At 62.5% G+C, this 112958-nt stretch carries 107 protein-coding genes and 2 pseudogenes (2 of these 109 cut by a window edge); 86 read left to right on the plus strand and 23 right to left on the minus strand.

Features of this window, described 5'->3' with window-relative positions; all coding sequences use genetic code 11:
- Positions 1 to 855, minus strand: partial view of a copper amine oxidase N-terminal domain-containing protein gene (locus HGI30_RS04505; RefSeq protein WP_206110016.1) — the 5' portion only. Its footprint begins 294 nt before the window's first position; the window shows 855 of its 1149 coding nt (coding positions 1-855); its start codon is at positions 853 to 855; its stop codon lies beyond the left edge, outside the window.
- Positions 856 to 1046: 191 nt separating this feature from the next.
- Between HGI30_RS04505 and HGI30_RS04510 the strand changes: the two genes are divergently transcribed.
- From HGI30_RS04510 to HGI30_RS04530, 5 genes are all read left to right on the plus strand, one after another.
- Complete coding sequence (locus HGI30_RS04510; protein WP_168906548.1) at positions 1047 to 1286, plus strand: type II toxin-antitoxin system Phd/YefM family antitoxin; 240 nt, start codon at positions 1047 to 1049, stop codon at positions 1284 to 1286.
- Positions 1283 to 1708, plus strand: a complete 426-nt coding sequence (locus tag HGI30_RS04515) for a type II toxin-antitoxin system VapC family toxin (RefSeq protein ID WP_168906549.1) — start codon at positions 1283 to 1285, stop codon at positions 1706 to 1708. The genes HGI30_RS04510 and HGI30_RS04515 overlap by 4 nt, the downstream gene beginning before the upstream one ends.
- A gap of 37 nt (positions 1709 to 1745) precedes the next feature.
- Entirely contained in the window at positions 1746 to 2984 is a 1239-nt protein-coding gene (locus HGI30_RS04520) for a multidrug effflux MFS transporter (RefSeq protein ID WP_168906550.1), read from the plus strand.
- 174 nt (positions 2985 to 3158) lie between these two features.
- Positions 3159 to 3959: a phosphotransferase gene (locus HGI30_RS04525; RefSeq protein ID WP_235680325.1), complete on the plus strand. Its 801-nt coding sequence runs from the start codon at positions 3159 to 3161 to the stop codon at positions 3957 to 3959.
- 155 nt (positions 3960 to 4114) lie between these two features.
- Positions 4115 to 5422, plus strand: a complete 1308-nt coding sequence (locus HGI30_RS04530; protein ID WP_168906551.1) for an MFS transporter — start codon at positions 4115 to 4117, stop codon at positions 5420 to 5422.
- 61 nt (positions 5423 to 5483) lie between these two features.
- Here the strand turns inward: HGI30_RS04530 and HGI30_RS04535 are convergent, their stop codons facing one another.
- Complete coding sequence (locus HGI30_RS04535; RefSeq protein WP_168906552.1) at positions 5484 to 5735, minus strand: hypothetical protein; 252 nt, start codon at positions 5733 to 5735, stop codon at positions 5484 to 5486.
- The gene (locus HGI30_RS04540; protein ID WP_168906553.1) at positions 5732 to 6748 is read right to left on the minus strand and encodes a nucleotide-binding protein; all 1017 of its coding nucleotides are present in this window, start codon (positions 6746 to 6748) and stop codon (positions 5732 to 5734) included. The genes HGI30_RS04535 and HGI30_RS04540 overlap by 4 nt, the downstream gene beginning before the upstream one ends.
- 256 nt (positions 6749 to 7004) lie before the next feature.
- Here HGI30_RS04540 and HGI30_RS04545 point away from each other — a divergent pair, with 256 nt between their 5' ends.
- From HGI30_RS04545 to lepB, 15 genes are all read left to right on the plus strand, one after another.
- On the plus strand, positions 7005 to 7418 hold the full coding sequence (locus HGI30_RS04545; protein WP_168906554.1) for an acyl-CoA thioesterase: 414 nt from the start codon (positions 7005 to 7007) through the stop codon (positions 7416 to 7418).
- Positions 7419 to 7448: 30 nt separating this feature from the next.
- Positions 7449 to 8228, plus strand: a complete 780-nt coding sequence (locus HGI30_RS04550) for a Cof-type HAD-IIB family hydrolase (RefSeq protein WP_168906555.1) — start codon at positions 7449 to 7451, stop codon at positions 8226 to 8228.
- 1007 nt (positions 8229 to 9235) lie between these two features.
- A complete protein-coding gene (locus HGI30_RS04555) occupies positions 9236 to 12850 on the plus strand; it encodes a family 10 glycosylhydrolase (RefSeq protein ID WP_168906556.1) in 3615 nt (1204 codons plus the stop codon).
- A 269-nt stretch (positions 12851 to 13119) separates the two neighbouring features.
- On the plus strand, positions 13120 to 14352 hold the full coding sequence (xerA, locus tag HGI30_RS04560) for a site-specific tyrosine recombinase/integron integrase (RefSeq protein WP_168906557.1): 1233 nt from the start codon (positions 13120 to 13122) through the stop codon (positions 14350 to 14352).
- Between the two features lie 31 nt (positions 14353 to 14383).
- Complete coding sequence (locus HGI30_RS04565; RefSeq protein WP_168906558.1) at positions 14384 to 14857, plus strand: DinB family protein; 474 nt, start codon at positions 14384 to 14386, stop codon at positions 14855 to 14857.
- Positions 14858 to 14895: 38 nt separating this feature from the next.
- Positions 14896 to 15165 (plus strand): hypothetical protein, encoded by a 270-nt coding sequence (locus HGI30_RS04570; protein WP_168906559.1) that lies wholly within the window; start codon positions 14896 to 14898, stop codon positions 15163 to 15165.
- A 173-nt stretch (positions 15166 to 15338) separates the two neighbouring features.
- Complete coding sequence (locus HGI30_RS04575; protein ID WP_168906560.1) at positions 15339 to 16136, plus strand: hypothetical protein; 798 nt, start codon at positions 15339 to 15341, stop codon at positions 16134 to 16136.
- Positions 16137 to 16481: 345 nt separating this feature from the next.
- On the plus strand, positions 16482 to 16889 hold the full coding sequence (locus tag HGI30_RS04580) for a hypothetical protein (RefSeq protein ID WP_235680326.1): 408 nt from the start codon (positions 16482 to 16484) through the stop codon (positions 16887 to 16889).
- A 214-nt stretch (positions 16890 to 17103) separates the two neighbouring features.
- Positions 17104 to 17793, plus strand: coding sequence for a class I SAM-dependent methyltransferase (locus tag HGI30_RS04585; RefSeq protein WP_168906561.1), 690 nt, complete (start codon positions 17104 to 17106; stop codon positions 17791 to 17793).
- A 129-nt stretch (positions 17794 to 17922) separates the two neighbouring features.
- Positions 17923 to 18132 carry a hypothetical protein gene (locus HGI30_RS04590; RefSeq protein ID WP_168906562.1) on the plus strand — a complete coding sequence of 70 codons (210 nt, stop codon included), beginning with the start codon at positions 17923 to 17925 and terminating at the stop codon, positions 18130 to 18132.
- A gap of 33 nt (positions 18133 to 18165) precedes the next feature.
- Positions 18166 to 18690: a GNAT family N-acetyltransferase gene (locus HGI30_RS04595; protein WP_168906563.1), complete on the plus strand. Its 525-nt coding sequence runs from the start codon at positions 18166 to 18168 to the stop codon at positions 18688 to 18690.
- Positions 18691 to 19466: 776 nt separating this feature from the next.
- Positions 19467 to 19664: a hypothetical protein gene (locus HGI30_RS04600; RefSeq protein WP_168906564.1), complete on the plus strand. Its 198-nt coding sequence runs from the start codon at positions 19467 to 19469 to the stop codon at positions 19662 to 19664.
- 47 nt (positions 19665 to 19711) lie between these two features.
- Positions 19712 to 20293, plus strand: coding sequence for a histidine phosphatase family protein (locus HGI30_RS04605; protein ID WP_168906565.1), 582 nt, complete (start codon positions 19712 to 19714; stop codon positions 20291 to 20293).
- Positions 20294 to 20922: 629 nt separating this feature from the next.
- Complete coding sequence (locus HGI30_RS04610) at positions 20923 to 21378, plus strand: VOC family protein (protein ID WP_168906566.1); 456 nt, start codon at positions 20923 to 20925, stop codon at positions 21376 to 21378.
- Positions 21379 to 21398: 20 nt separating this feature from the next.
- Positions 21399 to 21923 (plus strand): signal peptidase I, encoded by a 525-nt coding sequence (lepB, locus tag HGI30_RS04615; RefSeq protein WP_206110018.1) that lies wholly within the window; start codon positions 21399 to 21401, stop codon positions 21921 to 21923.
- An 87-nt stretch (positions 21924 to 22010) separates the two neighbouring features.
- On the opposite strand, the gene HGI30_RS04620 is transcribed toward lepB, so the two are convergent.
- Positions 22011 to 23222, minus strand: coding sequence for an MFS transporter (locus HGI30_RS04620; RefSeq protein ID WP_168906568.1), 1212 nt, complete (start codon positions 23220 to 23222; stop codon positions 22011 to 22013).
- Between the two features lie 302 nt (positions 23223 to 23524).
- On the opposite strand from HGI30_RS04620, the gene HGI30_RS04625 reads away from it, so the two are divergent.
- Positions 23525 to 24484, plus strand: a complete 960-nt coding sequence (locus tag HGI30_RS04625) for an NAD(P)/FAD-dependent oxidoreductase (protein WP_168906569.1) — start codon at positions 23525 to 23527, stop codon at positions 24482 to 24484.
- A gap of 252 nt (positions 24485 to 24736) precedes the next feature.
- On the opposite strand, the gene HGI30_RS04630 is transcribed toward HGI30_RS04625, so the two are convergent.
- On the minus strand, positions 24737 to 24991 hold the full coding sequence (locus tag HGI30_RS04630; RefSeq protein ID WP_168906570.1) for a hypothetical protein: 255 nt from the start codon (positions 24989 to 24991) through the stop codon (positions 24737 to 24739).
- 134 nt (positions 24992 to 25125) lie between these two features.
- Here HGI30_RS04630 and HGI30_RS04635 point away from each other — a divergent pair, with 134 nt between their 5' ends.
- A complete protein-coding gene (locus HGI30_RS04635) occupies positions 25126 to 26238 on the plus strand; it encodes a GIY-YIG nuclease family protein (protein ID WP_168906571.1) in 1113 nt (370 codons plus the stop codon).
- A gap of 135 nt (positions 26239 to 26373) precedes the next feature.
- Positions 26374 to 27228 (plus strand): SDR family oxidoreductase, encoded by an 855-nt coding sequence (locus HGI30_RS04640; protein WP_168906572.1) that lies wholly within the window; start codon positions 26374 to 26376, stop codon positions 27226 to 27228.
- Positions 27229 to 27349: 121 nt separating this feature from the next.
- Here the strand turns inward: HGI30_RS04640 and HGI30_RS04645 are convergent, their stop codons facing one another.
- Positions 27350 to 28168: an alpha/beta fold hydrolase gene (locus HGI30_RS04645; RefSeq protein ID WP_168906573.1), complete on the minus strand. Its 819-nt coding sequence runs from the start codon at positions 28166 to 28168 to the stop codon at positions 27350 to 27352.
- A 436-nt stretch (positions 28169 to 28604) separates the two neighbouring features.
- Between HGI30_RS04645 and HGI30_RS04650 the strand changes: the two genes are divergently transcribed.
- The 10 genes and pseudogenes from HGI30_RS04650 to HGI30_RS04695 all read left to right on the plus strand — a co-directional run bounded on the left by HGI30_RS04650 (position 28605) and on the right by HGI30_RS04695 (position 36145).
- Entirely contained in the window at positions 28605 to 29495 is an 891-nt protein-coding gene (locus HGI30_RS04650; RefSeq protein ID WP_168906574.1) for a TVP38/TMEM64 family protein, read from the plus strand.
- Between the two features lie 80 nt (positions 29496 to 29575).
- A complete protein-coding gene (locus HGI30_RS04655) occupies positions 29576 to 30295 on the plus strand; it encodes a TrkA C-terminal domain-containing protein (RefSeq protein ID WP_168906575.1) in 720 nt (239 codons plus the stop codon).
- Entirely contained in the window at positions 30267 to 30764 is a 498-nt protein-coding gene (locus HGI30_RS04660; RefSeq protein WP_168906576.1) for a DUF4385 domain-containing protein, read from the plus strand. The genes HGI30_RS04655 and HGI30_RS04660 overlap by 29 nt, the downstream gene beginning before the upstream one ends.
- A 51-nt stretch (positions 30765 to 30815) precedes the next feature.
- Positions 30816 to 31124 carry a thioredoxin family protein gene (locus HGI30_RS04665; RefSeq protein WP_168906577.1) on the plus strand — a complete coding sequence of 103 codons (309 nt, stop codon included), beginning with the start codon at positions 30816 to 30818 and terminating at the stop codon, positions 31122 to 31124.
- Between the two features lie 242 nt (positions 31125 to 31366).
- Positions 31367 to 32095, plus strand: coding sequence for an amino acid ABC transporter ATP-binding protein (locus HGI30_RS04670; protein WP_168906578.1), 729 nt, complete (start codon positions 31367 to 31369; stop codon positions 32093 to 32095).
- A gap of 28 nt (positions 32096 to 32123) precedes the next feature.
- On the plus strand, positions 32124 to 32981 hold the full coding sequence (locus HGI30_RS04675; protein WP_168906579.1) for a glutamate ABC transporter substrate-binding protein: 858 nt from the start codon (positions 32124 to 32126) through the stop codon (positions 32979 to 32981).
- Between the two features lie 3 nt (positions 32982 to 32984).
- Positions 32985 to 33635, plus strand: coding sequence for an amino acid ABC transporter permease (locus HGI30_RS04680; RefSeq protein WP_168906580.1), 651 nt, complete (start codon positions 32985 to 32987; stop codon positions 33633 to 33635).
- Between the two features lie 15 nt (positions 33636 to 33650).
- A pseudogene (locus HGI30_RS04685) lies at positions 33651 to 34286 on the plus strand (amino acid ABC transporter permease); the annotation flags it as partial.
- Positions 34287 to 34552: 266 nt separating this feature from the next.
- Positions 34553 to 35314 carry a sulfite exporter TauE/SafE family protein gene (locus tag HGI30_RS04690; protein ID WP_168906582.1) on the plus strand — a complete coding sequence of 254 codons (762 nt, stop codon included), beginning with the start codon at positions 34553 to 34555 and terminating at the stop codon, positions 35312 to 35314.
- Between the two features lie 42 nt (positions 35315 to 35356).
- On the plus strand, positions 35357 to 36145 hold the full coding sequence (locus HGI30_RS04695) for an alpha/beta hydrolase (RefSeq protein ID WP_168906583.1): 789 nt from the start codon (positions 35357 to 35359) through the stop codon (positions 36143 to 36145).
- A gap of 89 nt (positions 36146 to 36234) precedes the next feature.
- On the opposite strand, the gene HGI30_RS04700 is transcribed toward HGI30_RS04695, so the two are convergent.
- The 4 genes from HGI30_RS04700 to HGI30_RS04715 all read right to left on the minus strand — a co-directional run bounded on the left by HGI30_RS04700 (position 36235) and on the right by HGI30_RS04715 (position 39669).
- Positions 36235 to 36726 carry a C40 family peptidase gene (locus HGI30_RS04700; RefSeq protein ID WP_168909730.1) on the minus strand — a complete coding sequence of 164 codons (492 nt, stop codon included), beginning with the start codon at positions 36724 to 36726 and terminating at the stop codon, positions 36235 to 36237.
- A 310-nt stretch (positions 36727 to 37036) separates the two neighbouring features.
- Complete coding sequence (locus HGI30_RS04705; protein WP_168906584.1) at positions 37037 to 38026, minus strand: ABC transporter ATP-binding protein; 990 nt, start codon at positions 38024 to 38026, stop codon at positions 37037 to 37039.
- A gap of 54 nt (positions 38027 to 38080) precedes the next feature.
- Positions 38081 to 38896, minus strand: coding sequence for an ABC transporter permease (locus HGI30_RS04710; protein WP_168906585.1), 816 nt, complete (start codon positions 38894 to 38896; stop codon positions 38081 to 38083).
- A complete protein-coding gene (locus tag HGI30_RS04715) occupies positions 38893 to 39669 on the minus strand; it encodes an ABC transporter permease (protein WP_168906586.1) in 777 nt (258 codons plus the stop codon). The genes HGI30_RS04710 and HGI30_RS04715 overlap by 4 nt, the downstream gene beginning before the upstream one ends.
- Before the next feature lie 182 nt (positions 39670 to 39851).
- Between HGI30_RS04715 and HGI30_RS04720 the strand changes: the two genes are divergently transcribed.
- Complete coding sequence (locus tag HGI30_RS04720) at positions 39852 to 40715, plus strand: DUF421 domain-containing protein (RefSeq protein WP_168906587.1); 864 nt, start codon at positions 39852 to 39854, stop codon at positions 40713 to 40715.
- Positions 40716 to 40767: 52 nt separating this feature from the next.
- Here HGI30_RS04720 and HGI30_RS04725 read toward each other — a convergent pair whose 3' ends face one another.
- Entirely contained in the window at positions 40768 to 41601 is an 834-nt protein-coding gene (locus HGI30_RS04725) for a hypothetical protein (RefSeq protein WP_168906588.1), read from the minus strand.
- Between the two features lie 456 nt (positions 41602 to 42057).
- Between HGI30_RS04725 and coxB the strand changes: the two genes are divergently transcribed.
- The 17 genes and pseudogenes from coxB (at position 42058) to HGI30_RS04810 (ending at position 56108) form a co-directional block, all read left to right on the plus strand.
- Positions 42058 to 43104, plus strand: a complete 1047-nt coding sequence (gene coxB / locus HGI30_RS04730) for a cytochrome c oxidase subunit II (RefSeq protein WP_168906589.1) — start codon at positions 42058 to 42060, stop codon at positions 43102 to 43104.
- Between the two features lie 10 nt (positions 43105 to 43114).
- On the plus strand, positions 43115 to 45019 hold the full coding sequence (gene ctaD / locus HGI30_RS04735) for a cytochrome c oxidase subunit I (RefSeq protein WP_168906590.1): 1905 nt from the start codon (positions 43115 to 43117) through the stop codon (positions 45017 to 45019).
- Entirely contained in the window at positions 45016 to 45636 is a 621-nt protein-coding gene (locus tag HGI30_RS04740; RefSeq protein ID WP_168906591.1) for a cytochrome (ubi)quinol oxidase subunit III, read from the plus strand. The genes ctaD and HGI30_RS04740 overlap by 4 nt, the downstream gene beginning before the upstream one ends.
- A gap of 3 nt (positions 45637 to 45639) precedes the next feature.
- Entirely contained in the window at positions 45640 to 45960 is a 321-nt protein-coding gene (locus HGI30_RS04745; protein ID WP_168906592.1) for a cytochrome C oxidase subunit IV family protein, read from the plus strand.
- A gap of 146 nt (positions 45961 to 46106) precedes the next feature.
- Positions 46107 to 47003 carry a cytochrome c oxidase assembly factor CtaG gene (gene ctaG, locus HGI30_RS04750; RefSeq protein ID WP_168906593.1) on the plus strand — a complete coding sequence of 299 codons (897 nt, stop codon included), beginning with the start codon at positions 46107 to 46109 and terminating at the stop codon, positions 47001 to 47003.
- A 42-nt stretch (positions 47004 to 47045) separates the two neighbouring features.
- On the plus strand, positions 47046 to 47510 hold the full coding sequence (locus HGI30_RS04755) for a DUF420 domain-containing protein (RefSeq protein WP_168906594.1): 465 nt from the start codon (positions 47046 to 47048) through the stop codon (positions 47508 to 47510).
- Between the two features lie 12 nt (positions 47511 to 47522).
- A pseudogene (locus tag HGI30_RS04760) lies at positions 47523 to 47627 on the plus strand (LacI family DNA-binding transcriptional regulator); the annotation flags it as partial.
- 83 nt (positions 47628 to 47710) lie between these two features.
- A complete protein-coding gene (locus HGI30_RS04765; RefSeq protein WP_168906595.1) occupies positions 47711 to 48673 on the plus strand; it encodes a carbohydrate kinase family protein in 963 nt (320 codons plus the stop codon).
- Positions 48674 to 48795: 122 nt separating this feature from the next.
- Positions 48796 to 49821, plus strand: coding sequence for a globin-coupled sensor protein (locus HGI30_RS04770; protein ID WP_168906596.1), 1026 nt, complete (start codon positions 48796 to 48798; stop codon positions 49819 to 49821).
- 231 nt (positions 49822 to 50052) lie between these two features.
- Complete coding sequence (locus HGI30_RS04775) at positions 50053 to 50778, plus strand: hypothetical protein (protein WP_168906597.1); 726 nt, start codon at positions 50053 to 50055, stop codon at positions 50776 to 50778.
- Between the two features lie 29 nt (positions 50779 to 50807).
- Complete coding sequence (locus tag HGI30_RS04780; RefSeq protein ID WP_168906598.1) at positions 50808 to 51224, plus strand: GntR family transcriptional regulator; 417 nt, start codon at positions 50808 to 50810, stop codon at positions 51222 to 51224.
- 21 nt (positions 51225 to 51245) lie between these two features.
- Positions 51246 to 52193 carry an ABC transporter ATP-binding protein gene (locus tag HGI30_RS04785; protein WP_235680327.1) on the plus strand — a complete coding sequence of 316 codons (948 nt, stop codon included), beginning with the start codon at positions 51246 to 51248 and terminating at the stop codon, positions 52191 to 52193.
- Between the two features lie 29 nt (positions 52194 to 52222).
- Complete coding sequence (locus tag HGI30_RS04790) at positions 52223 to 53128, plus strand: ABC transporter ATP-binding protein (protein WP_168906599.1); 906 nt, start codon at positions 52223 to 52225, stop codon at positions 53126 to 53128.
- A complete protein-coding gene (locus tag HGI30_RS04795) occupies positions 53121 to 54437 on the plus strand; it encodes an ABC transporter permease (protein ID WP_168906600.1) in 1317 nt (438 codons plus the stop codon). Before HGI30_RS04790 ends, HGI30_RS04795 begins: the two co-directional genes overlap by 8 nt.
- A 20-nt stretch (positions 54438 to 54457) precedes the next feature.
- Positions 54458 to 54949 (plus strand): small multi-drug export protein, encoded by a 492-nt coding sequence (locus HGI30_RS04800; RefSeq protein WP_168906601.1) that lies wholly within the window; start codon positions 54458 to 54460, stop codon positions 54947 to 54949.
- 44 nt (positions 54950 to 54993) lie between these two features.
- Positions 54994 to 55176: a hypothetical protein gene (locus tag HGI30_RS04805; protein WP_168906602.1), complete on the plus strand. Its 183-nt coding sequence runs from the start codon at positions 54994 to 54996 to the stop codon at positions 55174 to 55176.
- A gap of 311 nt (positions 55177 to 55487) precedes the next feature.
- Positions 55488 to 56108 (plus strand): polysaccharide deacetylase family protein, encoded by a 621-nt coding sequence (locus HGI30_RS04810; RefSeq protein WP_168906603.1) that lies wholly within the window; start codon positions 55488 to 55490, stop codon positions 56106 to 56108.
- Positions 56109 to 56177: 69 nt separating this feature from the next.
- Here the strand turns inward: HGI30_RS04810 and HGI30_RS04815 are convergent, their stop codons facing one another.
- Positions 56178 to 56915 (minus strand): MerR family transcriptional regulator, encoded by a 738-nt coding sequence (locus tag HGI30_RS04815; protein ID WP_168906604.1) that lies wholly within the window; start codon positions 56913 to 56915, stop codon positions 56178 to 56180.
- A gap of 92 nt (positions 56916 to 57007) precedes the next feature.
- Between HGI30_RS04815 and HGI30_RS04820 the strand changes: the two genes are divergently transcribed.
- The gene (locus tag HGI30_RS04820) at positions 57008 to 57709 is read left to right on the plus strand and encodes a CPBP family intramembrane glutamic endopeptidase (protein ID WP_168906605.1); all 702 of its coding nucleotides are present in this window, start codon (positions 57008 to 57010) and stop codon (positions 57707 to 57709) included.
- Between the two features lie 129 nt (positions 57710 to 57838).
- On the opposite strand, the gene HGI30_RS04825 is transcribed toward HGI30_RS04820, so the two are convergent.
- Entirely contained in the window at positions 57839 to 58594 is a 756-nt protein-coding gene (locus HGI30_RS04825) for a Crp/Fnr family transcriptional regulator (RefSeq protein WP_168906606.1), read from the minus strand.
- Positions 58595 to 58871: 277 nt separating this feature from the next.
- On the opposite strand from HGI30_RS04825, the gene HGI30_RS04830 reads away from it, so the two are divergent.
- The 8 genes from HGI30_RS04830 to pflA all read left to right on the plus strand — a co-directional run bounded on the left by HGI30_RS04830 (position 58872) and on the right by pflA (position 70829).
- On the plus strand, positions 58872 to 59396 hold the full coding sequence (locus tag HGI30_RS04830) for a GAF domain-containing protein (protein ID WP_168906607.1): 525 nt from the start codon (positions 58872 to 58874) through the stop codon (positions 59394 to 59396).
- Between the two features lie 40 nt (positions 59397 to 59436).
- Positions 59437 to 60090, plus strand: coding sequence for a response regulator (locus HGI30_RS04835; RefSeq protein ID WP_168906608.1), 654 nt, complete (start codon positions 59437 to 59439; stop codon positions 60088 to 60090).
- Positions 60091 to 60259: 169 nt separating this feature from the next.
- Entirely contained in the window at positions 60260 to 61303 is a 1044-nt protein-coding gene (locus HGI30_RS04840) for a PAS domain-containing sensor histidine kinase (protein ID WP_168909732.1), read from the plus strand.
- A gap of 1169 nt (positions 61304 to 62472) precedes the next feature.
- Complete coding sequence (locus HGI30_RS04845; protein WP_168906609.1) at positions 62473 to 62985, plus strand: hypothetical protein; 513 nt, start codon at positions 62473 to 62475, stop codon at positions 62983 to 62985.
- Positions 62986 to 63979: 994 nt separating this feature from the next.
- On the plus strand, positions 63980 to 64528 hold the full coding sequence (locus HGI30_RS04850; RefSeq protein WP_168906610.1) for a DoxX family protein: 549 nt from the start codon (positions 63980 to 63982) through the stop codon (positions 64526 to 64528).
- 188 nt (positions 64529 to 64716) lie between these two features.
- Entirely contained in the window at positions 64717 to 67323 is a 2607-nt protein-coding gene (gene adhE / locus HGI30_RS04855; protein WP_168906611.1) for a bifunctional acetaldehyde-CoA/alcohol dehydrogenase, read from the plus strand.
- Between the two features lie 86 nt (positions 67324 to 67409).
- The gene (gene pflB / locus HGI30_RS04860; protein WP_168906612.1) at positions 67410 to 69677 is read left to right on the plus strand and encodes a formate C-acetyltransferase; all 2268 of its coding nucleotides are present in this window, start codon (positions 67410 to 67412) and stop codon (positions 69675 to 69677) included.
- Between the two features lie 384 nt (positions 69678 to 70061).
- Entirely contained in the window at positions 70062 to 70829 is a 768-nt protein-coding gene (gene pflA / locus HGI30_RS04865; RefSeq protein WP_168906613.1) for a pyruvate formate-lyase-activating protein, read from the plus strand.
- 173 nt (positions 70830 to 71002) lie between these two features.
- Here the strand turns inward: pflA and HGI30_RS04870 are convergent, their stop codons facing one another.
- Positions 71003 to 71308 (minus strand): hypothetical protein, encoded by a 306-nt coding sequence (locus HGI30_RS04870; RefSeq protein ID WP_168906614.1) that lies wholly within the window; start codon positions 71306 to 71308, stop codon positions 71003 to 71005.
- A 189-nt stretch (positions 71309 to 71497) separates the two neighbouring features.
- Between HGI30_RS04870 and HGI30_RS04875 the strand changes: the two genes are divergently transcribed.
- Both HGI30_RS04875 and HGI30_RS04880 read left to right on the plus strand, forming a co-directional pair.
- A complete protein-coding gene (locus HGI30_RS04875) occupies positions 71498 to 72514 on the plus strand; it encodes a M15 family metallopeptidase (protein WP_206110020.1) in 1017 nt (338 codons plus the stop codon).
- Positions 72515 to 72634: 120 nt separating this feature from the next.
- Positions 72635 to 73285: a pentapeptide repeat-containing protein gene (locus HGI30_RS04880; RefSeq protein WP_168906615.1), complete on the plus strand. Its 651-nt coding sequence runs from the start codon at positions 72635 to 72637 to the stop codon at positions 73283 to 73285.
- Between the two features lie 223 nt (positions 73286 to 73508).
- Here the strand turns inward: HGI30_RS04880 and HGI30_RS04885 are convergent, their stop codons facing one another.
- Positions 73509 to 74234, minus strand: coding sequence for a Crp/Fnr family transcriptional regulator (locus HGI30_RS04885; protein ID WP_168906616.1), 726 nt, complete (start codon positions 74232 to 74234; stop codon positions 73509 to 73511).
- A 229-nt stretch (positions 74235 to 74463) separates the two neighbouring features.
- On the opposite strand from HGI30_RS04885, the gene HGI30_RS04890 reads away from it, so the two are divergent.
- The 10 genes from HGI30_RS04890 to HGI30_RS04935 all read left to right on the plus strand — a co-directional run bounded on the left by HGI30_RS04890 (position 74464) and on the right by HGI30_RS04935 (position 85951).
- Positions 74464 to 75426 (plus strand): acetylxylan esterase, encoded by a 963-nt coding sequence (locus tag HGI30_RS04890; RefSeq protein WP_168906617.1) that lies wholly within the window; start codon positions 74464 to 74466, stop codon positions 75424 to 75426.
- A gap of 229 nt (positions 75427 to 75655) precedes the next feature.
- The gene (locus tag HGI30_RS04895; protein ID WP_168906618.1) at positions 75656 to 76270 is read left to right on the plus strand and encodes a hypothetical protein; all 615 of its coding nucleotides are present in this window, start codon (positions 75656 to 75658) and stop codon (positions 76268 to 76270) included.
- A gap of 347 nt (positions 76271 to 76617) precedes the next feature.
- Complete coding sequence (locus tag HGI30_RS04900; RefSeq protein WP_168906619.1) at positions 76618 to 77376, plus strand: DeoR/GlpR family DNA-binding transcription regulator; 759 nt, start codon at positions 76618 to 76620, stop codon at positions 77374 to 77376.
- Positions 77377 to 78483: 1107 nt separating this feature from the next.
- Positions 78484 to 80127, plus strand: coding sequence for a type 2 periplasmic-binding domain-containing protein (locus HGI30_RS04905; protein ID WP_168906620.1), 1644 nt, complete (start codon positions 78484 to 78486; stop codon positions 80125 to 80127).
- A gap of 37 nt (positions 80128 to 80164) precedes the next feature.
- Entirely contained in the window at positions 80165 to 81121 is a 957-nt protein-coding gene (locus tag HGI30_RS04910; protein WP_235680328.1) for an ABC transporter permease, read from the plus strand.
- 16 nt (positions 81122 to 81137) lie between these two features.
- The gene (locus tag HGI30_RS04915) at positions 81138 to 82013 is read left to right on the plus strand and encodes a carbohydrate ABC transporter permease (RefSeq protein ID WP_168906621.1); all 876 of its coding nucleotides are present in this window, start codon (positions 81138 to 81140) and stop codon (positions 82011 to 82013) included.
- 73 nt (positions 82014 to 82086) lie between these two features.
- Positions 82087 to 82929, plus strand: a complete 843-nt coding sequence (locus tag HGI30_RS04920) for an alpha/beta hydrolase (protein ID WP_168906622.1) — start codon at positions 82087 to 82089, stop codon at positions 82927 to 82929.
- Positions 82930 to 83399: 470 nt separating this feature from the next.
- Positions 83400 to 84125 (plus strand): SDR family NAD(P)-dependent oxidoreductase, encoded by a 726-nt coding sequence (locus HGI30_RS04925; protein ID WP_168906623.1) that lies wholly within the window; start codon positions 83400 to 83402, stop codon positions 84123 to 84125.
- A 102-nt stretch (positions 84126 to 84227) separates the two neighbouring features.
- Complete coding sequence (locus HGI30_RS04930) at positions 84228 to 84887, plus strand: ThuA domain-containing protein (RefSeq protein ID WP_168906624.1); 660 nt, start codon at positions 84228 to 84230, stop codon at positions 84885 to 84887.
- A 512-nt stretch (positions 84888 to 85399) separates the two neighbouring features.
- The gene (locus HGI30_RS04935) at positions 85400 to 85951 is read left to right on the plus strand and encodes a hypothetical protein (protein ID WP_168906625.1); all 552 of its coding nucleotides are present in this window, start codon (positions 85400 to 85402) and stop codon (positions 85949 to 85951) included.
- A 14-nt stretch (positions 85952 to 85965) separates the two neighbouring features.
- On the opposite strand, the gene HGI30_RS04940 is transcribed toward HGI30_RS04935, so the two are convergent.
- The 7 genes from HGI30_RS04940 to HGI30_RS04970 form a co-directional block, all read right to left on the minus strand.
- The gene (locus HGI30_RS04940; protein WP_168906626.1) at positions 85966 to 86559 is read right to left on the minus strand and encodes a hypothetical protein; all 594 of its coding nucleotides are present in this window, start codon (positions 86557 to 86559) and stop codon (positions 85966 to 85968) included.
- Positions 86560 to 87415: 856 nt separating this feature from the next.
- Positions 87416 to 88309 (minus strand): ABC transporter permease, encoded by an 894-nt coding sequence (locus HGI30_RS04945; protein ID WP_168906627.1) that lies wholly within the window; start codon positions 88307 to 88309, stop codon positions 87416 to 87418.
- Between the two features lie 11 nt (positions 88310 to 88320).
- Complete coding sequence (locus tag HGI30_RS04950) at positions 88321 to 89325, minus strand: ABC transporter permease (RefSeq protein WP_168906628.1); 1005 nt, start codon at positions 89323 to 89325, stop codon at positions 88321 to 88323.
- Between the two features lie 6 nt (positions 89326 to 89331).
- The gene (locus HGI30_RS04955) at positions 89332 to 90972 is read right to left on the minus strand and encodes an ABC transporter substrate-binding protein (RefSeq protein WP_168909735.1); all 1641 of its coding nucleotides are present in this window, start codon (positions 90970 to 90972) and stop codon (positions 89332 to 89334) included.
- Positions 90973 to 91096: 124 nt separating this feature from the next.
- Positions 91097 to 92080: an ABC transporter ATP-binding protein gene (locus HGI30_RS04960; protein ID WP_168909736.1), complete on the minus strand. Its 984-nt coding sequence runs from the start codon at positions 92078 to 92080 to the stop codon at positions 91097 to 91099.
- A 14-nt stretch (positions 92081 to 92094) separates the two neighbouring features.
- Complete coding sequence (locus tag HGI30_RS04965) at positions 92095 to 93084, minus strand: ABC transporter ATP-binding protein (RefSeq protein WP_168906629.1); 990 nt, start codon at positions 93082 to 93084, stop codon at positions 92095 to 92097.
- A 553-nt stretch (positions 93085 to 93637) separates the two neighbouring features.
- Positions 93638 to 94285 (minus strand): DUF2306 domain-containing protein, encoded by a 648-nt coding sequence (locus HGI30_RS04970; protein ID WP_168906630.1) that lies wholly within the window; start codon positions 94283 to 94285, stop codon positions 93638 to 93640.
- Positions 94286 to 94418: 133 nt separating this feature from the next.
- Between HGI30_RS04970 and HGI30_RS04975 the strand changes: the two genes are divergently transcribed.
- From HGI30_RS04975 to HGI30_RS05040, 14 genes are all read left to right on the plus strand, one after another.
- Complete coding sequence (locus HGI30_RS04975; RefSeq protein ID WP_168906631.1) at positions 94419 to 94910, plus strand: MarR family winged helix-turn-helix transcriptional regulator; 492 nt, start codon at positions 94419 to 94421, stop codon at positions 94908 to 94910.
- Entirely contained in the window at positions 94900 to 96366 is a 1467-nt protein-coding gene (locus HGI30_RS04980; protein WP_168906632.1) for an MFS transporter, read from the plus strand. The genes HGI30_RS04975 and HGI30_RS04980 overlap by 11 nt, the downstream gene beginning before the upstream one ends.
- A 954-nt stretch (positions 96367 to 97320) precedes the next feature.
- Positions 97321 to 98049 (plus strand): (Fe-S)-binding protein, encoded by a 729-nt coding sequence (locus HGI30_RS04985; protein ID WP_168906633.1) that lies wholly within the window; start codon positions 97321 to 97323, stop codon positions 98047 to 98049.
- The gene (locus HGI30_RS04990; RefSeq protein WP_168906634.1) at positions 98046 to 99698 is read left to right on the plus strand and encodes a LutB/LldF family L-lactate oxidation iron-sulfur protein; all 1653 of its coding nucleotides are present in this window, start codon (positions 98046 to 98048) and stop codon (positions 99696 to 99698) included. Before HGI30_RS04985 ends, HGI30_RS04990 begins: the two co-directional genes overlap by 4 nt.
- A complete protein-coding gene (locus HGI30_RS04995) occupies positions 99691 to 100548 on the plus strand; it encodes a LutC/YkgG family protein (RefSeq protein ID WP_206110022.1) in 858 nt (285 codons plus the stop codon). The genes HGI30_RS04990 and HGI30_RS04995 overlap by 8 nt, the downstream gene beginning before the upstream one ends.
- 27 nt (positions 100549 to 100575) lie before the next feature.
- Positions 100576 to 101286, plus strand: a complete 711-nt coding sequence (locus HGI30_RS05000; protein ID WP_168906635.1) for a FadR/GntR family transcriptional regulator — start codon at positions 100576 to 100578, stop codon at positions 101284 to 101286.
- Positions 101287 to 101334: 48 nt separating this feature from the next.
- The gene (locus HGI30_RS05005; protein ID WP_168906636.1) at positions 101335 to 102315 is read left to right on the plus strand and encodes a Gfo/Idh/MocA family protein; all 981 of its coding nucleotides are present in this window, start codon (positions 101335 to 101337) and stop codon (positions 102313 to 102315) included.
- A 648-nt stretch (positions 102316 to 102963) separates the two neighbouring features.
- Positions 102964 to 104655: a glycoside hydrolase family 26 protein gene (locus tag HGI30_RS23015; RefSeq protein WP_206110024.1), complete on the plus strand. Its 1692-nt coding sequence runs from the start codon at positions 102964 to 102966 to the stop codon at positions 104653 to 104655.
- Positions 104656 to 104785: 130 nt separating this feature from the next.
- The gene (locus HGI30_RS05015) at positions 104786 to 106546 is read left to right on the plus strand and encodes a sensor histidine kinase (protein ID WP_168906637.1); all 1761 of its coding nucleotides are present in this window, start codon (positions 104786 to 104788) and stop codon (positions 106544 to 106546) included.
- Positions 106543 to 107319, plus strand: a complete 777-nt coding sequence (locus tag HGI30_RS05020) for a response regulator transcription factor (RefSeq protein WP_168906638.1) — start codon at positions 106543 to 106545, stop codon at positions 107317 to 107319. The genes HGI30_RS05015 and HGI30_RS05020 overlap by 4 nt, the downstream gene beginning before the upstream one ends.
- Positions 107320 to 107420: 101 nt before the next feature.
- Positions 107421 to 108752, plus strand: a complete 1332-nt coding sequence (locus HGI30_RS05025; protein WP_168906639.1) for an ABC transporter substrate-binding protein — start codon at positions 107421 to 107423, stop codon at positions 108750 to 108752.
- Between the two features lie 99 nt (positions 108753 to 108851).
- Positions 108852 to 109736 (plus strand): carbohydrate ABC transporter permease, encoded by an 885-nt coding sequence (locus HGI30_RS05030; RefSeq protein WP_168906640.1) that lies wholly within the window; start codon positions 108852 to 108854, stop codon positions 109734 to 109736.
- Positions 109737 to 109759: 23 nt separating this feature from the next.
- On the plus strand, positions 109760 to 110644 hold the full coding sequence (locus HGI30_RS05035; RefSeq protein ID WP_168906641.1) for a carbohydrate ABC transporter permease: 885 nt from the start codon (positions 109760 to 109762) through the stop codon (positions 110642 to 110644).
- A 36-nt stretch (positions 110645 to 110680) separates the two neighbouring features.
- On the plus strand, positions 110681 to 112423 hold the full coding sequence (locus HGI30_RS05040; RefSeq protein WP_168906642.1) for a glycoside hydrolase family 43 protein: 1743 nt from the start codon (positions 110681 to 110683) through the stop codon (positions 112421 to 112423).
- A 188-nt stretch (positions 112424 to 112611) separates the two neighbouring features.
- Here HGI30_RS05040 and HGI30_RS05045 read toward each other — a convergent pair whose 3' ends face one another.
- Positions 112612 to 112958, minus strand: the end of a protein-coding gene (locus HGI30_RS05045; RefSeq protein ID WP_168906643.1) for a catalase. 601 nt of this gene lie beyond the right edge of the window; the window shows 347 of its 948 coding nt (coding positions 602-948); its start codon lies beyond the right edge, outside the window; the stop codon is at positions 112612 to 112614.

A 112958-nucleotide genomic window follows, 5' to 3' on the forward strand; every position in this document is an offset into this window, starting at 1 on the left:
AGCGTCCCGATACGTTTTGACCGCCTTGATCGGCACTTTTTCAACCGCCACTCTGGCGATCGTTTCTCCATCCACACGATATAGACTGAATTCCCGAGTCGTGCCATAGGCATAGTTCAAGTAAAAATGGCCCATGTCCGTATTGAACCAGATGTCCCCGAGCCGAACCTCGTTTTTCTTCGGGACGAATGGCTCGTAGGTGAAAGGAGCGAAGAGATCGAAGTCGTTGCTGTTGCTGACCAGCAGTCGGCCGTTTTCTTTCATGACGGTGATGAAGCGGTCGCTGTAGACCACGACTTTTCCTTCAAAAAGCCATTGGCAGACACGGATGAGTCTCGAATTTTCAATGGCTGCGGCGTCAGCATCCCGAAGGAGGATCAGGCTGTAGGGACGGACTTCCGTTTTTTGAACATAGACGACTTTTTTATCGAGCGCTTCGCCGATATCCCTCAGCGGAATATAAGCGGTGCGGTCGAATAGGGCTGCAGGGGCTTCCATTTCGCTTGCGCGGCCATTGATCGAGATCGTCTTCTTTCCCGTTTGAAAGGACAAGACCTTATCGGCGTAGCGGATCGTAATCGTCGAATCGTCCGAGTTCCAATCCACTTCGGCTCCCAATCCTTCGGAAACGAAGCGGAGCGGGATGAACGTTCTTCCTTCTTTGACCATCGGCTGAACGGCAGATGCCTTATGTCCGTTGATGAAGGCCATCGAGCTTTGTGGAGAAAGGATCACGGTGTTTTTCAAGTCGTTCTCCGTCACGTCGGCATAATCGTCATAAAGCGGGCTTGCGTAGGCCGGGCAGCTGAACGCCAGAAGCAAGGCAGAAGCGAACAACATCGATTTCGCTCTCATCGCACACCTCAATGTTATCGGGATTGAATGTTAAAGAAATTCTTACATAATATGGGGATGATTCGATTGTACTCTATCCGACCCCATGGGGCTAGCATGGCTACCATTTTGGGCGAATGAAACGTGAAGAATGTGCTATACTAGTTATAGCTAGACAGTCTAGCCGATTGCGATTGGGGGAGATTTTCTTGATGCAATGGCAGCTTCAAGACGCTAAGAATCAATTAAGCTCCGTCGTTAAGAAAGCAGCCGATGAAGGCCCGCAAATGATAACGGTACGGGGCATGCCTGCAGCAGTCGTGCTGTCGATGGAGGAATATCAACGTTTGACGAAACCGAAAACTCGTCTGACGGATTTTTTCAAGGACTCTCCTCTGCACGATCTCGACTTGGATCGAAGCCAGGATACCGCCCGGGAAGTTGAATTATGAATTATCTTCTGGATACGAATGTAATTTCCGAACTTGTAAAGAAGGAACCCGATTCAGGCGTCCTACGCTGGATTGATGAACGAGACGAATCCACACTATTTTTAAGCGTCATCACGTTCGGAGAATTACAAAAAGGGGTTTCCAAATTAAGCGATAAAAACCGTGCACAACGATTGCAAGCCTGGATCGACCAGGATTTGAGCAGCCGTTTTGACGGGCGAGTTCTTCCCCTTGATCTGGATACCCTGCTCGTGTGGGGCAACATTCAGGGACTATCGGAAAGAAACGAAACGCCGCTGCCGGTCATGGACAGCCTGATTGCAGCTACAGCCATCGCCCATCGTTTAACGGTTGTAACCCGCAATGTGCATGACTTGGAGCGCTGCAAGGCTTCCGTCTTCAACCCTTGGATAAACAAGTAATTCATCAAGCATCGACATCCGAAAGAAGGAACGTTCTTTGACTCCATCCAAACCGCCGCATCCGGCCGAAGCGTCAGCCGCGGCATCGGCGCCCGCCTCCCGCAACTGGGGACTGGCCGTCATCCTCGGCTCGCTGACGGCGATCGGCCCGTTCTCGCTCGACATGTACCTCCCGGCGCTGCCGGAGCTGACCCGCGATCTCGGCGCCTCCGAATCGCTCGGCCAGCTCAGCCTGACCGCCTGCCTGGTCGGCCTCGCCGCCGGCCAGCTGCTGGCCGGACCGCTCAGCGACGCGCTCGGCCGGCGCCGCCCGCTGCTGCTGGCGCTGGGCATCTACGCGCTCGCCTCGATGCTCTGCGCGCTGAGCCCGTCGATCGGCATGCTGCTGCTCTGCCGGCTCGTGCAGGGGCTGTCGGGCGCGGCCGGCATCGTCATCGCGCGCGCCGTCGTGCGCGATCTGTACTCCGGCCAGGAGATGACGCGCTTTTTCTCCCGCCTCATGCTCATCAACGGAGCGGCCCCGATCCTCGCGCCGATCTTCGGCGCCCAGCTGCTGCGCTTCACCGACTGGCGCGGCACGTTCTACTTCCTGACGGTCCTCGGCGTGCTGCTGCTCGCCGCGACGGCGCTGGCGCTGCCGGAGACGCTGCCGCGCGAGCGTCGTACGACCGGCGGGCTGGGACAGACGCTCGGCAACTTCGGCCATTTCCTGAAGGACCGCTCCTTCATGGGCGTCGTGCTGACGATGAGTCTCGTGTCCGGCGCGATGTTCGCCTACATCTCCGGCTCGACGTTCGTGCTGCAGGGCGTATACGGCGTCAGCTCGTCCACGTACGGCTTCATCTTCGCGGCCAACGGCGTCGGCATCATCCTCGCCTCGCAGCTGACCGGCCGGCTCGTGCTGCGCTACAGCACGGAGCGGCTGTTCCGCGCGGGCGTCCGGATCGCGATGGCCGGGGGCGCCAGCCTGCTGCTGTCGGCGCTGCTGGATCTGGGGCTGTGGGCGGTGCTCGCCTCGCTGTTCGTCGTCGTCTCGAGCGTGGGCATCGTCGGCACCTGCGCGTCGTCGCTCGCGATGGAAAATGCCGGCCAAGCCGCCGGCAGCGCCTCGGCGCTGCTCGGCATGCTGCAGTTCCTGACCGGCGCGCTCGCCTCGCCGCTCTCCGGACTCGGCGGGGTGTCCAGCGCGCTGCCGCTCGCGCTCGTCATCGCAGGCGCCCAGGCGCTCGCGCTGCTGGCGATGGCGACGCTGCTCGGCCGCCGCAGGGCGGCCTGAGCGGGAAGCTGAAGCTGCCTCGCCTGCTCGATTGCGAGCCGGCGGGGCGCTTTTTTGACGGCCGAAGGGACGGAGCGGACGTTTTAGGTAGACTTGATCTCGGCCTTTCTCTTGTCCAAGACAAGGGCTAAAATGGTCTTGTTCGCCATGAACACAGTACAGGAGGTGACGCAAGTGACTCAGGAGGAAGTATTGGAGGGCGGAAATGTGAACCGCATTATCCGCAAAGGCAACGAGGTCCTGCGCCCCACAGGCGCTTGGAGCGCAAGCGTTCATGAGCTGCTGAAGCACTTGGAGAAGCAAGGCTTCGAAGGGGCGCCCCGATTTTTTGGCGTCGACGATCTGAATCGTGAAATCGTATCTTTTATTCCGGGGACGGTTCCAGGAAATGACTATCCGGAGCTTCCAGCCTATATGTGGTCGGATGAGACCCTTGCCGGAATAGCGAAGCTATTGCGTCTTTTCCATGACGCGACGGAAGGGTTCGCCCCCGCATCAGAAAGCAGCTGGCAGATCAGCTACTCGGACGAAAGCCGGCATGAAGTCATCTGCCATAACGACGCCGCTTTGTACAACGTGGTCTTTCAGGAAGAAGCTCCTGCCGCGCTGATTGATTTCGACATGGCAGGACCAGGCCCCCGCCTATGGGACATCGCCTATACGCTGTACACTTCGGTTCCGCTTGCCAGCTTTGCGCCGGACGGTCCGACGGAAAAAACGATCCCGTACCGCCTCGAGCTGCATGCCGCCGATCGAAGACGGCGTATCGACCTGTTTTTTGAATTCTACGGCATTCCGATGCCCGATGATCTGAACCGATGGATCGTGGAGCGTTTGACGACCCTGTGCGACACGCTGCGCAGCGGCGCTGCCGATGGACATCCGGCCTATCAGAAAATGGTGGAGGAAGGGCATCTGGCGCACTACGAGCGTGAGATCAAGTTCATCGCGGATCATTTCGAAGACTGGACATAGAACGAACCGATTCGTTCCCTCCGCCTCGCGACCGAGGCCGGCCGCAGGCCAGGGAACGAGCGCAGGTTCATTCCCGCGCCGCTTCAGGCGCGGTCCTTCTCCTCCTATACTGGGAAGCAGATGAACGACTTCCCCGGAAAAGGATGGGATTCAAGATGATCGAGCTGTTCCGCAACCCCAAATTCGCCCGCCTGTTCTTCGCCACCGTCTGCTCGCAGCTGGCGGCGACGATCGGCACGATGGCCTTCGCCTTCTACCTGCTCGACCGCTTCTCCAGCCAGCCGGCCTATGCGACGGTCGCCGAGATGATGTACTCCGCGCCGACGCTGCTCGTCTTCCTGTTCGTCGGCGTGTTCGCCGACCGCTTCGACCGCAAGCGCATCGCCGAGAACTCGCTCTGGATCCGGGCCGGACTGTCCGCGCTCATCCTCGGAGCCGTGGCCGCGGATGTGTGGATTCCGCTCGTCTTCCTGCTCCTGTTCCTCCGCAGCGCGGTGACGAAGTTCTACTATCCGGCCGAAAGCGCCATGCTGCAAGGCATCCTGCATGACAGCCAGTACGTCAAGGCGGCCGGTCTCAACCAGTCGGTCATGGGCGTGTTCATGCTGTTCGGCACGGGGCTCGGCGCGGTCGTCTACCACTGGATCGGCGTCATGGGCGCGGTGACGGTGGACTTGATCGGCTTCCTGCTCGGCGCGCTGCTCCTGCGCGGACTGCGCCTGCCGGAGGCGGTCCGCCTCCCGAACGGCCGCAGCCGGCTGTCGGCGCTGAGCCTGCCGTCGGTCTGGGGCGACTTCCGGGAAGGGCTGCGCTACATCCTCGGCCGCAAGCTGCTCGCCTCGCTGCTCGGAGGCCTCAGCCTGTTCGGCCTCATCAACGGCTGCTTCGCCATGCTGCCCATGCTGACGATGAAATACAAGCTCGCCGGGGACGACTACCCGTTCTACGTCTCGATGTTCTCCGTATTCTTGGGCGTCGGCGTCCTGATCGGAAGCGGGATCGGCTCCGTGCTCGTCGGCAAGTTCGCCCTGCACAAAGTCATCATCGCCTGCATGTCGGCCACCGCGATCTGCGTGCTAGGGCTCGCCTGGTCGTCCTCGCCTTGGGCATACCTCGTCTGGTCGTTCATCATCGCGCTGTTCCTCGCGCCGTTCAACATCGCGATCGGCGGCTGGCTGCCGAAGCTCGTCGCGCCGGAGAAGATGGGGCGCGTCAACGCCTGGATCGATCCGATCATGATGGCCGGCCAGACGCTCATGCTCGGTCTGATCGCCTGGCTGTTCCCGAGCCTGTTCTCGGTCGAAGGCCTGCATCTGTTCATCGCCGTGCTGCTGCTGGCCGCCACCGTCGTCTACCTGGCGACGCTGCCCCGCTTCGTCCGTGAGGAGGAGCGGGAGGCGACCGCCGCGACCGCCGCTTCCCCGGCCGCCGCCGCTGCGGGCTCGACCACCGTATCCGGGTGACCTGCCGGCAAAACGAAAAGAGCGCATGGCCGAGGCCATGCGCTCTTGCATGTTAAAAAGCTTAGCGGGCGAAGGACGGCTTCCGTTCGGAAACCTGCCCTCGTACGATCTCAATAAACTCCACATCGGCGCCCTCGACGGACGGCCCGACGAATACCTGGCTGCCGGCGACCGCTGCGGGGTCCTCTGCCAGGCTGCCCATCATCGGACCAAGCCTGCGGGCAGCGGCGGCCCGAACTCCTGCCTGGCCGGCGCGGCTGCGGCCGTTGATAGCTCCGAATCCACGATTATTCGACTTGCTCGAACGCTTCATCTCGAATCGCCTCCGATCAGGCTGCGGACGGTCGCCAGAAGATCATCGTTCATCTCGACAATCTCTTTCAATCGGTCGGCGGCCAGAGGCCGGCTTCCCGAGAAATGGACCGACAGTACATGTTCCTTACCCAAAGGATAACACAGGACATGCACGTCAGCAATCGCCTTGCGGCTGAAGAAGCTCCAGCGTCCGTCCAAGTGAACCCGGACGACGATGATCGGCTCCTCGTCCGCGGATTTCCCCTCGTCGGCGCGGATCGGAAACGTCCGGCCCCGCCCGACGTTGCCGCCGACCTGGCGGATATGCTCCTCGTCCGTCAGCCTCCAGAGCGCGGCGCCTGTCGTGCGGTAGCCGTCCGGAGGGAGGATGGAATTGCGGATCGCCTCGGCATAGGCGGCGTAGCGCTGCTCGGAATCGGCGATGTCGACGTTTTTCAGGAATTCCCAGAAGAAGTGCAGCACGCTGTCCTTGCGCTGAATCAGCCGCTCGCTCTCGGCCAGAATCTCCTGCCGCTGCCGGAACGGGCCTTCGCTGCGCATGGCCGTCAGCATCCGCCCGCAGGCCGTGGATACGCCGCTGTGCGGGCCTCTCGAATGAGCGGCGTCGTAGCGGAGCAGCGTCAGGCCGTCCAGGTCGGAGGGCAGGTGGAAGGAGGCTGTCCCCGTCTCCTGCTGCTGCGGCACGAGGCTGGGCACGAGGCAAAAGACGCGCCTGCGTCCCAGCCGTCCCCAAAAGAGGCCCATTTCATATAAGGTGTTGTCGCGGGTGATGAAGTGCGTTTCATTGCGGATGGTGGCGACGTCCTCGGCGGCAAAAACGAAGATGCCGAAATCGTTCGCGTCCAGCTCGCGCTCGAGCGCTTCCATCGTATAATCGTTCGCTTGAAACGTATTGGCGTACCAGGCGTTGACCTCGACCTGCCTTTCGATCGCCTCGGCAACCGCCCGCGCGATCGGGATCGCCTCGGCGGAGCTGCCGATGAACGCCCTCGGCCTCCTGGATATCGTCATGAGAGCATCTCCTTGAACGGCTTGAATTTCCAAAAAACGGCTTGCAAAGCAAGTATACAGGCCCGCCCGGTGCTAGGGAAGAGCCTGCCGCCGGCGGCAGGGGGCACTGAACGTGCGGAGCAGAGCTTTGCCGAGGCGGACAACCTGTGTTATCCTGTCTGTGATTGGCCCGCCAGCCGGCAACGCTTTCATGATCCGTCCGCCGTTGGCGGATTTTTTGCCGTATTCGGCGGAGCAGCGGGGAGGAGGGTCCGGCATGCCATCGGAGCTGGAGCTGGTCGTCCGCTCGACGGAGATCGACGTGAACGGGCATGTGAACAACGCGAAGTACCTGGAGTATCTGGAGTGGGGACGGGAAGACTGGTATGAGCGCGCCGGGCTGGATTACGCGGCTTTTCTGGAGCTGGGCATCCAGACGGTGACGGTCAACGTGACGATCAATTACCGCCGCGAGTGCGTGCAGGGGGAAAAGCTCGTCGTCCGCACGTCCGCGCTGCGGATCGGTCGCACGAGCTATGCGCTCCGTCAGGAGCTGGCTGACGCCGAGGGGCGGGTGCGCGCCGACGCCGAGGTGACGAGCGTGTGCATGGACGCGGCCGAGCGCCGGAGCCGGGAGCTGCCGGAGCGGCTGCGCGCGGCGCTGGCGGCGGACGGCGGGGCATCAGCCTAGGAGACAAGAGACCATCAAGGGGGACTAGCGATGACAGGCAAACTGATTTTCTTCGACGTGGACGGAACTCTTCTCGATCATGACAAGCGCATCCCGGCTTCGGCCAAGCAGGCCGTGCGCGAGCTGCAGGACGCCGGGCACGAGGTGGCGATCGCCACGGGACGCGGCCCGTTCATGTTCAAGGAGATCCGCGAGGAGCTCGGCATCGACTCGTACATCAGCTACAACGGCCAGTTCGCGGTGCGCCGCGGAGAGGTCATCGTGCGCAACCCGATCCGCATCGACCTGCTGCAGCGCATCACCGAGCGCGCGGCGGAGCTCGACCATCCGATCGTCTACATGAACGAGGAAGCGATGAAGGCGAACATCGAGCACCACGACTACATCGTGGAGAGCATGGCGTCGCTCGAGCTGGCCGACAAGACGATGCCGTGGGACAAGGACTACTACATCGGCCGCGAAATCTACCAGTGCCTGCTGTTCTGCACGATCGGCGACGAGATGAAGTACCGCGAGGCGTTCCCGGAGCTCGGATTCATCCGCTGGCATCAGTTCTCGATGGACGTGCTGCCGCTGGGCGGCTCCAAGGCGCAGGGCATCGAGGCGTACCGCAAGCTGGCGGGCGTGCGGCCGGAGGACGTGTATGCGTTCGGCGACGGGCTCAACGACATCGAGATGCTGCAGGCGGTGCACAACAGCGTCGCCATGGGCAACGCGATCGAGTCCGTGCAGAAGGCGGCGAAGCATGTGACGAAGGACGTGGCCGAGGACGGCATCCGGCATGGGCTGGAGCTGGTGGGGCTGCTATAAAGGGTGGAGATCGGCCTGGGCGCGGGATGGCGCCTGGGCTTTTTTTGTTGCCTGCGGAGGGGGGAAACTGAATTCGGAGAATGAACCCCGCCGAGAGCGAACCCCGCCGGGAGCGAACCCCGCTGCGCGGGCAGCCCCTCCCTCCGATTGCTCTGAACCCCGGATTCCTCGATCCCCCTCCCCCCGAAATGGTCGGAATCCGGCTTTCAAGGCAACCGCTGCCGCTTCTCCAGGAGAGGCCGCCCGCTCCGCTCCACGCTCCCGGCATGCCGCATCCCCCGCTTCGGATGGGGGATGGAGAGGGCTCGGCTCCGGGCCGTCTTTCGGAACCGCGCTTGGGGAAGAAGCGGCTACGCGCGGAAATAACGCGCGTAGAGAGGAGGAATAGAGGAAAAGGGTCCGCTACGAACGGAAAACCGCGCATGGCGAGGTGAAAAAATGTTGCCGGTCCGGCTATGCACGGAAAAGGAGCGTGTAGCGAGGTGGAAGTCAAGACCTCGTTCAGACGTTTGGGAGCTCGCTTGCATCAGGAAATTATAGAGTCAAACGAGGCGAACTGTAGCGTCGGACCTCTGCTAACCAAGAAACTCACGATTCCCTCGTCGAGCTGCGTCGCCGAGTTCCTGCTAACCAAGGCACTCTCGACTCCCTCGTTGAGCTGTAGCGTCGGACTCCCGCAATCCAAGGTAGTCTCGACTCCCTCGTTGAGCTGTAGCGTCTTTGACTCCCACAATCCAAGGTACTCTCGACTCCCTCGTTGAGCTGTAGCGTCGGACTCCCGCAATCCAAGGTACTCTCGACTCCCTCATTGAGATGTAGCGTCGGACTCCCGCAATCCAAGGTACTCTCGACTCCCTGGTTGAGCACGCTAAGGAAGATTATACAAAGTGTCAACATTTTGCTCCAAAATAAAATTAAATTTCAAAATATATTGAAAATCCGAAATAAATCTACTACTCTGAATGTGGAAGCGATTACAAGCTGCTGGAAGGGGAGAAGTGAAGTTGGTGTTGAAGACTGCGTTGAAAAGGACATTGCCGATGGCGGCCGCGCTTGTACTTGGCTGGACCGCTGTCTTGCCGGGCCTCGGCCTGGCCGGTACGGCCCATGCGGCCGAGCTGGTTCCTTCGGCTGCGGCCGTTGCGGAGGACCTGGAGTTTGCAGCTGCCGCCGCCGCGGAGGAGCCAGAAGCTCCGGCTACGATCGCCATGGAGCCCCAGGCTCCGTCTCCGGCTGCTCGGCAAGGAGGCGCGCCGGCGCTCGCGCTCGAAGCGGCGGCCTCGCTCGTCGAGCCGTTCGAGCAGACGAGCCATCTGCAAGTGACCTCCGTGCGCGCCGTGTCGGCGCGGGTGGACCAAGCCAAGCGCCCGGAAGAAATTCCGCACGGCCGCTACGCCCTGAAGCTGTCGTATGACTTTACCGGCACGTCCGGCACGTCGGCCGCTTACCTCAACTTCACCCACAGCGACGGCACGCTCGGCAAGCCGATTCCGGGCAGCGCCGCGCAGCTCGGCCTCTGGGTGAACGGCGATGGCCAGAACCACTGGCTGCGCATGCAGGTCATCGACGCCTCCGGCGTGAAGTCGGTCGTCGACCTGGCGGCGAGCGTCAACTGGACCGGCTGGAAGTACGTCACGGTGTCCCTTCCTTCCAACCTGCCCCGTCCGCTCAAGCTCTCCCAGATCTATCTCGCCGAAACGAAGGATACGAACAAAAACGCCGGCGCGCTCCGCTTCGACCAGCTGACGGCGTTCGCCGCCGCGCCGCCGACGCATGAGCTGACGCTCCAAGGCCTCGGCCCGCTGAGGACGGGCGAGACGAGAACGAGCCTCGTCGAAGCGACCTATGCCGGCCGCACCGCGCCCGAACGCCTCGCGCCCGCAGGCCTCGCCTACCGGAGCAGCGACGAGACGGTCGCCTCCGTAGACGCGAGCGGCACGGTCGTCGCCGGCCAGCCCGGCACGGCGACCATCACCGTGCAGGTGCCGGGACAGCCGGTCGAGGCTGCGACGGTCGTGGCGGTCACGTACGAGGCTCCGGTCGTCCAGACGGTCGAGCTGTCGGCGCCGCCCCGCCTCGAGACGGGCTCGGCCGCGGAGCTGAAAGCCTTCGCCATCTACGCCTCCGCGCCTGATGCTCCGGTCCGCCTGCTCGCCGGAGCCGAGCTGTCGAGCAGCGATCCGGCGGTGCTGAGCGTGTCGCCGGACGGCCGACTGCAGGCGCTGAAGCCCGGCTCGGCCGTGCTGACGGCGAGCTTCGGCGGCCGGCAGGCGACGATGCAGGCGACCGTAGCCGACCCGGTACCGGTGCTGCAGTCGATCGAGCTGGCGAGCCTGAGCTCGCTGAATCCGGGCGACAGCGCCCAGACGCTCGTCACCGGCACCTATACGCGGCTGCCGGAGCCGGTGAAGCTGACCGAGGGCGTCGCCTACACGAGCAGCAATCCGGCCGTGGCCGAGATCGCCGCAAGCGGCGTCGTGACGGCCAAGACCAAGGGCGCGACCCGCATCACGGCGACGTACCAGGGCAAGACGAGCAGCGTCTACCTCGTCGTCGGCGAGACGATGGCGGCGCCGAAGCGCGAGCTGCGCGCCGCCTGGATCGCGACGGTCGACAACATCGACTGGCCGCGCAAGGGCGTCACCGATCCCGAGCATCAGAAGCGGGACTTCGTCGCGCTGCTCGACGAGCTGCAGGCGGCCGGCATGAATGCCGCGATCGTGCAGGTGAAGCCGACGGCGGATGCCTTTTACCCTTCGGAGATGGCCCCGTGGTCCGAATGGCTGACGGGCACGCCGGGCATGGACCCCGGCTATGACCCGCTGGCGTTCATGCTGGAGGAGGTGCATGGGCGCGGCATGGAGTTCCATGCGTGGTTCAACCCTTACCGCGTCAGCATCAAGGACGATGTGAGCAAGCTCGCGCCGAACAACGTCGCGGTGCTCCATCCCGAATGGCGGATCAGCTACGGCGGCAAGCTGTACCTGAACCCGGCCATTCCCGAGGCGCAGCAGCATATCCGGGACAGCATCATGGAGGTCGTGGAGAACTACGACATCGACGCGGTGCATTTCGACGACTACTTCTATCCGTATCCGGTGACGGGCGTCGACTTCCCGGACGAGGCGCAGTACGCGGCGTACCAGGCGTCCGGCGGCGCGCTCGCCAAGGCGGACTGGCGCCGGCAGAACGTGAACACGTTCGTGCAGACGATGGGCGAGGCGATCAAGGCCGAGAAGCCGTATGTCAAGTTCGGCATCAGCCCGTTCGGCATCTGGCGCAACAAGAGCGAGGACCCGAGCGGCTCGGACACGAACGGCCTCAGCAGCTACAGCGCGATCTACGCCGACTCCCGCACCTGGATCGCCGAGGAGTGGATCGACTACATCACGCCGCAGATTTATTGGAACATGGGCTACTCGCCGGCCGCCTACGAGAAGCTGGTCGACTGGTGGAGCCGAGAGGTCGCGGGCAAGAACGTGCATCTGTACGCCGGCCAGGCGATCTACCGCGTCGGTACGGATGCCGAGGGCTGGCGCAACCCCGAGGAGCTGCCCGGCCAGATCATCCTGAACCGCGGCTACGAGGCCGTGAAGGGCAGCATGTACTTCAGCGCGAAATGGTTCGAGCTCAATCCGCTCGGCGTGACCGACCGGCTGCAGGCGGAGCTGCATCGCCATCCGGCGCTCGTGCCGGCGATGCCTTGGCTCGACGCCGAGCCTCCGGCCGCGCCGGGCGCGGCGGCAGCCGCCCAGGCGGGCGGCGACGTGCTCGTCCGCTGGCAAGCCAGCGCATCCGCGGACGCGGCCAGCTATGTCCTCTACCGCTTCGACGGAGCGGAGGCGGGCAGCATAGGGGAAGCATCCGCCATCCAGGCGGTGCTGCATCGCAGCGCGCTCGGCGCCGAGCCGCTATATGCGGATGATTCGGCCGTCGCGGGCCGCACCTACACCTACGTCGTCACGGCGCTCGACCGCGCGCACAACGAAAGCGCCGCGAGCGCGCCGGCCGCCGTCACGGTGCGGGAGGGCGGCGACGCCAAGCTTGCTCCAGGCAAGCCGCAGCTGAGCGATACGAGCGGCCAGGCGTACGGGCTCAAGGACGGCAAGTACGCCGTCACGATGAACCTGTGGTGGGGCAACAACGGCACGGTGTACCGGTTGTATGAGAACGGCAAGCTCATCCGGACCGTCCTGCTGGACGACCGGACGCCTGCCGCGCAGTCGGTGCGGACCGAGCTGGAAGGCAAGCCGAACGGCACCTACGTCTACACGTCCGAGCTGAGCAACGCCTACGGCACGACGGCGAGCGCGCCGCTCATCGTGCAGGTGACCGACGCGGCTCCGGGCAAGCCGGACGTATCGCATGACAACTGGGACGGCGACGGCCGCTTCCGGATCACCGCCAACCTGTGGTGGGGCACCAATGCGACCGAGTACCGCCTGTACGAGAACGGCAAGCTCATCGACACGCAGACGCTGGCGGCGAAGACGCCTGCGGCCCAGCGGGCGTTCACCGACGTGGCGGATCGTGCTCCGGGCACGTACGTGTACCGCGTCGAGCTGGCCAACGCCGCCGGCGTGACGTCGAGCGGCGAGCTGACAGTCGTGGTGAAGCGGTAGCGGGTTCTAGCCGCGAGCGAGCTCGATTGGGGGAGGCGAGACTGCTCGTTCTCCTTTCCGGGCCGAGACGGGCTATGTATAATGGTGATATCGAAGCCGACTTGCCGGCAGGCAGCCGTCCGTTTGGACGACTGGATGGCTAGCAGGACGACCTCCTTCCCATCCGAAAGCATCGGAGATTCAGACCGCCTCCTGACGAGGCGGACTTGAATCTCTTTTTTTATTTCCACATTTAGGCAGGCAAAGTATACTGAAGGAGATGAATCGCCATGGACGTACGAATCGCAAGGATAGACGATCAATGGATATCTCTGCGTACGATCGTCTTCGCCAAAGACGACATTGAAGCCATCAAAAAGGTAGCAGGTAGGAAATGGGTGCCGGAGGACAAAGCTTGGCTGATCCCTTACACGATCTCCAGCTTGGAGCAACTGTGGGAAGCGCTGCAAGGCAGGATTCGGCGCCTCGACATCGCCCCGGACTTGCTGGAGGAGTGCTCGTATTTGAAAGAAAAGCTGGAGGAGCATGACCAGGGCGGCTTGGCGCAGCGGGCAGCGGCCTCTCCGGCTTGGTCTGAAGCTGGCTTTACTCCAACAGGGGGATCGGCCCGCTTCGTCAGCCGTTCCCACTTGGATCGTCTTCCGGCGGACTTCGCTCGGTTCGTCGAGGAGATGAAGCTCCGGGGCTGCAGCCCCAAGACGATTCGGGCCTACTCCGGGCATGTGCGGCGTTTTTTCCAGAAGGGGGAGAACGTCAGGGATGGCAAGGCGATCCGTGACCCGATCGAGGATTCGCCGGCAAGCAGCGTCCGCGACTATTCCTTGCAGCTGCTGGAGGAGGGGAAGTCCCACTCCTTCGTCAATCAGGCGATCAGCGCCCTCAAGTTCTATCGGAAGGCGACCGGAAAAAGCGATACGGCAGGCAGCTATGTGCGGCCCAAGAAGGAGACCAAGCTTCCCAACGTCCTGTCCACAGGCGAAGTCGCTCAGCTGCTGCGCTGCGTGACGAACGAGAAGCATCGCGCCATCCTCTGCCTGCTGTACTCGGCGGGGCTGCGCGTCAGCGAAGTCGTGCGCCTTCGCTTGAGGGACCTCGACCTGGAGCGCAGGACGATTACCGTCCGTCAAGGCAAGGGGCGCAAGGACCGCGTCACCTTGCTGTCCGACATCGCGCAAGGAGCGATCGAGCGATATGTCGGCTGCAGCCAACCCGGCGACTGGCTGTTCCCGGGGCAGGACGGGCGCCGGCATCTTACGGAGCGCAGCGTCCAGAAGGTGTTCGAGCAGGTCCGGAACCGCGCCGGCATCCGCAAGCCGGTCAGCGTGCATTCCCTTCGCCACTCGTTCGCGACTCATCTGCTGGAGAATGGAACGGATCTCCGCTACATCCAGGAGCTGCTCGGCCATCAGAGCAGCCGGACGACCGAGCGCTATACGCATGTGAGCATCCGCGATGTTCGCCGGATCCGGAGTCCTCTGGACGGGATCGGGCTGGAAGAATAAAGGTTAGCAAGAGAGTGGAGGAGATGATGGAATGACCCGACTTTATGACGACTATGCGTATCATGTTTGGGCCTCGATGCGGGTGTTGGAGCATCTGGAAAAGTTGCCTGCCGGGACACTGACCCAGGAAGTCCAGCTCGGCTTTTCCAGCTTGGCGGAAGTGCTGGGCCACCTGGCCGCGGCGGAAGAGATCTGGTTGGCCCGTCTGAAGGGGGAGCCTTCGCCGTCATTGACTCCACGTCCATTCCAGACGGTGGAACAGGCTCGGCTGACTTTTGATGGCATCTTCATGGCCATGCGGCAGTATTTGGACATGAACCCCGATTCGGAGACAGTTCTTACGTACCGCAACTTAGCCGGCAAGGAGTTTCAATGCACGATCGCGGACATCGTCCAGCATGTCCTGTATCACGGCGCATATCACCGAGGGAATATCTCGACGATCCTTCGCTCGCTGGGGCATCGCGGTGTCGGGACAGACTATTTCTTGTTTAAGACGCAGTAGGCGCGGCCGCGTCCCTATACCAAAAGGACGGTGAAACCTTGAAACAAACGAATCTCATTTTTTCTTACTTATTTATCATTTTAGGTATTTGTATTCTTACCATTTCTAAGAATGCAGAGCAGCTCTTCATACAAAAAAGCTTTCATGATGTTGACCTTTCGTTGAATTATTGGGTAGGCGCCATAACCATTTTAGCGGGTAGTGTTTCTCTTGTTTTTAATTCGAAATTTTATGAAGGCTACTTGAAAGAAGTTGAGCTAAGAGATAGGGAATTTGAAGAGAAGAATAAGGTTGAAAGAAAAGTTTAGGGCGGACAGCGATAGTTGTATTGGTTCGTAAAACTACCGGTAATGATGATGTTCTGCGTATAAGTACAGAAATACTTTAGCAGCAGGGGATATGCTGAAGTACAGAAATAAGACGTTAGAAGAAATTACTGCAAACCAAAGTTCAAACTTTCTATGAAATGGAGCTATTAGTCTTGTTGAATAAATTTATGAATAAACTCAAAAAGAATAAAATTGATGTTAGAAAGCTCGAATTCCTCGTTGATAAAATAAATTATGGTAAAGAAGGGGCGAAGTTACTCAACAATGGTCAAGCTAAAAGAAAAAAATTTAAAGAAGCGAAACCATTAACTATTGAAATTTTGAAACGAGAAAATAGAAGAATGAAATTAAAACAATTATGGCGAATAATCAATCCTAATTTAGTTAAATATGGATCATGGGCATTGGGGCTAGCAGTAATTCTTCTGCTTATTCCAACTGTTTATAATAAAGTGTTTAACTTACCTTCGAGTCATGTAGCTGGTGAAACTTCAGATTGGATATCATTTTATGGTAGTTATTTAGGTGGATTAATCGGAGGCTTTATAACATTAATAGGTGTTAGACAAACTATAATTCACAGCAATAGAACGCTATTTATTCAATACTTTCCTAAAAAAGATGTAGCTTTACGGGGTATTATTATTGAGGTCAAAAAATTAATGGATAAAATAAATGAAATTGAGAACAAAGATGGTGTTTTCTCATGTCTTAATGAGTTTAGTTTAAAAGAAATTGAGTTAAAAGAGAAAGCAATCATTGTAAATCCTACGACTTATAAAATAATTGATAATCTTTTTAATTTCATCAATGAACAAAATAGAATTCAATTGTTGTTAATTATGAACAAAAATAAAGGTGTTTTAGAGATTCTCAAAGGATATATAACAATATTAAATAATATAAAGAGCAGCTTGTTTAAAGAGTATGAGAAAAATGCAGGAAGATAAACGTAGTAGTGGATTAATAATGGAAGTAACTTCTTCTAACAATTATATTCACGCGGCGGGCCGGCTGGCGCCGTCCCTTGGTCCGCCCGAGGCATTTCGAGAATTTGAATCAGGCGGACACACCTGCGAGGCTAACTGCGAAAGCGAAGCCGGACCTGGCCGATCCTGAATCGGATCGACCTTTGGAATCCTTAAGCCTCTCGGCGTCGTGAATATAGGAACGTTATAGGAAATGGGGGAAGGGCAATCAAACCCAAACATAAAAACAGTTCACCAATTTACTTGATGATTATCGGCCTCTTAGTTTTAGTATCTTTTATACAAATCAACAAAAGCAATTATAAAATGTATACAAACGCGAATTATTTAATAAAAACTGATCAAATCTCTAACACACAGATGTCTCTAGCAGTTTATAGAAACTATGGATTTGGAGCAGAAATTAATTTTGAAGATATAAATTTAAAACAAGAACAGATTGAAAAAATCATTAGCTGGATAAATAATACACCGGAATCTGAAATAACAACATTAAATGAGACACCATCTAATATTTCTGCAGGAATAGTGTTAAAACTTAAATCCAGAAAAGAAATTAGAATTCAATACGATTTGAAAAAGATATATATAACAAGATCGGATATTAAGAAAAGCTTAGTTAAGTACTCAATTGAACAAAAAAACTTAAATGATTTCTTTAATGAAAATCTTAAGGGACATTATTTTGGAAGCGACAACGTAAAAGATTCTTGAAAGTAATTCGGGAAGCCCCCTATCCTATAACACCATATTCACGCTACGGGCATTCGCCCTTGGTCTGCAGGGGCATTTCGACGATATTAGGCTGCAGACACATTCCTCTCCCCCTCCTCCCTGTTGGTCGTGGGGAAAGTGGAAGTCGTGAATCCAACAACGTTATCAGAGATAACATGCAAAACACAAAATTATAAATTCCAAGGAGATTCAGATGCCAAACCATAACGAAGTTTACAATAGTCAAGCTGATTTGTATGAACTAATGATAAGTAAACAACCTTTATTTACTGATGTGATTAAGGAAATTAGACCCTATAAGAATTTAGATGTCCTAGATTTAGGTGCTGGGACAGGGAGGTTTTCGAGTTTTATTGCTGATGAAGCTAATTCCATTATTTGCACTGATCTTTCACAGTCAATGTTAGAAGTTTTGGAAAAGAAATTAATGAAACAGAGATCAGTACGTAATTGGATTACCATGCAAGCAGATCATAGAAATATACCAATTCCTGATTCAACCATAGATTTAGTTATTTCAGGATGGAGTATTTGTTATCTAGCAAGCTCAACAAATGCAAAATGGAAAGAAGATCTTGACATCGTTATGAAAGAAATAGAACGTGTACTTAAACCTAATGGAACAATAATAATAATTGAAACCATGGGGACGGGCACTACAGAACCCAATCCACCAGATTTCTTAAGATCTTACTATGACCAACTAGAAAACCAATATGCATTTAATCATAAATGGATGAGAAGTGACTATGTTTTTGAGAACACTATGGAAGCTGAGAAAAACACTGAATTTTTCTTTGGAAGTGACATTTCGAACAAAGTTAAAAGTAATGAATGGTCAACTGTACCTGAATGTGCAGGTGTTTGGTGGAAGCATATGTAAGTAAATCAAAGAGGAACATCTGATAACACCATATTCACACAGCGCTAAAAAAATGCTCTATATGGCCAAATAAATTGGGAAAGATTCGAGGAAGAAGGCGTGAAAGTAGGTTGAAGGAGAACGATAAACATGAATTGTGAAATTTGTCATTCCGAAAATGTAATGGAAGGGAAGCTTTCGACTGGTTTTGCGGGTGTCGTGTTTACGACAATAACATCGCAAAAAAAGCTGCCCTTCACGAAGAATTATTCCGTTATTCAGGCGATTGCATGTAAAGATTGTGGGCATATTTTTTCTTTGAAATTAGTTGCTCCTCAAAAGGTGAACCCCAATAAATAAGTGTCTTTTATGAATTTGTTGCAAGAGGTTGTGATGATGAACGACCTGATTATTTCTAATGAACTACGCATCCGGAAAACTGATTCTGAAGACCTAGACTATGTGCTTGCAACCGAACAACATCCGGAAAGCACAGACTTTGTTTTCTTATGGTCAAGGGAGAAGCATCTTGCATCAATAAGCAATCAAGATCATCTTCACTTAATCATTGAGAACAGTGACAGACGCCATATCGGTTATTTTATTTTATCTGGACGGACAAGTCCGAATAGCTGCATAGAACTGATTAGAATGAATATGAGTGCGAAGGGAAAAGGACATGGAACGAAGGCATTGAGACTGCTGTTGGACTATTTGGTTCATCATTTACATGTTCATCGAGTATGGCTGGACGTGATGGAAACGAACAGCAGAGCCCTTCATGTGTATAGATCAGTTGGATTTAAAGAAGAGGGAATATTAAGAGAGTGCATAAAAACACGAACAGGCTTTGAATCCTTAATCATAATGGGAATCTTAAAGTCCGAATGGCATGATTGTGACAAAAGTGAACCATGATTATAATTCATGCTGGTTGCCTTTGAAGAGATGTATGTTAAACCACCTTTCTGTTTTTCAGATGTCCAAGCTGCTTCCCACGAAGCCAAGCTATCTCCGAAAGCGAGAGGCATCCCTGACCTCAAGGAAAGAATCCACCGGCTCGAGAAGTTCGAGCAGGGTTGAATCAGCTGAGTCGAGAAAGCCAGATCACTTCAAAAAGATCCAGAGTCAGATCAGGGGAAGATACAAGCTGATCGTCGCTCCATGAGAGAACTGACGGCTGCCCCGATCCGCACCGCCAAGCATCCCGCAAGGGATGCTTTTTTATAGTGGAAATGCACATGTCAGATGCGTATGGTTGGCTTGGCAACAGCTGGACGAGGCGCAGTCGATTGAGGACGCGCAGACGCTCGCCTAAGGGGAAAGAGTCTTTTCTATCTCCGATAGCAGGGCACGTGCCTAAGCTCGGCTTTCAGGACGTTCGGGCAGTCAAAACGTCCAGAGGGTCGAGCTCTTTTAAGAGAAGAGGGAATTGGTAATCTTAAGGGTTCTATTTCAAATAATTTCTAGTATTTGTGATATAGTGAATTGATGGACGATTAGATAGAACGAAATCACTTTAACCTAATTGAAACAGAATGGGCAGGACTAAACAGTACATGAATCCATTGTCCAGCTAGGAGGCAGAAACGATAGAAATAAAGGGTACAGCCTGCTGGCGAGTAGACATTAAAATCAATAAAACAAAAATGTTTCCTCGAATTAATAGAAAACTATACGAGGAGCTAGGTCAGATGAAAAAAAGTTATCGAAAAATTGCAATTTTGAATTTTTTCACTGCTTTATGTTTTATTATTAATGTTTGCATAGGCTATTTTGAAGAATCGGGACCAAGTTACGGAATTTTGATTATTGGATTTTTATTTATTGTTATTGGAATCATGAATTTAAAAAGACATAGAAAGGAACTGAATAAGACGCCGGTTCGATGATTGATGTCAGAACGGGATAAGGATGCAAGCATTCCAAGGAGGATTGAATGAACACCATCATTTACATGGTCAGGCATGCGGAGTCGCCCTATGCAGGAAATGAAAGAACGAGAGGCCTGACCCCGATAGGAAAGTTGAGTGCAGAAACGATAACAAACCTATTGAGGGACGAAGGAGTCGACGTCATCCTATCCAGTCCTTATGCTCGAGCCGTGCTCACGTTGGAGGGGCTGGCCAAGGAGCTGGGGTTGGAGATCAAGACGAACGAGGATTTAAGAGAGAGACATTTTTCAGACGATGTCATTCCAGACGAACACTTCATGCCTTTTCTGAAGAAATCGTTTGAAGACCCTAGCTATTCATTGCCGGGGGGAGAATCAAGCGCGGCTTGCCAGCATCGATCGGTGACCGTGCTGAAGTCGATCTTGGATGAGTGCAAAGGACAGAAGATTGCGATCGGAACTCACGGGAATGTAATGACGCGGATGATGAATTATTTTGATCCCCGTTACGAGTTCGACTTCATGAATGAGACGACAAAGCCAGACGTGTACAAATTGCAATTCGAAGACTTGGAACTGCAAGCGGTAACAAGGCTATGGACGGAACAAAAGGATAGAGAGGCATGACGGAATCAAGTTTAATTGTATGAATGGTTGTAGCCGCAATTGCTGTAATTGGTCTTGGACTTTTTCTTGCTCGATATGGAAACAACAGAGTCTATGAAATAGAACTGACGATGGATCAGGTCAAGGATTACTTTTTTAAAAGACACAGATGCAAAGACTGTGATACTAGACTGAAAAGAGTTCCCCATGATCAGTTTCTTGGTGAAGGGTGGTCGAATGAAATGGGGACGATTTCGTATAGTAAAAAATTCAAAAGGACTTACTTCCTGAGGTGTCCTCATTGCCAAAACTGCTATACCTCGGATGAGGTTTAGTTTCCCGCGCATCCTTTACGGCCGTTCACAAATGGCATGACGGCGAGACGGATGTTCCGACTAAGGTCATGTTCGACTTCTTATGCAAGGCTGCCGGGGGAGAGTTGACGACTTCGGATGAAACCCGTGAAAGCAGATGGGTTACAAAAGAGCAGGCTTTAGATCGGATTACCTTGCTTGCGATTCGAAAGCGTTATGAAGCCTATTTGAATTTCAACGGCTTCGTCACGTACATGGAGTACGTGACGGCGACAAGTTCATCCTGCGAGGTCAAGGTTCAACGCATGATCTAAACCATTTCGAAAAGGAGTTCCTATGACAACCAACAACCTGCTTCGCATGGACAATGTCGGCATCGTCGTCGAATCTCTGGATGATGCCATCGCTTTTTTCGAGGAGATCGGCTTGAAGCTCGAAGGACGAGCCAATGTCGAAGGAGAGTGGGCGGGCCGTGTAACAGGGCTAGGGAACCAGAACGTGGAGATCGCCATGATGATGACCCCGGATGGCCACAGCCGGATCGAGCTCTCGAGATTTCTCGCTCCGCCTACGGTAGCCGATCATCGGACGGCTCCGGTCAACGCGCTCGGCTATCTTCGCGTCATGTTTGCCGTTCAAGAGATCGACGAGCTGGTAGCTCGCCTCATCCGCAAGCACGGGGCTGAACTCGTGGGCGAAGTGGTTCAGTACAAGGATTCCTATCGGCTCTGCTACATTCGTGGAGTCGAAGGGATTCTAGTCGGGCTGGCCGAACCGCTCAAGTCCAAGTAAAGCCGAGGGAGGTGGAGCCAGTGAAGCGTTTCTTGAAAACATGGATGCCTAGTCTGGTGATCGCGTTGGTCTGCTCCCTGCTCATTCGCACGTATGTCGTCGAGGCGATGGTCGTCCCGACCGGCTCGATGATTCCGACCATCCAGATCAAGGATCGCGTCGTGGTCGAAAAGCTCCTGCCGATGACGAATCTCCGTCATGGCGATAAAATCGTCTTCTATCCGCCGGTTGAAGAGGAGGCGGGAAAGAGATATGTGAAGAGGCTCATCGGGCTGCCGGGAGATACGATCCAAATTAAAGAGGGCGTGCTTTATCGCAACGAGGAAAGAGTCGAGGAGCCTTATATCAAAGAGCCGATGAGCTATGACTTCGGTCCGATCCAGGTGCCGGACAAGCAGTACTTCTTCTTAGGCGACAACCGCAACCAAAGTTATGATGCTCATTTGTGGGCGACGCCGTTTGTGGATGAGGAAGACTTGATCGGCAAGGTGATTCTGACCTTGCCTACGCACCTGATTTTCGGAAACGGGGAAGAAAGTCGATGATCGATGCGGGCTTGCGTTCTTGCTTCTAAAAAGAACCTCTCGGGATTCCGAGAGGTTCTTTCCGTTTTCAAGCCGTCTTTGAGGAAATCAAGAGCTCTTCGCCGCCAGAACCGCATGCCGCTCCAGGTGCCGGCTGCGGATGAGCAGCGCGGCGCCGATCAGCATCGCGCCGTTGATGACGAACACCCAGCGGATCGGCAGGATGCCGCCGAGCACGCCGCCGATGATCGGGCCCATCATCGTGGCGAGCTGCGTCGCCGACTGGTTGAGCGCGAAGGCGCGGCCCCGGAACTCCGGCGCGGTCACTTTGACGATGAGGGCGTTCAGCGCCGGGTACACGCCGGCGAAGCAGAGGCCGTACAGGAACCGCAGCGCGCCGAACGCGACGAAGTCATGCACGAAGAACTGCAGCAGGTTGCCGATGCCGCCGCCCATGAGCCCGATGACGAGCACGTTGGTGTAGCCGATGCGCGGCCCGAACTTGCCCCACTGCGGAGCGGCGATGAGCGTGGCGATGCCGACCGCGGAGAAGACGAAGCCCGCGACAAGACTGGCGTTGCCTTCGCTGCCCCCGAGATCCATCATGTAGACGGTGAGCAGCGGCTCCAGGATCATGACGGAGAACGTCCCGAGCGCGACGAGGCCCAGCATCGTGACGAAAAGCCGGTTCGAGAACGCCTCCTTGAGATCGGCCCGGATCGGCGAGCGCACGGCTTGGCGGTTGAACTTGTGCTCCTTGACGAAAAAGACCGCGATCAGCGCGGAGACGAGCACGATGCAGCCGGAGAACAGGAAGCTCTCGCGGTTGCTGAAGTAATGGCTGACGACGCCGCCGATCAGCGGGCCGATGATGCCGCCGGTCGCCCCGGACGTCGCCATGATGCCGAGCGCGTAGCCGGCCTTGCTCTCCGGCGTGTTGGTGCCGACGAGCGCGATCGCCGCGGGCACGTAGCCGGCGAGCAGTCCTTGGCCGATGCGGAGCGCGAGGAACAGATAGGGATCATGGACGAAATAGGTCGCCATGTACAGCGCGGCGAGCGCGAAGCCGGAGCGGATGAGCATCGGCCTTCGTCCGTATTTGTCCGAAAGGGATCCCCAGTACGGGGCGATCAGGGCGCTGGCGAGGAAGGTGATGCCGAACGCGATGCCCGACCAGAGCGTCAGATGGCTCGTGACGCCGAGATCGTTGCGCAGGAACATGGGCATGAAGGGGATGGAGATCGAGTAAGCGGTGCTGCAGAAAAAGACGCCGGTCCACAAAACAATCAAATTGCGCTTCCATAAATACGTGTCTGCCATACAGACGCATCAGATCCTTTCCAGGGCTGGCCGGACCCGGATCGTAGCCGAGAATGAAGAACGTCGGAACCTCTCCGAACGCTTCGAAAAACCGTCTCCGGGGAGACGAAATGAATCCAATCCGCACACTTCCGTCCTCTATATTGTACTCCTCCCGTCTCGATAATCCAACCCGCGGCAGCAAAAACGGGCATAAGTCAAGCGGCAGGTCCGCCGGAAGAGCCGGAAGAAAAGCCGATTAGGAGCCGCCCCGGTTCGGTAATAATACGGAAACAGGCTGGAGAGGAAAGGAAGAGGAACCGATGCGATATGATGCGCTCATCGTCGGAGGCGGGCTGGCCGGGCTCAGCGCCGCCGTGCAGCTCGGACGCTACAATCACCGCGTGCTCGTCGTCGATTCGGAGGACGGACGCTCGAGCTTCTGCCTCCGCTACCACAACCTGATCGGCTGGATCGACGGCGTCAGCGGGCCGGAGCTGCGCAAGGCGGGGAAGATCCAGGCGGAGAAGGCCGGCGTGCGCTTCGTCAAGGACAAGGCGGTCCGCGCCGTGCCGCTCGACGGGGAAGGCTTCGCCGTCCATACCGAGTCGGGCGAGACGTACGAAGGCCGGCGGCTGCTGCTCGCGACCGGCGTCATGGACCGGCTGCCGCCGCTGGACGGCTTGCGCCCATGCCTCGGCATCAGCGTCTACGTCTGCCCGGACTGCGACGGCTACGAGCTGACGGGGAGGCGCGCGATCGTGATGGGCTCGGGCGATGCCGGCGCGACGATGGCGCGCATCCTGTCCTATTGGACCGACGATCTGGTGTACGTCAACCACGAGCGCAAGGACGTGTCGGCGGAGCTGCGGGACAAGCTCGGGGAAAAGGGCATCCGTATCGTGGACGAGCCGATCGCGGCGCTGGATGCGGAAGGCGACCAGCTGCGCGGCGTGACGCTGGCGAGCGGAGAGTGGATCGAGGGCGGCCGCGCGTTCGTCGCCTTCGGCGGCAACGAGGTGCGCTCGCAGCTGGCGGAGCAGCTCGGCGTGAAGCTGCATGCCAACCGCCACATCGAGGCCGATCCGCGCACGAAGATGACCAACGTCAAGCATGTCTGGGCAGCCGGCGACGTGCTCGCCCACTCGGAGCAGGCATCGATCGCCATGGGCGACGGCTCGCAGGCGGCGATCTGGATGCACAAGAGCCTCGTCGGCCGCGAGGGCAGCGCGATGCTGCAGCCTTTGAGGGATGCGGTGGAGCATGTGGCGGGGAAGGGCTGAGGCGCACGCAGCAGCGAGAAAAAAGGCGGACGAGCCTCGTCGAGGACGACCGCTTGAGCGCCATGGAAGCCGTCTGCCGCTTGGAAATGAAAAAAAGCCGCCTGCGCAGGAAGCGCGGGCGGCTGTTCGTCATGCGCCTGGATGCGCATCCGGGGCGGCAGCACGGCAGGTGCCTGTTCAGGTACCTGGCCTTGACCAGCCGCTTGAATCGGGTAGGAGCGATCGCCTTGGCGGACGAGTCGCCATGTGGACTTACACGCGGCGGCTCTCCTGCGCGAGCCGGACGGCCTTGGCGCGCCAGCGCTCGATCGCCGGGCTGCGGCGGAGCGTGAGCGCCGACAGCGCGGAGACGAAGGCGAGCCTGAGATAGTCCTCTCGGAAGATGTAGGGCGCAGAGAAGACGGGATCCTTTTCAATAATGCGGAACGATGACGAAGCGCTGGACGGCGGGCAGTCGATGCCATGGCGGTCAGCCTCCTCAAGGTAATTATGTCTGAATGATAACATATCATCCATTGGCTTCCATAGAGGGCGGACAGAACTTCCCTTTTCCGGACGCCGAGGGTACAATGAAGCTCCTGGAACACTTGTTTGGTTGAGAGGGATTCAGGAACTCCGCATGCGAGGGGAGACTTCAGACGATGGCCTTTATGTTCAGGGCAGGGGACTATCCCGAAAAGCCCGGCTGCTATCTGATGCGCGATGAGCAGGAGCGGCTGCTGTACGTCGGAAAATCGAAAAATCTCAGGAACCGCTTGCGGTCCTATTTCCATACGAACCACAAGAGCAAACGGCTGCGGGAGCTGGTGGCGAACATCGCCCGCATCGAGGTGCTGCTCGTCAACAACGAGACGGAGAGCCTGCTGCTCGAGAACAATCTCATCAAGATCCACAAGCCCCCGTACAACCGGGCGCTCAAGAAGGACAACAGCGGCTACGCCTATCTGATGCTCACCGACGAGGACATTCCGCGTCTCGCCGTACATTACCGCGACCGCAGGGGGCCGGAGGAACGGAACGCCCTGGCGTCGGCTCCCGGCAAGCGGTTCGGGCCGTTCGCAAGCGCGCGCTTCCGCAACGAGCTGCTGGAATTCGTCGCGGACCATTACAAGCTGCGCTCCTGCACGAAGCTGCCCAAGCGGGCTTGCCTGCTGTACCATATCGGGCGCTGCGGCGGCATCTGCGAGGGCTACATGAGCCGCGACGAGTACATGGAGCAAGTGCGCCAGGTGTCGGAGCTGCTGTTCGACGGCCGCAAGGATGCGCTCGTCGCCCGCATGTACGCGCAGATGACGGAGTACGCGGAACAGCTCAAGTTCGAGAAGGCCCAGAACATGCTGAGCCATATCCGCAACCTGGAGAAGACGCCGGAGAAGCAGATCGTCGACCGGGAAACGGATGTCATGCAGGAGGTGCTGTACTTCGGCGAGGACAGCGTGCTTGTGGCCAAAGTGCAGGAGGGCATGCTGCGCGAGCTGCAGCTGCACGGCCTGGAGGGCGGCGGGGAGGCGGCCTGCGACCGCTTCCTGATCCGCCGCTACCGCGAGCAGCAGCTGCCGGACGAGCTGATCGTCAACCGCATCGCCGATCCGGCCGCCGTGCGGCGGGCGCTGCGGCGGCCCGCGGACCGCTCGCGGCCTCCGCTCGTCATCACGCAGCCGAAGCGCGGCTTGAAGCATTCGCTGCTGCAACTGTGCAGGCAGAATTACGAGTTCCGAGTGGAGGCGGCCGCGGCTGCGGCGGACAAGAGCTGAGCGCGAAGGCGCAGGCGTGGAGGCAGCATTCACCCACCGCGACAAAGGACAGGCAGGGGAGGCCAAGCCGCGTGACGCGGCGGGCTTCGGCGGAGCCATTCCGAGGTAATGGAGGAAAAAGGAGGGCAAAAAGCGATGGCGCAGCCAATCATGCTAGTCACCGGCGGCAACGCCGGCATGGGCCTCGAGACGGTCATCGGACTGGCCCGCTCGGGAGCGAAGGTCGTGCTGCTGAGCCGCGACGCAGGACGCGGAGCGGCGGCACGGGAGGAAGCGCTGCGGCGCAGCGGGCCCGGCCCGGCGGACATCGAGCTGATGACCGCCGACCTCGCCTCGCTCGCGAGCATCGAGGCGTTCGCGGAGCGGTTCCTCGTCCGCTATCCGCGGCTCGACGCGCTCGTGAACAACGCCGGGGTCGTCACGATCCGGCGCGAGGAGACGGAAGACGGCTTCGAGCGGATGCTCGGCGTCAACCATCTCGGCCATTTCGCGCTGACCGGCCGCCTGCTGCCCGCGCTGCTCGCCGCTCCGGCGGCGAGAATCGTCGTCGTGTCCTCCGGGGCGCACAAGGCGGGACGCATCCACTATCCCGATCCCCATCTGCTCCGAGGCTTCAACGTGGTCAAAGGCTACGCCCAGTCCAAGCTCGCCAACCTGCTGTTCGCGCTGGAACTGCGCGAGCGGCTGCGGGAAACGCAGGTTTTCGCCCATGCGCTCCACCCGGGAGCGGTGGCGACGAGCCTCGGCGTGAGCCGGGAGACCGGCTTCGGACGCAGCGTCTACAAGCTGCTCCGGCCGTTTTTCCAGACGGCGGAGGAAGGGGCCTCGACCGCGATCTATCTGGCTTTGTCGGAGGAAGGCGGCCGCGAGGGCAGCCTCTACTACGCGGACAGCAAGCCGCTGCAGCCCTCCGCCAAGGCGGAGGATATCGAAGCGGCCCGCCGCCTGTGGGCGTGGAGCGAGCAGCAGACGGGCGTGCGCTGGGACTGAGGCATGACGGAGGAGGAGACGAAGGGCGAGCGGCTTCCGGCCGCTCGCCCTTTTTGTCGTTGCAGGCCCGCTCTGCTCGTTCCTGCCAGGGGCGCGGCCAAGCGCCGGGAGCCCGGCGCGATCAGGACAGGCCGCGCACGAACCGCTCCAGCTCCTGCTGGAACCGCTCCGCCTCGTCCTGGAACAAGCCGTGGCCGCTCTTGTCGAACCGGACGGCTTGCACGCCGGGGATCGCGGCGGCCAGCTCCTGCGCCGTCTCGGGCGGGACGATCCGGTCGTGGGCGCCGTAGAAGACCGCCGCCGGCACGGCGATCCGGGCGAGCTCCGCCGCGCTCGCCGGCTCCAGCTCCAGCGCGCGGGCCAGACCGAGCGTAGCGCTGAGCGGGCTGTCCATCGCCAGGCCGGAGAACCAGCTCATGTATTCCGGGCTGTGATAGCGGTAAAAAAGCTTCTGGGCGAACTCCGCCGCCATCCGCGGCCGGTCAAGCCGAGCCTGGCGGATCAGCCTCTCGAGCCTGCCGCCTGCCTCCTCGGCTGCCCGAGCTCCCGGCTGGAGCAGGGCGGGCGCGGCCGGCGAGATCAGCACGAGGCCGCTGACGCCGCTTCCCGCATGCCGGCTCATGTAGCGGACGGCCGCGGCTGCGCTGGAGGAGTAGGCGGCGAGCACGAATCGCTCCAGCCCAAGGGCGGCGATGAGGTCCCGCAGGTCGTCGGCGAGCCGATCGCTGCCGTAGCCGTCCGCCGGCGCGTCGGAGCGGCCGAAGCCGCGCAGGTCCGGCGCGACGCAGCGGATGCCGGCCTCCGGCAGCAGCGCGAGCTGGCGGTCGAACATGCGGTGGCTGAGCGGCCAGCCGTGGAGGAGCAGCACCGTCCGCCCGCCGGCAGGGCCGGACTGGTGGACATAGAGCGACACGCCGTCGTCGGTCGGCACCAAGGTCATGAAGGAAGCCCCCTTTTTATCCGATGATGGTCTGTTACTGTATGAACCGTCCGCTCTGCATATGAGCGCGGCGGCGGGCGCGGCCGCGAACGCATACCGAAGCGGGGGCGTCGTTCCTGCTTCGTGCTTTCTAGCTGAGCTATGGCTTCAGCACGATCTTGACGTCTTGCTCGTACGTGCGCTCCGCTTGGACAGGGGCAGCCAGAGCGAAAGGCTGTCCGTCGGATCGGACTTGTCGAATTCAATCCGCTTGGGCATATAATGGATGACAGGGGCTTGCCCATGCGCGCGCCGTTCGTGCGGCGCGCGTGCTCAAGGCGGATGGATAGCGCCGGCGCGGTCGAGCCGAGACTCGGCTTTCGGCAGTCTCGCCTCTAGTTGAGTTGGTACCCGTAAAAGCCTACACTTAACTTGCGAGACAAAAGGGGGATTGGCGGTGAAAAGCAGCTTCGATCCCGGCGGCGGAAGCCGGCCGGGCGGACAGGAACGAGGCGGACGCGCGGACCATCAGGACCGCCGCCTCCAGGAGAGCCAGTCGGAGCGTCCGGCCAAGCCGGCCCGCGTCCAAGAAAGCGCCCCGGAGTATCCGGCCCGCCCGGCCCGCATCCAAGAAAGCGCCCCGGAGTATCCGGCCCGCCCGGCCCGCGTCCAAGAAAGCGCCCCGGAGCATCCGGCCCGACCGGCCCGCGTCTGGCCGCGCGTGCTCGCCGCGCTGCTGTACGCGGCGCTGCTCGGACTCGTCTGGTACGAGCGCGAGGCGATCTCGGCCTGGCTGGCCGGAGCGCGGCCGGAGCCGCTGCCCATGCTCGCGGCGGCGTTCGCGCTGGCGCTGTTCCCCGTGTTTCCATATGCGGTCGTCATCGGCGCGCTCGGCTACCTGTTCGGTCCGCTCGGGGGCAGCCTCATCAGCCTTGGCGGCACCTGGCTCGCGTGCCTGGCGTCGTACGCCGGGTTCCGGCTGTTCTTCCGCGATCGGGGTCGGGCGTGGCTGGCGAAGGCGGGGCGGCTGAAGCGGCTCGTCCGGTTGACGGAGCGCAGTCCATTCCTGTTCGTGGCCGTGGCGAGGGCCGTGCCCGTCGTGCCGGAAATGACCGTCGATGCGTATGCGGCGCTCACCGGCATCCGGCTAAGGACCTACGCGGCCGCCTCCCTGCTCGGCAAGGCGCCGGGCATGCTGTTCTTCGCGACGCTCGGCGGCAGCGGCGGCAGCGGTCCGCTGCGGATCGGCGCGCTCGTGCTCGCTTACCTGGCTTTTCTGGCCGCTGTCTTCATCGCCTACCGGATGCTGACCGCCAGTCCCCTCCCTCCTTCCGGACCCCATGAATGAGCCAAGCCCGGATCGGGTATAAGGAAGGCATACAGAAGCGCCTCGCCGGCGCTTCGCCGATCGAGGGAGGAAACCCGACCGTGGGCTATGCGTTTATCCTCGTCTATCTCATTCTGATCCTGCTTGTGCTGCGCATCTGCACCCGCCTGCTCCTGATGACCGGGCTGGAGCCGAGCCAGGCGAGCTTTCAAGCCGTCTCCATGCTGACCGGAGCCGGCTTCACGACGTCGGAGTCGGAGCTGGTCCTCCGCCATCCGGTCCGCCGGCGCATCGGCACGGCGCTCATCCTGTTCGGAGCGTTCTCGCTCGCCGTGCTCATCTCGGTCATCAGCAATCTGCTGTCGGAGAATACGCATCTGCGGGCTCTGTCCGCGACGGCGCTCCTCTTGGCGCTGGGGCTGCTCGCCCTGCGGCTGCCGCCGGTCAACCGCCGGGTGTCGCACTGGATGGCGAGCCATCTGCCTTCCCATACGGAGGGCGGTCCGATCCCGGTCGAGGAGCTGGCCGACGACGAGCGCAACGAGGATGTGCTGGGCCTGCAGCTGGCGGCAGACTCGCCCTTGATCGGCAAGAAGCTGCGCGACGTGCTTCCCGAAGGCGAGGAGGTCGTGCCGCTGCTCATCAAGCGGGACGGCCGCAAGCTGCGCAAGGAGCGATGGGAGACCGTGCTGCGGGAAGGCGACTTCGTGTTGTTTTACGGAGACGAGTCGATCATCGAGGAGAGCTGCGGCGTCAAGCTGGGAAACGGCAAGCGAAGCGGAGGGAAGGACGATGGCGGAACGAAGGAAGGCCGGGCTTAAAGGACGCGCGTTCGACTACGATCTGGACTACGATGCGATCGACTTCCGCAAGCATCCCGAGCGCTATACGATCGGCAAAGGCGAGCAAGGCGTGCTCATGATCGAGCCGTACAAGAGCGAGATTCTGCCGCACTGGCGGTTCCGCACGCCGGCGATCGCGCAGGAGTCGTCGCAGGCGATCTACGCGATGTTTCTGGACTATAAGGAAAAAAGCGATTTTCCGGGCATGGACATGGCGCGCAAATTCCTGCAGATGGGCTATACGCGGGCGCGACGCTATGCCAACCATCGCTCCGGCCGCAAGTATGCGAAGGAGGGCGGAGCCGAGCTGCCCCGCGACATCGACGAGGAGAAAGCGGAATCGGCGGCGGTGTTCAAGGCGGTCTGGGAACGGGCGAAGCGCGATCCCGACTACGTGCGGATGAAGGAAGAGCATATCCGGACGCATGAGCAAGACGGCCGCGGCTGATACGGATCAGGCGCGGCCGAACCGATTCTTACTGGAGAAAGGCTGGGAAGCATGGGCTTGACGGAGACGAGCGAGCGGGACTTCATGGCGCTCGGAAGAATTCATCGGCGGGAAGCGCTCTTTTTTGCGACGCCGTTATGCGGCACCTGCAAGGTGGCCGAAAGGATGCTGGAGATCGCGGCCGCCGCTCCGGGCGCGATGCCGGTGCAGAAGCTGAACGTCAACTTCGCGCCGACGCTCCGGGAGCGCTGGAGGATCGCCAGCGTCCCGGCGCTCGCGCTGCTGGACAACGGCGAGCCGTACCGGATCGTCTATGCGATGCGGTCGGCGGCCGATCTGTACGAGGAGCTGAGACGATAGAGGCAGGACCATCCGCATAGAAAGGATGGGGCCAGCGAGTCATTTCGACATCATTCGCGTTAATCTACCTGACATATGAGGTAGATTTTTTTCATTTTATAGGTCTAAAGGACTGTAAATGAGCTGGATCTGAATTTAATATTCAAAATACTGGAGGCTTAGGTTATGATATTTGACACGGCCATGACGCTCGTCGAGCGATAAGGCCTAGATTCCGTTATGATCCGAATGGGAGGCCAGGCATGATCTCTTTCCGGCAGGTCAACAAGCATTACGGCAGCTTTCACGTGCTGAAGGACATCGATCTGGATATCGCCGAGGGCGAGGTCGTCGTCATCATCGGCCCTTCGGGCTCCGGCAAAAGCACGCTGCTCCGCTGCATCAACCGCCTGGAGGATATCTCCGGCGGCAGCCTCACGGTCGGCGGCGTTCCGGTGCACGACAAGGCGACGGACATCAACGCGCTGCGCCGGGGCATCGGCATGGTATTCCAGCATTTCAACCTGTACCCGCACCTGAAAGTGATCGACAACATCACGCTCGCGCCGGTGCAGGCGGGCAAAGTCAGCAAGGAGGAAGCGCGGCGCACGGCGATGCACTACCTGGAGAAGGTCGGCATCCCGGACAAGGCGGATTCTTATCCGTCGGAGCTGTCGGGCGGCCAGCAGCAGCGGGTGGCGATCGCGAGGGGCCTCGCGATGAAGCCGACCATCATGCTGTTCGACGAGCCGACGTCCGCGCTCGACCCGGAGGTCATCGGCGAGGTGCTGTCCGTCATGAAGCTGCTCGCCAAGGAGGGCATGACGATGGCCGTCGTCACGCATGAGATGGGCTTCGCCCGCGAGGTCGCGGACCGGGTCGTCTTCATGGACGAGGGCCGCATCGTGGAGCAGGCCGCTCCGGCCGATTTCTTCCGGCAGCCCGAGCAGCCGCGGGCGCGCGACTTCCTGAGCCGCGTCATCAATCATTAGGCACGATTTCCGAAAGGGGACGACAAAGATGAGAAAAAGAAGATGGCTGGGCACGGGAGCATCCCTGCTGCTGCTGGCGACGGTGGCGCTGTCGGGCTGCGGCGACAAGAACGATCCGGCATCGACGAATGCGGGAGGAGCGGCTTCTCCGGCTCCGTCAGGCGAAGGCGCCGCCGTGCAGGCGATCCAGGACCGCGGCAAGCTCGTCGTCGGCGTCAAGTTCGACACGAAGCTGTTCGGCCTGAAGGACCCGGGGAGCGGCGAGGTCGAAGGCTTCGACATCGACGTCGCGCGCGCGATCGCCAAGAAGATCCTCGGCGACGAGACGAAGCTCGAGCTCAAGGAAGTGACGAGCAAGACGCGCATCCCGATGGTCGAAAACGGCGAGATCGACCTCATCGTGGCGACGATGACGATTACCGATGATCGCAAGAAGCAGGTCGACTTCTCGGACGTGTATTTCAACGCGGGCCAGTCGCTGCTCGTCAAGAAGGGCAGCTCGATCAAGAGCATCGACGACGTGACCAAGGACACCAAGGTCATCGGCCAGAAGGGCGCGACCTCGATCAAGAACATCGAGGAGAAGGTGCCGGGCCTGCGCGTGCAGCAATACGAGAACTACCAGGAGGCGTTCACCGCGCTCAAGGCCGGCAAGGGCGAGGTGCTGACGACCGACAACGCGATCCTGTTCGGCATGAGCCAGCAGGATCCGGAGTACGTCGTCGTCGGAGGCATGTTCACCGACGAGCCGTACGGCATCGCGGCCAAGAAGGGCAATCAGGACCTCGTCGCCGCCGTCAACGAGACGCTCAAGGAGATGAAGGACAGCGGCGACTATGCTGCCCTCTATGAGCAATGGATGGGCGAGAAGCCGCCGGAGGAATAAGGCATGGACTTCTCCTTCGTCCCATCCTACTCCGGAGACTTTCTCGAGGGCTTCAAGAACACGATCTACGCCAGCCTGCTCGGGCTGGCCGGCAGTTTCGTCCTCGGCCTCGTGCTCGCGGTCATGCGCATCTCGCCGTGGAAGGCGCTGCGGGCGATCGGCACGGCGTACGTCGAGTTCTTCCGCAACATTCCGCTGCTGCTCGTCGTGTACATCTTCTACCTCGGCCTGCCGTCGCTCGGCGCTGATCTGGACGGCTTCGCCTCCGGCACGCTCGGCCTGATGGTCTACACGGCGGCCTTCATCGCCGAAGCGGTGCGCGCCGGCATCCAATCGGTGCCGACCGGGCAGATGGAGGCGGCGCGTTCGACCGGCCTCACCTACGTGCAGGCGATGCGGCTCGTCATCCTGCCGCAGGCGGTGCGGATCGTCATTCCGCCGATCACCAACCAGTTCCTCAACCTGGTCAAGAACTCGTCGATCCTCGGGGTCGTCGCGGGCTTCGACCTGATGTACTTCGCCGACAACGTCAACAGCTACACGTTCCAGACGATGGAGACCTACATGGTCGCGGCGGCCTTTTATCTGATCCTGACCGTCCCGCTGGCCTATGCGACCCACGTGCTTGAGCGCAAGCTGGCGCGGGCGGACTAGAGAGGAGGAGCCAGCATGGACTTCGCCGGCGCATTCACCCCCGACAATCTGCTCTTCCTGCTCAAAGGCTTCGGCATGACGCTCGTCGTCGCCGCCGTCGCGATCGTGCTCAGCTTCATCCTCGGCACGGCCCTCGGCCTCATCCGCTACAGCCGGATCAAAGGGCTGGGGATGCTGACGATGCTGGTCGTCGAGACGATCCGCAACCTGCCGCTGCTGCTCATCATCTTCTTCGTCAAGTTCGCCTTGCCGGAGGTCGGCATCCAGCTGTCCACGTTCTGGGCGGCGGTCGTGGCGCTGACGCTGTTCGAAGGCGCGATGATCAGCGAGATCGTGCGCAGCGGCCTGCAGTCGGTGAACAAAGGACTCGTGGAGGCGGCGCGCTCGTCGGGCCTGACCCAGGCGCAGACGCTGCGGCATGTCGTGCTGCCGATCGGGATGAGGCGCATGGTGCCCCCGCTCGTCAGCCAGTTCATCTCGCTGCTCAAGGATACGTCGCTCGCCGTCGTCATCTCCTTGCCGGAGCTGATGCACAGCGCCAACATCGTCTACGGGCACGACGTTTCGTACGTCTTCCCGGTGCTGCTGCTCGCGGCCGTGCTGTACTTCGCCGTCAACTACGGGCTCTCGCTGCTGTCCAAGCGGCTCGAGACCAACGAAGGCGCGCGCCGGCGCACGCCCGGCGCGGGCAGGCCGGCGGCCCCGGCCGCGACGGCCAAGGCGCAGGCTTGAATCGGCTGGAGCAAGGGCGCCTATTCGCGACGCTCGGGACGGAGCGGGGATATCCCCGCTTCGTCCTTTTTTGCTTGGCGCAGACGCGCCTCGGCAGCGTAGACAGCCCGGGGCAGCGGGCCTACAATGAAAAGGCCGCCCCCCCGGCGGCAGCGCCTAATTCTACCTAACAAATGAGGGAAGCCATGAGCTGGGAACTATTCGTCTGGATCGCGGCAGGCGGCTTCCTGGCGGCCTTCGTCGACTCCGTCGTAGGCGGCGGCGGGCTCGTCTCGGTGCCCGTGCTGCTGACGGCGGGACTGCCGCCGCATCTGGCGCTCGGCACGAACAAGCTGGCCGGCACGATGGGCTCGCTGACGAGCATGCTGGCGTTCCTGCGCTCGGGCAAGATCGAAGGCCGGGTCGTGTGGCGCCTGTTTCCGCTGACCGTCATCGGAGCGGCTGGCGGCACGCTGCTGCTGCAGCTTCTGCCGTCCGACTGGCTGCGCCCGCTCGTCGTCGTCCTGCTCGCGCTCATTACGATCTACACCGTATTCAAGCGCAGCTGGGGCGTCGACGGACAGGCGCGGCGAGCGTTCACGCGCCGCTCGGCAGTTCTGATCGCTTGCGCGGCTTTCGCGCTCGGCGGCTACGACGGCTTTTTCGGTCCGGGCACAGGCTCGTTCCTGATCTTCGTGTTCCTGATGGCGGGCTACGACTTCGTGCGGGCGGCGGGCAACGCCAAAGTGCTCAACTTCGGCAGCAACGTCGCCAGCCTGGCGACGTTCGCCGTGCTGCAGAGCATTGACTGGACGATCGGCCTCACGATGGGCGCCTTCATGGTGCTCGGCTCGCTCGTCGGTTCGCGGCTGGCGATCCGCCGCGGAGCCAAGTATGTCCGGCCGCTGTTCATCGCCGTCAGCGTGCTGCTGCTCCTGCGCCAAGCCTGGGAGCTGCTGCGCGGCTGAAGCGTGTCCTTCATCAATCCAACGACAAAGGGGATCGAAACGATGGCGCTTGCGCAAACGAGCTTTTTCTCCGACGTGCTCGGCTTGTCCTGTACGATGAACGTCATTCTGCCGCAGCAGACGAAGCGGCAGATCGGGCTGGAGGGCAAAGCGGCCGCAGGCCGCTTCCCGGTGCTCTATCTGCTGCATGGCTTGTCCGACGACCACTCGATCTGGCTGCGCCGCACGTCGATCGAGCGCTATGCCGCCGAGTACGGCTTGGCCGTCGTCATGCCGGCCGTGGCGCGCAGCTGCTACACGGACATGAAGGTCGGCCACCGCTACTGGACGTTCGTCAGCGAGGAGCTGCCCGAGATCGCGGGCGCGCTGTTCCCGCTGTCGGACCGGCGCGAGGACACGTTCGCCGCAGGCCTCTCCATGGGCGGCTACGGCGCGTTCAAGCTGGGGCTGTCCTGCCCGGACCGATTCGCGGCCGTCGCCAGCCTGTCGGGCGGCCTCGACATCCGCAGCCGGTTCGAGCGGGGGCAAGTCATGCCTCTGGCCGAGACCGAATCGATCTTCGGCAAGAAGGAGGAGGCCGTCGGCGGGCCGAATGACCTGTTCGCGCTGGCGGACAAGCTGGCCGGCCTTCCGGCGGAGCAGCAGCCGCTGCTGTACCAGTGCTGCGGCACGGAGGATTTCCTGTACGACGAGAATATCGCCTTCCGCGATCACGCGCGTTCGCTCGGCCTTCCGCTGACGTACGAGGAAGGACCCGGCGAGCATGAGTGGGGCTACTGGGACGCGCAGATCCGGCGGGCGCTGGAATGGCTGCCGCTGCGGAAGCTTTGATTCTCCTTGGATAAGCCAAAAAGCTGCTTCCATCGCCGGTCGGGCGGTGGAAGCAGCTTTTTTTAGGTCGCAGGATCGGTTCGCAATCGTTACAGCACGCGGCGGGCGGTCGTGTAGTTCTTGCTCCACCAGCCGGAGTTGATCGTGTCGATCGTCACGCCCGGCTTGCCGTACGTGTGGACGATCTTGCCGCCGCCGATGTACATGCCGACGTGGGAGATCGGGGAGTAGAAGAAGACGAGGTCGCCGGCCTTCAGATTGCCTTTGGAGACGTACTTTCCGACCTTCGATTGCGCTTTGGACGTGCGCGGCAGGTTGATGCCGGCTTTTTTGTACGCATATTTCATGAGGCTGGAGCAGTCGAAGTATCTCGTCGTGCTCGTGGAAGCGCCGAATTTATAAGGCTTGCCCATCTGGCCGCGCGCAGCGGAGACGATCGTCGAGGCTTTGGAAGAAATCGACGCTTCGGCTGCGGAAGCGTTGGTTGCGGGAAGCGCGACCGATCCGGTGAAGGCGATGGACAGCGCGATCGCCGCGCCGGCAAGTTTTTTCGTGAAGGAAGCTCCGAAGATGTTCGTCATGATGTCTAGTCCTCTTTTCTTGTGGATGTAAGGGATGATCGCCCTGGCCGCCTTCCGTGGTCGGCCGAGCTGCTTGCTGATCCGGTACAACCACCTTACCACATCGAATTCCTGCCAAGCCTTTCCTCTGAGATGCCGAGGTGAGCGTTGCCAAGGGATTCGCCTCTTTTGTGAGAAAAAAATGAGAATGCTCTCATGAGCGATTCGGGCTGCAACCTTTTGGTTTCGGCCTTTTTTCGGCTGCCTCCCGTTCGCAGCGATCGAGGAGAGACGGCCCGGATAGCGATTTCAAAAAGGCGCTGTCTGCCGTCTAATCGGCATACAGACGCTGGACCGCTTCCTCGAAGTCGGCCTCGTGCATGCGGGCGTCCTCAAGCTCGCCGTAGGCTTCCAGCTGGCGAAGCACGTCCATGAAGCTTCTCTGCTCCAGGCTGCATTGGACGATGAGCGTGCGCTCCTGGACGCCGATCGCGACCAGCGAGCCGGACTCCAGCTGACTCAGCTTCTGCCGCGCCGACTGCGCCTGCTCGAGCGTCCGGTAGGTCGCCTCGATCGACGCCGGCATGCCGATGCGCGAGCGCAAGCCGCCGATCGGCCCGTCGTAGCTGAGCGCGCCGTCGGTCAGCACGAGCACGCGCCCGCACAGCTGCTCGATGTCGTCCATGTCGTGGGTCGTCAGCAGGATCGTCGTACCGAGCTCTCGGTTGATGCCGCGCAGCAAGGAGCGGATGTCTCTCTTGGCGGACACGTCGAGGCCGATCGTCGGCTCGTCGAGGATGAGGATGGGAGGCTCGTGCAGCAGCGCGGCGGCCAGATCGCCCCGCATGCGCTGGCCGAGCGACAGCTTGCGGACCGGCGTATCGAGAAAGGTGGAGAGCCGCAGCAGTCCATCCAGCTCGTCCACGCGGGTCTTGCGCCGCTTCGCCTCCATGCGGTACATCGCGCCGAGCACCTCGAACGAGTCCCGCAGCGGCAGATCCCACCACAGCTGGGTGCGCTGTCCGAACAGCACGCCGAGCGTCCGCGCGGCATCGACCCGGCGGCGATGGGGATCGATGCCGCTTAGCCGCACCGAGCCGGAGCTCGGATGAAGGATGCCGGACAGCATTTTGATCGTCGTCGACTTACCGGCGCCGTTCGGGCCGATGAAGCCGGTGAACTCGCCGCTGGCGATCGTGAAGCTGACGTCGCGGACCGCTTCCTTGACGACGGTCGATCCGCCGAGCAGCGAGCGCAGTCCTTTGCGCGGACCGGGCTTTCGCAGCTTGAAGGACTTATGCAGATGAGCGGCTTCAATCATGAGAGACAAGCCTCCTTATATAGGGCGTAATGGGGGATGAAACGCGCTTGCTTCTCATGAGCCGGTGCTCTGATAGCTCCGCAGGCCCCGGCTCCACAGCCAGCCGCCGACGGCCAGCGCCGCCGCGGACGCGGCCGCGGCGAGCGCGAGCGTCCAGCCGCCGCCATCGCCCTTGATGAGATGCATCGCCGGCCAGTAATTGACAAAAGCGACGGGAAGGGCGGTCGAGAGCAGCGTCTTCAGCCACCCGGGATAGATGGACAACGGGTAACGGATGGCCGTATGCGCGGCATCCTCCGTCATGTTCTGCAGCACCTCGATCCGCGTCAGCCAGAACCCGATCGCCGCGGTCGCGAGACCGATGCCGAACAGCAGCAGCGCCCCGTTCAGGACGACCGCCAGCGTAAGCGGCAAGACGATCCACAGCTGGATCGCGCCTTCGCGCGCGAGCGCGGTCAGGCTGTAGGCCAGCAGCGATCCGCCGAGCAGCGTCTCTCCGAGGCGGACGGAGAAATTCCGCGTCATGAGCGCCAGCAGCACAGGCACGGGCCGCAGCAGCAGGCCGTCCAGATCGCCGCTGACCAGGTATTTCTCCAAGTGATGGACATCCGAGGCCAGAGAGCGGTACAGCGCCTTGGCCAGCACCAGCACGGCATAGAGGTAGGCGGACTCGGCCAGCGTCCAGCCTTGGATGGCGCCGAAGCGCGTCAGAATGACGGCAAGCATGGCAAACTCCACCGACGCGATGACGGCGGAGGCGATCGTGCCGAACCAGAAGTTGAAGCGGTACTGCATGCTGCTGCGGAAGCTGAAGCGGACCAGCAGCAGGTGCATGGCGATCAGGCCGCGCAAGGAATGGAGCTTCGTCATCCGCCCTGCACCTCCGTTCGGCGGCGCATCGCGCCGGTGGCGGCCAGGCAGAGGGCCGTCAGGATGACGCACCAGGCAAGCGAGGGCAGGACGGCCGACATGCTGTCCATGCCGAGATAGATGCGGGTCGGTATGTACTGCAGGGATGGATAGAACGACCAGCGGCTCAGCCAGGCGAGCCAGCCGGGCAGCCACTCGACAGGGATGAGGAATCCGGATAGCAGCAGCAGCAGCGCGTGGTGCACCCAGTAAAGCCACTGCGCCTCCGTCGTCCAAAGCGAGACGGCTCCGATCAGGTATTGGATGCAGAGAGCCAGGTACGCGGCGCAGAGGAGCGCGGCGAGAAATGCGGCGGCCTCGGCAGGACCTGCGGGCAGGCGGAGCGGGACGAGCAGCACGTACAGGAGGTAGATCGGCAGGCTTTTGTACAGCAGCTGGTACGCGATCGTGCCCCATTCCCGGCTCATCATGCTGTAGAACAGATGCACGGGACGGGCAAGCTCGGTCGCGATCGCGCCGGTCCGCACGAGCTGCGGCATGCCGAGCCCGAATGTCGTGAACGCCGTAGCCCACAGCAGGCACTGGTTGAGCGCGACATAGGAGACGAGTCCCTGCAGCCCGTATTCGCCGAGGTCGCGGCCATCCCCGATGCCGATCCAGATCGACAGATAAATGAAGCCGAACAAAGCGCTCGCTCCGTTATGGAGCAGATGGGAAGCTCGATACTGCAGGTTGCGGGAAAAGCTGGCGCGCGCAAGCGCAAAAAAGACCATGGGGCACCTCATTTCGCTAGGTTCATGAAGAATGATCCGGCAAAAAAGGTGAAATGCGGAAGAGAGCGGAGGGATATCCTATCATGCGGAGGAGGTGGCTGGCAACAACTTTCTTTGCGCACGCATGGACAAAAGGCGATTGGAGCACGATAGGAAACATACGGAAGGAAGGAGGAGCTTGCATGTCGCTATGGCTCGAAATTATCCTGCGCACGCTGAGCTCGGTCGTCGTTCTGTTTCTCGTGACGAAGCTGCTCGGCAAGCGGCAAATCTCCCAGCTGTCCCTGTTCGAATACATTACCGGCATCACCATCGGCAACATCGCCGGGTACATCTCCCTTGACACCGATACGCAGTGGTACCTCGGCTTCGTCGCGATCGGCACGTGGACGATCGTGTCGGTCGGCATCGAGTTCTGGACGCTCAAGAGTCGCTGGGTCCGCGGCATCGCCGATGGACAGGGGACGGTGCTCATCAAGAACGGCTCTATCCTGGAGACGAACCTGTTCAAGGAACGGATTACGCTCGACGAGCTGCTGGAGCAGCTGCGCAAGAAGAGCGTGTTCAAGGTAGCGGAGGTCGAGTTCGCCGTCATGGAGAAGAGCGGGGAGATCAATGTGCTGCTGAAAAAGGAGAACCAGCCGCTCACGCCTGCCATGCTCGGCTGGAAAATGGGCAAGGAGATGGAGCCGCAAACCGTCATGATGGATGGGGAGGTGCTGCAGGAGCCGCTGCGCAGCACCGGCAAGGACGAAGAGTGGCTGCGGCATGAGCTGGCCAAGCTCAAGGTGACGCCGGAGCGCGTCTTTCTCGCCCAGATCGACGATCAAGGCCAGCTTGACGTGCAGACGGGATCGCAGGACGGCTCGCTCGCACCGGCGAAGCCGACCGCGCGCCAGCAGCTGCTGCAGACGCTGCAGCAATGCGAGTCGGACCTCGAACAGTTCGGACGGTTCGCCCGCAACGAAGAAGAGCGGGAGGCGCTTCTCTCCTGCTCGCGCCAGCTGAAGCAAGTGATCCGCCAGGCGCAGCCGGAGCTGAAGTGACCTCCCGCTCGGAAAGCTTCTATATAATAAGAAGAAAAGGAACGGCTGGCAATCAGCGGGCTCCCTTTTCTCCTCGAGCCAGGCCCGGGTTGCCGAAGTTGCCGCTGTTCGGATTGCTGCCGGCATGGCCGCTCTGCGAGACGGATTTGCCCTCGACGCCCTTGCCCTTCGCGGCTCGCTCCTTGATGAGGTTGAGCGGCACGGGCATGGCCGATCCGCCGGCGAAATGCTTCTGCACGAGCACGTTGAACGGCTCGATGTAGCGGTTCAGATCGCGTCCGCCCCAGGACTCGCGCGCATATTCGACGAATTGGTTGACGACGTCGCGGTTGGCGGTGACGTGGACCTCCTGGACGGACGGCGCCAGCTTGCGGACGCGGATGGCGATCGTCTGCTTCAGCTTGGAGGAGAGCTCGTTGTGATCGTTGACCGAAAAATAGGAATTGTAAGGCGTGACGAGCTGGCGGTTGCTCCACGTGTCGCTGCCGGTCTTGTTGTCGTAGACGCCTTCCATCCAGCCTCCGTTGTCCTGCTCGCGCATGATCTTGCTGCCGCTCTTGACGGGATGGGTCGCCGTCCAGTCAAGCACGATGCCGACGTAGGCGTTGCGGTCCGTCAGCATGACGATGCCTTGGGCGACGCCGTTCAGGCCGGTCACCTCGCGCGACAGATGCGCGCTGTATTCCATGAAGCGGTTGTCGTGCTGGTTGGCGCTGGATCCGGAATTGCCGTACATCCGGCTGCCGTATGCTTTCGGATCGTTCTTTTGTCGGGTGCCGTAGTTCTGGTCGCTGTCCTGGACGAGCTGCTTGTAGCCGCAGCCCGAGGCGGCGATCGTCAGGGCGAGCAAGGTATGGATCAGGGCGGTCTTGCGCGGGATTGGCATCAGTCATCAGGCCTCCTTCAGAGTATCGAGCCATGCCGTTAGGGTTCGCCCTGGAGCCTCAAATATGCGTCTTCGGAAGCATACATAAATGCCCACGGCTTTGGTTAAAAATGATAAGGAGCAAGAGGGGAAATTCGTCTGATATGCCTTCCGAAACGGCGCTAAAAGGCTTTTTGACAGCTTTGAGAACAATTTGTGAACTCTCTGTGGAACATTGACAATTAAGGGCTTCAACTTTATATTTAATAAAGTAATTGACATGCAGGAGTTGCCATTTTACAGCTGTGCATGAAGCATTTGCCGCAAGCCGTACATAAGGAAGAGAAAGCGTTTAACCGGCAAGGGCCGGCGAGTTTTCCAACTTCTAAATTGATTCCGTAAACGGATAGCTGCCCTCCGGCGGTTCTCCGTTTTTGCTTGGGCAAATGGCGAAAATGTCAAAAGTGGGGTTGATGAATGATGAAAAGGTGGCACCTTGCACGACGTCTCCTGCCGCTGCTCGCAGGGATGGCCTTGCTCTTATCCGCTTGCGGACGAGAGGATTTGTCCACTCTAAATCCGCAAGGTCCGGTGGCGGAAGCGCAATTTGGATTGATGAAGCTGTCCATTCTGATCATGGTGCTCGTCGTCATCGTCGTATTCGCGCTGGCGTTCTACGTCATCGTCAAATTCCGTCGGCGTCCGAACGACAAGATCCCCGTGCAGGTGGAAGGCAACCACAAGCTGGAGATCATCTGGACGGTCATTCCGATCGTACTGCTGCTCATCCTCGGCGTGCCGACCGTCAAGCATGTGTTCGGCTTGGCCAAGGACTACTCGAAAGATCCCAATGCGGTTCAGGTCATCGTAACCGCTCATCAATACTGGTGGGAATTTGAATACCCTCAATACGGAATCAAGACTTCCCAGGAGCTGATGATTCCGACGGGCAAGACGATCTCGGTGCAGACGAAATCCGCCGACGTCATCCACTCGTTCTGGATTCCGGCGCTCGCGGGCAAGATCGACACGAACCCGGGCGCGAACGTCAACAAGATGTTCTTCAGCGCCGACAATGACGGCGTCTACCTCGGCAAGTGCGCCGAGCTGTGCGGACCTTCCCATGCTTTGATGGACTTCAAGGTCAAGTCCGTCAACGAAGGCGCGTTCGACCGCTGGGTAGCGGCGATGAAGGAGCCGGGCAAGCTGCCGGCCGATCCGGCGATCGCCGAAGTGTTCGAGAAGCAGTGCCTCACCTGCCATGCCGTAGGCGACAAAGGGCTTCAGCTGTATCCGAACCTGACGGGCATAGGCGACAAGGAAACGGTCGCCGGCATCCTCGTCAACACGGACGATCCCAAATACAAGAACGAAGGCTCGACTTATGACAACTTGAAGCGTTGGATCGAGGATCCGCAAGCGGTTAAGCCAGGCAACTCCATGCCGAAGGTTGACCTGACTCCGGAACAGATCGAGGGCATCTCCAAGTATCTGTCGGAATACAAGCTGAACGTGGAGCAATAACCTATCGGTAATGAAGGGGGTACCAGCCTTGGCTCATGCACATCCGGTCAAGCGTTATACCGGTCTTATGGACTGGCTTACGACTGTTGACCACAAAAAAATCGGCATCCTTTACCTGATTGCCGGTGGATTCTTCTTCCTGATCGGCGGCCTCGAGGCGCTGCTGATCCGGGTCCAGCTCTGGAAGCCGCTCAACGACTTCGTCGGAGCGGATACATACAACGAGCTGCTGACGATGCACGGCACGACGATGATCTTCCTCGCGGCGATGCCGATCATCTTCGCGATGATGAACGCCATCGTCCCGCTGCAGATCGGGGCGCGCGACGTCGCGTTCCCGTTCGTCAACGCGCTCGGCTTCTGGACCTTCCTGTTCGGCGGCCTGCTGCTCAACCTGAGCTGGATCGCCCAAGCGGTGCCGGACGCCGGATGGACGTCCTACCTGCCGCTGGCGAGCCCGACCTACAGCACGGGCAAAGGCGTCGACTACTATGTGCTCGGCCTGCAGATCGCCGGTATCGGCACGCTGGTCGGCGGCATCAACTTCCTTGTCACGATCATCAACATGCGCGCACCGGGCATGAGCTTTATGCGCATGCCGATGTTCACCTGGACGGCCTTCATCACGTCGGCACTGATCCTGTTCGCCTTCCCGGCTCTGACGGTCGGCCTGGTCGCGCTCATGTTCGACCGCCTGTTCTCCGCCAACTTCTTCGAAGTCAGCGGCGGCGGCAACACCGTCCTATGGGAGCATATCTTCTGGATTTTCGGTCACCCTGAGGTTTATATCCTGATCCTTCCGGCCTTCGGCATCATCTCCGAGGTCATCAGCACCTTCTCGCGCAAGCGCCTGTTCGGCTACAGCTCGATGGTGTTCGCGACCGTGCTGATCGGCTTCCTCGGCTTCATGGTCTGGGCGCATCATATGTTCACCGTCGGCCTCGGTCCGGTGGCGAACGCGCTGTTCTCCATCGCGACGATGCTGATCGCCGTTCCGACCGGCATCAAGATCTTCAACTGGATCTTCACGATGTGGGGCGGCTCGATCAAGTTCACGGCGGCCAACCTGTTCGCGGTCGGCTTCGTGCCTACGTTCGTCATGGGCGGCGTCACCGGCGTCATGCTGGCGGCAGCGCCGGCGGACTTCCAGTATCACGACAGCTATTTCGTCGTCGCGCACTTCCATTACGTCATCGTCGGCGGCCTCGTCCTCGGCCTGTTCTCCGGCCTGCACTACTGGTGGCCCAAAATGTTCGGCCGCATGCTGAACGAAGGCTTGGCTAAGCTGACGTTCTGGACGTTCTTCATCGGCTTCCACCTGACGTTCTTCGTCCAGCATTTCCTCGGCCTGCTCGGCATGCCGCGCCGCGTCTGGACGTATCTGGACGGACTGGGCTTCAATACGATGAACCTCATCAGCACGATCGGCGCCTTCTTGATGGGCGTCGGCACGATTCTCTTCATCATCAACATCATCGTCACGGCCGCCAAGCCGAAGACGGCAGGCAATGACCCGTGGGAAGACGGACGCACGCTCGAGTGGTCCATTTCTTCCCCGGCTCCGGAGTACAACTTTGCGCAGACTCCGCTCGTCCGCGGCTACGACGCGCTTTGGAAAGAAAAAATGGAAGGCAACGAGGGCATGACGCCGGCCGAGCCGATCGGACCGATCCATATGCCGTCCCCGTCGATTCTGCCGTTCCTGATGTCGTTTGGACTGTTCATCGCCGGCTTCGGCTTCATGTACGCCGAGAACGAATGGACCGGCATCCTCCATGATCTGTTCGCCACCCATGCGGTAGCGGGAGCGGGCCTGCTGATTACGCTGGGCTGCATGGTCGTCCGTTCCCTCAAGGATGACCACGGCTTCCACATCGAGCCGGAAGAAATTACGGGCAAGGAGGTTAAGGCATGAGCGCACATTCGCATCTAGACGGCCAGCTGCCTCATGAGCCGGAACGGGCGACCCTAGAAGGACGCAACAAGGTCCTCGGATTCTGGCTGTTCCTTGGGGGCGAGACCGTGCTCTTCGGCACCCTCTTCTCCGCCTTCCTGGCACTTCGCGACCAAGTCGGCGACGGCAACCCGACCAGCCAGGAGCTGTTCAAGCTTTCGATCGTCGCCATCGCGACGGTGCTGCTGCTGACCTCCTCCCTGACGAGCGTGTTCGCGATCCAGGCGATGCACCGCAACCAGGTGAAGGCCATGCAGCTGTGGCTGATCGTCACGGTCATCCTCGGCGTCGGCTTCCTCGGTCTGGAGATCTACGAGTTCGTCGAGTATGCCCACGAAGGGCATAGGTTCAGCACGAGCGCCTTCAGCTCGTCGTTCTACACGCTGGTCGGATTCCACGGAGCGCACGTCTTGTTCGGCATCGTCTGGATCTCGCTCCTGATTTTCCAAGTCGCCCGCAAAGGCCTGACGGTCGTGACGGCTCCTAAAGTGTATGTAGCCGGCATGTACTGGCACTTCATCGACGTCGTATGGGTGTTCATCTTCACCGTCGTTTATCTGATGGGAAAGGTGGGGTAACGAATGGCAGCCAATCATACGACCCATTCCGAAGAACCCGCCAAGCGGCACAAGCACGAAGGTCCGCGCAAGCATATCGTCGCGTATCTTTTCTCGGTGCTGCTGACGCTCGTCGCCTTCGCGACGGTCATCGGCGGCGAGATCAACACTTCCTTCACCTATATCCTGCTGCTGGTGATGGCCGTTCTTCAGGTCATCATCCAGATGGGATTCTGGATGCACATGAAGGACCGGGGACATCTGTTTCCGATCGTCGGCATCCTCAGCGGCGTGTTCGTCGTGTTTACGATTGTCATCATGGCGGAATACTGGACTTGGTGGTAAGCCGCGCATGAAAGATCCAAGAGGAGCGTCTGCCTGCAGACGCTCCTCTTTTTCTTTTTTTTGACGGGCATGACAGCGTTCGCAATATTGCCCTTTGCCTTGGCTGTCCGCTTCCGGTAAAGTAAGCTTGAAGGAGATGACTCGTTATGCTAGGACTCGAATATTTCAGCTTTAAGGCGCTATGGAGCCCTTGGCTGCTGTTCATTATGCTGGCCATGCTGATCGGCTACTTCTATCTGATCGGACCGTGGAGGCAAAAGTATCATCCGCTTGAGGAACGTCCCGGCTTCTGGAATCAAGTCATGGCCGTATCCGGCCTCGTGCTGCTCTATCTCGCGCAGGGAGGACCGCTCAACCTGCTCGGGCATATGATGTTTTCCTTCCATATGGGCAACATGTCGATCAGCTATCTGATCGCGCCGCCGCTCATCATCATGGGCATCCCGGCCTACATATGGCGCTCGGCGTTCGGCGCTCCGTTCTGGAGGCGGCTGAGCCCGATCATGAATCCGATCTTCTCGCTGCTGCTGTTCAACGTCCTGTTCTCGCTGTACCATCTGCCCGACATCCATGACTATGTGATGACGCGATACTGGCTGCATGAAGCGTACTATCTAGCGCTGTTCATCGCCGCCATGATCATGTGGTGGCAGATTACTTGTCCGGTGCCGGAATGGAACCGGCTCAACGGCCTCCGCAAGATGGCGTACGTCTTCGCCAGCGGCGTGCTGCTGACGCCAGCCTGCGCGCTCATCATCTTCGCCGAAGAATCGATGTATGGCGTGTACAACGACCCGCTCGTCTGGGCGCAGGCGATGAGCTTCTGCGTATCCGGAGACACGAAGTGGCTGCTGGACCAGTTCCAGGGCCCGATGTTCTTCAATCTGATGAGCGCCAAGGAAGACCAGCAGCTCGGCGGCATCCTGATGAAGCTCGTGCAGGAAATCATGTACGGCTGCATCCTTGGCTTCATTTTCGCCCAGTGGTACCGTCACGAGAACGCCGACAACGACAGCGATCTGCGAAGCGCCGATCCGGCTTAACCGGACGGCTCTCGCCCTTACCTACGAAGCGGAGGAATCAGCTTGGATCTGTACATGTTATTTCCGACCATCAGCACGTTCTTCATCGTCGTCAGCGCCATCCTTGTCGCCATCGGCTGGAACCTGGCGATCAAGCGCCGGCTGGAAGCCCACAAGAAAATGATGATCGCCGGCGCCATCGCCGCGATCCTGTTCTTCATCATCTATTCGTCCCGCACGCTGCTCGTGGGCAATACGGACTGGGGCGGCCCGGACAGCCTGGCGCCGTACTACTACGTGTTCTTGATCTTCCATATCATTCTGGCGACGGTCGCCGCCGTATTCGGCATCACGACGCTCGTGCTCGGCTTCAAGGAGAAGTACGCCAGGCACCGCCGGCTCGGCCGCGTCACCTCGGTCATCTGGTTCATCACCGCGATCACCGGCGTCGCCGTCTACGTCATGCTGTACATCCTGTATCCAGGCGGGCATACGAAGCCGGTATTCGACATCCTGTTCCGGCTGTAAGGAGCGTGGCTCATGGCGACCATTCATGATGTCGCGGCCCGCGCCGGCGTGTCCGTGACGACCGTATCCCGGGTCATGAACGACCGCGGCTGCAACAGCGAGGCGACGAGGAGCAAGGCGCGCCGAGCCTGCCGCATCCTATAATGCGCCTATCAAGGGTGATGGCCGAGCATCGGAGGCATGGAGAGGAGAGGCGATACATGAGTCGCGTGTTCACCATCGGAGAGGCGCTGATCGACTGGATTCCCGAGCAGAAGGGAGTCGGGCTGAAGGAGGTGACGGCCTTCTCGAAAGCGGCTGGCGGAGCTCCCGCCAACGTCGCCTGCGCGGTCGCCCGCCTCGGAGGCTCCAGCGCCTTCATCGGCAAGCTTGGCGAGGATGCGTTCGGCGACTTCCTCGTGGAGACGATGGATGAGGTCGGCGTCGACACCACGCGCGTGCTGCGCACGGGCGAAGCGAATACCGCCATGGCCTTCGTCAGCCTCAAGGAAGACGGCAACCGCGAATTCAGCTTTTACCGGAGCCCGAGCGCGGACATGCTGCTGCGTCCGGAGGAGATCGGCGACTGGTTCGCGGCAGGGGACGTGCTCCATTTTTGCTCGGTCGATCTCATCGACGCGCCGGTCAAGGAGGCGCATCGGGCGGCCATCGCCAAGTGCCGCGAGGCGGGAGGGATCGTCAGCTTCGATCCGAACGTGCGGCTGCCGCTCTGGCCGTCGCCGGAGGCGTGCCGCCGGGCGATCCTGGAGTTCCTGCCGCTGGCTCGGATCGTGAAAATCAGCGACGAGGAGCTGGCGTTCATCACGGGCATCGAGGACGAGGAGGAGGCGCTGAGCTCGCTGCTGACCGGCGAAGTCGAGCATGTCGTCTACACGCGCGGTCCGGCGGGCGCGACTTGGCTGAGCCGCGGCTTCCGCGCGGACGTGCTTGGCCATGCCGTGAAGGCGGTCGATACGACGGGGGCAGGCGACTCGTTCATCGGCGCGCTGCTGTACGGCATCCATCGCCGGCCGGACTTCCGCGCCGGCATCGACGAGCGCGCGGCGCGCGAGCTGCTCGCCTACGCCAATGCGGCGGCGGCGGTCACGACGACGCGGCCTGGCGCGATCGCGGCGCTCCCGAGGCCGCACGAGGTCGAGGACATGCTGGCGGGAAGCCGCTGAGCGCGGCTCGAAGAAGGAGATTGGGGCGCCCGCCGCAGGATGGCGGGCGCCCTTCATTTTCCATAGCCGCCGGCCGATAGGAGTCAGATGGACTACATCGCGATACAAGGAGATGGAAAACGGTGATCGCTTTATCCGCAGCAAGACAGAAGCAGCTGGACTACATCGGGCTCAAGGACGAGGATCTGCAGCTCCTACGCGGGGCGGCTCCCGTCTTCGAAGCGGCAGCCGAAGGGATCGTGCAGGCGCTGTACGAGCAGATCGAGCGCCAGCCGGAGCTGAAGGCGCTGATCGAGCGCCACAGCACGCTGGATCGGCTCAAGGAGACGCAGAGGCGCTACTTCCTGTCGATGACGGCGGGCACGATCGATGAACGCTACTTCGAGGAGCGGCTGAAGATCGGAGCCATCCACTCCCGGATCGGACTGACGAGCCAGTGGTATCTGGGCACGTACATGATCTATCTGGACCTTGCTTCCGCTCATCTGGCGGCTGCGCTGCCCGATCGCTGGAGGATGGTGCTGCATGCGCTGTCCAAGATGTTCAACCTCGACTCGCAGCTCGTGCTGGAGGCGTACGAGCGGGACGAGAAGGCGAAGCTGCAGCGCATCAGCGACAGCCAGAGCGACATCCTGACCGGCGTCAGCGCGGCCGTGCAGGAGCTGGCCGCCGGCATGGAGCAGGTCGGCCGCAGCGCCGATACGGTCGGCCGCCTCGCGGTGCGGACCGCCGAATCCCAGGAGCAGACGATGGCGCAGCTGGACCTGCTCGGCGAGCAGATCGAGGGCATCGAGTCGATGGGCTCGATCATGAACGGCATCTCCGAGCAGACCCATCTGCTCGGGCTGAACGCTGCCATCGAGGCGGCCCGTGCCGGCGACGCCGGACGCGGCTTCGAGGTCGTCGCCGGCGAGGTCCGCAAGCTCGCTCGGCACTCCAAGGAGTCGCTCGATCTCATCCGGGACAAGGTCGAGTCGATCACGGCCGCGCTCTCCCGCGTGCAGGCGCTGTCCGCCGAAACGTCGGGAGCGGCGCAGGAGCAGGCGGAGAGCTCCGCGGAGCTGGGCTTGTTCATCGGCATGATCGAAAAGGTGTCGAAGGAGCTGGAGAGGCTCAAGGAAGAGGCCGAGGCGGCCGAGCCGCTCTAAGCAAGACAAGCAAGACAAGCAAGACGAGCATGTCTAGCCTGCGAAGCGCTTGCCATGCGGCAGCCCGCATCGACCCCGCCGGGAAGGCAGGGAAGAGGCGGGCTTTTTCTCTGTTCCTGCCTATTGACAGAAGCAGGAAATGCTGTGTATAGTGTATATAAAGATATACACATTAAATACACTTGATCGACGAAAAGCCGCAACGCGGCCGGAACGCATAGGGGGCATGTCATGAGCACGTGGAAAGGGGCCGTCAGGCTGGCCCGATACGAATGGAGCCTGGCCGGGCACGGGTCCTGGCTCAACTTGATCCTGGTGCTGTACTTCGCGCTCACGACCTTTCCGCTGCTCGGCGACCTGACCGAGCCGCAGGCGCCGGAAGGCGGCTGGTACTCAGGCGGCGCGGCCAATTTCATCATGCTGGCGCTTCTGCCCTGCTTCGGGTTCTTCCTCAACCGGGCGACGCTCGGCGGATGGCGGCTGAATTACATGTCCGGCAAGCTCGCCGCATGGAGGCAGCTGCCGATCACCGGCAGCCAGATCGCGGCCGGACGGCTGCTGACGATGCTGACGCTGCTCGTGCCGTCGCTGCTCCTGCTGATGGCCCTTCAATACGCGATGGTGCTGAGGCATGAGATCGATCCGGGAGGCATGGCGCTGTACGCGCTGTTCTGGATCGGGTACGCGGCGGCGGGAGGGAGCCTGTACGCCTGGTTGGAGATCGTGATGGACGGCAAGCTCTACCTGCTCTTCTGCTCCATCGTCACGGCCGTGCTCATCGTCGTCGGATCGATCCTCTCCGCAAGCGGCTTCGAGATCATGCGCTGGACGCTGGAGCAGGCCGCGGCCGGCCGCTGGCTGCCGATGCTGGCGACGGCAGCCGCGGGTGCGGCGGTCACGATCGCGGTCCACCGGCTGATAGCGCGCTCGCTCGGGAGGCGGAGCTTCCACGCCTAAGGCGATCATGAACGAAACGAGGTGCGGCCGTGCGGCTTCCCATCCAAATTAACGAAAACAGCGCGGAACCGCTGTATCATCAGATCGAATCGCAGCTGCGGGCGCTCATCGTCAGCGGGCAGCTGACCGAGAATACGCTGCTGCCGTCCAATCGGGAGCTGGCCCAGTCGCTCGGCTGCAGCCTCATTACGATCCGGCGGGTGTATCAGGATCTCGAGGCCGAGGGGCTGCTGCGCTCCCGCCAGGGCAGCGGCACCTTCGTCGCCAAGGTCGACGCCGAGGCCGGCACGAGGCAGCTGCGGCAAGCGGCCGAGGAAGCGATCCGCGCGGCCGTCGATGCCGGCCGGGCGGCCGGGCTGAAGCGCGCGGAGCTCGAGAGGCTGTTCGCCGATGAGCTGGACCGGCGCTGCGGACAGGAAGCAGGGGACAGGGAAGAACCATCTTGACGGAGAAGGGGGAGATCGGGCATGCGGGAGATGAGATCAGACGCCCAAGCGGCTGAGCTGGAACCGGCGGAAGCCGCGGTATCGCTGGCAGGGGCGGTCCAGCTGCGCAAGGCGTTCCGGCTCGGGCCGCTGAACCTGGAGGCGCCGGTCGGCTGCGTCACCGCGATCGTCGGCCCGAACGGCAGCGGTAAGAGCTCGACATTCCGGCTGCTGCTCGGCTTGACGGCGGCGGATCAAGGGGAGGTGCGCCTGCTCGGACAGAGCGTCGGCCACGGCGATGACGATACGGAGCTCAAGCGGCGGATCGCCTATGTGCCGGAAGAGGACAGCAAGATCGAAGCCTCGCTCCGAGGCACGAGCCAGGCGGAGTTCATCTCCGCCTGGTACCCGGCTTGGAACCAGGGCGAGTTCGAGCGGCTGCTGCGGGAATTCGAGGTGGAGCCGTCCAAGCGGCTCGGCAAGATGTCCAAGGGCATGCGGCGCAAGTTCGAGCTGGCGCTGGCGCTTGCCCGCGAGCCGGAGCTGCTGCTGCTCGACGAGCCGTCCTCGGGACTCGATCCGCTGTCCTGGCGCAAGCTGGTCGGGGAGCTGCACCGCTACATGGAGCGGGGGCGGCATACGATCCTGATGGCGACGCATATTCTGGACGAGGTCAAGCGGCTGGCCGATTACATCGCGATCATGGCGGACGGGCGAATCATCGGCGTGTACGAGAAGGATGAGCTACTCTCCTCCTGGCATCAGTTCTATGTCGGACCGGGACTGGGAGGCGCGCTCCTGGAGCCGGAGATCGCCGATCTGCCGGGACTTGTCCAGGCGGAGGAGTCGGGAGGCGGCACGTGCCGCGTCGTGACGAGCCGCGCCTGGGAAGCCGAAGGATGGTGCCGGGAGCGCGAGCTGCCGATTACCGGCCAGCGGGCGCTTGAGCTCGACGAGATCATGGAGCAGCTGATCCGGCAGACGAGATGATGTTTACCACGAATGGGGGAATGGCAACGATGAAACCGCTTGTAGTCGATCAAGTCATCAAGCAGTACGGAGACAAGACCGCCGTGAACGGCATCAGCCTGGAGGTGGACCGCGGGGAAATCTATGGCTTGCTCGGAGCGAACGGCGCCGGCAAGACGACGACGATGCGCATGGTGCTCGGGCTGATCTTTCCAGACGAAGGACGCATCCTGTACGACGGCAAGCCATACTCCAAGGAGCAGCTGCGCCGCATCGGCTATCTGCCGGAGGAGCGGGGCCTCTATCCGAAGGTCAAAGTGAGCGATCAGCTCGTCTACCTCGCCCGCCTCAAGGGCATGTCCGCGTCCGATGCCGACAAGAGCCTCAAGCAGTGGCTGGAGCGCTTCGGCGTGCCGGAGTACTACGGCAAGCGGGTGGAGGAGCTGTCCAAGGGCAATCAGCAGAAGATCCAGTTCATCGCGACGATCATCCATCAGCCACAGCTGCTCATCCTCGACGAGGCGTTCAGCGGCCTCGACCCGGTCAACGTCGAACTGCTCAAGGCGACGGTCAAGGAGCTGCGCGACAACGGCTCGACGATCCTGTTCTCGACGCACCGGATGGAGCATGTCGAGGAGCTGTGCCGCCAGATCACGATCCTGCGGTACGGCAACGAGGTGCTCAAGGGCAGCCTCAAGGAGATCAAGGGACGCTTCCCTCGGGAAAAGGTGCGGCTCGCCGCAGACGGCGACATCGCCGGCCTGGAGCAGCTGCCGGGCGTGCTCGGCGTGAAGGCGCTCGAGCAGGGAGGCTGGGAGATCCGGATCGCCGACGAGGCGTCCGGCAGGGGCATCTTGCGCCATGCGATGGCGCAGGCGGAAGTGAGCCGGTTCGAGATCCTTGAGCCGACGCTCAACGAAATCTTCATCAAGACGGTAGGTGAGACGCATGAATGATTTCCTGAACGTAACCGGATTCACGTTCCGCAACAAGACGAAGGGCAAGGCTTTCCTCGTCACGACGATCATCCTGGTCGCGATCCTCTCGCTCGTCATCAACCTGCCGTACCTCATCTCCTTGTTCAAAGGAGAAGGAGGCTCCAGCGTCAAGCAGGTCGGCTACGCCTCCGTCCAGGCCGAAGCGGCGGAAAGCCGCGTCACGCCGACGCTCGTCGGGCGCTGGCTGGAGGAATACTTCGCCTCCCAGCCGGAAGAAGGACGCAGCCTGGCCATGGTGCCGATCGACGCCTCCGGCGATGCGGCCGCGGATGAAGCCGCGCTGAAGGCTGCGATCGCGGACGGCCGCATCGACGGCTATATCCAGCTTCAGCCCAATGCGGACAGCGGCTTCTACGACGCCGTCTACAAGTCCGAGAAGATGATGGACGGCTCGGCGGCCGACGAGCTGCGGGCCGGACTGCAGCTCGTCAAGGCGAACGCGGCCGGGCTGACGCCGGAGCAGAAGCTGCTGCTGTACTCGCCGGTCGACGTCAAGCCGATCCAGATCAATGCCGGCTCCGGCGAGGAGGACGGACGCTCCGCCGCCCAGCAGGGCGTCAATATGGGGCTCGTCTATGCGATGCTGTTCCTGCTGTTCATGTCGATCATGTCCACGGGCCAGATCATCGCCAGCGAGGTGACGACCGAGAAGAGCTCGCGCATCATGGAGGTGCTCATCACGAGCGTCTCGCCGCTGAACAGCATGTTCGGCAAGATCTTCGGCATGTTCCTCGTCGGCCTGCTGCAGATCGCCATCTACGTGCTGACCGTCTTCGTCAACGTGAGCCTGCCGACGAACAAGGAAGCGCTCGGGAACATGAACATCCATCTGTCCGAGGTCAGTCCCGACCTGCTGATCGTGGCGCTGCTGTTCTATCTGACCGGCTACTTCCTGTATGCGACGCTGTATGCGGCCGTCGGCTCGCTCGTCAGCCGCACCGAGGATCTCGGACAGGCGGTCATGCCGCTGACGTTCCTGTCGATCGGGGGCTTCTATCTCGGCATGTTCAACCTGGCGGCGCCGGACAGCATGCTGGTCAAGATCACCTCGTTCATCCCGTTCTTCTCGCCGTACGTCATGGTGCTGCGCTCCGGCGTCGGCAGCGTCGAGTACTGGGAGATCGGCGTCTCGCTGCTCATCATGCTCGTCAGCATCTACGTCTTCGGCTGGCTGTCGGCCAAGATCTACCGCACCGGCGTGCTGCTCTACGGCAAGCGCCCAAGCCTCAAGGAGCTGCGCAAGGCCATGAAGGCTTATAAAATCTGACAGCAGGAGGAATTTCCACCATGGAGCTTGAATCCTTTCTCGAGCAGCTTCAAGACTCAAATCCTTTCTTTCAGTTCTTCGGCGTCATGCTCGTCGCGATGATCCCGTTCCTGGAGGGCTACTTCGCGGTCCCGCTAGGGATCGCCGTAGGGTTCTCGCCGCTGCTGACGATCAGCGCCGCCATCGTCGGCAACTGGTTGTCCGTCATGGCGGTCATCCTGGCCAGCGATCGGTTCCGCCAGTGGATGCAGGGGCGGGGCAAGTCGCAGAAGGCGCAGGAAAAAGAAAACAAGCGCTGGCAGAAGGGCCAGAAAATGTTTCATAAGTATGGGGTGCCTGGAGTATCCCTGCTCGGCCCCCTGCTGATCGGCGACCATCTCGCCGCGCTGATCTGCATCGCCTCCGGCGCGCCCAAGCGCTCCGTGGTGCTGTGGCAGACGATCGCCATCGTCGTATGGGCGGTCGGCACCGGCATCCTCGTCCTGCTTGGACTGAGCGCCATCAACGCTTGAGGCTTGACCGAACCCCATCCTTCATTCGGACAGGAGAGATATCCATGAACAAAATCGTTCCTCTCGCTACGCTCGTCCTCATTATCGCCAGCGTACTCGTCCATCGTCTCGGCACGCCCCTCAACGACTTCTGGCAGGGCTTGATTACCGGAGTGGCCGTCATGGGACTGATCTACAGCATCTACAGCCTATCGACGCAGATTCGGAAGAAATCCGCGGGCGCTTGAGGCGCATTCCGCATCGCGCAGCATGGTAAACGTACGGCCGGCATCCCGCTCCATGCGGGATGCTTTTTCGTCTGCTCCCCTCGTCGGGCGGAGTCCGAAACGTCGACGTCAACGGTCCGAAAAAAAGGAAAATGGCGGGCGGCTGATCCGATATAATGGGAGATGCGGCCCCCACATCAGGCCGAACGCCAACTGATCGAGAGGGAGGCAGGCTAGCTGAATGAATTCCTGCTGAAGCAAGATTGATCCGTGCCTGCTTTTTGAATCCGCTTTATAATGAAGGCGAGAGCGAAGGAGAAAGGCGGGAGGGCATGGAGCGAGGAGCGGCAAGGACCATCGAAAGCCTGGGAAAGGGAGCGGAGGGCATCGCCCTGACGTTCGACGACGGGCCGGACCCGGATTACACGCCGAAGGTGCTGGAGCTGCTGGCGCGGCATGGAGCGAGGGCGACGTTTTTCCTGCTCGGCATGCGGGCGGCGGAGCAGCCGGAGCTGGCGGCGCGCATCGCGGCCGAAGGCCATGAGATCGGCAACCATACGTGGCATCATCCCGACCTGACGGCCGAGTCCGAAGAGACGGCCCGGCGCGAGATCGGACAAGCCCAGCAGCTGCTGGAGCGTCTGACCGGGCGCGCTCCCGCTTTGTTCCGCAGCCCATACGGCACGTTCGACGACCGCCTGCTCAGGCTGGCCGAGGAGCTCGGACTCGGCTTCTGCCTCTGGTCGGTCGACACCGAGGACTGGCGGCTGCCCGGCGCCGACGCGCTGGCGGAGCGGATCTCGGGCGCCAGGCCGGGCGACATCGTACTCCTGCATGACGCGGGCGGCGACCGCCGCCAGACGCTGGAGGCGCTGGAGCGCGCGCTGCCGGAGCTGGCGGCGAGCTATCGGCTGGACACGGTGAGCTCGCTGCTGCGCGGCGATCCAGGTTGATGAGCGCTTGAAAAAGCCCGAGCAAGCGGATGCCGGACAGATGCCGGATTCCGCTTGCTCGGGCTTTCTTTACTCTTCGCCTTGCTGCGATGCGGCCGCGATGCTTCGTTCCACGAACTCCAGCACCTCGCTGGATACCGGATACAGTCCCGTCTCCTCGGCAGGCCGCTTCCTCACTTCCCAGAACTTGTCCATCAGCTCCTCATCTCCGCCGAACGTTTCGTGCGACAGCTTCATGAGCTCGCTGGCGATGCGGCAGCCTTCCTCGGATTCCGGGGGAATGGACTGCCGCACGCACCATTCGATCCGGCGAAGCAGCGAAACATAATGCTGGGTAGCCGAGTCGCCGCGGCTGAGGCTTGGAAGCGCTTGTTGCAGGAACGCGCTCTCCTCCTCGCCGAAGTAGTCGATCCATTGCCTGGACTTCGGCTGGATGGTCCGGATCAGATGGGACACCCGGTCCCAAGAAAGCTCGCCTTCCAAGTCGATCATATGGATGAGGGAGGTCGTATTCTCGATGCTGCCTTGCAGAGCCGCGAGCTGCTCCTGAAGATGGTTATGATGGGCGATCAAGATATGGCGGAAAGAAAGCTTGTCCATGACCTGCCGAATCTCGTCGAGCGGCAGCGAGAGCGATTTGAGCATCGTGATCTTTTCCAGCGTGAACAAATCTTCCTCGGAATAGTGCCTGCGGCCGTTCCCATCCTTGTCGCTCGGCGTCAACAAGCCGATTTGGTCATAATAGCGCAGCGTCCGGACGGAGATGTCCCGCTGCTTGGATACTTGTCCTGTCGTCCATTTCGTCATTATGGCCTGCCTCCTGAAAAAAAGCTTGCAGGTGACGTTGCGTCACCATTTATCCTGAACCAAGGATATCACATAGCTTGGAGGGATTGAGGATGACAGCAGCAACACATTGGAAAAAGAGCGATCCTTGGACTTGGCGCGAGTTCGCAGCCTTGCTCGCCCTGGAATTCGTCTTCGTCATGATTGCGGTCAAATTCGGCCTGCAGAGGCTTTACGAGGAATGGCTCGGAAATACGCTTTACTCCGGCACGCTCACCGGCCTGACGATCGCGGTCGTTCTTCTGGCGGGAGTATACATCGTCGCTCTGAGGCCGAACCAGGCATCGTGGGCGGAAGTCGGGCTGAGGCGATTTCCGCCGAGATACGGGTGGAGGATCCTGCTCTGGCTGCTGGCGCTGATCGCGCTCAGCGTGGCGGCGGTCTATGGAACCAGCTTGCTCGGGAATACGGTGGACAACAGCAAGACCGAGAGCCTGAAGCAGAACGCCGCTCTCGCCGGACTGCTGATCGGCATCGTCTCCGCCGGCATCGTGTCGCCGGTGTACGAGGAGATTTTCTATCGCGGATTCATCTATCGCTGGCTGCGGACGCGCACGGGAAGGACGGGGGCGATCGTCCTGAGCTCGCTCATCTTCACGCTGGCTCATTATCCGACCTTGAACGCCATGCCCGTCAATTTCTTGAGCGGGATCGTGCTGGCATGGACGTATGAACGGACGGGATCCGTCGTGCCGGGCATGATCGTCCACGGAGCCTTCAATACGATCGCCGTCCTGCTGACGGCGATGGGCTAGAGCTGGGCCTGCCGGCGAAGGATCAAGAAGCATCCCTTTCAAGTGCCGGCCGGACCCAAAGCCTCCGCATCCATCGTCCGATGGTCGGAGGCTTTTGGCGAGCCGAATCGCGAGGAGGCGCCCCGCTTCTTAGATGCGGCACACTTCCTTGGGGCAGGCGGGACAGCCCGGGCAGCCGCAGACGCGACGCAGGGCGGGCAGATCGACGATCGTGATGAGGCCGCCTTGGACCGAGAGGATGCCCTCGTGCTTCATCGAGGCGAGCATGCGGTTGACGCTCTCGCGCGTCGTGCCGATGAACTCGGCCAGCTCGGCGTTGGTCAGGCGCAGCCCGATCTCAAGGCCGCCTGGCCGCAGCCGTCCGTAGCTGTTCGAGAGGCGGATCAGCGTGCTGGCCAGCGCGCCCGGCTTGCCGTACAGCAACAGGTCGCGGAACTTCGACTCGGCGATGCGCTGCTGGAGCGCCATGCCGTTCATCCAGCGCACGGCGAGCTCCCCGCTGCTCAGCAGCAGTTCCTCCAGGTCCTTCCAGACGATGACGCCGATGCGCGCATCCTGGGCGACTTCGGCGCTGCAGCCGTATGCCGACTGCCGTCCGGCCTCGGGACCGCCCATCAGGTCGCCTTTCTGCAGGATCGACAGGATGAACGCCTTGCCGTCCTCGGTCGATTTGCGCAGCTTCACCTTGCCCGAGAGGACGATATACAGCTTGTCGGCCTGCTCGCCTTCCCAGAACAGGTAGCTGCCCGCCACGGCCAAGCGCTCCGTCATGAGCGCCTCGACGCTCCTCCACTGCATTTCCGTAAAAAAGGCCGGATACCCGGTCCGCTCCGCTTCCTTCTGTGCTGCGTAGGCCGAATCCGCTGCCGGCTGTCTCATCGCCATCTCCGCTCGCTCCTCTCTTCTGCTCTCATCATAAAGCACGCGGCCGCCGGCCGTTATCAGGGAACCTCCTGAACCGCAAGGGAGGAATTCCCCGATCTTCCTGTGAGATCGATCACGCCGGCGGGGCGGATCGGGGGATTTCCTCCGGTCGAATCCGGGAATTCCCGGACTTACACGCCTGAGGCGCCCCCTTACACTGGAACGTAGGGAAGGCGTCGGCCCCTGGGACCATCTGCGGCAGGGGAGCTCCGGATGCGCCAGAAGGGGGAAAGCGGTCATGACGGAGGGGGAAAAGGGCGGCCAGGAGGAACTGGAGCGGCTGCGCCGCGAGCTCGGCTGCGACGTGGCGGTCGCGGGGGTCGCTGCGCAGGGAGGCGGGCTGCGCTGGAAGGCGGCGTCCGGAGCGGCGAGCGACCGCTACCGCATCATGGCGGAGCGGCCGGGCCGGGGGCTGGCCGGCACCGTGCTGAAGGTAGGCCGGCCGATGGCGCTGCAGGCGGCGGAGCTGCGGGCCGGGCGGCAGCTGCAGGACTATCCGCTGCTCATCGCGGAAGGCCTCTGCTCGGCGTATGCGGTGCCGCTGCTGGCCAGCGCCAGGCCGAGCGGCGTGCTGCTTATCGGCAGCCGCAGTCCGAAAGCGTTTGCCGATGCGGATCGGCTCGCGGCGCAAGCGGCGGCGAGGCGGCTGGAGGCGATCATGGTCGGCGGCCTTGGCAGCCGGCGCGACCGGGACGGCGGCCGCGAGCCGCGCGCGGCGGAGATGGCGCCGGGGGCGGGCAAGCCGCCGGGCGGACCGCTGTGATACACTGGAGCCAAACGCGCAGGAGCAAGGAGGGGATCGTTTGATACAGGTATTGATCGTCGACGATCATGCGGTCGTCCGGTCCGGACTCGTCCAGCTGATGGACGGCCGGGACGGGCTGACGGCGGCGGGCGAGGCGGCGGACGGGGACGAGGCGATCGCGAAGGCGCTGGAGCTGCGGCCGGATGTCGTGCTGATGGATCTCAGCATGCCGCACGGCAAGGATGGGCTGAGCGCGACGTCGGAGCTCAAGAAGCGGCTGCCGGATGTCGCCGTGCTGATCCTGACGATGCATGACGACGAGGAGTATCTGTTCCGCGCGATCCATGCGGGGGCGTCGGGCTACATCTTGAAGAGCGCTCCTTATGAGGAGCTGCTCGGAGCGGTGCGCCATGTGGCGGCGGGGCAGGCCTATCTATCCCCGTCCGCGACGAAGCGGCTCATGAGCGACTATCTCGACAAGGCGCGCAGCGGAGACTATGCCGGCAGCTTCGAGTCGCTGTCCGACCGCGAGCGCGAGATTCTCGCCAAGGTGGCGCAGGGCTATTCCAACAAGGAGATCGCCGAGCAGCTGTTCATCAGCGTCAAGACGGTCGAGAGCCACAAGAGCAACCTGATGGAGAAGCTCGACTTGCGGACGAGGCCGGATCTGGTGAGATACGCGGCCAAGAAGGGACTGTTGAATTTTGACTGAGACGGGCCGGCAAAGGGAAGGCGCGCTGCCGGAGTCTTCGGCGGTAGCGCAGCCTAGGAAATCGACGGTGGCGGGAGCGGAGCCAACCGTCCCGGAGCTTGCCGGCACTCCGTCTCCGGGCGGAATCGGAGCGAACGTCGACCTGCTGCTGGAGGGCATCGGCACGCAGATGGACGACCCGTCGTTCCGCGAGCAGCTGCGCCAGTCGCTGCGGCAGCTGTCCGACGTCAAGTTCGCGCTGGACGAGGCGTCGATCGTCGCGGTCACCGACGCGGCGGGCCGCATCCGCTACGTCAATGACCGCTTCTGCGCGATCTCGGGCTACACGCGCGAGGAGCTGCTCGGACAGACGCACCGGATCGTCAAGTCCGGGCATCATGACGGGGCTTTTTTCCGCGAGCTGTGGAGCCGCATCTCTTCTGGACAAGTGTGGAAGGGCGAGATTCGCAATCGCTCCAAGACGGGCCGGCTCTACTGGGTGGACACGACGATCGTGCCATTCGCGGACGAGTCCGGCAAGCCGTATCAGTATCTGGCGATCCGCCACGAGGTGACGGAGCTCAAGGAGACGCAGGACCAGCTGCAGCAGGCGATGGCCGGCATGATGCAGATCCAGGAAGAGGAGCGGCGGCGTTTCTCGCGCGAGCTGCATGACGGCATCGGCCAAAGCCTGTTCTCGCTCAAGATATCGCTCGACCGCATGCTGTCGGAGGGGGCCGACGCGCGGCTCGAGTCGCTGCGGACCGACGTATCGCAGCTCATGGCGGAGGTGCGCGGCATGGCCTGGGAGCTGCGGCCGTCCGTCCTCGACGATCTCGGCGTCGTGCCGGCGCTTCGCACCTATATCCAGAACTTTGAGCGCCATTATGGCATCCGCGTCCGGTTCGTCTCGACGCTGTCCCGAAGGCCCGAGCTCGGAGCGGAGACGGCGCTGTACCGCGTCGTACAGGAGGCGCTGACGAATCTGGCCAAGTACGCCGGCGTATCCGAGGCGTCCGTCATCCTGAAGGAAGAGGAGGACGGCCGGCTGGAGGCGGCGGTCTCGGATGAGGGAGTCGGCTTCGAGCCGCAGCAGCCGCACAGCGGCGGCGTCGGGCTGTTCAGCATGGAGGAGCGCGCACGTGCGGCCGGAGGCTCGCTGGAGGTGCGCTCGGCCCCGGGCCGCGGCACCGTCGTGAAGCTGACGCTGCCGGCGAAGCGGAGGCAGCCGTAAGGCCGGTTTTCGGCCTCGGGTTGCCGACCTGCGGAGCGTGAGCGGCGCGGAACAGCGAGCAGCTCGGCGTGCATGGGGCAGAACGGGGGGAGTGGAACGAACGGAATAACCGGGCAGCTCGGCGTGCATGGGGCAGAGCGGGGGGAGTGGCGCGGAACAGCGAGCAGCTTGGGCGTGCAGGGGCAGAACGGGGGGAGTGGAACGGCGCGGAAAGACCGAGCAGCTCAGCGTGCAGGTGTAGAACGGGGGGAGTGGCGCGGAACAGCGAGCAGCTTGGTGTGCAGGGGCAGAACGAGGGGAGTGGCGCGGAACACCGAGCAGCTCAGCGTGAATGGGGCAGAGCGGAGGGGAGTGACGCGAGAAAACCGACCAGCTTGGCGTGCAGGGGCAGAACAAAGATCAGTGGCGCGAAAAAACCGAGCAGTTCAGCGTGCAGGGGCATCCCTGCTCTCCGGCCTGGAAATCTAACGAAACTCACAAGCCTTATTCCGTCAAATTCACGCCTAACTAAATTCTAAGGAAACTGACGTGTCTTATTGCTGCCGAAATCGCTACTGAAGCCACTTTTTCAATCACATAGCGCTCCTCAGTTTCGTTAGCGGCAAAAAAGGCTGCAAAATCGCCAAATAGCGCTTCCTAGTTTCGTTAGCGCCGAGGATGCCTCTACAGGAGGCTTGCCCCTCGGCAAGGTCCCGCTCTGCTCGAGCTCAACCAGATTGCCCGGCACCGGGTCGTCTCCGCACTGCCTGCCTTCGCACTGCCTGCCTTCGCACTGCCTGCCTTCGCACTGCCTGCCTTCGCACTGCCTGCCTTCGCACTGCCTGCCTTCGCACTGCCTGCCTTCGCACTGCCTGCCTTCGCACTGCCCGTCTCCGCACTGCCCGTCTCCGTGCTGCCCGTCTCCGTTCGGCCTGTCTCCGCCAGTCCTCCCGGCACCGGGTCGGCTCTTCTTCGCCAGACTTCCTCGGGCGCCCGACTCTGACAGTCCTCCCCCGCACCCCCAGTCCCTACTCGAGCCCGCTCCTCACCGCCAGTCTCCCCAGTTCCCGTGCGGCCCCGTCCCGACGATCGAGGCGGGCTTTTCTTTTCTCTTTAATGTGATTTTTTTCACATACGAAACAGGAGGCAGAGGGTACACTAAAGCCATGAAACCGAGGAGGTTGATGGAGATGAGCACCATGGCCCTGCAAGACGAATGGCCCGAGACGAGGACGCATCCCGCGCCTGAGATCGCGGTGGAACGAGCATCCCGCGAGCAGGAAAAGCTTCAGTCGGAGCTGCAGGCGCTCGTGCGGCAGACCTGCTCCGTCCGGCATCTGCAGGAGCCGGCCGTGCTGAGCCGAGAGTTTCGCAAGCTGACGAGCCAGGTACTGCAGCTGCAAGAGGATTGGCACGAGCATGCGCGCTGGGTCGAGACGGAGTTTCTGCCATATGTGACCTGGTACTGGGGAGAAGAGCCGAATCTGTTCGCGCTCATGGACCATGAGTACGGCCTTGCCGACCGATGTCTGGAACGTTTTCACGAGCGTCTTGGCCATACGGCGGTGCCGCTGGCGCCGGAAGAGGCGCGGAAACTGACCTCCCCTCTGCTCCAGGCGTATGCAGTCCTCAAAAACCGCATGCTGGAAGAGGAAGAGCTGGTGCAGCAGCTGAAGGACCGTTCCAACCGCTACGATTTCTAACCGTGCAAAGGCAGGCTTCGAGTCGGGGCGGTACGCTGTCGAAGCGGAGGGACCAGGCCGAGGTGCGAGGCCGCTAAAGCGGAGGGACCAGGCCGAGGTGCGAGGCCGCTGAAGCGGAGGGACCAGGCCGAGGTGCGAGGTCGCTAAAGCGGAGGGACCAGGCCGAGGTGCGAGGCCGCTGAAGCGGAGGGACAGGCCGAGGTGCGAGGCCGCTGAAGCGGGGGAATCAGGTCGAGGTGCGAGGCCACTGAAGCGGAGGGACCAGGCCGAGGTGCAAGGTCGCTGAAGCGGAGGGACCGGGTCAGGGCGGCGCTGCCGAAACAGAAAAGCTCCAAGCTGCGCGGTATTATGTGAAAATATTCACAACAATGCGCGGCAAACGTGATGGATCGCACATCGGGCCGGCGGGACAGCAGCCATAATGAAAGGGCAAGGAAGAATCATCCACCAGGACGGCTAGAGCAGGGCGCCTTCGTACAGCAGCCATGAGCAACACCGCATCAAGCAAGATCGCATCGATCAAGCCGGCATCTAGCAACACCGCATCAAGCAACACCGCATCAAGCTAGCCGGCATCTAGCATAACCACATCAAGCAACACCGCATCAAGCAACACCGCAACAAGCAACACCGCATCGAGCAACACCGCATCAAGCTAGCCGGCATCTAGCATAACCACATCAAGCAACACCGCATCAAGCTAGCCGGCATCTAGCATAACCGCATCAAGCAACACCGCATCAAGCAACACCGCATCAAGCAACACCGCATCAAGCAACACCGCATCAAGCAACACCGCATTAAGCTAGACGGCATCGAGCACAACCACATCCAGCAACACCGCATCAAGCTAGCCGGCATCGAGCAAAACCACATCCAGCAAAACCGCATCAAGCTAGCCGGCATCCAGCAAAACCGCATCGAGCAGAAGAGCAAGGAAGCAGGCCCGCAAGGGCGGGCAGGCCACACCAAATCACGAGAGGGGTTGACCGTCATGGTCGCCAAATGGTTCCGCGAGAATGTATGGGTAGGGGCAGCGATCCTGCTGCTGAGGGTATATGTCGGCTGGGATTGGATGACGCACGGCTGGGAGAAGATGAGGGACGGCTTCGATGCCGGAGGCTTCCTCCAGAACGCAGTTGCCAAGCCGGTCGCCGACCGGGCGACGCAGGAGGTGCTGTTCCCGACCTACACCTGGTTCATCGAGCATGTCGCCCTGCCGAACGTCAAGATCATCAACTTCCTCATCCCGGTCGGCGAGTTCCTGATCGGCCTCGGCCTCATCGTCGGCGGACTGACGCTGACGGCAGCCTTCTTCGGCATGATGCTCAACTTCCTGTTCCTCTTCGCCGGAACGGTAAGCACGAACCCGTGGCTGCTCCTGATCGGCACGATCATCTTCTTCGCCGGAACCAATGCCGGACGGTTCGGCCTCGACGGCCTGCTGAAGCCGCATGTGCGGAACTGGTGGAACGAGCGCGGAGGCCAGGACGCCGGCGCCGGACGCGGCGGACTGTTCGCCAAGAAGGCCGCCAAGCACTGATCCGGCGCGAACCAGAGCATGCCCATCCAGATCGACCTCATAGACAGCCCCGAAAAAGAGCCGGATCCGGGTTGGAGCCTGATGCGATCCGGCTCGCCGGGGCAAGGGGAACGGCGGTCCATCAGCCCCCCATGTGATCGGCACCCATTCAAACGGTCCCCATGGGACCGATAGGAGGCAGGAGAGAGATGGCGATAAAAGAGAAAGCCCAGCTGCAGGCCGCATCCGCGCAGGACGAGGTGAACGAGCTGGCCGCAAGGGCCAGAAAGGCCCAGGCGGCGTACCTGAACCTGGACCAGGAGCAGGTCGACCGAGTCGTGCAGGCGATGGCGCTGGCCGGCCTCGACCGGCACATGCCGCTCGCGAAGCTCGCGGTCGAGGAGACCGGACGCGGCGTCTACGAAGACAAGATCACCAAGAATATTTTCGCCACGGAATATATCTATCACAGCATCAAGAACGAGAAGACGGTCGGCGTCATCGAAGAGAACGTCCACGAGAGCTACCGCAAGGTCGCCGAGCCCGTCGGCGTCATCGCCGGCATCACGCCGGTGACAAACCCGACCTCCACGACGATGTTCAAAGCCCTGATCGCGGCCAAGACCCGCAACCCGATCGTGTTCGCGTTCCACCCGTCGGCGCAGCGCTCCAGCACGGAGGCAGCCCGCACGCTGCTGCAGGCGGCCGTCGCCGCAGGCGCTCCCGAGCACTGCATCCAGTGGATCGAGCATCCGTCCGTCGAGGCGACGCAGCGGCTCATGAACCACAAGGACATCGCGCTCGTGCTCGCCACCGGCGGCTCGGCGATGGTCAAGTCCGCCTACAGCACCGGCAAGCCGGCGCTCGGCGTCGGTCCCGGCAACGTGCCTTGCTTCATCGAGCGCACGGCGAGCCTGGAGCAGGCGGTCACCGACCTGATCCTGTCCAAGACGTTCGACAACGGCATGATCTGCGCTTCCGAGCAGGCTGTCATCCTCGACGAGCCGATCTATGCCGAGGCCAAGCGGCTCATGAGCGAGAAGGGCTGCTATTTCCTGAACGAGGAGGAGAAGGCCGCTGTCTCCAAGCTCGTCATCCACAGCGACAAATGCGCGGTCAACGCCGTCATCGTCGGCCAGTCGGCCGTCAAGATCGCCGAGATGGCCGGCATCGCCGTCCCGGCCGGCACGAAGGTGCTCGTCGCCGAGCTCGAAGGCGTCGGCGAGAAATACCCGCTTTCCGCCGAGAAGCTCAGCCCCGTGCTCGCCTGCTACAAGGTCAAGACGGCGCAGGAGGGCATCGAGCGCGCCGCGCAGGTCGTCGCCTTCGGCGGGATGGGCCATTCCTCCGTCATCCACTCACAGGACGACGCGGTCGTCGCGGCGTTCGCGAAGCGGCTGCAGACCGGCCGCATCATCGTCAACTCCCCGTCGACGCATGGCGCGATCGGCGACATCTACAACACGAACCTGCCGTCGCTGACGCTCGGCTGCGGCTCCTACGGCAGCAACTCGACGACGAACAACGTATCGGCGGTGAACCTCATCAACATCAAGCGCGTGGCGACCCGGACCAACAATATGCAGTGGTTCAAGATTCCGCCGAAGATTTATTTCGAGCGCGGCGCTATTCAGTACCTGGAGAAGATGCCCGACATCACCCGCGTGGCGATCGTCACCGATGAGGCGATGGTGAAGCTCGGGTACGTCGAGAAGGTCGAGTACTACCTGCGCAAGCGGCGGCTGCCGATCGCGATCGAGGTGTTCTCGGACGTCGAGCCCGATCCGTCGGTCGAGACGGTCGAGCGCGGCACGCGCATGCTGGCGGCGTTCAAGCCGGACTGCATCATCGCGCTCGGCGGCGGCTCCCCGATGGACGCGGCCAAGGCGATGTGGCTGTTCTACGAGTACCCGGATACGAGCTTCGACTCGCTGAAAATGAAGTTCATGGACATCCGCAAGCGCATCTACAAGTATCCGCGGCTCGGCAGCAAGGCCCAGTTCGTCGCCATCCCGACGACGTCGGGCACCGGCTCGGAGGTCACCTCGTTCGCCGTCATCACGGATAAGAACAAGGGCAACACGAAGTACCCGCTCGCCGATTACGAGCTGACGCCGGACGTCGCCATCGTCGATCCCGACTTCGTCTACACGCTGCCCAAGACGGCGGTCGCCGACACCGGCATGGACGTGCTGACGCATGCGATCGAGGCGTACGTCTCGGTCATGGCGAACGACTACACGGACGGCCTCGCGCTCAAGGCGATCCAGCTCGTGTTCGAGAACCTGGAGGCGTCGTACCATCAAGCGGACCCGCGAGCCCGCGAGAAGATGCACAACGCCTCGACGATCGCCGGCATGGCGTTCGCGAACACCTTCCTCGGCATCAACCACAGCCTGGCGCACAAGTGGGGCGGCCAGTACCATACGGCCCACGGCCGCACGAACGCGATCCTGATGCCGCATGTCATCCGGTACAACGCGTCGCCGCCGTCGAAGTTCGCTTCGTTCCCGAAATACGGCCACTTCATCGCCGACAAGCGCTACGCCGACATCGCCCGCCTGCTCGGCCTGCCGGCCCGCACGACGGAGGAAGCCGTCGCCAGCCTGATCGAGGCGATCCGGGGCCTGAACCGCTCGCTCGGCATTCCGGAATCGTTCCAGGCGCTCGGCTTCGAGGAGAGCGACTTCGAGGCCCGCGTCGACGAGCTCGCCGACCGCGCCTTCGAGGACCAATGCACGACCGCCAACCCGCGCATGCCGCTCGTCACCGAGCTGGCCGACGTGTACCGGAATGCGTTCTACGGGCGCTTCTAGGCGGCAGGTCGAGGAGGACGGCCGCGCTGCGGCGGCCAAGCGATCGCCGCAGCTGGCGGCGAATCCATCAAAGGAGGAGGATCACGATGGCCATCTACGAAAAGGAAATCCGAGCGGCGGAAGGACAGGAGGCTTGGAGGGGGTTCCGTCGCGGCAACTGGCAGCGCGCCATCGACGTGAGCGGCTTCATCGGCGCCAATCTGACCCCGTACGAGGGCGACGAGGGCTTCCTCGCCGAGCCGACGGAGGCGACGCGCGCGCTGTGGGAGGAGGTGCTGCGGCTTCTGAAGCGGGAGCGTGACAATGGCGGGGTGCTCGACATCTCGACGGACGTCGTCTCGACGATCGTCTCGCACGGCCCCGGCTACATCGACCGGCCGCTGGAGCGGGTCGTCGGGCTGCAGACGGACGCGCCGCTGAAGCGCTCCGTGCAGCCTTTCGGCGGCATCCGCATGGTGATCGACGCCTGCGAGGCGTACGGCTACAAGGCCGACGAGGCGATGGTGAAGACGTTCACCGACATCCGCAAGACGCATAACCAGGGCGTGTTCGACGCCTACACGGCGGAGATGCGCCTGGCGCGCAAGGCCGGCATCATCACCGGCCTGCCGGACGCCTACGGCCGCGGCCGCATCATCGGCGACTACCGCCGCGTGGCGCTGTACGGCGTCGATCGGCTCGTCGCCGACAAGAAGGCCGAGCTGAAGCAGCGCGAGGGCGCGCCGATGAGCGAGAGCCTTATCCGCCAGCGCGAGGAGCTGTCCGAGCAGGTCCGGGCGCTCGGCGAGCTGAAGCAGATGGCGGCCTCGTACGGGTTCGACCTGTCGGAGCCGGCCGCGACGGCCCAGGAAGCGGTGCAGTGGCTGTATTTCGCCTACCTCGCGGCCATCAAGGAGCAGAACGGCGCGGCGATGAGCATCGGGCGCATCTCCAGCTTCCTCGACATCTACATCGAGCGCGACCTTGCCGAAGGCCGCCTCGACGAGGCGCAGGCGCAGGAGCTGGTCGACCATCTCGTGATGAAGCTGCGCCTGGTCAAGTTCCTGCGGACGCCGGACTACAACGAGCTGTTCAGCGGCGACCCGACGTGGGTGACGGAATCGATCGGCGGCATGGGGCTGGACGGACGCTCGCGGGTGACCAAGAGCAGCTTCCGCTTCCTGCACACGCTGTACAATCTCGGTCCCGCGCCGGAGCCGAACCTGACGGTGCTCTGGTCGAAGCAGCTGCCGCAGGCGTTCAAGGAATACTGCGCCAAGGTGTCGATCGACACGAGCTCGATCCAGTACGAGAACGACGACCTGATGCGGCCGCTGTACGGCGACGACTACGGCATCGCGTGCTGCGTGTCGGCGATGCGGATCGGCAAGCAGATGCAGTTTTTCGGCGCGCGGGCGAATCTGGCGAAGGCGCTGCTGTACGCGATCAACGGCGGCGTCGACGAGAAGCTCGGCGAGCAGGTCGGACCCGCGTACGCGCCGATCACGGCGGACGTGCTCGACTACAAGGAGGTGCTCAGGCGCTACGACGGCATGCTCGACTGGCTGGCGGGGCTGTACATCGATACGCTCAACGTCATCCACTACATGCACGACAAGTACAGCTACGAGCGCATCGAGATGGCGCTGCACGACACCGACCTCGTGCGCACGATGGCCTGCGGCATCGCCGGCCTGTCGGTCGTCGCCGACTCGCTCAGCGCGATCAAGCACGCCCAGGTGCGTCCGGTGCGCGACGAGCGCGGGCTGGCGGTCGACTTCGAGATCGAGGGCGACTATCCGCAGTACGGCAACAACGACGACCGCGTCGACCGCATCGCCGTGGAGCTGACGGAGCGCTTCATGACCAAGCTGAAGCGGCATGAGACGTACCGCGGCGCGGTGCATACGCAGTCGGTGCTGACGATCACGTCGAACGTCGTCTATGGCAAAAAGACCGGCAGCACGCCGGACGGCCGCAAGGCCGGCGAGCCTTTCGCCCCCGGTGCGAACCCGATGCACGGCCGCGACCGCAAGGGCGCGCTCGCCTCGCTGAACTCGGTCGCCAAGCTGCCGTACGACAGCAGCCTCGACGGCATCTCGAACACGTTCTCGATCGTGCCGAAGGCGCTCGGCAAGGAAGCCGACGTCCGCGTGAAGAACCTCGTCTCGCTGCTCGACGGCTATGGCGCGAAGGGCGGGCACCACTTGAACGTGAACGTGTTCAACCGCGAGCAGCTGATGGACGCGATGGAGCATCCGGAGCAGTACCCGCAGCTGACGATCCGCGTGTCGGGGTATGCGGTGAACTTCATCAAGCTGACGCGCGAGCAGCAGCTGGACGTCATCAACCGGACGTTCCACGGGGCGGTGTGACGGGGCGGCGGACCTAAGGAAGCCGATGGCCGCTGCGCGTAGTCCAGAAGGAGCCGATAGCCGCTGCGCGTAGTCCAGAAGGAGCCGATGGCCGCTGCGCGTAGTCCAGAAGGAGCCGATAGCCGCTGCGCGTAGTCCAGAAGGAGTCGATGGCCGCTGCGCGTAGTCCAGAAGGAGCCGATAGCCGCTGCGCGAAGGGAAGGGCCCTCCGATCGCTCTTGAACGCAGGAATCCCCGATTCCCCTTTCCCATAAAGGTGGATTCCCGCCTTCAAAGGCGACCGCGTCCGCTTCTCCAGGCTCCTTCCCTTCGCTCCGCTGTCGGGCACCGCAAGAACGGCTGATCGCCCATGCGAAACGAACCAGAACGAGGGAGGGAATCATCATGCACACCGGGAGAATCCACTCTATCGAGACGTTCGGCACGCTCGACGGTCCGGGCATCCGCTTCGTGCTGTTCCTGCAGGGCTGCGCCTTGCAATGCCGGTATTGCCATAACCCCGACAGCTGGGATGCGTCGGCGGGCCAGCCGCGCACGGTCGAAGAGGTGCTGGCCGAAATCGAGCCTTACGTCGACGACTACAAAAGCTCCGGCGGCGGCATCACGGTCACCGGGGGCGAGCCGACGCTGCAAGCCCCGTTCGTAGCCGAGCTGTTCCGCGAATGCAAGAAGCGCTGGGGGCTGCACACGGCCCTCGACTCCTCCGGCTTCTGCGATCCGCATCACGCCGAGGCGCTGCTGGCGGCGACGGATCTCGTGCTGCTCGATTTGAAATACATGGACTCGGAAGGCCACCGCAGGCTGACGACGCAGCCCAACGAGCGCATCCTGGCGTTCGCCCGCCACCTGTCGCGCCGAGGCATCCCGATGTGGGTCCGCCGCGTGCTCGTGCCGGAGCTGACGGACCACGCCGCCGACCTGCTGGAGCTCGGCCGCTTCCTTGCAGGCTTGCGCACGGTCGAGAAGGTCGAGGTGCTGCCTTACCACCGGATGGGCGTGTTCAAGTGGCAGCAGCTCGGACGATCCTACTCGCTGGAAGGCTGCCGCGAACCCGACGCCAAAGAAGTCGAGCGCGCCGTCGACTGGATCGAGCGAGGCCGCCGGGAAGGGGCCGCTGCTGAACAAAAGCGCTTAGCGAGGCTTTACGAATGACGAGCGAACCATTCAAGGCATGCAGATGCCTTGGATGTGGATTTACGCACGGCAGATCGCAAGGAACAAAGCAAACGGGACGAAGCGGAGAAACCTCCAGCTCGTCCCGTTTGCTTTTTCTCGAGTGGCGTATGAAAGTCAAGGAGCTGCCGAAACAGCTCCTTTTCGAATGGTCAGCCGGCGACGGCTTTGAAGATGTTGATCGAGCCGCCTTGGGCTTGGACGACCGCCAGCTGGAGGATGTCGGTCACCAGCTCGAGGACATCGAGCTGATCCGCATCCGCGATGAACGCGACGGAGCCGCCTCCGACCGGGAATCCGTTGCAGCCGACGACATAGAGCTGGCCGGGTGCGACGAGGAACGTCTTGGTGCCTTCGTTGCCGGGGCCGGGGAAGCTGCAGCCGCCTTGCGCCTGATCTCCTACTGCCGTCAGCACGATGACATTGCCGATCGTTGGAACGGGTACGGTAATCGCCATTTTTCATCAACCTCTTTCGCTTGGGATAAGACCAAGATATGGCCTGTCCCATGAATTCGACACAGACGGTTGCGGATCAGACGAAAAACGGGCGGACAGGCTGCCGCTTCCGTCGGAGACGAAGGCGGTGGAACAACCGCTCCGACTCCGCTAGAATTAGAGGAGAAGACCGCGAAGGAGGAGTGGACGATGAGTCGAATGCAAAAAGCCGCTTGGCTGGCAGCGGCCGCCGCGCTGCTGCTGAGCGCCTGCGGCGCGGGCGGCCAAGAGGCGGCCAGCGGAGGCCGAGAGGCGGCTGGGAGCAGCGCGAACGCCGCCGCGCTGCCGGGCGCGGCCGGCGCATCGCCGGGAGCGGTCGCCGAGCCGAGAGCCGGCGTCGAGCCAGGCGCTCCCGCTTCGCCAGGCGACGCTGCGGGACCTCGCGCAGCCGCCGGTTCCGGCGCAGCCGTCTCGCCGGGCGTTGCCGCATCGCCCGCTCCCGACGGCCCGGTCTCCGCGCAGCCTTCGCCGGGCGCAGCCGGGGCGGGGACGGCGATGACGCCCAAGCCGGACGCGCCGTCCAAGGAGGAGAAGCCCGTGCCCGAACGCAAGCGCAAGCTGCCGTCCGGCTTCGTCTATGTGGACGAAGTCATTCCGACGGCTCAATACGAGATTCGCTACTACACGGACCATAACTTCGTTGGCGCGAGGCTGGACGGCTACAAGGCTCCCTATGCCATTTTGAGCCGGCAGGCGGCGGAGGCGCTCCAGGAAGCCCATGACTTCGTGACGTCCAAGGGCTACGGCCTCAAGATCTTCGACGCCTACCGTCCGGCCAAGGCGGTGCGGCAGTTCGTCGCCTGGTCCAAGGACCCCGCCGACCAGCGGATGAAGGAGGAATTCTACCCCGAGGTGGACAAGGCGAAGGCGTTCCAGCTCGGCTACATTTCTTCGCGCTCCGGCCATTCGCGGGGCAGCACGGTCGATCTGACGCTGTTCGAGCTGAAGACGGGCCAGGAGGCCGACATGGGCTCGCCGTTCGATTTTTTCGGGACCATCTCCAGCCACGGCACGCCCAACATCGGCAAAGCCCCGTCGGAGCGGCGCGCTCTGCTCAAGCGGGCGATGGAGCGGGCCGGCTTCAAGCCCTACAGCAAGGAATGGTGGCATTACACGCTGAAGGACGAGCCGTACCCGCGCCGATACTACGACTTCGACATCGAGTAGGCCGGCCGGCGGAGTTTTCGCAGCTTCAGACGTCGTAATCGTGAATGCCGGTTGCACGGCCGCTCCGCCATGCGCTATGCTGGAACTTATGTTCTTATTTCGATGGGAAAGAGGTAGAGGATGGGAGAGACGCGAAAGAAGCTGAAGCTGGAAGCGCCGCGGCTGCCGGCGGAGCCGGAGAGGCTGTCGCTGCCCTCGCGGCTGAGCACGCGGGACATGTTCGAGCACGGGCTCGTCGAAGGAGAGCGGCTGGAGGAGCAGGATGCCGACAAGGTCGTCTTCGACGGCGTCGTCTTCCGCGGGGTCTCGTTCGACTCCGCCCAGCTGCGGAGCCTGGAGCTGACGGACGTGCTGTTCGACAAATGCGACCTGTCCAACGCCGACCTGAGCCGCGCCGTGATCCACCGCGCGCAGTTCCGCTCGTGCAAGCTCGTCGGCGCCGATCTGAGCGACGCGATGCTGCGCAACGTGCTCGTCGAGGACTGCCAGCTCGACTACGTGAACCTGCGGGCCGCCGACCTCAAAGGGGTCGTGTTCGCCGACAGCTCGTTGAACCGCTCGGACTTCTGCATGGCCAAGCTCGCCAAGACGGAGCTCCATCGCTGCAAGCTCGACGGCGCGCTGCTCGGGACGCCGCTCAAGGGCATCGATCTGAGCGATTGCGAATTCAACGGCCTGTCCTGCAGTCCGGACGATCTGCGGGGCTGCATCATCTCGCGCGAGCAGGCGTTCGTCTTCGCCGCGCTGTTCGGCATGGTGCTGAAGGACTGAACGCAAGAGCGGAGTCCGCGAAGCCTTGCCACCCGCCCGGCAGGCCAAGCCGCCATAGCCAGGCAGCCGCCGGGCCATCCAGGCAGCCGAGCGATCCAAGCAGCAGCGCAGCGGCAAAATGGTTCAGGCAGCCGAGCGGCCCAGCAGCGCAGCGGCCGAGCGATTCAGGCGCCAAGCGCGGCCGCCCCGGGAGCAAAAGCACTCGGGGCGGCTTTTTTGCGCGCTACATGCGGCAGATTTCCTTCGGACAGCCCTCGCAGCGGCATAGCTGCATGAGCGGCTCCATGTCATGGATGACGATGTGGCCCTGCCGCATCGACAGCGCGCCGGCACGGCGATAGTCGGCGAGCAGCCGGTTGACGCTTTCGCGCGCGGCTCCGATCGTTTCGGCCAGCTCGGAGTTGGTGATGCGCTCGGTGAGGAGGATGCCGTCGTCCACGGGCATGCCATACGTGTTGGCCATGCGGATGAGCGTGGAGCAGAGCGCGCCGGGCTTGCCGTAGAGCATCAGGTCGCGCAGCTTCGTCTGCGTGTGCCGGTTCATCTGGCTCATCCACCCGATGCACTCCAGCGCCAGGCTGCCGTACCGCCACAGCGCGAACTCCAGCTCGCCGCGAGGGATGAAGTGGATGACGCAGTCGGTCCGGGCGACGGCGCTGAAGCTCTGCGACGGCTCGCCGTCGAAGCCGAGCTGGCCGAAGAAGTCGCCTTGCTTGTAGCGGTACAGCGTGAACGCCTTGCCCTCCGCGCTGGATTTCAGCCCTTTGACATGGCCGCGCTCCAGGTAGTACCAGTACTCCGCCGGCTCGCCCTCCCAGAACACATGCCCGCCCGCCGGGATCCGGTGCTTGCGCATGAGCGCCGACAGCTTGGCGAAGCTGTCCGCGGAAAAGGCGGCCGAGTTGCCCGGAGCCGTCTGCTGCTTGGTGAAGCCGCTTGCTGCATCCATGATCGTGCCCTCCTCCCGTTGATGCCCTCACTGTACCAAATGCCGCACGGCCGGGATGTGACCGTCCTCACAGAGAGAACGGCTCCGCACGAGCCGAGCCCGACGTCGTATGGCATGCCGGTTTGACTGGTTGGTCGGCGACCGTTGACGAGAAGAGGGGCCCATGGTAAAAGGAAAGGAAAGCGTTCTCCCGCTACCAAACAAACTTAGTGAAGCGAGGTCCTTCCCCATGCCAATGCTAGACCTGCCGCTCGAGCAGCTGCGCCGCTACGAGGGCATCAATCCACGACCGGACGATTTCGACGCTTACTGGGAGCGCGCGCTGCAGGAGCTGGACGCGACCGCTCCCGAGGTCGAGCTCGTGCCGTCCAGCTTCCAGGTGCCGACCGCGGACTGCTTCGACCTGTACTTCACCGGCGTGCGCGGCGCTCGCATCCATGCCAAGTATATCCGGCCGAAAAACGTGCCCGAGCCCCACGCGGCGCTGTTGCAGTTTCACGGCTACTCCGGCAATGCCGGCGACTGGGCCGACAAGCTGAGCTACGCTTCGCTCGGCTACTCCGTCTTCTCCATGGACTGCCGGGGGCAGGGCGGCGGCTCCGAGGACCGCGGCGGCGTCAAGGGCAACACGCTGAACGGCCATATCATCCGCGGCCTCGACGGCGAGCCGGACGATCTGCTGTTCCGGCACATCTTCCTCGATACGGCGCAGCTCGCCCGCATCGCCATGGACAGGCCGGAGGTCGACGCGGAGCGCATCGGCGCGACCGGCTGGTCGCAGGGCGGCGCGCTGACGATCGCCTGCGCGGCGCTGGAGCCGCGCGTGAAGCGGCTGGCGCCGGTGTATCCGTTCCTGAGCGACTACCGCCGCGTGTGGGAGATGGATCTGGCCAAGGACGCCTACGCCGAGCTGCGGAATTATTTCCGCTCGTTCGATCCGCAGCATAAGCGCGAGCAGGAGATCTTCACGCGCCTCGGCTACATCGACATCCAGCATCTGGCGCCGCGCATCCAGGGCGAGACGCTGCTGGGCGTCGGACTGATGGACTCGATCTGCCCGCCGTCGACCCAGTTCGCCGCGTACAACAAGATCACGGCACCTAAGTCGCTGGAGATTTACCCCGACTTCGGGCACGAAGGGCTGCCGGGCCTGCATGATACGATCATGCAGTTCATGCTGCGGAGCCTGTAGACGTCGAGGACTCTCGGCGCAGCCGGACAGGCCTTCGCCGCCTAGACGGGTTTACCGCTTCCTTTCGTCAGCCAGCCGTTTCCGGTTTTTGCCGGAAGCGGCTTTTTGGCGTCTGCATCCAGCTGCGGCCAAGCAGGCGAGCGGGGCCTACGAAAGATCGTACTTGGCGGCGGGGTGAAGCTGGAATAGGCTGGAATTAGAAGAAGGGAAGAAGAGGAGGCGGCGCCGAATGCAAGAGGACGAGACGAAGGTTCGTGCGGGAGAGGCTGCAGGACAGGGCGTGAAGGAGAACTCGCAGGAATTGCCGGGGGGCGAGGAGGCAGCGGAAAAGTTCGAGCGCCAAAACGAGGAAGCAGGCGATCGGGAGCCAGCAAGCGAGCGTAATCCAGCTGCCGAGCGCGGCCAGAACGAGAGGCGCGTGCAGCGGCACGAGGCCGAGCGGCGGATGAAGGCGGAGCTGCTTTCCTATCTGGCGGCTCTGTTTTTGGCTCCGCTGGCAGCGTCTGTAGGCATCAGCTTGTTTCTGCTGGAGCCGGGAGTTCTCATTCCCGTCCTTCTGTTCAGCTGGATCGGCACGTTATGCGTTGCTGTGCCTGTGTCGTGGATGGTCGGCCGAATTGTCGGCAAAGGAGGCGGCCCGGCCCGGGCTGCGCTCGCGGTGCTTCTGCACGGCGTCCTCGGAGGAGGACTGGTGCTGGCGTTTGTCGTCCTGGCCCAGCCGAATGCTCTCGGCAGCCTGTACAGGGACGGCTTCGCCCTTGTTTTTGTCCTGTCCGGCGCCGCCAACGGCTTCGCCTATGGACTGATCCGGCTTGCCTGCCGCTCGCTGCTGCTCGGCCGATAGGAATCATCTTCAAAAGAAGATCCATATATCCAACTCATTGCAACCATGATATGGTTAATTCAGCCTCATTCCGACATCAACAAACGGTACCCGAGCATAACGAAGTCCTCGAAGTCCCATTCCTCCGTCATCCAAAAAACGACGGTGGCGGACCTTTCGCTGACGCACGAGGTCGCGGTCATGTAGATCATGGAGCGGCTCGGAATCGGCGTCGATGAAGGGGAGCAGCTTCGCCGGCTGCGCAGGACGAGATGCGGGAGTACCGGCACGACGTAAGGCCGCGCAGGACAAGATGAAGGACCGCCGCTCGTGCTTACGCAAGCGGCGGCCGCGAGGAGGAAGGAAGCATGCTGGCGGCAGAGCGCTACGAGCAGATCGTGCAGCTGGTCAACGAGCGCGGGAGCATCCGCGTCACCGAGCTGAGCGAGCTGTGCCGGGTGACGGAGGAGACGATCCGCCGCGACCTGGACCGGCTGGAGCAGGAGGGGCGGCTGCGCCGCTCGCACGGCGGCGCGGTCAGCGTCCGCGACGCCCAGCCGGAGACGCCGTTCGCGGAGCGCGAGGTGACGTTCGCCCCGCAGAAGCGGCGGATCGCGGCGGAGGCGGCGCGGCAGGTGCGTCAGCGCGAGCGCATCCTGCTGGATGCGAGCTCCACGTCGTGGTACATGGCGCGGGAGCTGCCGGACATGCCGCTCACCGTGCTGACCAACTCCGCTCGCGTCGCCGTAGAGCTGGCGGCCAAGGAGCAGATCCACGTCATCTGCACCGGCGGGCAGCTGGCGCGGGGCTCGCTCAGCTTCGTCGGCCCGTCGGCCGAGCGGTCGCTGGAGGAGTACCATGTCGACAAGGCGTTCCTGTCGTGCAAGGGGCTGCATGTCGAGCGCGGCCTCAGCGAGTCCAGCGAGCTGCAGGCGCGGGTCAAGCAGCAGATGCTGCGGATGGCCGACGAGGTCGTGCTGCTGGCGGATGCCAGCAAGATCGGCCTGCAGTCGTTCACGCGCTTCGGCAGCCTGGAGCAGGTCGGGCGGCTCATCACGGACGACGGCATCACGGCCGAGGCGGCGCAAGCGCTGCGGGACTGCGGCGTGGCGGTGCTGGTGGTGTAGGCGGAGGGCGGGCGGCAGGTGAGGAGTATGGCGCAGGCTGTTGGCTGGCAGAACAGCTTGAGCTGATCTGCGCCGCAGGATAAAAAAGAAGCGACATATGCCGGCATTTCGACGAAAAGAGCATGAAGGCATAGGTCGGGAGCGCAGACGTAAGCCGCAAGAACGCGCTGAATATGAAGATCGGCCAGGCTTGGAAGTTGATAGACTTCATTTCAGATGAAATGAGGTCCTTTTTGTGCGTGGACGAAAGGTCAGATTGTCGGACAGCCCTGCTCCATTCGTATCGTAGAGGAGGGCAGCCAGCGCTAACGAAACTACGAGACGCTATTTGTCTTAAAAGAGGTCATTTGAAATTGTAACGCAACTGAGGAGCGTTATTAGGGGGTGAAACGCCCATTTTGCAGGCTAAATGGCTCAATAACGCTTGAGAGTTTCGTTAGAAATTTTGAAAGGCCTTTTGGAGCGAAATAGCGTCTGTGAGTTTCGTTAAGAATCGGTCCCCTCATTAGTCGATGCGGGCGAGCGAAATTTTTTAAGAAACAGACCCAGGTATTGCCTCGTCCCTACGCGTTCGGAGCCGGCCCCCCTCCCGTCCAGCCCGCGTCAAGGCTGCGCGTCGTCCCATCGCATACCAGCCCAGGCACCGAGTCGCGCCTGCGCTCTCCTGCCCAGGCGCGCTTTCTTCCCTCACGCTCATGCCCAGACGCCGCCTCGTCCCCTCGCGCTTCCCTCCGATCCCTGCGTCATCCCAACGCCCCAGGCCGTGCTCCGCGCGCAGCTCGCCGGACTTGACTCCCTATCCCATCCGCGCCTTTCAACAAACCCTCATCAGGTGAAATATCTCTACCCAAAAAGCTATCTCCCGAATGCGCCGTCGCCGCCTCCTCGACGCCTTCACACCGCCCATTCTCTCCGCCAATCCGCCCGAACTCTCCTTCTTCCACCAGCCTTCGACATAAAATAAACAAAATTAAATAAATTAAATAAAATTAAATTTTGTTGTTTACAGATCCCGCGGCCCGGGCGTATAATCAAACCGTTCCTTGTAAGCGCAATCAATTCATCGCTTGCATGACGCATCCACTTCACAATTGGGGGATTGGGAGAATGAAAAAGACGACGATGCTGCTCAGCGCGACGATGGCGATGGCGCTGCTGGCGGCCGGCTGCTCCGGCGGCAACGGCAACGGCAATGGCGGCGGCAACGAAGGCGCGGCCGGCAACTCGGACACCGGCAAGGAGAACGCGGCCGGCAGCGGCGGCGAAGCGTCGAAGGAGCCTTTCACCATCAAGATGGCGCTCATGGCCGGACCGAAGACGCCGGACTCCTGGGCGGAGAAGGCGCTCGAGGGCGAGCTCGAGAAATCGATGGGCCGCAAGGTCGACGTGCAGCCGATCTTCCTGCCTGACTGGTCGGAGCTGAACACGAAGATCAACCTGCTCATGAGCGCCAAGGACACGCGTCCGGGCATCCTGTGGACCGGCGACACCAAGGAGTACACCAAGTGGGTCGATGCCGGCATCGCGCAGGACGTCACCCCATCCCTCCAGAAATACGGCAAGGAAATTCTCGACTACTACCGCAAGGACACGCTGTTCTACCACTGGGACAAGAGCGGCAAGATCTTCCGCATCCCCGGCGACGTGCCGGAAGCGAGCTACATGACGACGATCGTGCGCAAGGACTGGCTCGACAAGCTCGGCCTGCAGCCGCCCAAGACGCTCGACGAATACATCGAGGTCATCCGCGCCTTCGCAAGCGGCGATCCGGACGGCAACGGCAAGAAGGACACGTACGGCATCTCCGGCGACAACTACTACCGCTCGCTCGCGCCATTCTTCTACGCCTACGGCCTCGACGTCGAGAACTTCGTCAAGAACGCCGACGGCTCGATCCAGTTCGGCGCGCTCGATCCGAAGGTCAAGGACGTGCTGAAGCTGCTCAGCGAGCTGTACAAGGAAGGCGTCATGGACCCGCGCATGACGACGAGCGCCAACAACGACGACAACAAGGTCAACGACATCTACGCCTCCGGCAAGGTCGGCTCGTTCTACCGCTGGGTCGACTACTTCAACCCGGGCAACTCGGTCAACATGAGCTTCAAGAAGCTCAACCCGAGCGGCGAGTACATCTCGATCGCGCCGATCCAGGGGCCGGACGGCTTCAGCTCCGACCTGCCCGATCCGGGCATCGGCTGGTGCTACCTCGTCGTGACGGACGCGACGGACGTCGACAGCGCGGTGCAGGTGCTGAACACGATGGCGACGCCGGAGGTGTTCAAGAAGATCACGTTCGGCAACGAGGGCGAGCACTACACGATGGAGAACGGCATCTTCACGCCGACGATCCAGCCGGAGGAAGGCAGCAAGCTCGGCTTCGGCAACTTCGGCTGGTACATCCAGCGCAAGGACGCCGCCAACATCAAGAACACGCCGGAAGTGACGAAGATGTTCGAGGACAAGATCGCCACCAGCCAGCCGATGCGCGACAAGATCGTCGTGTTCAAGGCGATCGACCGTCCCGAGTGGGACCGCTACTCCGCCGACGTCAAGAAAGTGCGCGACGAGCTGTTCTGGGGCATCATCACGGGCAAGACGCCGCTGGATTCGTTCGACAAGTGGCCGGCCCAGTACGAGAAGCTCGGCGGCAAGAAGATCGACGAGGAAGCGGCAGGGCTGTTCGAGAAGCAGCAGGCCGAGCATGTCGAGTACGACAAGTGGTATGAGGCCAACATCACGCCGTACAAATAAGCCCGCCCAATAAGCCCGCCTGAAGGAGGAGCGCCACATGGCTGCAACGAAGCCGGCCGTCATGGCCGGAAAGCGGACGCGGGAGGCCCGCGGCCCGCTGCTGAAGGACATCGTCCGGGACCGCTACCTGTACCTGCTGCTGCTGCCCGGCCTGCTTCTGGTGCTGGTGTTCAAGTACATGCCCATGTACGGCGTCATCATCGCGTTCCAGGAGTACAACATCTACAAAGGCATCACCGGCAGCGAATGGGTCGGGTTCGACCAGTTCACCCGTCTGTTCAACTCGCCGGACTTCACGGAGATTCTCGGCAACACAATCCTCATCAGCGTCTACAAGCTGGTCGCGTCGTTCACGCTGCCGATCCTCCTGGCGCTGCTGCTCAACGAGCTGCGCAGCAAGCTGTTCAAGCGCTTCGCGCAGTCGGTCGTCTATTTGCCGCACTTCATTTCCTGGGTCATCTTCTCGGGCATCCTCATCACGTTCCTCAATCCGGTCGACGGCCTTATCAACCTGATCCTGCAGCGCTTCGGCGCCATGCCGATCGACTTCCTCGGAGACGTGCGGTACTTCCGCTCGATCCTCGTCATCAGCGACATCTACAAGGAAGTCGGCTGGGGCACGATCATCTATCTGGCGGCGATCGCCGGCGTGAGCGCCGACCTGTACGAGGCGGCCCGCATCGACGGCGCCGGCAAGCTGAGGCAGACCTGGCATGTGACGCTGCCGGCGATCCGGCCGGTCATCCTCATCCTCGTCATCCTCAGCCTGGCGAACATCCTCGAGGCCGGCTTCCAGCAGATCTTCCTGCTGTACAATCCGCTCGTCTACGACGTCGCCGACATCATCGACACGTACGTCTACCGCGTCGGCATCCAGGAGGCCAACTACAGCTATGCGACGGCGGCGGGACTGTTCAAGTCGGCGGTGGCGATGACGCTCATCCTGACCGTGAACACGATCGTCAAAAAAAGCGGCCAGGAAGGCCTGTGGTAAGGGAGGCGAGGACGAGATGGCTTTGTCCCGAGGCGAACGCGCCTTTAATGTAGCGAACATCCTGTTCTTCATCCTGCTGATGGCGCTCATGATCTACCCGTTCTGGTACATGATTATGGCGTCGTTCAGCGACCCCGACCTGACGGCGAGCGGGGGGCTGTTCCTCGTGCCGGCAGGCTTCTCGATCACGGCGTACCAGGCGGTGTTCCAGAACGTCTCGATCCTGTCGGGCTTCAAGGTGACGATCATCACGACGGTGGCCGGCACGCTGATCGGCACGTTCCTCTCGGCGGGGATGGCGTATGCCGTCTCCAAGAAAAGGCTGCGCGGCGGCAAGCTGTTCTCGCTGCTCATCCTGTTCACGATGCTGTTCAGCGGCGGCCTCGTGCCGTCGTACCTGCTCGTCAAGATGCTCGGACTGATCGACAGCTACGGCGCGTTCATCCTGCCCGGCGCGATCGGCGCGTGGAACATCTTCGTCATGATCAGCTTCTTCCGGGGCATCCCTGACGAGCTCGAGGAAGCGGCCAAGATCGACGGGGCGAGCGACCTGACGGTGTTCTTCCGCATCGTGCTGCCTCTGTCCAAGCCGGTGCTGGCGACGGTCGGCCTGTTCATCGCGGTCGGCTACTGGAACGACTTCTTCTCCTCGGTGCTGTATGCGACGGAGAAGGACATGTGGCAGCTGCAGATGGTGCTCAAGGACCTCATCAGCAACACGTCGCAGGCGATCTCCCAGGCGGGAATCTCGGTGGCGGTGCAGCAGCAGGTCAACCCGTTCACGGTGAAGATGGCGTCCATTCTCGTCTCGAGCGCGCCGATCCTGGCGGTGTATCCGTTCCTGCAGAAGCATTTCGTGAAAGGAGCCCTCATCGGCTCGGTCAAAGGCTGACGCGAAGCAGCTCCCGGATCTTGGCGTCCGGGGGCTGCTTTTCATTTTCATCCGGAAGGGAGCTGCATGAACGATGCCGCTGGCGCAAGTCGAATTTTTCTCGGAAACGCTGAGCTTGTCGAGCTCGCTCGCGGCCGTCATCCCGCAGCGCGGGGCAGCCATCGGGGCGGAGGGGGCGCCGGGTAGCGGACCGCCCTGGCCGGTACTGTACCTGCTGCACGGGGCGACGGACAACCACATGAGCTGGCTGCGCTACAGCTCGATCGAGCGTTACGCACAGGAGAAGGGCATTGCCGTGCTTCTGCCGTCGGTGCATCTGAGCTTTTATTCCGATCAGCAGCAGGGCCTCGATTACTTCACGTTCCTGAGCGAGGAGCTGCCGGACGTCGCGGGCGCGATGTTCCGGCTGTCGGAGCGGCGGGAGGATACGTTCGCGGCCGGGCTGTCGATGGGCGGCTACGGCGCGTTCAAGCTCGGCATCCGCTGTCCGGAGCGGTTCGCCGCCGTGGCGAGCCTGTCAGGCAGCCTCAGCCAGCGGACGCGGCTGACCGGCGAGTCGCCGATCGCCAATGAGACGATGCTGCGCATGGCTCGGCTCACGTTCGGCTCGGCGGAGGCGTACGACGGCAGCCCCGACGATCTGGCGCATGTGCTGGAAGGGCATCTGGCGGCGGGCACGAAGCTGCCGCGCTTCTACCAGGGCTGCGGGACGGCGGACTTCAACTATGGGCTGAACCTGGACTTCCGCCGGCAGTTCGAGGATCGGATCGACCTGACCTATGTCGAGACGCCGGGAGCCGGCCATGAATGGAGCTACTGGGACGCGGCGATCCGGGACGTGCTGGACTGGCTGCCGCTGGGCGGCGGCGAGGCGGAGAGCCGCCATGCTGCGGACGGAGAGGAAGGATGGAGATGAGCGTGGAGACAGAGATGGACATGGAAAGGGACGTGGAGAGGGAGGCGGGAAGGCGGGCGGAAGGGCGGGCGGAAGCGGAGCGGGAAGGCGGGCGGAAGCGGAGCCGGCCGCTCGCTTTACCCGCCGTTGCTGGAGTTTGCTCGCTCCGGCCCGCCTCATGCGGCCTGGTCGAGCAACGCCAAGGCGAAGCGGCTGCTAGGCTGGGAGCCGAGACGGGGTGGGCTGAGTACGACTTATCCAGCTCCATGATTGTAGGAGCTGGCATTTGATGAGCTTGTCACTCCTCCACACTCACCACAAGGAGGCGGAGAGGAGCAGCACCAGCGCCGGGCGTTGTCGCCGGCAGGCTCCTGGGGGTAGAATGAGAGGGAAGCGCATTCAGGAAGGAGGTGGCTCGGCCTGACCCGGCAGGAAGGAGGCGGCCGAGTGTCTCTCGTTTTCCAACAGAACGCATCTAAGGAGGGAAAGGCATGAAACATGCCTTCATAACAGGCGCCGACCGAGGCGTCGGCTACGCGCTGGCGCTGGAGCTGCTGCGGCGCGGCTATACCGTATTCGCGGGGCGCTACATGCCGCAGTGGCAGGAGCCGGAAGAGGTGCCGGCAGCGTGGGCCGAGCGGCTCGTGCCGATCGCCCTCGACGTCGCCGACGGGGAGAGCGTGCGCGCTGCGGCAGCGGAAGTGGCTCGCCGGACGGACCGGCTCGACCTGATCGTCAACAACGCCGGCATCGCCGGCGACAAGGAAGCGAGCGCTTTCGGCGAAATCGATTACGAGGCGATGTTCCGGCTGTTCGCCGTCAATGCGGTCGGCCCGCTGCGCGTCGTGCAGGCGCTGAGCGGCCTGCTGCTCGCCGGCGAGGACAAGCTCGTCGTGAACATCTCCTCCGAAGCGGGGCAGATCAACCAGACATGGCGGGAAGGCTGGTACGGCTACTGCATGTCCAAGGCCGCGCTCAACATCGAGTCGAACATCCTGCACAACGAGCTGAAGCCGCGCGGCGGCCGCGTGCTCGTCATCCACCCCGGCTGGGTGCGGAGCTATATGGGCGGGAAGCTGAGCGAGGAAGGCACGTTCTCGGCCGCGGAGTCGGCTGCCGGCATTGCTTCTGTCATCGACGGGCATCTGGCGGACCGGACGCCTCGCGAGCATCCGGCCTTCATCGACAACACCGGCGCGGAGATGAGCTGGACGTAAGGGGCGCTCTGGCCGCGCAGACTGAAGGCCCGGGGGAGCTCCCCGGTTCGCTGCCTTTCCGCCATGGACCAAAGACACCATCTTTCCAAGGAGGAATCATTCATGACTACATCCGAAGGACATCTGCCCCGCGCACTCGTCATCGGAGACAACGGAGAGCATGCGCCCTATCATCCGCTGGACGCGGTCTTCCCGGAGCTGGAGGCGATCTTTGCCGGCGCCGTGGAGCTGGAGCGCACGGAAGAGTATAGCCGGCTGCGCTCGGAGGAGCTGGCGCCTTATCGCCTTGTCGTCTCCTACTCGGACCAGTGGCGTTCCGGCAAGCAGCCGGAGGAGATCGAGGGATTGCTGTCGTTCGTGAGGGAGGGCGGAGCCCTTCTCGTCCTGCACAACGGCATCTCCTTGCAGGCCGATTCGGAGCTGGCCGAGCTGATCGGAGGCTTTTTCACCGGGCATCCGGATTGGACGGAGCTGTCGTACTCGCCGACCGAGGCGGGCCGCGCGCATCCGATGCTCAGCGGCGTGGAGCCGTTCCGGATGGAAGAAGAGCCGTACCGGTTCGACCCGGCGACCGTGTCGACGGCGTCCGTGCTGCTGGAATACGAGCATGAGGGCAGCCGCTGGCCGGCAGCCTGGGCTCGTGCGCGCGGCGTCGGACGCGTCGCCTACCTGTCGCCGGGCCATCGCCGGGAGTCCTTCCTGCATCCGGAGTACCGCAAGCTCGTCCGGCAGGCCGGACTGTGGGCGCTGGGGGCGCTGTAAGGAGCTATAGAGCTGCAGCGTGGAAGACGCCGCAGCTCTAAAGACGCCGCAGCTCGGAAGGCGTTGCAGCTCGGAGTCTCAGCAGAACTGGAGACGCCGAGTTCCGGAGTTCATGCAGCTCGACAGGCGTCACAGGCACCGTAGCTCAGGCAGGCCGCTCTAGCTGCTGCAAGTGTGGCGGACTCTTCGGAGCTGCATGTGCGCTAAGCGCGGCAAGCGCATGAGGCTGGACCATTTGACCCTGCGCGGCACTAAGCCGAAGCTGTCGGACCGGCGTGTGCTGGCTCGCATGCTCTTGCTTCAATTTTTCAATGCGCCTGAATCTGGTCGCATCCGCTGAAATTCCGCTTGCAGGCAGGCGCCCGCAGCGGCTAGAATGATCTCATCCAGCAGCGATAGATGATGGTCAAGAATTCTGTGGCGAAGAACGCCCGGTTCCACCTTTCGGTTAGCGGCAGCTCTCGATGGTTCGAGAATGCCCGGCTATTCGACGAGGAGGAGCGGGGCTTTTTTTGCATTCTAATCCTGGAGGAGGAACGGCATGGACAGTCGTCAAGAACATCGATTCGAGGAAGCGTGCCAGGCTTGGATTCAGCACCATATTCAAAGCAGCCAGGGGGAAAGGAGGAGGCGGCTGCAGCAGGACCACCCCCCCCAAGGATCGGCTGTTTCTGAAAGAAATCTGGTTCCCGGTGTTCGGGCACTTCAACGATCTGCATCCGCATTATGAAGTCCAGGATGAGAAGGGCGCGCCGGTCTTTCTTGATTTCGCGTGGCTGCCCGGCAACCAGCTTTTCCATATCGCGGTCAAGGAGTTCGAAACGTATGCCAGGCAGACGGCGGAGGAGCGCGACAGGGAGATGTTGTTCAACATGTATATGAGCATCAGCGGATTTCGGACGCTGCCGATCGCTTATGACACGCTGGTGGAAAATCCATCGCTGATCCGTTCGCTGATGGCTGCATTCAAGGAAAAGGCGGAGAAGGAGAAGTTCGGCATTTACCCGTCAGGAATGCGCGTCTATCGCGATCTAGAATTGCCTGAAGGCTGGAAGCGTCGTTGAGCCGCGCCGGATTTTCACGTCACGCCGGCGATCGTCGAGGGCAGTCTTTTGCTTCGTCGCATGAGCAGTGGCTGAAGCGGCACCTCGATGCGCGAACGGGAGAGCGGAAGGATCGGCTCAAGCGAGGGCATGCCCATGGAGAGATCCTTTTCCTGCGTGCGGTATGGTGGCCGCTGTTCGGTCATTTCGACGACCTTCATCCCGAATACGAGGTCAAGGACTGGAGAGGAGCCGCTTGCTATCTGGACTTCGCCTGGTTCGCCGAGGGGGTGAGCTTCAACATCGATGTCAAAGGCTTCGGTCCCCATGTGCAGCGGATCGATCGGACCGGCTACAGAAGAGAAGCGATGCGGGAGATGTTCCTTCACTCGCACGGATTCCGCACTTTGACCGTGGCGTACGACTCTTTGATGGAGGAGCCGGATCAAATTCGGGATCTGATCGCTCTGATTGCCCGAAGCGGCTCGAGCCTCTCCGTCGGGGCCGATCGGGAAGAGGGGCGCGGCGAAGGCGGCATGGGTCGAGTGGATGCGGCTTTGCTGCGCTACGCTCATGTTCATAGCGGCGATGTCTATCCGTTCAAGGCTGCGGAGGCGATCGGCGTCCATCGGCGGACGGCGGCGATCCATTTGAAGCGGTTGACGGAAAAAGGTCTCTTCGAGCCCGTCGCTGTCGGAGGCAAAGTGTGCCGCTACCGCCTTCGCCCGAAGTAGGCGAAGCGGCGCGCTTGCCAGGCTTTCTTGTGGCGACGCCTGCCTCCGCAAGCTCGATCGTCGGAACGACAAGTTCAATAATCAGAACGACTGTAATAGCGGATAGCTGCCTAGCTTGGCTGCTTTCGTAGTCGGTTTATGACTCGCCAGAGTTCGGGCTCTTCTTGGCAGGGCGGGCTATTCTGAATCCAAGGCAGAAATGTGCCTTGAAAAGGTGGGAAGTGCGTTGAAATTAAAGATCCAAGTCACATAAGTGCCTTGGACTGGTGGGGGACGGGTTGAAAATAAAAATCCAAGGCACAAATGTGACTTGGATGGCTAAAATCGCTCTGAACATAAAAATCCAAGGCACAAATGTGCCTTGGATGGACGGAAGGCGAGCTGCGGCGATGCGCAGCCGCTGCTGGTCGAGCTCAGCTGAAAATCACGCTGAGCTCGAACCGCGTTTGGCGTGATACTCACGCTGAGCTCGAACCGCGCTTGGCAGTGCCGGCGCGCTAAGCGCCCAAGGCGGCTTCCGCCGCGAAGTCCATGCGCCGACCATCGAGGGCACCTTCCGTAAGACGAGCAGCCCCCGATTGCTTGAGCCGCACCAAGCGCAGCCCTTCGAGCGGATCGCCGGAGGCGCGCGGAGCAGGTGTACGGCCAGCCAATCGCCAAAGGCGCACGAAGGAGGTACCCGGCGAGCTATACGCCGAAGGCGCAATCCGCTTGCCAAGCTGCCGCATCAAGCGCTGCCCGGCTCCCCGCCTCACCGCTTCATCCGCGGATCGAGCACGTCGCGCAGGCCGTCGCCGATCAGGTTGAAGCCGAGCACGGTGAGCATGATCGCGAGGCCGGGGAAGAGCACCGTCCACGGCGCCTTCTGGATGAGCTGGCGCGAGTCGGACAGCATCTTGCCCCACTCCGGTTCCGGCGGCTGCGCGCCGAGGCCGAGGAAGCCGAGGGCCGCGGCCTCGATGATCGCGGTCGCGATGCCGAGCGTGCCTTGCACGATGATCGGCCCGAGGCTGTTGGGCAGGATGTGATGCAGCAGGATGCGCGAGCTCTTCATGCCGAGCGAGCGCGCGGCGACGATATATTCCTCCTCGCGCAGGCTGAGCACCTTGGCCCGGACGAGCCGGCCGAACACCGGCACGTTGACGATGGCGATCGCGAGCAGGGCGTTCTGCAGCGACGGCCCGAGCGCGGCGACGATGGCGATCGCGAGCAGGATGCCGGGGAACGCGAGCAGGATGTCGAACAGGCGCGAGATGATCGCATCCCACCAGCGGCCGTAGTAGCCGGCGAGGATGCCGAGCAGCGTGCCGGCGACGATCGAGCCGAGCACGGAGGAGACGCCGACCCACAGGGAGATGCGGGCGCCATGGATGAGCCGGGAGAGGATGTCCCGCCCCAGGTCGTCCGTGCCGAGCCAGTGCTCCCCGCTCGGAGGCTGGAGCCGGTTCATCAGCTCCTGCTCCTTGTAGTCGTAGGGGGCGATCACCGGAGCGAGCGCGGCCACGAGGATGAAAAAGACAATGATGCCGAGCCCCGCCATCGCCATGCGGTTGCGGCGGAAGCTGCGCCAGGCGTCCCGCCAAGGGGACGACGCCTCTTCCTGCTTGGGCAGCGGGACGGGCAGGCGCACAGCCGGTTGCGACACGGATACCCCTCCTACTTGTAGCTGATGCGCGGATCGACTGCCGCATACAGCAGATCGACCAGCAGGTTGATGAGGACGAAGAGGAACGCGATGATGAGGATGCCGGACTGGATGACCGGATAGTCGCGCGCGCTGATCGCATCGAAGATGTAGCGTCCGATGCCGGGCCAGGCGAAGATCGTCTCGGTCAGCACCGCGCCGCCGAGCAGCAGGCCGAACTGCAGGCCGATGACGGTGAGCACCGGGATGAACGCGTTGCGCAGCGCATGCTTGTAGATGACGCCGAGCTGCGACAGCCCTTTGGCCTTGGCGGTGCGGATGTAGTCCGAGCGCAGCACCTCCAGCATGCTCGAGCGCGTCATGCGCGCGATGATCGCCATCGGGATCGTGCCGAGCGCGATGCCCGGCAGGACCAGATGCTTGAGCACGGTGCCGAACTGGTCGAACCGGCCGGCGACGAGCGTATCGATCAGGTACAGGCCGGTGACGGCGTCGACCGGATCGCGCGGGTTCGCGCGGCCGATCGACGGCAGCCATTTGAGCTCCAGCGCGAAGATCCACTGCTCCATCAGGCCGAGCCAGAATATCGGCATCGACACGCCGACGAGGGCGATCAGCATGCTGGCATAGTCGAACCACGAGTTCTGCCGCCAGGCGCTGATGATGCCGGCGTTGACGCCGACTACAATCGCGAACAGCATCGCGAACGCCGTCAGCTCCAGCGTGGCCGCCAGATACGGCCCGATCTCCGTGGCGATCGGCTCCTTGCTGCGGATCGATTGGCCAAGATCGCCGCTCAGCAGCTTGCCGAGATAGTCGCCGTACTGGACGTACAGCGGCTCGTCGAGCTTCAGCTCCTGGCGCAGCGCTTCCTTCGACTGCGGGCTCGCCTTTTCCCCGAGGATGACCTCAGCCGGATCGCCGGGGATGGCGCGGATAATCATGAACACGATGACCGTCATGCCGAGCAGCACGGGGACGAGCATCAGCAGGCGGCGGATCGCATAGTTCAGCATGGCGGCCTACTCGAAGTAGACGTCGCTGTACGGCTCCCCGCCGGTCGGCGAAGGCACGTAGCCCTTGAGGCTCGCCTTGCCCGCCAGCAGCGGCGTCGAGTGCACGAGCGGAACCCACGGCGCGTCCTGCTTGATCAGCACCTGCGCCTGCTTGTACAGCTCCTCGCGCTTGGCCGGGTCCGTCTCGGCCTGGCCTTCGCTCAGCAGCTTGTTCACTTCTTCATTGGAATAGAAGCTGTAGTTGTTGCTGCCGATCGTATCCTTGTGCAGCAGCGTGAACAGGAAGTTGTCGGGATCGCCGTTGTCGCCGTTCCAGCCGAGCATGTACAGGTCGTCCTTCTCGCCATCCTTCGCGTCGTCGAGGTAGGTCGCCCACTCCGGCGATTCGATGCGCGTCTTGACCCCGATCTTGGCGAAATCCGCCTGGATCGCTTCGGCCACCTTCTTGCCGTCCGGCATGTACGGGCGCGCGACCGGCATGGCGTAGAACACCATCTCCTCCGGCAGGCCGTTCGGGTAGCCGGCTTCGGCGAGCAGCTGCTTCGCCTTTTCGAGATCGTACGGATAATCCTTGATGTCCGCGTTCCAGCCGAGCGTGCTCGGCGGCATCGGGTTGACCGCCGCTTCGGCGAGGCCGGCGTAGAAGGCGCTGATGATGCCTTCCTTGTTGACGGCGTGGCTCAGGGCAACGCGCACCTTCGGATCGTCGAACGGCTTTTTCTTCAAGTTGAAGCCGACGTAGCCGACGTTGAACGACGGACGCTCGATCTTCTGCAGCTCGGCGTTGCTCTCCAGCGTGCCGAGATCATCCGGGTTGACGCCTTCCATCAGGTCGATCTCGCCGTTCTGCAGCGCCGTCAGGCGAGCCGAGTTGTCCGGAATGACCGTGATGATGACCCGCTCGAGCTTCGGCAGGCCGGATTGCCAGTAGGTCGGGTTCTTCTCCACGGTGATCGACTCGCTGCGCTTCCACTCCTTGAAGACGAACGGACCGGTGCCGACCGGCTCGCTCTTGAACTTGTCCTTCTTCTCCTCGACCGCCTTGGGCGAAGCGATGCCGAACGACGGCATGGCGATGTTCTGCAGGAACGGCGCCTGCGGCTTGTTCAGCGTGAACTGCACGGTAGCGGGATCGACCGCCTTCACTTCCTTGATGACGCGGGCCCCTTCGGGTCCGAACATCGAGTCGTAGTAGTAGAACGAGTCGCCCTCGTACTTGTTCGGACTGTTCGGATCGCTCCAGCGATTGTAGTTGAAGACGACGGCGTCGGCATTGAAGTCGGTGCCGTCATGGAACTTGACGCCTTGGCGCAGCTTGAACGTATAGGTCAGTCCGTCGTCCGACACGTCATAGCTCTCGGCGAGGGCAGGCTGGACCTCGGTCGTGCCCGCTTTGTAAGACAGCAGTCCTTCGAAAATCTGCTCCGTCACCTTTGTCGATTCGCCGTCGGTGACGATGGCCGGATCGAGCGCGGCGGAGTCGCCGCCGCGAGCGACGATGAGCGTGTCCTGGGAGCTGGCCGCGCCGTCGGTCGGCGCTGCGCTGGCGGTCGGCGCCGGGCTGCCGCTCGCGCCGCCGTTTTGCGCCGCAGGCGCGTTGCTGTTGCCGCTGCAGCCGGCGATGGCGAGCGTGGCGGCGAGCAGCATCGCCGTGGCGGATGTCCATTTGGTGCCTTTGATGATGGTCAAGATCGATTCCTCCCCTTGTCGTTGGCTGGTGCCGAGTCTGGCCTTGCCTTGCTGTATAAGTTGAAATCTCCGCCTTTGAGGGTCAAGGATAGAGATGACAAGCCGTTCCATGCCCCTCGCCGTCGAACTTCAGCGGAGGCCGCTGCGCGCGGCAGATGTCCATCGCGACCGGGCAGCGCGTATGGAACACGCAGCCTTCCGGGACGTTCGCGGGACTGGGCACGTCGCCTTGCAGCACGATCCGCTCGGCGGCCGCTCCGGGCACCGGATGGGGAGCCGCGGACAGCAGCGCCTTGGTGTACGGATGACGCGGTTCCCGGTAGAGCGGACGCTTGTCCGCGATCTCGACGACGCGGCCGAGATACATGACCGCGACCCGATCGCAAAAATGCTTCACGACGCTCAGGTCATGCGCGATGAACACATACGTCAGTCCCATGCGCTCCCGCAGGTCCTGCATCAGGTTGAGGATCTGCGACTGGATCGACACGTCGAGCGCGGATACCGGCTCGTCGGCGACGATCAGCTTGGGCTCCAGCATGAGCGCCCGCGCGATGGCGACGCGCTGCCGCTGGCCGCCGGAGAATTGATGCGGGTACCGGTCGAGCTGCCAGGCGCTGAGGCCGACCGTCTCCATCGTGCGGGCGACCCGCTCGCGGCGCTCCGCCGCATTGCCGATGCCGTGCACGATCAGCGGCTCCTCGAGGATCTTGCCGATGCGATGCCGCGGGTTGAGCGAGGCGAAGGGGTCCTGGAAAATCATCTGCATGTCCCGTCGCTTGCGCCGCAGCGCCTCGTCGCTCAAGGCGAGGACGTCTTCGCCGTCAAAACGGACTTGCCCGCTCGTCGGCTCCAGCAGCCGCAGCAGCGAGCGGCCGGTCGTCGACTTGCCGCAGCCGCTCTCCCCGACGATGCCGAACGATTCGCCGCGCCGGACCCGGAAGCTGACGCCGTCGACCGCCTTCACCTGGCCGGACACCCGCTGCAGCAAGCCGCTGCGGATCGGAAAATGGGTGCGGAGCTCCTCGACTTCAAGGAGCGCTTCCGCCTCCTGGGGGTTGTCCATCTTCGCCGCTGCGTTCAATTCGCCACCTCCTGGGTCGTATTCAGCCAGCAGCGCGACCGGTGGGAGGGATTGGCGCCCGCGATCAGCTCCGGCAGCTGCTCGGCGCAGATGGGCATCGCATGCTCGCAGCGCGGAGCGAAGCGGCAGCCCTGGGCGATCGCGCCGGGGCGGGGAACCTGGCCGGGGATCGAGTACAGCCGATCGCGCTCCTCGTCCAGCCGCGGGATGGAGCGGATCAGTCCCTGCGTGTAGGGATGGCGCGCATCGGTGAGAATATCATGGACGGAGCCTTCCTCGACGACTTTGCCGGCATACATGACGACGACCCGCTCGCACAGCTCCGCGACGACGCCGAGATCATGCGTAATCATCATGATCGCCGTGCCGGTCTCGCGGTTGAGGGTCTTCATCAGGTCGAGGATCTGGGCTTGGATCGTCACGTCGAGCGCCGTCGTCGGCTCGTCGGCGATGAGCAGCTCCGGCTCGCAGCAGAGCGCGATCGCGATCATGACGCGCTGCCGCATGCCGCCGGACAGCTGGTGCGGGTAAGCCCGCGCGACGCCCTCGGCGCGGGGGATGCCGACCTTGCGCAGCATCTCGACTGCGATCTCGGCGGCTTCCTTGCGCCTCATCGAACGATGGACGCGCAGCGTCTCGCCGATCTGATCGCCGATCGTCAGCAGCGGATTGAGCGAGGTCATCGGCTCCTGGAAAATCATCGAAATCTCGTTGCCCCGCACCTGCTTCATCCGCTTCTCCTTGGCGCGGAGCAGGTCCTCGCCCTTGAAGCGGATCGATCCTTTCGCATAGCGGGCAAGCGGCTCGGGCAGCAGCCGCAGGATCGACAGGGAGGTGACGCTTTTGCCGCAGCCGGATTCGCCCACGATGCCGACGATTTCGCCGGATCGCACGGTCAAATCGACTCCGTCCACGGCTGGCAGTTCGCCGCGGTCCGTGGCGAAGTACGTATGCAGGTCGGTTAATTCCAGCAGGCTCGGTGCCATGCCATCTCTCCCTTATGACTTTTTGGATGTTTTTTACTTTAATGCGTTGGTGCATCATGAAAGCAATGCGTTGATTCGATTGCTTTCCGCTTCGATTCCTGCCAAAGACAGCCATGAATCAACAGAATTTTACGTCATATTTCATGCCATTGATTGTAAATCAAAAGCAGTAGATTCGTAAATAGTGAATAAACAGTCGAATAGATTTATAATTACTTATATTATAGTGTATGTAAGCGCTTTATAGCTGAGGAGGAAAGAGGCTAAAGTCCCAATTATGGATCGTCATGCTAATTGGAGTTAGGTTTGTTGACGTAATTCGACACGAAATTATATTCAAATTATTCAGTCTTTATTGGAGATACAATCGGAGAATAGAACAGAATAGGTCTATTATTTATGCGAAATGCAGCATGTTTAATGATGGAATCATGGATGTCGATCGCGGTTAGGTACGAAGATGCAAGAACGGATGATCGGGGGTATCGGAAACGGAACGAAGCTTCAGCTTTTGCTGAAGCATGGGGTCGAAACAGAGGGATGCGGCTTTCCTCTAACTGACTTCGCGTTTCTGAGGCACGCGCAGCAACCGGATCGCGAGCTCGCCCGCCAAGAGCAGGAACGCGATGTTGGCGTACAGTGCGGCCGTATATCCGGCAGCGTAGGGCAATCCGACGAGGCCGGTGAACAGTCCGGTGAACAGATGCAGCGTCATGTTGTTGAAGCAGAAGGCATAGCTTCGGATCATCAGGCGCTTGTGGGCGGCCAGCCGCCGCTTGCGGGCTCTCCGAATCGCAAGCAGCGTGAGCGCCGGCCAAAGGATGTTGAGCAGGTTGAACGGGACGCTGGTCCATTTGCCGCCGGTCGCATAGGGCGCCATGTAGCCGGAAGTCAAGCAGACGAGAAAGACGCAGACGAAATAGGCATAGCCGTTCCAGCGATGCAGGCTCAAGCGGCGCGGCGTGCGCCGGCCAGCCGGAGCGAAGCCGAGCAGGCCGCAAGCAGTCGCCACGCAGGCGGCTGCGATATGGACCTGCAGCACGGCCAGCCATAAGCTCAGCCTGTCCGGGCCTTCGCCGGCCGGCTTGAGCGCCAGGAAGCCGGCTGCTTGCGGGTCGGCCAGATAAGATTTGTAGAGCACATAAGCGACGGCGGCGGCAGCGGCGGCAGCCAGCCAGCGGAGGGCAGTTTTGGATGACATGGAGGGGCTCGCTTTCTTGTTGTTATGTTGGCCATTGTATCATGGAGGCATGCCCGCAGGTTGACCCTTTTCGTTCACAGGCGTATAGTTGTTGTGACAACTAATGCTTCTGACAGAAAGAAGGACATCCCGCATGCACTCACCCGAAGACTCGATTCATTCCCGATCCGGTCCGGCGTACGGCGCGAGCCTGGACGATTCGATCGGATTTTTGCTTGGCGCGGCGTATCGGAAGGTAAGCCTGACCTTGCTGCAGCAGCTGCGCGACTGGGACATCACGCCCGAGCAGTGGGCGATGCTGGCGCGCATCTGCGAGCGCGGCGGGCGGATCCAGAGGGAGCTCGGCGAGCTGACCGGAAAGGACAAGCCGACCACCACGCGCATTCTGGAGCTGCTCGAAGCAAAAGGGCTCATCGTCAAGCGAGCCGACCCGAAGGATCGGCGCTCGCAGCGCATTTACGCTACGGAGCAGGGAGAGCGGCTCCTGGCCGAGACGACCCCGGTCGAGCGCGCGGCGCTGGACATCGGGCTCGGCGCGCTGCTGGAGGAGGAGCGCGCGCAGCTGCGCGCGTTGCTGCAGCGGATCGTGAAGCCGCGCCAAGAGGGCTCGAACGATGGGCGCTGAGCCGCTCACGCTCCGCAAGGAGCCGTTATGGACGCGTTCGTTCATCGTGCTGACGCTTGGAGCCTTCCTCATGTTCCTTTGCCTGCAAATGCTCATGTCGCCGCTGCCCTCCTACGTCGAAGAGCGCTTCGCGCCGGGGGCGTTCGTCATCAGCCTCGTGACGAGCCTGTTCGCGCTCGCGGCGATTGCCGCCCGCTTCGCGACGGCGTGGATGCTCGGCCGCATCTCGCGCCATGTCGTGCTGTTCGCGGGCCTCGCCCTCTCCGCGCTGGCGACGCTCGGATTTTCCGCCGCTCGAAGCATCGAGGCGCTGCTGGCGCTGCGCGTGCTGTTCGGCATCGGCTTCGGCATGGCCAGCACCGTGCTGCCGACGCTGGTGACCGGCATCATTCCGCCGCGGCGGATGGGAGAAGGCGTCGGCTACTTCGGCCTATCGAGCAGCATGGCGATGTCGCTCGGCCCGATGATCGGGCTCGCGATTATGGACGGCATCGGCTTCCGTGCGCTGTCGCTGACCGGAGCGGCATCCTCGCTCGTCATCATCCCGCTGCTGCTCGTCTTCCGAGCGATACCGCCGGTTCGGCGCCGCGAGCCGGCTCCGTCAGGCGGCAGGACTGCTGCTGCCGGATCGACCGGAGCGCGAGCGAGCGCAGGATCGGCAGAGCCAGGCGGCCGGGCTGCTGCGGAGAGAGCTGATGCCGGATTGGCCGGAGCACGAGCGAGCGCTGGATCGGCAGAGACAGGCGTCCGGGCTGCTGCGGAGAGAGCTGATGCCGGATCGGCCGGAGCGGGAGCGAGCGCTGGATCGGCAGAGCCAGGCGGCCGGACTGCTGCGGAGAGAGCTGATGCCGGATCGGCAGCGGCCGGAGCAGTCGATGAGACCGGCCACAGCGAGGCTGGGCAAGCTTGGCTGCCGGCGCTGCTGAACGCGCTGATGGCGATAACGTATGGCGGCCTACTCAGCTATCTGGTGCTGTTCGGGCGGGAGATGGGGTTGCCGAACATCGGCCTGTTCTTTCTGCTGAACGCCGTCGCCATTCTGCTCGTACGGCCGATCGCCGGCCGGCTGTTCGACCGGCACGGGCATCTTGCCGTGCTGCCTGCGGCCTCGCTGCTGCTCATGGGCGGCCTGCTGCTGCTGAGCTGGTCCGACACGACGGGGCTGCTGCTGCTTTCGGCGCTGCTGTATGGACTCGGCTTCGGCTCGATCCAGCCGACAGCGCAGGCATGGATGCTGCGCAGCATGCCGGCTTCCCGCCAGGCGTCGGCCAACAGCCTGTTCTACAACTCGACCGACCTCGGCGTCGCGGTCGGCTCGATGCTGCTCGGCGCCGTCGCGGCCTCGACCGGCTATGCGCTCATGTACCGCTGGGCGGCGTTGTCGATGGTGCTGCTCCTCGCCGCCTATGGCGCAGGGCTCGCTTTCAGCCGCCGCCGAGCGGTCCGCGCCTCTTAGGCGGAGCGGGCGTAGGCGGAGCGGGCGTAGGCGAAGCCGGAACGGCCGGCGCGAAGCGGCGCGCGCTCTGCGGAGCGGAGCTCGTCGCGACGCCAGAAGCTTTGCCCAGCGGGAGTTTGACGCCAATGGGCCTTTTTCGATGAAAAGGGACGAATCGAGCCTCGCTCGGTTTCGTCCCTTTGTTTCGTTTAGGAAGCGAGTTCTCGCTGTCGGGGTGAGGGGAGGCGGCGACCGTCGGAGCTGCGCGGAAAACCCGAGTAACTCGGCTCGAACAGATGCCCTACCGGCGGAGCTACGCGGAAAACCCGAGTAACTCGTCGAACAAGTGCCCGACCGGCGGAACTGCGCGGAAAACCCGAGTAACTCGGCTCGAACAGATGCCCTACCGGCGGAGCTACGCGGAAAACCCGAGCAACTCGGCTCGAACAGGTGCCCGCCCGGCGGAATTGCGCGGTAAAATCGAGTAACTCGGCTGAACAGGTGCCCGACCGGCGGAGTTGCGCGGAAAACCCGAGTAACTCGGCTCGAACAGGTGCCCGACCGTCGGAGCTGCGCGGAAAAATCGAGCAACTTGGCTTCGATTGGAGCGTCCGGCAGGCGTTAAGTCGAAAAAATCGAGCTAATGGGCTTGGAGTGGAGCGTCCGGTAAGCGTTAAGTCGAAAAAATCGAGCTAATGGGCTTGGAGTGGAGAGTCCGGCAGGCATTAAGTCGAAAAAATCGAGCTAATGGGCTTGGAGTGGCTGGTCCGGGAGGCATTAAGTCGAACAAATCGAGCTAATGGGCTTCATGTGTAGCGTCCTGCAGGCGTGAAGTCGAATAAATCGAGCTGCCATGCTCGTTCTCCAGCGCATCCGCCTCATTTCGCTCTAGCACCGCAAAGCAGGCTGGCGTATACTGGTTATAACTTATCCAACTTGTCTGACAACCTGACTAATTGACGGAGAGGTGCAAGCATGAACGTATCCTTATTCATCACCTGCCTGAGCGATGCGATCTATCCTCGGGTCGGCGAGGCGATGGCGCGCATCCTGGCGCGGCAAGGCGTCAGGCTGGACTTTCCAAAGGTCCAAACCTGCTGCGGCCAGCCGGCGTACAACAGCGGCTACTGGGATGAGGCGCGCAAGACCGCGCGGACGATCCTCGCGGCATTCCGGGACAGCGACTTCGTCGTCTCGCCGTCCGGCTCCTGCACGTACATGCTCCATCACTACGAGGAGCTGTTCAAGGACGAGCCGGAGGCGCTGCGCCAGGCGCGGGAGCTCCGCGCCAAAACCTTTGAGTTCACGCAATTCCTCGTGCAGGTGCTTGGCGTGACGGACATCGGTGCGAGCTTTCCGCATAAGGTGACGTACCATCCGTCCTGCCACGGCAGCCGGCTGCTCGGCGTCAAGGAGGAGCCGCTTGAGCTGCTGCGCGGGGTCGAAGGGCTGCAGCTCGTGCCGCTGCCGTTCGCCGAGGACTGCTGCGGATTCGGCGGCACGTTCGCGGTCAAGATGGCCGACATCTCCGGCGCGATGGTGATGGAAAAGACCGATCATGTGAAGGAGACGGAAGCCGAGGTACTCGTCGGTCTCGACATGGCCTGCCTCATGAACATCGCCGGCAGCCTGCGTCGACGGGGCGAGCCGGTGCGCGTGCTGCACCTGGCCGAGCTGCTGGAGGAAGGGGCGACAGCCGGATGAGCAGGGAAACGGAGTCCAAATCCGGAAGCGCCGGCCAGACGGGAGCCAACCACGCCGCCCCGTCCCGCGTCGATACGCGCACGAGCCCCGCCGCCCCGTCCCGCGCCGAGCCGCGCGCGACGCCGCGTGCCAAGCACCTCGCCAAGCCGCAGCCGGACACGGTTCGCGAGCGCGCCGGGCTGGCGCTGAACAACGAGTTCCTGCGTCAGGCGGTCAAATTCACGACCGAGCGGCTGCGCTCGGGCAAAAAGGCCGCGTCCGAGGCGCACGGCCATTGGGACGAGTGGCGCGAGCAGGGACGGCAGATCCGGCTTCATACGATCGCGCATCTGGACTATTACCTGAGCCTGTTCGCGGACAACGCGCGGGCGAACGGCGTGCACGTGCATTTCGCGTCGACCGCCGAGGAGGCGGTGTCGCTGTCGCTCGCGATCGCGGAGTCGGCCGGAGCGCGCTCGGTCGTCAAGTCCAAGTCGATGGTCACCGAGGAGCTCCATCTGAACCAGGCGCTGGAATCGATCGGCGTCGAGGCGGTGGAGACGGACCTCGGCGAGTACATCATCCAGCTGGCGGGCGAGACGCCGTCGCATATCATCATCCCGGCGATCCACAAGAACCGCTATCAGATCGCCGAGCTGCTGTCGGCCGAGGCGGGCGAGACGCTGCCGCCGGATACGACGATGCTCGCGGGCTTCGTGCGGCGCAAGCTGCGGGAGAAGTTCCTGGAGGCGGACATCGGCATGACCGGGTGCAACTTCGCGATCGCGGAGACGGGCTCGATGGTGCTGTTCGAAAACGAAGGCAACGCCCGCATGGTGTCGACCGTGCCGAAAATGCAGATCACCCTCATGGGGATGGAGCGGATTATTCCCTCCTGGGAGGATCTGGAGACGATGGCGACGCTGCTGCCGCGCTCGGCCACCGGCCAGAGGCTGACCGTCTACATGTCGGGCATCACCGGGCCGAAGAGGCCGGACGACGCCGACGGGCCGGAGGAGATGCACCTCATCATCCTCGACAACGGGCGCTCCAACCAGCTCGGCGATCCGGAATTCCAGGAGCTCCTCAACTGCATCCGCTGCGGCGCGTGCCTGAACGCCTGTCCGGTGTATCGCCACATCGGCGGCCATGCTTACGGCGGCACTTACAGCGGGCCGATCGGAGCGGTGCTGACGCCGGCGCTCCAGAGCAACGTCGCCGAGTGGGACGACATCGCGAGCGCATCGAGCCTGTGCGGCGCCTGTTACGAGGCGTGCCCGGTCAAGATTCCGCTGCATGACATGCTCGTGTCGCTGCGGCGGCGCAAGGTCGAGGCCGGCCGTGCCGATCCGCTGGAGACGCTCGCGATGAAAGGCTTCGGAGCGGTCGTCGGCAGCGCCGGCCTCATGAGCGCGGCGCTGGCGGCGGGACGGGTCGGCCAGCGGCTCGTCGCCCGCGGCGGCGAGATTCGGCTGCGGGTCGGGCCGCTCAAGGGCTGGAACAGCTATCGCGTGACGCCGACGTTGGCGAAGCAGCCGTTCCGCAAGCGGTGGAGCACGCTGGAGCAGGAGCTGGCGGCGGAGCTGCGGGAGATGGATCCGGCGGTGAAAAGACGGCTGGAGCAGATGGCGCGCCGGGGCGGCCGCGAAGGAGGAGACGCGCATGAGTGAGGATAGGAGGCGGCAGGAAACCGAGGCCGCAGGCGGCGCGAGCGCCGGAACCGGCCGGGCGTCGGCCGCGCCGGCCCGCGAAAGCGCGGCGGCGTCGGAGGCGGACGCGCAGGCCGCCGCGAGCCGGGGCGAGTGGCTGCGCGAGCTGGAGGCGCAGTCCAAGCTGCGCCAGCAGACGTTCCTGGACGGCATCGCGGCCAAGCTCGGACGGCCGCGGCAGCTGGAGCGGCCGCATCAGCCGCGGCGCGGCGCCCCGGCGTTCTGGCGCGAGTTCCAGTGGAGCCCGGAGGAGCGGGCGGCCAGGCTGCGCGAGCATTTCGAGGCGGCCGGAGGCAAGCTGGCGGAGCTGCCGGATCTGGAGGCGGCGGGCCGCTTCATCGCCGAGCAGGCGCGGGAGATGACGGCGCGGCGCATCCTGCGCCAGGACGAGGCGGAGCTCGCGCAGCTCGGCCTGGAGTCCGCGCTCCGGCCCGAAGGCGGCGAGGTCCGCGTCTGGAACGAGGACGGCGGAGGCCGCGAGCGCTGGCTGCCGGAGGCGGCGGAAGCCGACTTCGGCGTCGTGCTCGCCGACGGAGCGGCGGCGTACACCGGCACGGTGTGCGTCCGCTCCGCTCCCGATAAGGGGCGCAGCGTCAGCCTGCTGCCGACGGCGCTGTTCGTCGTGCTGCCGCGCGAGCGGCTGGCGACCCGCCTCGGCGAGCTGCTGCTGCCGCTCGACGAGGCGGGGCGGGAGGCGATGCCGGCTGGCGTTCATTTCATCTCCGGACCGAGCCGCTCGGCGGATATCGAGAACGATCTGACGATCGGCGTGCACGGCCCCGGCATTGTCACGATCCTGCTCATCGGGTAGCATGGAGGGCAAAGGGGGACGGCAGCCGTGGATGTAAAGCCGCTGAACAAGCAGAATCATTATGAAGCGATCGCCGGGCAGCTCCGCCGGCTGATCGACGACGGCGCCGTCGGGCCGGGCGACAAGCTGCCCTCGGCTCGCGAGCTGTCGGAGCGCTTCGGCGTCGGTCGGTCGACGATGCGGGAGGCGTTGAGCGCGCTCAAGGCGATGGGCTACATCGACATCCGCCAGGGAGGCGGCAGCGTCGTCCGGCCGCCGGAGGAGCGGACAGGCGGCATGCCGCCGCTGCTCGCCGCCGCCGGCGCGACGCGCGAGGAGCTGCTGGAGCTGCTGGAGGCGAGGCGCTCGCTGGAGCTGGCCAACGTCGCGCTCGCGGCCCGCAAGCGCGGCGCCGACGATGTGGCCCGGCTGCGCGAGCTGGCCGAGGGCATGAGGAGCACGCTCGGCGACGATCTCGAGGGCGAGCGCTACGACATGGAATTCCACCTGGCGCTGGCCCATGCGACCGGCAACCGCATGATGGCGCGGCTGTACGAGTCGCTGATGGCGCCGATCGAGCGGGCGATCCGCGCCGTGCGCCGGACGGAGCTGTATGCGAGCCGCGAGGTCGCGGAGCGGCTCGCCGGCGCGCATGAGCGCATCCTGCAGGCGGTGGAGGCGGGCGACGAAGCGCTCGCCGCCGCCGAGATGCAGGCGCATCTGGAGCATGTGGAGCAGATCGTGATGAAGCATCTTTGATTCCGGGTAAGGAAAAAGATCGATCATCGTGGAAGAGGGGCTGAGCGCATGGAAGGCAAAACGACGATTCGCTGGGGCATCATGGGGCCGGGCGGCATATCGGAAGGCTTCGCCAAGGATCTCGCGCACGCGGAAGGAGCGGAGATCGCGGCCGTGGCCGGGCGCGATCCGGATAAGACCGAGGCATTCGCCAGCAAGCACGGCATACCGAAGACGCATGCGGGCATCGAGGAGCTGGCCGCCGATCCCGAGGTGGACCTCATCTATATCGGCACCGTCCATCCCGTGCACAAGGAGCAGGCGCTCGCCGCGCTGGCGGCGGGCAAGCCGGTGCTGTGCGAGAAGCCGCTGGCGATGGACGCGGAGGAGGCTCGAGAGATCGCCCGCATGGCCGAGTCCAAGGGCGTGTTCGTCATGGAGGCGATGTGGACGCGCTTCCTGCCGGCGATCCGCCAGGTGCGGCAGTGGCTGGACGAAGGGGCGATCGGCGAAGTGCGGCTGCTCAAGGCCGAGTTCGGCTTCGACGCCGGCTGGAATCCGGATGGGCGGCTGCTGAACAAGGAGCTCGGCGGCGGCACGCTGCTCGATGCCGGCATCTACCCCGTCTCGTTCGCTTCGTTCGTCTTCGGGGAGCAGCCGGAGCGGATCGAGAGCATCGCGCGCATCGGCGAGACGGGCGTGGACGAACTGTTCTCGCTGCTGTTCGGCTACGGCGACGGCCGCGCGGCTTCGCTCCACGGCTCGATCCGGCTGGAGATGGAGAACGACGCTTGGATCTACGGCACCAAGGGCCGCATCCGCATCCCCGGCTTCCTCTGGAGCCGCGGGGCGGAGCTCCGCGTCAAAGGCGAGGAGCCGGTCGTCTTCAAGGACGACCGCGTCTGCAACGGCTATGCGTTCGAGGCGGAAGAGGCGATGGACGCCCTGCGCGAGGGGCGGACGACCAGCGAGATCATGCCGATCGCTGAGAGCGTACGCATCCTGGAGACGATGGACCGGATTCGCGCCCAGTGGGGACTGGCCTATTGAACGAGCCGGCTTGCGCTCGGCTTGAAGAATCCCGCCCGCGGATAGCTCGGCCGGGCAGGGTTCTTTTTTGATTTCTTTCGAGCGGCCGTCACGACGGCTTCGCGGCCCCTCTCCATCCACTCCAGGTGCTGCGCAGGGAGGGGCCATCCGGCGACTGATTGTGGTTCAGATCCATCCACGAACCGATTCAGATCATGGCAACGAAACTCAGCGACGCTATTTCGCTGTTAACAGCCATTAAGATTTCTTTAACGAAACGGACAAGCGCTATTCATGCTCTAAAGCAGTATTTTAAAGAATATTCCGCAAATAGCGCTTGTGAGTTTCGCTAGAGTTTTAATTTGTTCCAAAGAGCACGAATAGCGTCTGTGAGTATCGTTGCAGTAGGAATCCGAAGGAGGTTGCAGCAGCAATCCGAGGGAGGCGGTCTCCGTTCTCGAAATAAGCCGCCGCGAGGGGTTCCATGGGGAGCGGCCTGTCCATCGAGTGCCAGCCATTTTAATGGCTGGATAATGAAAGGCGGTCAGGATCGTTTTCTGTCGGATCGAATCAAAGTGCCATTTCTCCGAATGGGAGCGGCTTGAGGAAGAGGGCGGCCAAGCCTAAACTGAAAGCGTTACCAAAATAACGCTTCAGAGGAGGAGAATCATGGGCTTCATCCAGAAAGGGAAAGGCAAGATGCTGGCGCTGGCTGCCGCGGCAGCCGTCCTGGCCGGAGCGCTGCTGCCGTCCGCCGCTCCGGCGGATGCCGCGCTCGCTGCGCGCAACCTGCCGGCTGGCGGCAAGGTGCTCGTCTTCATGGGGCAGGACAGCTCGACGCTCAGCGACTACAAGGCCGTGCTGAACGCGGACGCTTCGCTGCCGCGGCCCGGAGGGGTCACGCTGTACACGAACCTGATCGCCGGCGGCACTCCGGCGCCGCTCGCCGGCATGTACGGCAGCGCGAACTGGGGAGCCGGCGACGTCAACTTCGACACGACGCTGGCGCAGTATCCCGGAGCGGCGCTCGCGGTCGGGCTGTACCTGTCGGACGCGACGGCCGGCTGCGGCAACCAGCCGCTGCGCGCGATCATCGGCCGCAACGACGCCGACGTGACGGCAGGCAATCCGAACCTCATCTCGACGTACCGGGGCTACGTGGACCAGCTGGTGGACAAGCTCAAGAGCTACGACCGCCAGGTGTTCCTGCGCATCGGCTACGAGTACGACGGCCCTTGGAACTGCTACAATTCCGACTTCTACAAGGAAGCGTTCCGCTATATTAAAGGGCGCATCGACGCGCTCGGCGCGACGAAGGTGGCGACCGTATGGCAGTCGGCGGCATGGCCGCTGAACGCCAATACGGACCATCCGGAGTGGAACTACATCGTCACGGCGGCGAACCATTTCGACGCCTGGTACCCTGGCGACGCCTACGTCGACTGGGTGTCCCTGTCCTCGTTCTACAACGCCGGCTCAAAGGCGACGCAGTGGGGCGGCACGGCGGTCGACGCCGATCCGGTCGCGCTGCAGAACCGGGTGCTCGACTTCGCCCGCGCGCACGGCAAGCCGGTCATGATCGCCGAGGCGGCTCCGCAGGGCTACCAGACCGGAGCGCTTACCAAGAGCTCCATCATGACCAAGCAGCCGCAGGCGACGACGGCGCAGACGATCTGGCAGGAATGGTATGCCTCGTTCTTCGCCTACATCCGCGCCAACAGCGACATCATCCGCGCCGTTTCCTACATCAACACGAACTGGGACTCGCAGCCGAACTGGATGTGCCAGACGGGCGCCTCCGCGGGCGGCGCCGGCTGCGCGAACGGCAACTGGGGCGACTCGCGCGTGCAGGCCAACCCGACGATCCTCGCGAGCTTTAAGAGCGAGCTGAGCTCGAGTTTGTATGTGAACGGCAGTGGAGGCCCGATGCCGACGCCAACCGCCACTCCAACCGCGACGCCAACCGCCACGCCAAGCCCGACCGCCACCCCGACGCCGACGCCAAGCCCGACCGCCACCCCGACGCCGACCGTCACGCCGACGCCGACAGGCGCGCCGTCCGCCTCGATTCCAGGCACGGTATCGGCCTCGGTCGGCGCGATTGCGAACGGAACGACCCGCTCCTGGACCGTGAACGCCACGCAGTCGGGCAACTACAAGTTCTCCATCGCCAGCACCTCGGCGGCGAGCAGCCAGCTGATCGACGTCACGCTCGGCGGCACGACGCTGACGCAGGCGATCGATGCCAATTCGACGCTGACCGTCTATTTCAACGGCGTCACAGCCGGCTCCAAGACGTTTTCCATCCAGGCGCGAAGCGGCTCCGTCTCGATCGGTTCCGTCTCGGCCGTCCTCAACTGAAGCCCTGCCCACAGGCATCCGGTCTCCCGACCGGATGCCTGTGCTATTTTTCCGAACGATTTTCACATCGGACCCTCTGTGAAGCGTTTGCAAATCCGGTATAGTGAAAGAAAAAGGGCGGAGGCTTCCCATGCAGCAACGCATCTTCGGCACGACCCGCTCCCAGATCTTCCTCGGCTTCAGCGCGGCGATGCTGCTCGTGCTGGCGCTGACGTTCTCGCTGTCGTACGTCTCCGTCTCGCGCGTGCTGGAACGCAATGCCGGCCTCTACGCCGAGGAGATCGCCGGACAGATCAACGGCCGGCTGGACGCTATGCTCGAGCAGGTCGACATGCTCACGCTGGAGCTCGTCTCGGACAGCCGCGTGCAGCGCCTGCTCTGGAACGAGAAGCTCGGCCGGCCGGCGACCGAGCAGGAGCAGCTAGGCGAGATCCGGCCGATGCTCGTCCATACGGCGAGCTTTTCCCGCCTCATCCGCACCATCGACCTGTACTCGACGCGGCGCGCGCTCTACCCGCTCGGCAACGGCACGCTGCAGGAGCAGGTCGACGAGGACTGGATCCGGCTCGCGGACGAGAGCTCGGGCCGCTTCGTCTGGATCGGGCAGAAGCCCGGCGAGCCCGACACGCTGCTCGGCATCCGGCAGATCAGGCTGGAGAAGGACGACTACAAGGGCGGCGGCTACATCGTCGTCGCCGTCTCGGCCGCGCTGCTCGATTTCGTCGAGGGGACGGTCGCGCAGATGGAGGGCAGCTCGGTGTTCATCCTCGATCAGAAGGACGACATCCTCTCCTCCCGGCAGCATGCCGGAATGAAAGTATCCGGGGAGGAGCTCGCCCGGCCGGGCGGCAAGCTGCACGTCGCCGGGCAGACGTATGCGAAGGTCAGCCTCGCGGAGGAGCTCACCGGCTGGACCGTCGTCGTCCTGCTCCCTCAGGACAAGATCACCGAGGGCGTCTCCGTCCTCCAGTCGGCGCTGCTCGCCGCCTGCGCGGCCGGCCTCGTGCTGTTCCTGCTCGGAGCGTACGTGCTCTCGACGTTGATCACCGGCCCGCTGCGCAAGCTGACGCGCGTCATGCGCAAGGCGAGGAGCGGCGAGTTCGCGCCTAATCCGGAGACGTACGCCAACCGAGAGATCAACGACCTCAACCTGACCTACAACCGGATGATCGACAGCCTGCACACGCTGATCGACGAGGTGTACCGGGAGCAGATCGTGCGCATGCAGTCGGAGCTGAGGGCGCTGCACGCCCAGCTCGACCCGCATTTCCTGTTCAACACGCTGGAGGCGTTCTATTGGCAGCTGATCGAGAACGGACAGGACCGCCAGGCGGCCCATGTGCTGCGGCTGGCCGACCTGTTCCGTTATGCGATTCGCCGAGAGGGAGAGCGGGACTTCGTCCCGCTGGAGGCGGAGCTGGCGCATGTGGCCAACTACTTGCAGCTGATGGAGATGAGGCTCGGAGAGCGCCTCGCCTGGAGCCTTTCCCTGCCGGAGGAGCTGAAGGCGGTCGAGGTGCCGAAGCTGCTCGTGCAGCCGATCGTGGAGAATGCGGTCGTGCACGGGCTGGAGAAGTCCATCCGCCCGGTGCGCATCCGGGTGGAGGCGTTGCGCGGGCCCGATGGCGTCGCCGTCGTCGTCCGGGACGACGGAGCAGGCATGGACGCCGACCGGCTGGAGCGCGTGCGCAGCCGGCTGGCCGGCCTGCGCGACGCTCCCGGAGCGGACGCGGAGAGGAGCGGCATCGGCTTGACGCATGTGCATCGCATGCTGCGCATGTATTACGGGCCGGAGTACGGTGCGGAGATCGCGAGCCGGCCGGATCAGGGCACGAGCGTCATCCTGAAGCTGCCGGAGCCAGGTAAAGGGAAAGAGGAGGGACGAGGATGAGGGTGCTGATCGTCGACGATGAGCGCATGACGCGCCGGGGCATCCAGCTCACGCTGGAGCGCCATTTCAAAGGCTCGCTGGAGCTGGAGTTGGCGGAGCATGGCGAGATGGCGCTGCTGGCGATGCAGGAGCGGGGGGCCGATCTGCTGCTGACGGACGTGCGCATGCCGGGCATGACCGGCGTCGAGCTGCTGGAGGAGCTGGCGCGCCGGGGCCTGTCCACGACGTCCATCCTGCTCACCGGCTACGCGGAATTCGAGTATGCGAGAGCGGCGCTGCGGCTCGGAGCCTGCAACTACCTGCTCAAGCCGCTCGACCAGGCGAAGCTGATCGAGGCGGTGGAGGACGGGCTGGCGAGGAGCTTGGAGTCCAGCAGGATGCGTCGCTCGATGAAGCTGTACGACGAGCGGCTCGGCGACGGAATCCGGGAGGGAGGCCTGGCGCCCGGCAGCTCCTCGATCGACCAGGCCTGCGCGTACATGGAGGAGCATCTGGCGGACGCCCTGGCGCTCAAGGAGGTGGCCGCCGCCGTCCATCTCAGTCCGAGCTACTTCAGCGTGCTGTTCAAGCAGGAGCGGGGCGTCACGTTCAGCGAGTACGCTTCGAGGCTCCGTCATCGCCGCGCCAAGGAGCTGCTGCTGACGACGCGCTCGGACATCCTGCTGATCGCGGAGGAGGCAGGCTACCAGTCCGCCAGCTATTTCATCAAGGTGTTCAAGGAACGGGAGGGCATGACGCCGCGCCAATACCGGGAAGCCTGCGGCAAGCCATGAGAGTGCTATTATGGCGAATCGGAGTCTCATCGCGTCCGGTACGCCCCTTGCTATACTGAAAGCGTACTCAAACCTAGAACTCACAAGGGGATGACCAGACGATGAAGCGATGGAGCAAGGCGCTGCTGCCGGTTCTCGCGCTCGGCCTCGCCGTTGCCGGATGCGGCGGCAGCGGCAACGGAAACGGCGGCGCGGACGCGGGCGGAGCCGCGAACGAGGCGGCGGACGCGGGAGGCGCGGCGGAGCCGGCCAAGAAAGTCGAGCTCACGCTGTGGAGCTTCGAGGCCCGCGATCCGCATAAGACGATCAACCAGAAGGCCATCGAGAAATTCAACGCGGAGCACCCGAACATCAAGCTCAAGGCTGAATTTTTCGACGACGAGTCGTTCAAGCAGAAGATCAAGGTCGCGATGGCCGGCAACCGGATGCCGGACCTGTTCACCTACTGGTCCGGCGACCAGCTGCGCACGCTCGTCGACGGCGGCGTGGCCGGCGATCTGACCGAGCAGCTCAGCGCGGATGCCGCCTTCAAGGACAGCATCCTCCCGGGCGGGCTGGAGTCGTTCTCCTACGACGGCAAGAACTACGCGGTGCCGCTGGCGATGAACGCGGTCATGATTTACTACAACAAGGAGATCTTCGAGAAGAACGGCCTGCAGCCGCCGGCGACGTGGAGCGACCTCGAGACCGCCGTGCAGAAGCTGAACGAAGCCAAGGTCATCCCGATCGCGGTCGCGGGCAAGGACCGCTGGCCGGTGCTCCACTGGTTCTCCTATCTGGCGCAGCGCATCGGCGGCGACGAGCCGTTCCAGGCTGCCGCGGCCGGCACGTCGGACTTCACGGATCCGTCCTTCATTGAGGCGGGACAAAAGCTGAGCAAGCTGGCCGCCGCCGACAAAGGCTTCGTGAACGGCTTCCTAGGCCTCGACTACGGAGCCGCCGAAGCGCTGTTCACGCAAGGCAAGGCGGCCATGTACATGCAGGGCGACTGGGCGGTCGCCGGCTTCGTCAAGGACGACGCCTTCGCCGCCAAGGTCGGATTCGTCCCGTTCCCGACCGCGGAGGGCGGCAAGAGCGACCAGACGACGTTCCAGGGAGGCTTCGGCTTCGGCTACGCGATGTCGTCCAAGGCGGACAAGGCGGCGGCCTACGAGGCGATCAAGTTCCTCAGCAGCCCGCAGACGCGCAGCGAGATTTCCGAGCAGGCCGGCACGATCCAGCCGTTCAAGGACGTGCAGCTCGACCAGGCCTCGATGAAGCCGCTCGCCTACGAGGTGATGAGCTTCATCTCGGCCAACGCCAAGGGCTTCTTCCCTTACTATGACCAGGGCCTCGATCCGAAGCGCTCGGAGGCGATGCTGAACGCGGTCGTATCGATCGCCAGCAAGCCGGACGCCGACGTCAAGGCGGAGCTGGAGAAGGTGAAGAAATAAGCGGCTGCGCAGCCGCATGACATCCGGGTCCTGATCCGTCCGCCCCGCATGCCGGGGCGGGCCGGCAGGATCTTTTTTTCAGTCAGGAGGAGGAATCTCATGCTCGAAAAAGGATGGAGAAGGGCGCTGGGCGGCACGGTGTTCATCGGCCCGGCCGGGCTCGTCTACCTGCTCATGGTGCTCGTGCCGATCTTCATGAGCTTCTATTACAGCCTGTTCCAGTGGAACGGCATCGCGCCGAAGGTGTTCGCAGGCGCGGACAACCTGCGGCGGCTGCTGGAGGACGAGATGATCCGCAAGACGCTGTGGAACTCGGTGAAGCTGACGTTCTGGGCGGTCGCCATCCAGCTGCCCGTCGGCATGCTGCTGGCCGTGCTGCTGTCCGGACGGATCCGCGGCGGGAATTTCTTCAAGACGGTCTACTTCTTCCCGGTCATGCTGTCCACGGCGGTGCTCGGCATCCTGTGGGGCCAGATCTACGATCCGAACATCGGCCTGCTCAACCAGGCGCTGACGCATCTGGGCCTCGATTCGTGGGCGCAGACATGGCTCGGCGACGAACGCACCTCGCTCGGCTCGGTCATCGCCGTCGTCGCCTGGCAGTATGTCGGCTTCTACGTCGTCGTCTACTTCTCGGCGCTGCAGAACGTGCCGGAGGACCTGACCGAGTCCGCGACCATCGAAGGCGCGGGTCCGCTGCAGCTGCTGCTGCGCATCAAGCTGCCGCTCATCTGGCCGGTCATCACGTTTACGATCCTGAACGCCGTCGTCAACTCGCTGCGCTACTTCGACCTCATCTACATCATGACGGCAGGCGGTCCGAACGGCTCGAGCGAGGTCATCGCTTCCTACATGTACAAGCAGGCGTTCCAGTTTCTGGACTACGGCTACGGCAGCGCCGTGTCGGTGTTCCTGTTCGCCTTCAGCCTGCTGATCGCGCTGCTGCTCGGACGGCTCATGCGCCGCGAGACCGTTCAATACTGATGGACCGAAAGGAGCCGTTTGCCATGCCTCAGCCCGCTCAAGCCCGGTCGGCCGCAAGGCCGGAGCCGGTCGCCGGAGCTCCGCTGCGCGGGAGCGCCTGGTCCCGCCTGCTTGTCTATGCCGTCCTGATCGTCAATCTGGCGCTCACCGGCTACCCGTTCGTCTGGATGCTGCTGTCGGCGTTCAAGACGAACATGGCTTATTACGAAGACCCTTGGGGACTGCCGTCGGCGTGGAGCTTCGAGAACTATGCCCGCGCCTGGGAGCTCGGCGTCAAGGACTACCTGCTCAACAGCGTCGTCATCACGGCGTCCACCGTGCTGGTGCAGCTGGCGGTCGCCTCGATGATCGCCTTCTATCTGGCGCGCCGGCCGTTCCGGGGGTCGGGCGCCGTGCTCGGCATCTTCCTGCTCGGGATGATGCTGCCGACGCAGAGCACGCTCATCCCGCTCTACCTCATGATCAGCCAGACGCCGCTCATGGGGACGCTGTTCTCGCTGCTGTTCCCTTATGTCGGATTCGGCCTGCCGATGGCCGTCTTCCTCCTTTTCGGCTATTTCTCCCAGATGCCGCGGGAGATGGAGGAGGCGTCGATGATCGACGGCTGCGGGCTGTATCGCAGCTTCTGGCATCTGTATCTGCCGCTGTCGAGACCGATCCTGACGACGGTGACGATCCTCTCGACGTTCGGCGTCTGGAACGACTTCGTCCTTCCGCTGATCTTCATCTCCGAGGACAGCCTGCGCACGCTGCCGCTCGGCCTGTTCTCCTTCCGCGGCGGCTATACGACGGAGTACGCCACGATCAGCGCCGCGCTCGTCCTGGCCACGCTGCCTGTCATCGCACTCTACCTGTCGCTGCAGAAATACATCGAGAAGGGCATGACCGCCGGCGCAGTCAAAGGCTGACGATCGGCAGAGCGACAACGAAAGGAGCTTTCCGCCATGACAACCACCATCCGGAATCCGGTGCTCCGGGGCTTCCACCCGGACCCGTCGATCCTCCGCGTCGGAGACGACTATTACCTGGCCGTCTCGACGTTCGAATGGCATCCCGGCGTCCGCCTCTTCCACTCCCGCGACCTCGTCCGCTGGCGGCTGCTCGGATCAGCGCTCGGCGAGAAGCGGCTGCTCGACCTGACCGGCGTCCCCGACTCCGGCGGCGTCTGGGCTCCGTGCCTGAGCTATGCGGATGGCGTCTATTATCTGGCGTTCACGAATGTAAGAAGCCTCGCCGGCGCGTTCAAGGACACGCCGAACTATGTGGTCACGGCGCCGCATCCGTCCGGCCCGTGGTCCGATCCGGTCTATCTCAACAGCAGCGGCTTCGATCCATCGCTGTTCCATGACGAGGACGGACGGACGTGGCTGCTGAACATGGTCTGGGACCACCGCAGCGGCCGCAATCCGTTCCACGGCATCCTGCTGCAGGAGTATTCGCCGAGAGAGCGGCGGCTGCTCGGCGAGCCGCAGATCATCTTCCGCGGGACCGAGCTCGGCTGCACGGAAGGTCCGCATCTGTACCGCAAGGACGGCTGGTACTATCTCGTCATCGCCGAAGGCGGCACGGGCTATGCGCACGCGGTGACGGTCGCCCGCTCGCGGACGATCGAGGGGCCGTACGAGCCCGATTCCGCCGGTCCCGCGCTGACGTCGGCCGGCTCGCCAAGAGCGGCGCTCCAGAAGGCGGGGCACGGCTGTCTCGTCGAGACGCAAGGAGGCGAATGGTACCTGGCCCATCTTTGCGCGAGGCCGCTGCGGCCGGGAGCGGAATGCCCGCTCGGCCGCGAGACCGCGCTGCAGCGCATCGCCTGGGCGGACGGCTGGCCGCGCGTCGAGGGAGGCCCGGAGCCGAGCGCGAGCGTCGCCGGTCCGGCGCTGGAGCCGCATCCGTGGCCGGAGCCGGAGCTTCCCGAGCTGGACGGCTTCGATGCCGGCAAGCTGCATGCCGGCTACTCGACGCTGCGCGAGCCGGCGGACGCAAGCTGGCTCAGCCTGAGCGAGCGCCCCGGCTGGCTCCGGCTGCGCGGACGGGAGTCGCTGCAGTCGCATCACCGCACGAGCCTCGTCGCCCGCCGCCTGACGGAGCTGGAGGCGCAAGCCGAGACCTGGCTCGAGTTCTCGCCGCGGCATTTCCAGCAGCTGGCCGGGCTTGTCCTTTACTACAACAGCAAGAACCACTACTACCTGCGGGTCAGCCGCGACGAAGAGCGGGGCCTCGGCGTCAACGTGCTGGCTGTCGCGGACGGCCGCTATCGGGAGCTGCTGGAGCAGGACGTGCCGATTCCCGAGGAAGGCCCGGTCGGACTGCGGGCGGACATCCGCGGCGGCCAGGTGCAGTTCCAGATCCGGCTGCCTGAGGAGGGAGCGGACGATGGAGCAGCCTGGGCGGCTGGCGACGGGGAGCTCGGCGAGGCGGGCAAGCGGCCGGCTCGCAAGACGCCGGACGGGGAGTCCGGCAAGCCAGGCGACGGCCCGGGCCGAGAGGCCGCTTGGACGCCGGTCGGCGAGGCGCTGCCGCTGGCTCAGCTGTCCGACGAGCGCGCCACCCGAGAGGAAGGCGGCTTCTTCACCGACTGGGGCTTCACCGGGACGTTCGTCGGCGTATGCGTCCAGGACCTGAGCGGAGCCGGTCGGACGGCTGACTTCGCCTCGCTGCGGCTGTCCGTCCGCGATGCTACGGCGTAGTCTCGCCATGCGGACGGTCGGAGGCCTCGAAAATGTAGGGGCCAGATGCTCCTGCGACGGCCCGTATTGCCGCGGGGCAGGCAGCCGCCGAAGAGGAGGCTGAGCAAGCGTGCCGGCAGGGCCTGACGCCATGGACATGCCGAAAAGCCTGCGGACCCCAGCGGTCCGCAGGCTTTTCGGCTTGCAATCTAGATTCCCTTCATCCGCCGCTCCTGGCTGATGGCGTACGCCTCGCGGCGAAAGCTCAAGATCGGGTCGGGGGTGATCTCGATGCCATCGCCGGTGGCGGTCGGATCCATGAGCAGGCCGGCCGGCTCGTCCGTCAGCTCTGTGATCGACAGATGGCCGAGGTCGATCGTCGGCCGGTCGGCCGGCCAGCGAGCGGTCGAGTCGTCGACCGGATCCCACGGCTCGCCGAGGGCGGCGCGCAGCGTGAAGCCGGCCGGCAGCTTCTCCAGCCGCTCCCGCAGCTCCTCCTCCAGGTAATCCTTGCCCGCCACCGCCGTCTTCAGCAGCGGCAGATAGGCTTCCTCCG

Origin of the sequence: Paenibacillus albicereus (genome assembly GCF_012676905.1) — a bacterium.
GTDB lineage: Bacteria > Bacillota > Bacilli > Paenibacillales > Paenibacillaceae > Paenibacillus_O > Paenibacillus_O albicereus.

What these genes read in the sequence shown, in the direction of transcription:
- HGI30_RS04510 (WP_168906548.1), top strand. Translation starts at nt 1,047, where the DNA reads ATGCAATGGCAGCTTCAAGACGCTAAGAATCAATTAAGCTCCGTCGTT.
- HGI30_RS04515 (WP_168906549.1), top strand. Translation starts at nt 1,283, where the DNA reads ATGAATTATCTTCTGGATACGAATGTAATTTCCGAACTTGTAAAGAAG.
- HGI30_RS04530 (WP_168906551.1), top strand. Translation starts at nt 4,115, where the DNA reads ATGATCGAGCTGTTCCGCAACCCCAAATTCGCCCGCCTGTTCTTCGCC.
- HGI30_RS04535 (WP_168906552.1), bottom strand. Translation starts at nt 5,735, where the DNA reads ATGAAGCGTTCGAGCAAGTCGAATAATCGTGGATTCGGAGCTATCAAC.
- HGI30_RS04540 (WP_168906553.1), bottom strand. Translation starts at nt 6,748, where the DNA reads ATGACGATATCCAGGAGGCCGAGGGCGTTCATCGGCAGCTCCGCCGAG.
- HGI30_RS04545 (WP_168906554.1), top strand. Translation starts at nt 7,005, where the DNA reads ATGCCATCGGAGCTGGAGCTGGTCGTCCGCTCGACGGAGATCGACGTG.
- HGI30_RS04550 (WP_168906555.1), top strand. Translation starts at nt 7,449, where the DNA reads ATGACAGGCAAACTGATTTTCTTCGACGTGGACGGAACTCTTCTCGAT.
- xerA (WP_168906557.1), top strand. Translation starts at nt 13,120, where the DNA reads ATGGACGTACGAATCGCAAGGATAGACGATCAATGGATATCTCTGCGT.
- HGI30_RS04565 (WP_168906558.1), top strand. Translation starts at nt 14,384, where the DNA reads ATGACCCGACTTTATGACGACTATGCGTATCATGTTTGGGCCTCGATG.
- HGI30_RS04580 (WP_235680326.1), top strand. Translation starts at nt 16,482, where the DNA reads ATGTATACAAACGCGAATTATTTAATAAAAACTGATCAAATCTCTAAC.
- HGI30_RS04585 (WP_168906561.1), top strand. Translation starts at nt 17,104, where the DNA reads ATGCCAAACCATAACGAAGTTTACAATAGTCAAGCTGATTTGTATGAA.
- HGI30_RS04590 (WP_168906562.1), top strand. Translation starts at nt 17,923, where the DNA reads ATGAATTGTGAAATTTGTCATTCCGAAAATGTAATGGAAGGGAAGCTT.
- HGI30_RS04595 (WP_168906563.1), top strand. Translation starts at nt 18,166, where the DNA reads ATGATGAACGACCTGATTATTTCTAATGAACTACGCATCCGGAAAACT.
- HGI30_RS04600 (WP_168906564.1), top strand. Translation starts at nt 19,467, where the DNA reads ATGAAAAAAAGTTATCGAAAAATTGCAATTTTGAATTTTTTCACTGCT.
- HGI30_RS04605 (WP_168906565.1), top strand. Translation starts at nt 19,712, where the DNA reads ATGAACACCATCATTTACATGGTCAGGCATGCGGAGTCGCCCTATGCA.
- HGI30_RS04610 (WP_168906566.1), top strand. Translation starts at nt 20,923, where the DNA reads ATGACAACCAACAACCTGCTTCGCATGGACAATGTCGGCATCGTCGTC.
- HGI30_RS04620 (WP_168906568.1), bottom strand. Translation starts at nt 23,222, where the DNA reads ATGGCAGACACGTATTTATGGAAGCGCAATTTGATTGTTTTGTGGACC.
- HGI30_RS04625 (WP_168906569.1), top strand. Translation starts at nt 23,525, where the DNA reads ATGCGATATGATGCGCTCATCGTCGGAGGCGGGCTGGCCGGGCTCAGC.
- HGI30_RS04630 (WP_168906570.1), bottom strand. Translation starts at nt 24,991, where the DNA reads ATGTTATCATTCAGACATAATTACCTTGAGGAGGCTGACCGCCATGGC.
- HGI30_RS04635 (WP_168906571.1), top strand. Translation starts at nt 25,126, where the DNA reads ATGGCCTTTATGTTCAGGGCAGGGGACTATCCCGAAAAGCCCGGCTGC.
- HGI30_RS04640 (WP_168906572.1), top strand. Translation starts at nt 26,374, where the DNA reads ATGGCGCAGCCAATCATGCTAGTCACCGGCGGCAACGCCGGCATGGGC.
- HGI30_RS04645 (WP_168906573.1), bottom strand. Translation starts at nt 28,168, where the DNA reads ATGACCTTGGTGCCGACCGACGACGGCGTGTCGCTCTATGTCCACCAG.
- HGI30_RS04660 (WP_168906576.1), top strand. Translation starts at nt 30,267, where the DNA reads ATGGCGGAACGAAGGAAGGCCGGGCTTAAAGGACGCGCGTTCGACTAC.
- HGI30_RS04665 (WP_168906577.1), top strand. Translation starts at nt 30,816, where the DNA reads ATGGGCTTGACGGAGACGAGCGAGCGGGACTTCATGGCGCTCGGAAGA.
- HGI30_RS04670 (WP_168906578.1), top strand. Translation starts at nt 31,367, where the DNA reads ATGATCTCTTTCCGGCAGGTCAACAAGCATTACGGCAGCTTTCACGTG.
- HGI30_RS04675 (WP_168906579.1), top strand. Translation starts at nt 32,124, where the DNA reads ATGAGAAAAAGAAGATGGCTGGGCACGGGAGCATCCCTGCTGCTGCTG.
- HGI30_RS04680 (WP_168906580.1), top strand. Translation starts at nt 32,985, where the DNA reads ATGGACTTCTCCTTCGTCCCATCCTACTCCGGAGACTTTCTCGAGGGC.
- HGI30_RS04690 (WP_168906582.1), top strand. Translation starts at nt 34,553, where the DNA reads ATGAGCTGGGAACTATTCGTCTGGATCGCGGCAGGCGGCTTCCTGGCG.
- HGI30_RS04695 (WP_168906583.1), top strand. Translation starts at nt 35,357, where the DNA reads ATGGCGCTTGCGCAAACGAGCTTTTTCTCCGACGTGCTCGGCTTGTCC.
- HGI30_RS04700 (WP_168909730.1), bottom strand. Translation starts at nt 36,726, where the DNA reads ATGACGAACATCTTCGGAGCTTCCTTCACGAAAAAACTTGCCGGCGCG.
- HGI30_RS04705 (WP_168906584.1), bottom strand. Translation starts at nt 38,026, where the DNA reads ATGATTGAAGCCGCTCATCTGCATAAGTCCTTCAAGCTGCGAAAGCCC.
- HGI30_RS04710 (WP_168906585.1), bottom strand. Translation starts at nt 38,896, where the DNA reads ATGACGAAGCTCCATTCCTTGCGCGGCCTGATCGCCATGCACCTGCTG.
- HGI30_RS04715 (WP_168906586.1), bottom strand. Translation starts at nt 39,669, where the DNA reads ATGGTCTTTTTTGCGCTTGCGCGCGCCAGCTTTTCCCGCAACCTGCAG.
- HGI30_RS04720 (WP_168906587.1), top strand. Translation starts at nt 39,852, where the DNA reads ATGTCGCTATGGCTCGAAATTATCCTGCGCACGCTGAGCTCGGTCGTC.
- HGI30_RS04725 (WP_168906588.1), bottom strand. Translation starts at nt 41,601, where the DNA reads ATGCCAATCCCGCGCAAGACCGCCCTGATCCATACCTTGCTCGCCCTG.
- coxB (WP_168906589.1), top strand. Translation starts at nt 42,058, where the DNA reads ATGATGAAAAGGTGGCACCTTGCACGACGTCTCCTGCCGCTGCTCGCA.
- ctaD (WP_168906590.1), top strand. Translation starts at nt 43,115, where the DNA reads ATGAAGGGGGTACCAGCCTTGGCTCATGCACATCCGGTCAAGCGTTAT.
- HGI30_RS04740 (WP_168906591.1), top strand. Translation starts at nt 45,016, where the DNA reads ATGAGCGCACATTCGCATCTAGACGGCCAGCTGCCTCATGAGCCGGAA.
- HGI30_RS04745 (WP_168906592.1), top strand. Translation starts at nt 45,640, where the DNA reads ATGGCAGCCAATCATACGACCCATTCCGAAGAACCCGCCAAGCGGCAC.
- ctaG (WP_168906593.1), top strand. Translation starts at nt 46,107, where the DNA reads ATGCTAGGACTCGAATATTTCAGCTTTAAGGCGCTATGGAGCCCTTGG.
- HGI30_RS04765 (WP_168906595.1), top strand. Translation starts at nt 47,711, where the DNA reads ATGAGTCGCGTGTTCACCATCGGAGAGGCGCTGATCGACTGGATTCCC.
- HGI30_RS04775 (WP_168906597.1), top strand. Translation starts at nt 50,053, where the DNA reads ATGAGCACGTGGAAAGGGGCCGTCAGGCTGGCCCGATACGAATGGAGC.
- HGI30_RS04785 (WP_235680327.1), top strand. Translation starts at nt 51,246, where the DNA reads ATGCGGGAGATGAGATCAGACGCCCAAGCGGCTGAGCTGGAACCGGCG.
- HGI30_RS04790 (WP_168906599.1), top strand. Translation starts at nt 52,223, where the DNA reads ATGAAACCGCTTGTAGTCGATCAAGTCATCAAGCAGTACGGAGACAAG.
- HGI30_RS04795 (WP_168906600.1), top strand. Translation starts at nt 53,121, where the DNA reads ATGAATGATTTCCTGAACGTAACCGGATTCACGTTCCGCAACAAGACG.
- HGI30_RS04800 (WP_168906601.1), top strand. Translation starts at nt 54,458, where the DNA reads ATGGAGCTTGAATCCTTTCTCGAGCAGCTTCAAGACTCAAATCCTTTC.
- HGI30_RS04805 (WP_168906602.1), top strand. Translation starts at nt 54,994, where the DNA reads ATGAACAAAATCGTTCCTCTCGCTACGCTCGTCCTCATTATCGCCAGC.
- HGI30_RS04810 (WP_168906603.1), top strand. Translation starts at nt 55,488, where the DNA reads ATGGAGCGAGGAGCGGCAAGGACCATCGAAAGCCTGGGAAAGGGAGCG.
- HGI30_RS04815 (WP_168906604.1), bottom strand. Translation starts at nt 56,915, where the DNA reads ATGACGAAATGGACGACAGGACAAGTATCCAAGCAGCGGGACATCTCC.
- HGI30_RS04820 (WP_168906605.1), top strand. Translation starts at nt 57,008, where the DNA reads ATGACAGCAGCAACACATTGGAAAAAGAGCGATCCTTGGACTTGGCGC.
- HGI30_RS04825 (WP_168906606.1), bottom strand. Translation starts at nt 58,594, where the DNA reads ATGGCGATGAGACAGCCGGCAGCGGATTCGGCCTACGCAGCACAGAAG.
- HGI30_RS04830 (WP_168906607.1), top strand. Translation starts at nt 58,872, where the DNA reads ATGACGGAGGGGGAAAAGGGCGGCCAGGAGGAACTGGAGCGGCTGCGC.
- HGI30_RS04840 (WP_168909732.1), top strand. Translation starts at nt 60,260, where the DNA reads ATGGACGACCCGTCGTTCCGCGAGCAGCTGCGCCAGTCGCTGCGGCAG.
- HGI30_RS04845 (WP_168906609.1), top strand. Translation starts at nt 62,473, where the DNA reads ATGAGCACCATGGCCCTGCAAGACGAATGGCCCGAGACGAGGACGCAT.
- HGI30_RS04850 (WP_168906610.1), top strand. Translation starts at nt 63,980, where the DNA reads ATGGTCGCCAAATGGTTCCGCGAGAATGTATGGGTAGGGGCAGCGATC.
- adhE (WP_168906611.1), top strand. Translation starts at nt 64,717, where the DNA reads ATGGCGATAAAAGAGAAAGCCCAGCTGCAGGCCGCATCCGCGCAGGAC.
- pflB (WP_168906612.1), top strand. Translation starts at nt 67,410, where the DNA reads ATGGCCATCTACGAAAAGGAAATCCGAGCGGCGGAAGGACAGGAGGCT.
- pflA (WP_168906613.1), top strand. Translation starts at nt 70,062, where the DNA reads ATGCACACCGGGAGAATCCACTCTATCGAGACGTTCGGCACGCTCGAC.
- HGI30_RS04870 (WP_168906614.1), bottom strand. Translation starts at nt 71,308, where the DNA reads ATGGCGATTACCGTACCCGTTCCAACGATCGGCAATGTCATCGTGCTG.
- HGI30_RS04875 (WP_206110020.1), top strand. Translation starts at nt 71,498, where the DNA reads ATGAGTCGAATGCAAAAAGCCGCTTGGCTGGCAGCGGCCGCCGCGCTG.
- HGI30_RS04880 (WP_168906615.1), top strand. Translation starts at nt 72,635, where the DNA reads ATGGGAGAGACGCGAAAGAAGCTGAAGCTGGAAGCGCCGCGGCTGCCG.
- HGI30_RS04885 (WP_168906616.1), bottom strand. Translation starts at nt 74,234, where the DNA reads ATGGATGCAGCAAGCGGCTTCACCAAGCAGCAGACGGCTCCGGGCAAC.
- HGI30_RS04890 (WP_168906617.1), top strand. Translation starts at nt 74,464, where the DNA reads ATGCCAATGCTAGACCTGCCGCTCGAGCAGCTGCGCCGCTACGAGGGC.
- HGI30_RS04895 (WP_168906618.1), top strand. Translation starts at nt 75,656, where the DNA reads ATGCAAGAGGACGAGACGAAGGTTCGTGCGGGAGAGGCTGCAGGACAG.
- HGI30_RS04900 (WP_168906619.1), top strand. Translation starts at nt 76,618, where the DNA reads ATGCTGGCGGCAGAGCGCTACGAGCAGATCGTGCAGCTGGTCAACGAG.
- HGI30_RS04905 (WP_168906620.1), top strand. Translation starts at nt 78,484, where the DNA reads ATGAAAAAGACGACGATGCTGCTCAGCGCGACGATGGCGATGGCGCTG.
- HGI30_RS04910 (WP_235680328.1), top strand. Translation starts at nt 80,165, where the DNA reads ATGGCTGCAACGAAGCCGGCCGTCATGGCCGGAAAGCGGACGCGGGAG.
- HGI30_RS04915 (WP_168906621.1), top strand. Translation starts at nt 81,138, where the DNA reads ATGGCTTTGTCCCGAGGCGAACGCGCCTTTAATGTAGCGAACATCCTG.
- HGI30_RS04920 (WP_168906622.1), top strand. Translation starts at nt 82,087, where the DNA reads ATGCCGCTGGCGCAAGTCGAATTTTTCTCGGAAACGCTGAGCTTGTCG.
- HGI30_RS04925 (WP_168906623.1), top strand. Translation starts at nt 83,400, where the DNA reads ATGAAACATGCCTTCATAACAGGCGCCGACCGAGGCGTCGGCTACGCG.
- HGI30_RS04930 (WP_168906624.1), top strand. Translation starts at nt 84,228, where the DNA reads ATGACTACATCCGAAGGACATCTGCCCCGCGCACTCGTCATCGGAGAC.
- HGI30_RS04940 (WP_168906626.1), bottom strand. Translation starts at nt 86,559, where the DNA reads ATGGACGCCGATCGCCTCCGCAGCCTTGAACGGATAGACATCGCCGCT.
- HGI30_RS04950 (WP_168906628.1), bottom strand. Translation starts at nt 89,325, where the DNA reads ATGCTGAACTATGCGATCCGCCGCCTGCTGATGCTCGTCCCCGTGCTG.
- HGI30_RS04955 (WP_168909735.1), bottom strand. Translation starts at nt 90,972, where the DNA reads ATGCTGCTCGCCGCCACGCTCGCCATCGCCGGCTGCAGCGGCAACAGC.
- HGI30_RS04960 (WP_168909736.1), bottom strand. Translation starts at nt 92,080, where the DNA reads ATGGACAACCCCCAGGAGGCGGAAGCGCTCCTTGAAGTCGAGGAGCTC.
- HGI30_RS04965 (WP_168906629.1), bottom strand. Translation starts at nt 93,084, where the DNA reads ATGGCACCGAGCCTGCTGGAATTAACCGACCTGCATACGTACTTCGCC.
- HGI30_RS04970 (WP_168906630.1), bottom strand. Translation starts at nt 94,285, where the DNA reads ATGTCATCCAAAACTGCCCTCCGCTGGCTGGCTGCCGCCGCTGCCGCC.
- HGI30_RS04975 (WP_168906631.1), top strand. Translation starts at nt 94,419, where the DNA reads ATGCACTCACCCGAAGACTCGATTCATTCCCGATCCGGTCCGGCGTAC.
- HGI30_RS04980 (WP_168906632.1), top strand. Translation starts at nt 94,900, where the DNA reads ATGGGCGCTGAGCCGCTCACGCTCCGCAAGGAGCCGTTATGGACGCGT.
- HGI30_RS04985 (WP_168906633.1), top strand. Translation starts at nt 97,321, where the DNA reads ATGAACGTATCCTTATTCATCACCTGCCTGAGCGATGCGATCTATCCT.
- HGI30_RS04990 (WP_168906634.1), top strand. Translation starts at nt 98,046, where the DNA reads ATGAGCAGGGAAACGGAGTCCAAATCCGGAAGCGCCGGCCAGACGGGA.
- HGI30_RS04995 (WP_206110022.1), top strand. Translation starts at nt 99,691, where the DNA reads ATGAGTGAGGATAGGAGGCGGCAGGAAACCGAGGCCGCAGGCGGCGCG.
- HGI30_RS05005 (WP_168906636.1), top strand. Translation starts at nt 101,335, where the DNA reads ATGGAAGGCAAAACGACGATTCGCTGGGGCATCATGGGGCCGGGCGGC.
- HGI30_RS23015 (WP_206110024.1), top strand. Translation starts at nt 102,964, where the DNA reads ATGGGCTTCATCCAGAAAGGGAAAGGCAAGATGCTGGCGCTGGCTGCC.
- HGI30_RS05015 (WP_168906637.1), top strand. Translation starts at nt 104,786, where the DNA reads ATGCAGCAACGCATCTTCGGCACGACCCGCTCCCAGATCTTCCTCGGC.
- HGI30_RS05020 (WP_168906638.1), top strand. Translation starts at nt 106,543, where the DNA reads ATGAGGGTGCTGATCGTCGACGATGAGCGCATGACGCGCCGGGGCATC.
- HGI30_RS05025 (WP_168906639.1), top strand. Translation starts at nt 107,421, where the DNA reads ATGAAGCGATGGAGCAAGGCGCTGCTGCCGGTTCTCGCGCTCGGCCTC.
- HGI30_RS05030 (WP_168906640.1), top strand. Translation starts at nt 108,852, where the DNA reads ATGCTCGAAAAAGGATGGAGAAGGGCGCTGGGCGGCACGGTGTTCATC.
- HGI30_RS05035 (WP_168906641.1), top strand. Translation starts at nt 109,760, where the DNA reads ATGCCTCAGCCCGCTCAAGCCCGGTCGGCCGCAAGGCCGGAGCCGGTC.
- HGI30_RS05040 (WP_168906642.1), top strand. Translation starts at nt 110,681, where the DNA reads ATGACAACCACCATCCGGAATCCGGTGCTCCGGGGCTTCCACCCGGAC.